Annotated in this window: 90 protein-coding genes and 3 pseudogenes (1 of these 93 only partly in view); 47 read left to right on the forward strand and 46 right to left on the reverse strand. The window is 73.9% G+C overall.

Going from position 1 to position 114,172, the window contains the following annotated elements:
* Positions 1-972 precede the first annotated feature (972 nt).
* The 7 genes from ACZ6Y7_RS05865 to ACZ6Y7_RS05895 all read right to left on the reverse strand — a co-directional run bounded on the left by ACZ6Y7_RS05865 (position 973) and on the right by ACZ6Y7_RS05895 (position 10,058).
* Positions 973-1,482 carry a hypothetical protein gene (locus ACZ6Y7_RS05865; protein WP_465756584.1) on the reverse strand — a complete coding sequence of 170 codons (510 nt, stop codon included), beginning with the start codon at positions 1,480-1,482 and terminating at the stop codon, positions 973-975.
* A gap of 621 nt (positions 1,483-2,103) precedes the next feature.
* Positions 2,104-3,552, reverse strand: a complete 1,449-nt coding sequence (locus ACZ6Y7_RS05870; RefSeq protein ID WP_465756585.1) for a gamma-aminobutyraldehyde dehydrogenase — start codon at positions 3,550-3,552, stop codon at positions 2,104-2,106.
* Between the two features lie 171 nt (positions 3,553-3,723).
* Positions 3,724-4,671 carry an agmatinase gene (gene speB / locus ACZ6Y7_RS05875; RefSeq protein WP_465756586.1) on the reverse strand — a complete coding sequence of 316 codons (948 nt, stop codon included), beginning with the start codon at positions 4,669-4,671 and terminating at the stop codon, positions 3,724-3,726.
* 97 nt (positions 4,672-4,768) lie between these two features.
* Positions 4,769-5,128, reverse strand: coding sequence for a cupin domain-containing protein (locus ACZ6Y7_RS05880; RefSeq protein ID WP_465756587.1), 360 nt, complete (start codon positions 5,126-5,128; stop codon positions 4,769-4,771).
* Positions 5,125-6,726 (reverse strand): N,N-dimethylformamidase beta subunit family domain-containing protein, encoded by a 1,602-nt coding sequence (locus ACZ6Y7_RS05885; RefSeq protein ID WP_465756588.1) that lies wholly within the window; start codon positions 6,724-6,726, stop codon positions 5,125-5,127. The genes ACZ6Y7_RS05880 and ACZ6Y7_RS05885 overlap by 4 nt, the downstream gene beginning before the upstream one ends.
* Before the next feature lie 75 nt (positions 6,727-6,801).
* Complete coding sequence (locus ACZ6Y7_RS05890) at positions 6,802-8,307, reverse strand: APC family permease (RefSeq protein WP_465756589.1); 1,506 nt, start codon at positions 8,305-8,307, stop codon at positions 6,802-6,804.
* A 734-nt stretch (positions 8,308-9,041) separates the two neighbouring features.
* Positions 9,042-10,058, reverse strand: a complete 1,017-nt coding sequence (locus ACZ6Y7_RS05895; RefSeq protein WP_465756590.1) for a LacI family DNA-binding transcriptional regulator — start codon at positions 10,056-10,058, stop codon at positions 9,042-9,044.
* 263 nt (positions 10,059-10,321) lie between these two features.
* Here ACZ6Y7_RS05895 and ACZ6Y7_RS05900 point away from each other — a divergent pair, with 263 nt between their 5' ends.
* Positions 10,322-10,744 carry a recombinase family protein gene (locus ACZ6Y7_RS05900; RefSeq protein WP_465756591.1) on the forward strand — a complete coding sequence of 141 codons (423 nt, stop codon included), beginning with the start codon at positions 10,322-10,324 and terminating at the stop codon, positions 10,742-10,744.
* Positions 10,741-11,997: a cytochrome P450 gene (locus tag ACZ6Y7_RS05905; protein WP_465756592.1), complete on the forward strand. Its 1,257-nt coding sequence runs from the start codon at positions 10,741-10,743 to the stop codon at positions 11,995-11,997. The genes ACZ6Y7_RS05900 and ACZ6Y7_RS05905 overlap by 4 nt, the downstream gene beginning before the upstream one ends.
* Before the next feature lie 130 nt (positions 11,998-12,127).
* Here the strand turns inward: ACZ6Y7_RS05905 and ACZ6Y7_RS05910 are convergent, their stop codons facing one another.
* The 6 genes and pseudogenes from ACZ6Y7_RS05910 to ACZ6Y7_RS05935 all read right to left on the reverse strand — a co-directional run bounded on the left by ACZ6Y7_RS05910 (position 12,128) and on the right by ACZ6Y7_RS05935 (position 16,762).
* Positions 12,128-12,526, reverse strand: a complete 399-nt coding sequence (locus ACZ6Y7_RS05910) for an ACT domain-containing protein (protein ID WP_465756593.1) — start codon at positions 12,524-12,526, stop codon at positions 12,128-12,130.
* Positions 12,527-12,666: 140 nt separating this feature from the next.
* Positions 12,667-12,837 (reverse strand): annotated as a pseudogene (locus ACZ6Y7_RS05915) (SCO6880 family protein); the annotation flags it as partial.
* A 148-nt stretch (positions 12,838-12,985) separates the two neighbouring features.
* Complete coding sequence (locus ACZ6Y7_RS05920; RefSeq protein WP_465756594.1) at positions 12,986-14,485, reverse strand: SCO6881 family protein; 1,500 nt, start codon at positions 14,483-14,485, stop codon at positions 12,986-12,988.
* A 15-nt stretch (positions 14,486-14,500) separates the two neighbouring features.
* Positions 14,501-15,196 (reverse strand): hypothetical protein, encoded by a 696-nt coding sequence (locus ACZ6Y7_RS05925; RefSeq protein WP_465756595.1) that lies wholly within the window; start codon positions 15,194-15,196, stop codon positions 14,501-14,503.
* Entirely contained in the window at positions 15,196-15,504 is a 309-nt protein-coding gene (locus ACZ6Y7_RS05930; protein WP_465756596.1) for a DUF6112 family protein, read from the reverse strand. Before ACZ6Y7_RS05930 ends, ACZ6Y7_RS05925 begins: the two co-directional genes overlap by 1 nt.
* A gap of 76 nt (positions 15,505-15,580) precedes the next feature.
* Complete coding sequence (locus ACZ6Y7_RS05935; RefSeq protein WP_465756597.1) at positions 15,581-16,762, reverse strand: C40 family peptidase; 1,182 nt, start codon at positions 16,760-16,762, stop codon at positions 15,581-15,583.
* Between the two features lie 571 nt (positions 16,763-17,333).
* On the opposite strand from ACZ6Y7_RS05935, the gene ACZ6Y7_RS05940 reads away from it, so the two are divergent.
* A complete protein-coding gene (locus ACZ6Y7_RS05940) occupies positions 17,334-18,080 on the forward strand; it encodes a DNA-methyltransferase (RefSeq protein ID WP_465756598.1) in 747 nt (248 codons plus the stop codon).
* 85 nt (positions 18,081-18,165) lie between these two features.
* Here ACZ6Y7_RS05940 and ACZ6Y7_RS05945 read toward each other — a convergent pair whose 3' ends face one another.
* A complete protein-coding gene (locus ACZ6Y7_RS05945) occupies positions 18,166-19,095 on the reverse strand; it encodes a DUF5655 domain-containing protein (RefSeq protein WP_465756599.1) in 930 nt (309 codons plus the stop codon).
* A gap of 728 nt (positions 19,096-19,823) precedes the next feature.
* Here ACZ6Y7_RS05945 and ACZ6Y7_RS05950 point away from each other — a divergent pair.
* The 3 genes from ACZ6Y7_RS05950 to ACZ6Y7_RS05960 all read left to right on the forward strand — a co-directional run bounded on the left by ACZ6Y7_RS05950 (position 19,824) and on the right by ACZ6Y7_RS05960 (position 24,728).
* A complete protein-coding gene (locus ACZ6Y7_RS05950) occupies positions 19,824-21,707 on the forward strand; it encodes an APC family permease (protein WP_465756600.1) in 1,884 nt (627 codons plus the stop codon).
* A gap of 14 nt (positions 21,708-21,721) precedes the next feature.
* The gene (locus ACZ6Y7_RS05955) at positions 21,722-24,142 is read left to right on the forward strand and encodes a sensor histidine kinase (protein ID WP_465756601.1); all 2,421 of its coding nucleotides are present in this window, start codon (positions 21,722-21,724) and stop codon (positions 24,140-24,142) included.
* 154 nt (positions 24,143-24,296) lie between these two features.
* A complete protein-coding gene (locus ACZ6Y7_RS05960) occupies positions 24,297-24,728 on the forward strand; it encodes a hypothetical protein (RefSeq protein ID WP_465756602.1) in 432 nt (143 codons plus the stop codon).
* A gap of 45 nt (positions 24,729-24,773) precedes the next feature.
* Here the strand turns inward: ACZ6Y7_RS05960 and kdpB (ACZ6Y7_RS05965) are convergent, their stop codons facing one another.
* Together kdpB (ACZ6Y7_RS05965) and ACZ6Y7_RS05970 are read right to left on the reverse strand one after the other, a co-directional pair.
* Entirely contained in the window at positions 24,774-26,960 is a 2,187-nt protein-coding gene (kdpB, locus tag ACZ6Y7_RS05965) for a potassium-transporting ATPase subunit KdpB (protein ID WP_465756603.1), read from the reverse strand.
* A gap of 174 nt (positions 26,961-27,134) precedes the next feature.
* Complete coding sequence (locus tag ACZ6Y7_RS05970) at positions 27,135-27,908, reverse strand: GNAT family N-acetyltransferase (protein ID WP_465756604.1); 774 nt, start codon at positions 27,906-27,908, stop codon at positions 27,135-27,137.
* A gap of 539 nt (positions 27,909-28,447) precedes the next feature.
* Between ACZ6Y7_RS05970 and ACZ6Y7_RS05975 the strand changes: the two genes are divergently transcribed.
* From ACZ6Y7_RS05975 to ACZ6Y7_RS06030, 12 genes and pseudogenes are all read left to right on the forward strand, one after another.
* Positions 28,448-29,269, forward strand: coding sequence for an SDR family NAD(P)-dependent oxidoreductase (locus ACZ6Y7_RS05975; protein ID WP_465756605.1), 822 nt, complete (start codon positions 28,448-28,450; stop codon positions 29,267-29,269).
* A 39-nt stretch (positions 29,270-29,308) separates the two neighbouring features.
* Complete coding sequence (locus ACZ6Y7_RS05980) at positions 29,309-29,383, forward strand: 50S ribosomal protein bL37 (RefSeq protein ID WP_420492898.1); 75 nt, start codon at positions 29,309-29,311, stop codon at positions 29,381-29,383.
* Between the two features lie 231 nt (positions 29,384-29,614).
* A complete protein-coding gene (locus ACZ6Y7_RS05985; protein WP_465756606.1) occupies positions 29,615-31,411 on the forward strand; it encodes an APC family permease in 1,797 nt (598 codons plus the stop codon).
* A 322-nt stretch (positions 31,412-31,733) separates the two neighbouring features.
* On the forward strand, positions 31,734-31,823 hold the full coding sequence (kdpF, locus tag ACZ6Y7_RS05990) for a K(+)-transporting ATPase subunit F (protein WP_266311596.1): 90 nt from the start codon (positions 31,734-31,736) through the stop codon (positions 31,821-31,823).
* Position 31,824: 1 nt separating this feature from the next.
* Positions 31,825-33,489, forward strand: a complete 1,665-nt coding sequence (kdpA, locus tag ACZ6Y7_RS05995) for a potassium-transporting ATPase subunit KdpA (RefSeq protein WP_465756607.1) — start codon at positions 31,825-31,827, stop codon at positions 33,487-33,489.
* On the forward strand, positions 33,489-35,621 hold the full coding sequence (kdpB, locus tag ACZ6Y7_RS06000; RefSeq protein ID WP_465756608.1) for a potassium-transporting ATPase subunit KdpB: 2,133 nt from the start codon (positions 33,489-33,491) through the stop codon (positions 35,619-35,621). The genes kdpA and kdpB (ACZ6Y7_RS06000) overlap by 1 nt, the downstream gene beginning before the upstream one ends.
* Before the next feature lie 17 nt (positions 35,622-35,638).
* A complete protein-coding gene (gene kdpC, locus ACZ6Y7_RS06005) occupies positions 35,639-36,274 on the forward strand; it encodes a potassium-transporting ATPase subunit KdpC (RefSeq protein WP_465756609.1) in 636 nt (211 codons plus the stop codon).
* A gap of 126 nt (positions 36,275-36,400) precedes the next feature.
* A complete protein-coding gene (locus ACZ6Y7_RS06010) occupies positions 36,401-38,980 on the forward strand; it encodes an ATP-binding protein (protein WP_465756610.1) in 2,580 nt (859 codons plus the stop codon).
* Positions 38,977-39,660 (forward strand): response regulator, encoded by a 684-nt coding sequence (locus tag ACZ6Y7_RS06015; protein WP_465756611.1) that lies wholly within the window; start codon positions 38,977-38,979, stop codon positions 39,658-39,660. Before ACZ6Y7_RS06010 ends, ACZ6Y7_RS06015 begins: the two co-directional genes overlap by 4 nt.
* A gap of 688 nt (positions 39,661-40,348) precedes the next feature.
* Positions 40,349-41,716, forward strand: a complete 1,368-nt coding sequence (locus tag ACZ6Y7_RS06020) for a hypothetical protein (RefSeq protein WP_465756612.1) — start codon at positions 40,349-40,351, stop codon at positions 41,714-41,716.
* 273 nt (positions 41,717-41,989) lie between these two features.
* Positions 41,990-42,805: pseudogene (locus ACZ6Y7_RS06025) on the forward strand (cation:proton antiporter); the annotation flags it as partial.
* Between the two features lie 100 nt (positions 42,806-42,905).
* On the forward strand, positions 42,906-43,544 hold the full coding sequence (locus ACZ6Y7_RS06030; RefSeq protein WP_465756613.1) for a cation:proton antiporter domain-containing protein: 639 nt from the start codon (positions 42,906-42,908) through the stop codon (positions 43,542-43,544).
* A gap of 404 nt (positions 43,545-43,948) precedes the next feature.
* Here ACZ6Y7_RS06030 and ACZ6Y7_RS06035 read toward each other — a convergent pair whose 3' ends face one another.
* From ACZ6Y7_RS06035 to ACZ6Y7_RS06065, 7 genes are all read right to left on the reverse strand, one after another.
* On the reverse strand, positions 43,949-44,608 hold the full coding sequence (locus ACZ6Y7_RS06035) for a hypothetical protein (RefSeq protein ID WP_465756614.1): 660 nt from the start codon (positions 44,606-44,608) through the stop codon (positions 43,949-43,951).
* Between the two features lie 245 nt (positions 44,609-44,853).
* A complete protein-coding gene (locus ACZ6Y7_RS06040; RefSeq protein ID WP_465756615.1) occupies positions 44,854-45,540 on the reverse strand; it encodes a DUF488 family protein, N3 subclade in 687 nt (228 codons plus the stop codon).
* A 252-nt stretch (positions 45,541-45,792) separates the two neighbouring features.
* Entirely contained in the window at positions 45,793-47,100 is a 1,308-nt protein-coding gene (locus ACZ6Y7_RS06045) for an NAD(P)/FAD-dependent oxidoreductase (RefSeq protein WP_465756616.1), read from the reverse strand.
* A 147-nt stretch (positions 47,101-47,247) separates the two neighbouring features.
* Positions 47,248-47,418 carry a hypothetical protein gene (locus ACZ6Y7_RS06050; RefSeq protein WP_465756617.1) on the reverse strand — a complete coding sequence of 57 codons (171 nt, stop codon included), beginning with the start codon at positions 47,416-47,418 and terminating at the stop codon, positions 47,248-47,250.
* A gap of 133 nt (positions 47,419-47,551) precedes the next feature.
* Entirely contained in the window at positions 47,552-48,355 is an 804-nt protein-coding gene (locus tag ACZ6Y7_RS06055) for an MBL fold metallo-hydrolase (protein ID WP_465756618.1), read from the reverse strand.
* A gap of 238 nt (positions 48,356-48,593) precedes the next feature.
* Positions 48,594-49,163, reverse strand: coding sequence for a hypothetical protein (locus tag ACZ6Y7_RS06060; protein WP_465756619.1), 570 nt, complete (start codon positions 49,161-49,163; stop codon positions 48,594-48,596).
* A gap of 69 nt (positions 49,164-49,232) precedes the next feature.
* On the reverse strand, positions 49,233-50,627 hold the full coding sequence (locus ACZ6Y7_RS06065; RefSeq protein ID WP_465756620.1) for an MFS transporter: 1,395 nt from the start codon (positions 50,625-50,627) through the stop codon (positions 49,233-49,235).
* Between the two features lie 101 nt (positions 50,628-50,728).
* Between ACZ6Y7_RS06065 and ACZ6Y7_RS06070 the strand changes: the two genes are divergently transcribed.
* Positions 50,729-51,823, forward strand: coding sequence for a DUF5937 family protein (locus ACZ6Y7_RS06070; protein ID WP_465756621.1), 1,095 nt, complete (start codon positions 50,729-50,731; stop codon positions 51,821-51,823).
* 50 nt (positions 51,824-51,873) lie between these two features.
* Positions 51,874-52,848: a PhzF family phenazine biosynthesis protein gene (locus tag ACZ6Y7_RS06075; RefSeq protein ID WP_465756622.1), complete on the forward strand. Its 975-nt coding sequence runs from the start codon at positions 51,874-51,876 to the stop codon at positions 52,846-52,848.
* Positions 52,849-52,872: 24 nt separating this feature from the next.
* Here ACZ6Y7_RS06075 and ACZ6Y7_RS06080 read toward each other — a convergent pair whose 3' ends face one another.
* The gene (locus ACZ6Y7_RS06080; RefSeq protein ID WP_465756623.1) at positions 52,873-53,385 is read right to left on the reverse strand and encodes a P-loop nucleotide/nucleoside kinase family protein; all 513 of its coding nucleotides are present in this window, start codon (positions 53,383-53,385) and stop codon (positions 52,873-52,875) included.
* A 477-nt stretch (positions 53,386-53,862) separates the two neighbouring features.
* Between ACZ6Y7_RS06080 and ACZ6Y7_RS06085 the strand changes: the two genes are divergently transcribed.
* Both ACZ6Y7_RS06085 and ACZ6Y7_RS06090 read left to right on the forward strand, forming a co-directional pair.
* The gene (locus ACZ6Y7_RS06085) at positions 53,863-55,110 is read left to right on the forward strand and encodes a phosphotransferase family protein (protein WP_465756624.1); all 1,248 of its coding nucleotides are present in this window, start codon (positions 53,863-53,865) and stop codon (positions 55,108-55,110) included.
* 22 nt (positions 55,111-55,132) lie between these two features.
* Entirely contained in the window at positions 55,133-56,044 is a 912-nt protein-coding gene (locus ACZ6Y7_RS06090) for a LysR family transcriptional regulator (protein WP_465756625.1), read from the forward strand.
* 110 nt (positions 56,045-56,154) lie between these two features.
* On the opposite strand, the gene ACZ6Y7_RS06095 is transcribed toward ACZ6Y7_RS06090, so the two are convergent.
* From ACZ6Y7_RS06095 to ACZ6Y7_RS06105, 3 genes are all read right to left on the reverse strand, one after another.
* A complete protein-coding gene (locus ACZ6Y7_RS06095; protein WP_465756626.1) occupies positions 56,155-57,306 on the reverse strand; it encodes an MFS transporter in 1,152 nt (383 codons plus the stop codon).
* 452 nt (positions 57,307-57,758) lie between these two features.
* On the reverse strand, positions 57,759-58,016 hold the full coding sequence (locus ACZ6Y7_RS06100) for a ferredoxin (protein ID WP_465756627.1): 258 nt from the start codon (positions 58,014-58,016) through the stop codon (positions 57,759-57,761).
* Positions 58,013-59,233, reverse strand: coding sequence for a cytochrome P450 (locus tag ACZ6Y7_RS06105; protein WP_465756628.1), 1,221 nt, complete (start codon positions 59,231-59,233; stop codon positions 58,013-58,015). Before ACZ6Y7_RS06105 ends, ACZ6Y7_RS06100 begins: the two co-directional genes overlap by 4 nt.
* A 631-nt stretch (positions 59,234-59,864) precedes the next feature.
* Between ACZ6Y7_RS06105 and ACZ6Y7_RS06110 the strand changes: the two genes are divergently transcribed.
* From ACZ6Y7_RS06110 to ACZ6Y7_RS06120, 3 genes are all read left to right on the forward strand, one after another.
* A complete protein-coding gene (locus tag ACZ6Y7_RS06110; RefSeq protein ID WP_465756629.1) occupies positions 59,865-60,950 on the forward strand; it encodes an S-(hydroxymethyl)mycothiol dehydrogenase in 1,086 nt (361 codons plus the stop codon).
* Positions 60,947-61,582, forward strand: coding sequence for an MBL fold metallo-hydrolase (locus ACZ6Y7_RS06115; RefSeq protein ID WP_465756630.1), 636 nt, complete (start codon positions 60,947-60,949; stop codon positions 61,580-61,582). The genes ACZ6Y7_RS06110 and ACZ6Y7_RS06115 overlap by 4 nt, the downstream gene beginning before the upstream one ends.
* 112 nt (positions 61,583-61,694) lie before the next feature.
* Positions 61,695-62,096, forward strand: coding sequence for a pyridoxamine 5'-phosphate oxidase family protein (locus tag ACZ6Y7_RS06120; protein ID WP_465756631.1), 402 nt, complete (start codon positions 61,695-61,697; stop codon positions 62,094-62,096).
* 82 nt (positions 62,097-62,178) lie between these two features.
* On the opposite strand, the gene ACZ6Y7_RS06125 is transcribed toward ACZ6Y7_RS06120, so the two are convergent.
* From ACZ6Y7_RS06125 to ACZ6Y7_RS06135, 3 genes are all read right to left on the reverse strand, one after another.
* Positions 62,179-62,898: a class I SAM-dependent methyltransferase gene (locus ACZ6Y7_RS06125; RefSeq protein WP_465756632.1), complete on the reverse strand. Its 720-nt coding sequence runs from the start codon at positions 62,896-62,898 to the stop codon at positions 62,179-62,181.
* Positions 62,899-63,008: 110 nt separating this feature from the next.
* On the reverse strand, positions 63,009-64,211 hold the full coding sequence (locus ACZ6Y7_RS06130; RefSeq protein ID WP_465756633.1) for an MFS transporter: 1,203 nt from the start codon (positions 64,209-64,211) through the stop codon (positions 63,009-63,011).
* Between the two features lie 252 nt (positions 64,212-64,463).
* Positions 64,464-66,524 carry a phosphocholine-specific phospholipase C gene (locus ACZ6Y7_RS06135; RefSeq protein ID WP_465756634.1) on the reverse strand — a complete coding sequence of 687 codons (2,061 nt, stop codon included), beginning with the start codon at positions 66,522-66,524 and terminating at the stop codon, positions 64,464-64,466.
* Between the two features lie 349 nt (positions 66,525-66,873).
* On the opposite strand from ACZ6Y7_RS06135, the pseudogene ACZ6Y7_RS06140 reads away from it, so the two are divergent.
* Positions 66,874-67,128, forward strand: a pseudogene (locus ACZ6Y7_RS06140) (type VII secretion protein EccB); the annotation flags it as partial.
* 827 nt (positions 67,129-67,955) lie between these two features.
* Here the strand turns inward: ACZ6Y7_RS06140 and ACZ6Y7_RS06145 are convergent.
* Entirely contained in the window at positions 67,956-68,936 is a 981-nt protein-coding gene (locus ACZ6Y7_RS06145; RefSeq protein WP_465756635.1) for a hypothetical protein, read from the reverse strand.
* Between the two features lie 287 nt (positions 68,937-69,223).
* On the opposite strand from ACZ6Y7_RS06145, the gene ACZ6Y7_RS06150 reads away from it, so the two are divergent.
* Together ACZ6Y7_RS06150 and ACZ6Y7_RS06155 are read left to right on the forward strand one after the other, a co-directional pair.
* On the forward strand, positions 69,224-69,577 hold the full coding sequence (locus ACZ6Y7_RS06150) for a hypothetical protein (protein WP_465756636.1): 354 nt from the start codon (positions 69,224-69,226) through the stop codon (positions 69,575-69,577).
* A gap of 243 nt (positions 69,578-69,820) precedes the next feature.
* Complete coding sequence (locus ACZ6Y7_RS06155; RefSeq protein ID WP_465756637.1) at positions 69,821-70,546, forward strand: sigma-70 family RNA polymerase sigma factor; 726 nt, start codon at positions 69,821-69,823, stop codon at positions 70,544-70,546.
* A 9-nt stretch (positions 70,547-70,555) separates the two neighbouring features.
* Here ACZ6Y7_RS06155 and ACZ6Y7_RS06160 read toward each other — a convergent pair whose 3' ends face one another.
* Positions 70,556-73,378: an AfsR/SARP family transcriptional regulator gene (locus ACZ6Y7_RS06160; RefSeq protein WP_465756638.1), complete on the reverse strand. Its 2,823-nt coding sequence runs from the start codon at positions 73,376-73,378 to the stop codon at positions 70,556-70,558.
* Between the two features lie 362 nt (positions 73,379-73,740).
* Between ACZ6Y7_RS06160 and ACZ6Y7_RS06165 the strand changes: the two genes are divergently transcribed.
* Together ACZ6Y7_RS06165 and ACZ6Y7_RS06170 are read left to right on the forward strand one after the other, a co-directional pair.
* Positions 73,741-76,434, forward strand: a complete 2,694-nt coding sequence (locus tag ACZ6Y7_RS06165; protein WP_465756639.1) for an AfsR/SARP family transcriptional regulator — start codon at positions 73,741-73,743, stop codon at positions 76,432-76,434.
* A 409-nt stretch (positions 76,435-76,843) separates the two neighbouring features.
* A complete protein-coding gene (locus tag ACZ6Y7_RS06170; RefSeq protein WP_465756640.1) occupies positions 76,844-79,303 on the forward strand; it encodes an ATP-binding protein in 2,460 nt (819 codons plus the stop codon).
* A 99-nt stretch (positions 79,304-79,402) separates the two neighbouring features.
* Here the strand turns inward: ACZ6Y7_RS06170 and ACZ6Y7_RS06175 are convergent, their stop codons facing one another.
* Positions 79,403-80,701 carry a serine hydrolase domain-containing protein gene (locus ACZ6Y7_RS06175; protein WP_465756641.1) on the reverse strand — a complete coding sequence of 433 codons (1,299 nt, stop codon included), beginning with the start codon at positions 80,699-80,701 and terminating at the stop codon, positions 79,403-79,405.
* A gap of 377 nt (positions 80,702-81,078) precedes the next feature.
* Between ACZ6Y7_RS06175 and ACZ6Y7_RS06180 the strand changes: the two genes are divergently transcribed.
* Positions 81,079-81,972: an alkaline phosphatase family protein gene (locus ACZ6Y7_RS06180; protein ID WP_465756642.1), complete on the forward strand. Its 894-nt coding sequence runs from the start codon at positions 81,079-81,081 to the stop codon at positions 81,970-81,972.
* Here ACZ6Y7_RS06180 and ACZ6Y7_RS06185 read toward each other — a convergent pair.
* Positions 81,953-83,404, reverse strand: a complete 1,452-nt coding sequence (locus ACZ6Y7_RS06185; protein ID WP_465756643.1) for an MFS transporter — start codon at positions 83,402-83,404, stop codon at positions 81,953-81,955. The genes ACZ6Y7_RS06180 and ACZ6Y7_RS06185 overlap by 20 nt on opposite strands.
* An 80-nt stretch (positions 83,405-83,484) precedes the next feature.
* Between ACZ6Y7_RS06185 and ACZ6Y7_RS06190 the strand changes: the two genes are divergently transcribed.
* Both ACZ6Y7_RS06190 and ACZ6Y7_RS06195 read left to right on the forward strand, forming a co-directional pair.
* Complete coding sequence (locus ACZ6Y7_RS06190; RefSeq protein WP_465756644.1) at positions 83,485-84,021, forward strand: MarR family winged helix-turn-helix transcriptional regulator; 537 nt, start codon at positions 83,485-83,487, stop codon at positions 84,019-84,021.
* A gap of 81 nt (positions 84,022-84,102) precedes the next feature.
* Positions 84,103-84,696 (forward strand): hypothetical protein, encoded by a 594-nt coding sequence (locus ACZ6Y7_RS06195; protein ID WP_465756645.1) that lies wholly within the window; start codon positions 84,103-84,105, stop codon positions 84,694-84,696.
* 101 nt (positions 84,697-84,797) lie between these two features.
* Here the strand turns inward: ACZ6Y7_RS06195 and ACZ6Y7_RS06200 are convergent, their stop codons facing one another.
* Together ACZ6Y7_RS06200 and ACZ6Y7_RS06205 are read right to left on the reverse strand one after the other, a co-directional pair.
* Positions 84,798-85,925 (reverse strand): TolB family protein, encoded by a 1,128-nt coding sequence (locus ACZ6Y7_RS06200; RefSeq protein ID WP_465756646.1) that lies wholly within the window; start codon positions 85,923-85,925, stop codon positions 84,798-84,800.
* A 167-nt stretch (positions 85,926-86,092) separates the two neighbouring features.
* Positions 86,093-86,650 carry a nuclear transport factor 2 family protein gene (locus tag ACZ6Y7_RS06205; protein WP_465756647.1) on the reverse strand — a complete coding sequence of 186 codons (558 nt, stop codon included), beginning with the start codon at positions 86,648-86,650 and terminating at the stop codon, positions 86,093-86,095.
* A 103-nt stretch (positions 86,651-86,753) separates the two neighbouring features.
* Here ACZ6Y7_RS06205 and ACZ6Y7_RS06210 point away from each other — a divergent pair, with 103 nt between their 5' ends.
* Positions 86,754-87,317 (forward strand): TetR/AcrR family transcriptional regulator, encoded by a 564-nt coding sequence (locus ACZ6Y7_RS06210; RefSeq protein WP_465756648.1) that lies wholly within the window; start codon positions 86,754-86,756, stop codon positions 87,315-87,317.
* A gap of 58 nt (positions 87,318-87,375) precedes the next feature.
* Here ACZ6Y7_RS06210 and ACZ6Y7_RS06215 read toward each other — a convergent pair whose 3' ends face one another.
* Positions 87,376-88,632 (reverse strand): alginate lyase family protein, encoded by a 1,257-nt coding sequence (locus ACZ6Y7_RS06215; RefSeq protein WP_465756649.1) that lies wholly within the window; start codon positions 88,630-88,632, stop codon positions 87,376-87,378.
* Positions 88,633-88,803: 171 nt separating this feature from the next.
* Between ACZ6Y7_RS06215 and ACZ6Y7_RS06220 the strand changes: the two genes are divergently transcribed.
* Positions 88,804-88,947 (forward strand): hypothetical protein, encoded by a 144-nt coding sequence (locus ACZ6Y7_RS06220; RefSeq protein WP_465756650.1) that lies wholly within the window; start codon positions 88,804-88,806, stop codon positions 88,945-88,947.
* Between the two features lie 242 nt (positions 88,948-89,189).
* On the opposite strand, the gene ACZ6Y7_RS06225 is transcribed toward ACZ6Y7_RS06220, so the two are convergent.
* Positions 89,190-90,470 (reverse strand): DUF5685 family protein, encoded by a 1,281-nt coding sequence (locus ACZ6Y7_RS06225; protein ID WP_465756651.1) that lies wholly within the window; start codon positions 90,468-90,470, stop codon positions 89,190-89,192.
* Positions 90,471-90,839: 369 nt separating this feature from the next.
* Here ACZ6Y7_RS06225 and ACZ6Y7_RS06230 point away from each other — a divergent pair, with 369 nt between their 5' ends.
* The 3 genes from ACZ6Y7_RS06230 (at position 90,840) to ACZ6Y7_RS06240 (ending at position 93,804) form a co-directional block, all read left to right on the forward strand.
* On the forward strand, positions 90,840-91,403 hold the full coding sequence (locus ACZ6Y7_RS06230; protein WP_465756652.1) for a helix-turn-helix domain-containing protein: 564 nt from the start codon (positions 90,840-90,842) through the stop codon (positions 91,401-91,403).
* Positions 91,400-92,872, forward strand: a complete 1,473-nt coding sequence (locus ACZ6Y7_RS06235; RefSeq protein ID WP_465756653.1) for an MFS transporter — start codon at positions 91,400-91,402, stop codon at positions 92,870-92,872. The genes ACZ6Y7_RS06230 and ACZ6Y7_RS06235 overlap by 4 nt, the downstream gene beginning before the upstream one ends.
* A 245-nt stretch (positions 92,873-93,117) precedes the next feature.
* Positions 93,118-93,804, forward strand: coding sequence for an alpha/beta fold hydrolase (locus ACZ6Y7_RS06240; RefSeq protein ID WP_465756654.1), 687 nt, complete (start codon positions 93,118-93,120; stop codon positions 93,802-93,804).
* A 62-nt stretch (positions 93,805-93,866) separates the two neighbouring features.
* Here ACZ6Y7_RS06240 and ACZ6Y7_RS06245 read toward each other — a convergent pair whose 3' ends face one another.
* Both ACZ6Y7_RS06245 and ACZ6Y7_RS06250 read right to left on the reverse strand, forming a co-directional pair.
* Entirely contained in the window at positions 93,867-95,345 is a 1,479-nt protein-coding gene (locus ACZ6Y7_RS06245) for a DUF2252 domain-containing protein (protein ID WP_465756655.1), read from the reverse strand.
* A 341-nt stretch (positions 95,346-95,686) separates the two neighbouring features.
* Positions 95,687-96,469 (reverse strand): SGNH/GDSL hydrolase family protein, encoded by a 783-nt coding sequence (locus tag ACZ6Y7_RS06250; RefSeq protein WP_465756656.1) that lies wholly within the window; start codon positions 96,467-96,469, stop codon positions 95,687-95,689.
* A gap of 229 nt (positions 96,470-96,698) precedes the next feature.
* Here ACZ6Y7_RS06250 and ACZ6Y7_RS06255 point away from each other — a divergent pair, with 229 nt between their 5' ends.
* Together ACZ6Y7_RS06255 and ddaH are read left to right on the forward strand one after the other, a co-directional pair.
* Positions 96,699-97,592, forward strand: a complete 894-nt coding sequence (locus tag ACZ6Y7_RS06255; RefSeq protein ID WP_465756657.1) for an MBL fold metallo-hydrolase — start codon at positions 96,699-96,701, stop codon at positions 97,590-97,592.
* 199 nt (positions 97,593-97,791) lie between these two features.
* Positions 97,792-98,625 (forward strand): dimethylargininase, encoded by an 834-nt coding sequence (gene ddaH, locus ACZ6Y7_RS06260; RefSeq protein ID WP_465756658.1) that lies wholly within the window; start codon positions 97,792-97,794, stop codon positions 98,623-98,625.
* Here the strand turns inward: ddaH and ACZ6Y7_RS06265 are convergent.
* The 3 genes from ACZ6Y7_RS06265 to ACZ6Y7_RS06275 form a co-directional block, all read right to left on the reverse strand.
* Entirely contained in the window at positions 98,606-99,298 is a 693-nt protein-coding gene (locus tag ACZ6Y7_RS06265; RefSeq protein WP_465756659.1) for a LutC/YkgG family protein, read from the reverse strand. The two genes, ddaH and ACZ6Y7_RS06265, sit on opposite strands and share 20 nt — an antisense overlap.
* On the reverse strand, positions 99,295-100,698 hold the full coding sequence (locus tag ACZ6Y7_RS06270) for a LutB/LldF family L-lactate oxidation iron-sulfur protein (RefSeq protein ID WP_465756660.1): 1,404 nt from the start codon (positions 100,696-100,698) through the stop codon (positions 99,295-99,297). The genes ACZ6Y7_RS06265 and ACZ6Y7_RS06270 overlap by 4 nt, the downstream gene beginning before the upstream one ends.
* An 89-nt stretch (positions 100,699-100,787) precedes the next feature.
* The gene (locus tag ACZ6Y7_RS06275; RefSeq protein ID WP_465756661.1) at positions 100,788-101,549 is read right to left on the reverse strand and encodes a (Fe-S)-binding protein; all 762 of its coding nucleotides are present in this window, start codon (positions 101,547-101,549) and stop codon (positions 100,788-100,790) included.
* A 546-nt stretch (positions 101,550-102,095) separates the two neighbouring features.
* Between ACZ6Y7_RS06275 and ACZ6Y7_RS06280 the strand changes: the two genes are divergently transcribed.
* From ACZ6Y7_RS06280 to ACZ6Y7_RS06290, 3 genes are all read left to right on the forward strand, one after another.
* Complete coding sequence (locus tag ACZ6Y7_RS06280; protein WP_465756662.1) at positions 102,096-103,700, forward strand: YVTN family beta-propeller repeat protein; 1,605 nt, start codon at positions 102,096-102,098, stop codon at positions 103,698-103,700.
* 102 nt (positions 103,701-103,802) lie between these two features.
* Positions 103,803-104,438, forward strand: coding sequence for a helix-turn-helix transcriptional regulator (locus ACZ6Y7_RS06285; protein WP_465756663.1), 636 nt, complete (start codon positions 103,803-103,805; stop codon positions 104,436-104,438).
* 143 nt (positions 104,439-104,581) lie between these two features.
* A complete protein-coding gene (locus ACZ6Y7_RS06290) occupies positions 104,582-105,712 on the forward strand; it encodes an aminotransferase class I/II-fold pyridoxal phosphate-dependent enzyme (protein ID WP_465756664.1) in 1,131 nt (376 codons plus the stop codon).
* Positions 105,713-105,852: 140 nt separating this feature from the next.
* On the opposite strand, the gene nagB is transcribed toward ACZ6Y7_RS06290, so the two are convergent.
* The gene (gene nagB, locus ACZ6Y7_RS06295) at positions 105,853-106,635 is read right to left on the reverse strand and encodes a glucosamine-6-phosphate deaminase (protein WP_465756665.1); all 783 of its coding nucleotides are present in this window, start codon (positions 106,633-106,635) and stop codon (positions 105,853-105,855) included.
* Between the two features lie 218 nt (positions 106,636-106,853).
* Complete coding sequence (locus ACZ6Y7_RS06300; protein WP_465756666.1) at positions 106,854-107,261, reverse strand: hypothetical protein; 408 nt, start codon at positions 107,259-107,261, stop codon at positions 106,854-106,856.
* Positions 107,262-107,856: 595 nt separating this feature from the next.
* Here ACZ6Y7_RS06300 and ACZ6Y7_RS06305 point away from each other — a divergent pair.
* From ACZ6Y7_RS06305 to ACZ6Y7_RS06315, 3 genes are all read left to right on the forward strand, one after another.
* Positions 107,857-108,618: a serine/threonine protein kinase gene (locus ACZ6Y7_RS06305; RefSeq protein WP_465756667.1), complete on the forward strand. Its 762-nt coding sequence runs from the start codon at positions 107,857-107,859 to the stop codon at positions 108,616-108,618.
* Complete coding sequence (locus ACZ6Y7_RS06310) at positions 108,615-110,207, forward strand: serine/threonine-protein kinase (RefSeq protein ID WP_465756668.1); 1,593 nt, start codon at positions 108,615-108,617, stop codon at positions 110,205-110,207. Before ACZ6Y7_RS06305 ends, ACZ6Y7_RS06310 begins: the two co-directional genes overlap by 4 nt.
* Before the next feature lie 91 nt (positions 110,208-110,298).
* Positions 110,299-111,399, forward strand: a complete 1,101-nt coding sequence (locus ACZ6Y7_RS06315; protein WP_465756669.1) for a calcium:cation antiporter — start codon at positions 110,299-110,301, stop codon at positions 111,397-111,399.
* Positions 111,400-112,024: 625 nt separating this feature from the next.
* Here ACZ6Y7_RS06315 and ACZ6Y7_RS06320 read toward each other — a convergent pair.
* On the reverse strand, positions 112,025-113,020 hold the full coding sequence (locus tag ACZ6Y7_RS06320) for an LPXTG cell wall anchor domain-containing protein (protein ID WP_465756670.1): 996 nt from the start codon (positions 113,018-113,020) through the stop codon (positions 112,025-112,027).
* A gap of 443 nt (positions 113,021-113,463) precedes the next feature.
* Between ACZ6Y7_RS06320 and ACZ6Y7_RS06325 the strand changes: the two genes are divergently transcribed.
* Positions 113,464-114,172, forward strand: partial view of a geranylgeranyl reductase family protein gene (locus ACZ6Y7_RS06325; RefSeq protein WP_465756671.1) — the 5' portion only. The gene runs 650 nt beyond the window's last position; the window shows 709 of its 1,359 coding nt (coding positions 1-709); it begins with the start codon at positions 113,464-113,466; its stop codon lies beyond the right edge, outside the window.

A 114,172-nucleotide genomic window follows, 5' to 3' on the forward strand; every position in this document is an offset into this window, starting at 1 on the left:
GACACGAATCCCCTTAGTTGCCACCTTTGCCTCCGCCCCGCCTCTCCTTTGTGACCCCCGCCCCGGCCGGCACGCAGGTCCTGGACGAGGGGACCTGCGGCCCGGCGGGTGTGGCCCATCGGTCGGACGCCGGGGCCGGTGCGGCGCGGACGGCTACTGCCGTCGGCGCACCGCACCGCAGAGTCGCCCGGCTCCGGACGACGACCTGAAAGGTGGTCCCGCATGTCCCGTCGCAAGCCGACCGAGGAATCCGTCGTGAGCACTCCCGCCGCCGAGGATGTCGCCGAGGACGTCGATCCGGCGTCGGCCGCCGTCGGGGCCTGGTGGGCAGCGCCCTGGCGGCGCTCGAGGAGTACGGTCCGTTCAGCCAGGAGTAGATCGACCACATCGTGAAGAAGGCGTCGCTGGCGACGCTGGCCGAGCACACCGGGCTCGCGGTGCTGGCGTTGGAGGAGACCGGTCGGGGCTGTTCGAGGACAAGGCCGTCAAGAACGTCTTCGCCAACCCTCTCCTTTCCTGGCGGTTGGCACTGCCGCCGCCGGAAGAGGAGGCCGGGTCAGGACCGGCGCTACCAGGAGCCGCGCCGCTTCGGCGGCGGCCCTGTCGCGCTCGGCTACCTCCAGCGCCGTCCGGCCGGCGTCGGCCTGGCAGTAGCCAGCGCACCGCCCGTCGTCGTTCCAGCCCCCGTTCTTTCTCCTTCGATCGCTCCTTGGAGAACTTCGCAGGGTTCCACCTCGCCAGCGGAGGCGGCGATGGCGGGGGAGGTGAGGAGACCTCGGACATTCCCGACCACCAGGAGATGGGGGCGCAGGGCCTCGACTGCGCGGGCCACGTGCAGCCAGAGACCGGATCGGCGACTGACTTGCACGGGATCGGGAATGCGGGCCGGGCCGGTGGCGGGAAGCAGCGCTTCCTGCTGCCGCAGGGCGTTCGCCCGGGCGCACAGGGCGAGCGAGTCCTCGAAGGGTGTGTTCACCGGTGTTTCCTGGAGGAGAAGTTGGCGGTGATGAGGACGAGCGGCGCCTGCCCGGCAGGCCGCTCGGCGGAAGTGGGGTGCATGTCAGCGGCCCCGGACCCGCAGCGTCGCCGGCTCGGTGACGCCGGGCGCCTGTAGGGCTCGGGCGCGCAGGCCGGGCGGCGAGCCAGAGGGTGGAGGAGGTTTGGCTGGTTCACCGCGAGCGCGTGGTGGTGGGAGCCGGAGCCGGAGCCGGAGCCGGAGCCGGAGCCCAAGCCGGAGCCAGAGCCAGAGGCGGCGGCGGGGCGGCGGCGATAGCCCCGGTGGGTGGCGCGTCCGATGCGGTTGGCGGATTCGATCAGGCGACTGTAGGAGACGATCACGGCGCCGCCGCGGGGGAGATGCGGCTGGGTGATCGCGTCGGCGACCTCGCCGAAGACTTTGCGCTCCTGCTCGCGACGCCAGCCCTCGGTGTCGGGCTCCAGGGGGCCGGCGGCGCCGGCGGGTGTGGGTGCGCCAAACGGCATCGGACGGCTGGGTAGGCGCGGGCCAGGCTCAGGAGGGTGGAGGCGTCGGCGCTTCCCGGGAGACCTGACGCACTGGCAGTATCCGCGTGTGGGGCTGCGGCTCGGCACGACGCTGAACCCGGTCACGCTGCGGAGACGGCCGCCCGTCCCGGTGAAACCACCGGGACGGGCGGCTTCATGAATCCGTCGGCTGGTATGCCCGTGCTTGGGATTCCGAGGGGTCGGCCGACGGCTCTACCTCTCGCTTGGGCGAGAGCGGGAGGGCCAGGCGACGTCAGACTCCCGTCATCTGCCGACGTACCACGCGCTACGACTCCTGAGTCCGCCCGCCCGCTGACCGATCGACCGACGGGGTGGTGGCGACCCGCCATCCCGCATCGGGCCGCTCGGCCCTACGATGTCCGACTCGCCTGGTGGAGGCGGGGAGAAGGAATCCGCGTGGCCAGGGAGAGGAGGGCCTTCTCGGCAAAGTCGCCACCTCCTGTCAGCGAATCTCCGACCCAGGACACCAGCCGAACCCGGGGAGACCCAGGGGCCCGCGGGTGCGCCGGCGGCCGCAGGCCTCGATCGCGCCGGCGGATGAGGCTGAACCCTCGGGCGCCTCACAGTGATGACGGGACGTCAGATCGCGGTCATGACGTGCTTCACGCGGGTGTAGTCCTCGAAGCCGTACGACGAGAGGTCCTTGCCGTAGCCGGACAGCTTCCAGCCGCCGTGCGGCATCTCGGCGGCGAGGGCCGTGTGGGTGTTGATCCAGACGCAGCCGAAGTCCAGGCGGCGGGACATCCGCATGGCGCGGGCGTGGTCCTTGGTCCAGACCGAGGAGGCCAGCGCGTACTCGACGCCGTTGGCGTACTCGACGGCCTGGTCCTCGTCGGTGAACTTCTGCACGGTGATGACCGGGCCGAAGACCTCGTTCTGGACGATCTCGTCGTCCTGGTTCAGGCCGGAGACGACGGTCGGGGCGTAGAAGTAGCCCTTGTCGCCTACCCGGTGGCCACCGGCCTCGACCTTGGCGTGGGCGGGCAGCCGCTCGATGAAGCCGGCCACCTGCTGCAGCTGGTTGGCGTTGTTCAGCGGGCCGTACAGCACGTCCTCGTCGTCCACCCCGCCGGTCTTGGTCTCGGCCGCGGCCTTGGCCAGGGCCTCGACGAAGGCGTCGTGGATCGACTCGTGCACCAGCACGCGGGTGGCGGCGGTACAGTCCTGGCCGGCGTTGAAGTAGCCCGCCACCGAGATGCCCTCGACGGCCTCGGCGATGTCGGCGTCCTCGAAGACCACGACCGGGGCCTTGCCGCCCAGCTCCAGGTGGACGCGCTTGACGTCCTTGGAGGCCGACTCGGCGACCTGGATGCCGGCCCGGACCGAACCGGTGATGGAGGCCATCGCCGGGGTCTTGTGCTCGACCATCAGCTTGCCGGTCTCGCGGTCGCCGCAGATGACGTTGAAGACGCCGGCCGGGAGCTCAAGCTCCTTGAGGATGCCGCCGATGATCTCGGCCAGCAGCACGGTGGAGGCCGGGGTGGTGTCCGAGGGCTTCAGGACCACGGCGTTGCCGGCGGCGAGAGCCGGGGCGAACTTCCAGACGGCCATCATCATCGGGTAGTTCCACGGCGCGACCTGGGCGCAGACGCCGACCGGTTCGCGGCGGATGATCGAGGTCATGCCGTCCATGTACTCACCGGCCGCCTTGCCCTCCAGCAGGCGGGCGGCGCCGGCGAAGAAGCGGATCTGGTCCACCATCGGGCCGATCTCCTCGGAGAGGGTCAGCGCACGGGGCTTGCCGGTGTTGCGCACCTCGGCGTCGACGATCTCGTCGGCCCGGGCCTCGACCGCGTCGGCGATCTTGAGCAGCAGCTTCTGACGGGTGCTCGGGGTGGTGTCCCGCCAGATCGGGAACGCGGCGGCGGCGGAGGCCATGGCGGCGTCCACGTCCGCGGCACCGGACAGCGGCGACGTCGCGTACACCTCGCCGGTGGTCGGGTCGACGATGTCGAGCGTGCGGCCGTCCGCAGCGTCGACGAACTCACCGTTGATGTGGTTGCGCAGTGTGCGAAGCACGGGTGTCACGGTTTCCTCAGCTCTCACGCGCTGGTGATGGGGCAGGTGTGGGTGGAGGGCGAGCCGGTGCCCGTCCTCGTCGCGCTTGACCACGGTGGTCTCGCGCTCGCGCAGGGCCCTTCGATGGTGGGCTTCGCCGGGCTTTCGCCTCTGGCGGTCGCGGTGGGTGCGTGGGCGGGGTCAGGCGCTTTTGTTCAGGGCGAGCAGGCTGACCAGGTCGTAGGCGACGTGGGAGGCTGCGATGGAGGTGATCTCGGCGTGGTCGTAGGCGGGGGCGACCTCGACCACGTCCGCGCCGACGAGGTTGCCGCCGGCCAGGCCGCGCAGGATCTCCAGCAGTTCGCGGGAGGTCAGGCCGCCCGCCTCGGGGGTGCCGGTGCCGGGGGCGTGTGCGGGGTCGAGCACGTCGATGTCGACGGACACGTAGAGCGGGCGGTCGCCGATGCGGAGGCGGAGCGCTTCGACCGTCTCGGCCACGCCCTGGCGCAGGACGTCCCCGGCGGTGACGATGCCGAACCCGAGGCGGCGGTCCTCCTCCAGGTCGCGTTTGCCGTAGAGCGGGCCCCGGGTGCCGACGTGGCTGAGCGCCTCGGTGTCGACGATGCCTTCCTCCACGGCGCGGCGGAACGGTGTGCCGTGGGTGTATTCGGCACCGAAGTAGGTGTCCCAGGTGTCCAGGTGCGCGTCGAAGTGCAGGACGGCGATCGGTCCGTGCTTCCTGGCCAGTGCGCGCAGCAGGGGCAGGGCGATGGTGTGGTCGCCGCCGATGGTGACGGGCCGGGCGCCGGCGGTGATCAGTTCCCCGGCGGCGTGCTCGATGGTCTCGATCGCCTCGTGGATGTCGAAGGGGTTGACGGCGATGTCGCCGGCGTCGGCGACTTGTTGCTCGGCGAAGGGCGAGACGTCCAGGGCCGGGTGGTAGGGGCGCAGCAGGCGGCTGGCCTCGCGGACGGCGGAGGGGCCGAACCGGGCGCCGGGCCGGTAGGAGACGCCGCTGTCGAAGGGGATTCCGACCACGGCGACGTCGCATCGGCCGACCTCGTCGAGGCGGGGCAGGCGGGCGAAGGTGGCGGGGCCGGCGAAGCGCGGGATCCGCGAGGAGTCCACGGGGCCTCGGGGCTCGGTCATGGTGGGTGTTCCTCGATCGTGTGGGGATGGGTGGGGGCTGGCACCGCGTGTGCCGCACGGTGGCGGAGGTGAGCGGCGCCGCCTTCGAGGTGTCGGGTCAGCGGGTGCTGGCGAAGAAGAACTTCTTGGAGGGTTCGAGGGTGGTCCAGGTGCCGCGGAAGCCCTTGGGGACGTGGAAGACCTGGCCGGGGCCGAATTCCTTGCGGCCGCCGTGGAGGTCGGTGAGGGCGACGCGGCCGGAGACCATGACGCAGATCTCGTCGTAGGGGTAGGGGTCGAGGAGCAGTTCGCCGGGTTCGCCTTCCCAGCTGCCGCCGAAGAAGGTGCCGGTGTCGTCGGCGAAGGCGCGCCATTCGGTCTCGGTCCAGCCGGGCGAGGCGGTGCCGTCGGGCCACTGGGGGCGGACGGGGTCACCCGCGCCGAGTTCGATGGTGGTGACGGTGTCGATGGTGGTCATCGGCTCTCCTTCTGGAAGCGGTGCAGGACGTTGTGGGTGATGCGTTCGGTGAAGGGGTCGCGGTGGATGAGGCCGCTGACCCATTCGCAGGTGCCGGCGTTGAAGACGGTGCCGGCGCCGCGGGTGAAGACGCCGATCATCGCGGCGCCGTAGCGGGCGTCGCGGCGGAACTCCGGAGGGTTGCCGTCGTACATGGCCTCCAGCAGCAGCTTCGCTTCGGTTTCGGAGGCGCCGAGGGGGACGTGGCCGCCCCAGCGGTCGGTCTCGCCGGCCACGGCGGGCGCCATGGCGAGGATCTCCAGGGTGTTGGGGGCGCCGTCCTCGCCGGTGGGGTAGGGCAGGCCCTTGCGGAAGGTGTAGTCGACGCCGTCGACCTCGAAGGCGACGATGCAGGGGTCTCCGTCGCCGAACACGTCGCCGTAGTAGAGGTCGGTGCCCTCGAAGGCCCAGTGGTCGGGGCGGTAGACGGTGTAGCCGCCGCTGGAGCGGGGGGTGGCCGAGCCGTAGCGGGCGTAGACGCCGCCGAGGCCGGTCAGGCCCATGGTCGCCGCGGCGGGGCGGTTGAGCTTGGGGTGGTCCCAGGCGGTGGTGTCCAGGTGTGGTTCGGTGGCGCTGACGGGGTCGGCGCCGGGGATCTTGTAGCAGACCTGGGTGGCGCCGTCGTCCTCCAGGCGGACCTGCCAGATGTAGTTGCCGCCGAAACGGGCCAGGTTGCCGCCGCGGTCGACGAAGGCGTCGACGGCGTCGCGCATGGGGCGGGTCCAGTACTCGTCGTGGCCGACGATGACGAGGCAGTCGTAGCCGTCCAGCCGTTCGGGCTCGAAGTGCAGGTCGTGCTGGGTGAGGTAGTCGAGTCGGTGGCCGTGCTGCTCGGCCCAGACGACGAACGGCCGTTCGTAGGTCGCCCACAGGGCGTCGGCGTGGTGGCGTGAGTAGCCGTGGGCGTGGGCCCATTCGTAGGACTGGTGGCGCGGCTGCCAACCGATGGGCGGGCGGCCGGTGTGGCGGTTGCGGGGGGCTCCTTCGGGCTTGCGGAGCATGCCGCGGGCGATCGGGCGCAGCGCGGACTGGCGGGGGGTGGGGAGGTCGGTGTACGGGTCGTCGCCCAGGCCCCGGTAGGCGTTGGCACCGCCCCAGTCGTTGTAGGCGAGCATGGTGCTGGTGGTGAGGACCAGTGCGGTGCGGGCGCTCGGCTGCGGGGAGCGGACGACGAAGAAGTGCTCGCGTTCGTGGCGGCGGCCCTGCTCGTCGGTGATGCCGACGATGACGAGGTAGAAGCCGGAGGGCCAGGCTGGGTCGACCGGGATGGTGAGGGCGACGGGCCAGCCGCAGCCGGCCGCGTAGGCGTCGGCGGGGGTGGGGTGCGCCTTGCCGGGCAGCTTGTCGAGGTGCAGGACGGTCGCGGGTTCGGCGCCGTCGCGCACGACGCGCAGGTCGTAAAGGTCGGCGGTGGTGTGGACGTGCAGGGCCACTTCCTGGCCGGGGTCGTAGGAGAAGCGGTCGGTGTAACACCAGATCTCCTTGACGGCGGGGTCGTTCAGCGGCCGTTCGGGCTGCCAGCCGGGGATCGACCAGGCGGCTCGGGGTGCGGGGGGCATCGGGTCCTCTTGTGGTCGGGGCGGTCGGGGCTGTCGGGCCTGTCGGGGATCGGAGGGAGCGCAGGGCACGTGTGTCTACGCGGGCGCGACCGGCCCGGCGTCGGACTGTGGGTCGGGGCCGCTCAGTCTTCGGTAGACGTCCGGGCGGTTGGCGCGCAGCCACAGCGCTCGGGCGCAGCCGGCGATCAGGCCGGCCATCAGCGGGCTGAGGACCAGGGCGTTGCCACCGGCCCCGGTCAGGCCGGTGAGCAGGGACATCTTCGTGACGACCAGCACGGCGACGGCGGTGAGCAGGACGGCGGACAGGGCCGGCGCCACCAGGCGCTGCCAGAGCGACTCGCCGGAGCGCAGCCGTCCCAGGTAGCGGATGACCGCGATGCTGGTGGCGATCTCCAGGAGCAGGACGCCCACCAGGGTCGGGGTGTTGGTCCACACCACGATCTGGGTGTAGGGGGCGAGTGAGGTCAGGCCGAAGCCGGTCACCGCGGCGACCACCAGGCCGGTGTGGACGAGGCCGGCGGTGCTGGGGGTCCGGGTGCGCGGGTTGGTGCGGGCGAAGGCGGCGGGCAGGATGCCGTCACGCCCCAGTGAGAACAGGTAGCGGCAGCCGGCGTTCTGCAGTGCGAGGACTCCGGCGAGGAAGCTGGTCACGATGAGCAGCCGCATGACGGAGGTCATCGCGCCGCCGACGTATTCGGTGTTGAGGTCGAACACCAGGTCGGCGGGATCCTGGGCCAGCAGTGCGGTCAGGCGGTCCGGGCCGGCGGCCATCAGGATGATCCAGGAGACGAAGGTGTAGAGCACGGCCAGGATTGCGACCGCGAGATAGGTGGCGCGCGGGACGGTGCGGTGCGCGTCGCGGGCCTCCTCGCTGTAGATCGCGGTCTGCTCGAAGCCGATGTAGACCACGAACGTGATCACGAACAGGCCGGCGACGCCCGGGGTCATCAGGTGGGCGGGGTTGAAGCTCTGCGCGGTCAGGCCCTCGTGGCCGCCTTGGGCGAGCACGGCGACTGCCAGGACCAGCAGCACCCCGATCTCGGCGACCAGCAGCAGGGCCAGGACCCGCGCACCGATGTCGACCTTCAGGTAGGACAGCAGGGCGATCAGCAGCAGCAGCGCGACCGCGCACATCTGCCAGGGCACGGTGAACCCGGTCAGAACGCGCAGCACGTCGGCTGCGAACAGCCCGGCCACCGCGCCGAAGCCGATCTGCCCGAGCGCATAGGCCAGGTAGGCGATCAGCGCCGCGCCCGCACCGGCGACGGGGCCCAGGCCGCGGCTGATGTAGGCGTAGAACGCTCCGCTGTTGCGCATGTGTCTGCTCATGGCCGTGAACCCCACGGCGAACAGGGCGAACACCGCCCCGGCGATCAGATACCCGGTAGGGGCGGCGACCCCGCCCAGCAGGAACGCCAGCGCGGAGAACCCGGCCATCACCGTCAGCGGGGCGGCGGCCGACAGGACGAAGAACACCAGGTCCCGCACGCCGACCGCGTCCGCGCGCAACGCGGTGTCGCGGTGGCCGCCGGCGGGGCCCGGCGGGACGGAGGGCCCGGTGGGCGGGTTCGGAGGATTCACGCTGTTCTCCCTGTCGAAGCGCGGAAGAGATCCAGGAAGCACGACTGGGCTCTTCCCGAGCGAGCATCAGGCGGCGGCGGCCCCGCGGCGGGGCGACGTGCCGGGAATGCCTGTCCCCCCACAATGCACAAACGTTTAAGCAGCGTCAATAGACCGTTGCCTAAACGTTTGCGCACCGCGTCCGCGGTGTATCCCTCCGTGGCCTGAAAGTCGCTCCGGGTCGAGGGTTAGGCCTTGACTCCCCGCGCTGGCGCCCTGGCCGGGCCTGGCGCTCGCTCGTCCGGCAAGCGGGGGCGCGTGCGCCGGCGGTGGAAGTTGTCGGGTGCGTGTTCCGGTGCGGGACCGCCGACCAGCGCGGCATTGCCGGCGCGCGGCCGATCCCGGGCGGCGGCGTGGCCGCTGGAAGAAGGCGACCTTCGGCCGTGTGCCGGATTTCCCTCCGCGGGCGGGGCTGCGGACTCGGGGCGGGAAGGGCAGCGTTCCGCAGCGCTGCGGTGGAGGGGCGCGCGGCACTCCGGGGCGGTCCCGAGGCCCGCTGGCCGCGTTAGGCCAGGCCTGGCGGGGAGGGCGGGCGCCTGGCTTCGAGCAGGATCCGGCGGTGCCGCATTGGGGCTGTGCGGCCGGTCAGCAACTGCTCGGCACCCCGTCGTCCGCCGGTACGAGCCGCGGTAGTGCGGCTCGGCCCGCGCCACGCTGGGCCCCGGGTGCCGACCCGGGCTGCGAGCGGGTGTGGATCACGCTTCCTGCTGTGCGGGGGTGCGCTGGGTGCTGGCGCGGATGCGCAGGTCGACCGGGGTGATGACGGGCGCTTGCGGCTGTTCGCCGCCCAGGAGAGCGAGGAGCAGTTCCACGGCGGCCCTGGCCTGCAGGCGCGGGTACATCTCGACGGCCGTGATCGGCGGGTCGATCGCCTGGAGGGAAGGTTCGTCGAGGTCTTGGGCGATGAGCAGGTCCTCGGGGGTCCGCAGGCCGAGGTCGCGGGCGGCACGCCGGGTGCCGGCGCCGAAGCCCAGGCCGAGGGCCAGGATCGCGTCGGGCCGTTCCTGGGCGGTGAGCTCGCGGCGGGCGATCCGGCAGGCGGCGTCGGCGAGGCCCGCCGCCGTGCCGGCGCCCGCCAGGGGGACCTGGGCGGTGCCGGGTGTCATGCCGTGTTCGGCGCACCAGTGCCGGTAGGCGTCGACAGACAGTCGGGTCCATTCCCACGCGGCGTCGGGGACCAGGAGATGGATGCGGGTGGCGCCCTGGTGGGCGAGGTGGTCCAGCAGCTGCCGCATCGTGCTGTCGGGGTCGGGTGCGACGTAGTGCGGCACGAGCCCGCCGGCGCTCTGACCGAGGGCGACCAGCGGGATGCCGAGTGAGGCGAGGACCGGGAGCCGGGGGTCGCCGCCTTCCGGGTCCATGACGATGATCCCGTCGACCGGCAGCTTGGCCAGCTGGGCCGGGTCGCTCGGGGCGGGGAGCAGCAGCAGGGCGTGGTCGGCGCGGAAGGCGGCGTCGGCGGCGGCGATGGCGACCTGGCTGTGCCAGTCGAGGGACAGCAGCTCCCCGGGCGAGGTCTGCGGCGGGCTCGGCATGAGCAGGCCCAGGGTGGCACTGCGACCGGACTTCAGTCGGCGCGCGGCCTGATTGGCCGTGTAGCCGAGACGGTCGGCGGTCTCGCGGATCCGCGCACGTGTGGCGGCGTCGACGCGGCCCTTGCCGTTGAGCGCGTAGGACACCGTGCCCACGGAAACCCCGCACGCGGCTGCCACGTCCTTCAGTGTCGGCCGTCGCCCCACCATCGGTCCCCCTCGCTGCCTGCCTGCCGGTCCGGATCGGATCCGATCGGGTGGATACAGCCTAACGCACAAACGTTTAGGCGCAGCTATTGACAGCGCTTAAACGTTTGTGCACCGTGGAAGGGAAGGCACTCCGAGGAGCCGTAGCGAGTCCCGGAGCCCACCGCCCGCCCTCCGAGGCACCTCACCCTCGGACCGCGACCCCGCTTCACCGCACCGCACCCGAAGGACGCGCCATGCACACCACCGGCCCCGCTCCCTGCGCGGTGTACCTGCGCTGCTACCCGGCCGACCACTGGACCCTGGACACGCAGCAGCGCCGCCTGCGCGCCTGGGCGCTGGAGGACGGTCTGGCCGAGCCGGCGTACTTCTGCGACAACGGCGTCCCCTCCCGCAGCGTCAAGCCGCGCCTGCGCGACCTGCTCGAGGCGGCCCGCCTGGGCTGGATCCGCCACGTCCTGGTGCCCGGCCTGTTCGTCTTCGACCTCGACGACCAGCGGGCCGCCACCATCGCCGCGGCCCTGCAGGAACAGGGCGTGCTCATTCACATCTGGCCGGGCGACGGACCCTCCCGCACCTACACCCAGGCCCGGCCGCCCGCCACCGCGCGCACCGCCGAGCCCGTCCTGCCGGTACTGGCGGGGACGACGGCCGGGTGACGCTCCACCTGGACCCCGCCGACCCCGCGTTCGCCCGCGACCCCCATGCCTTCTACGCCGCCGTGCGCGAACTCGGCCCCGCTACCCGGGTGACCCTGGCCAACGGGACCGACGCCTGGCTGGTGACCGGCTACCACCAGACGCGCGCCGTCCTCACCGACCCGCGGTTGTCCAACGTCCCGGCTCCGCAGACGGCCCGGCACACATCCGCGGCCCCGTCGACGGAAGACCCGCCGCAGGCACGCTCCGCGCAGCGGTCCGTGCTGGAGCGCCACATGCTCAACGCCGACGCCGACGAGCACCGCCGCCTGCGCCGTCTGGCCGCGCCCGCCTTCACACCCCGGCGCGTCGAGGCCCTCGCTGCACGGATCGGCCACCTCGCCGACACCGTGATCGGCGGCCTCACCGCCAAGCTGCGCCAAAAGGCCGAGGCCGACCTCGTCGACGGCTTCGCCTTCCCGCTGCCCGTCCTGGTGATCAGCGACATCCTGGGCGTGCCCGAAGCGGACCGCCTCGACCTGCGCGCCTGGACCTACCGGGTGGGCTCACCCGCCGCGACCCTGCCCTCCGGCCAGGCCGCCCGCGCCTGGCAGAGCCTGCACGGCTACTTCACCCACCTCATCGCCCGCAAACGACGCCACCCCGGCGACGACCTGCTCAGCCTGCTCACCCACGACCGCACCCCCCAGGCACCCGACGACGGCGAACTGCTCGCCATGGCCTTCCTCCTGCTGTTCGCCGGCTACGAGACGACCATGAACCTCCTCGCCTCGGCCACGCTGCTCCTGCTCACCCACGCCGAGGAACTCCTCGCCGCCCGCACCGCGGGCGACCCCGGCTGGAGCGCCGTGATCGAGGAGACACTGCGCCACGCCAGCCCCCTGGAGGGCGCGACCTGGCGAAGGACCACGGAGCCGGTGGACCTCGGCGGGACCGTCATCCCCGCCGGCGCCTCCGTCCTGGCGGTGCTGGCCGCCGCCAACCGCGACCCGCGCGTGTTCGCCGCCCCTCACACCTTCCGGCCCCGCCGCTACGCTCCGGGCAACCGGACGGCTCCTGCGCACCTGGCCTTCGGACACGGCCCCCACGTGTGCCTGGGCGCGCGCCTGGCCCGTCTGGAGGCCGGCATCGCCCTGCAGCGGCTCTTCGCCGCTCTGCCCTCCCTGCGCCTGGCCACCGCCCCCGCCCTCCTGCCGTGGCGGCCCGGCCTGCTCGTCCGTGGTCCCCTTACGCTCCCGGTGCGGCTCGCCTGACGCCCGGGACTCCCGCAGGGGAAGGCACCCGCACGGCTTCCCATCGTCCCTGGGGCCCGCCCGGGCGGGCCCCAGGGGCTCCGCCGTGCCGGAGCCCCTGGGGGCGCCGGCACGGCGGCTGGAGGGATCCCTAGGCGGGCCGGGTGAGCTGCTTGAGGACCTCGACGGCCCGCTCGGCGTTCTCGTACGGCACGAACAGGTGGTCGTGGTGGAAGGCCGCGACCACGTTGCAGCTGATCCCCGCGTCGGCCAGCGCCCGCGAGACGGCTGCCGTGAGCCCCACCGCGGCGAGCGAGGAGTGGATGCGCAGGGTGATCCACCCGGCGACGTAGTCGTACGCCAGACCGCTGCGGTCCGCCTCCTCCTGGCGGGCGACGATCGTCAGCCCCTCGTCCTCCACGGCCGTCACCACCGGGACGACGCCCGCGGGCACGACGTGGTCGGCGACCTTGCTGAACACGTATGCGCCACTGTGCAGTTCAGGCCGCATGCCCCTCAGCAGGGCGGGCAGGTCGGTCTCTCCGGACATGGGTATTCTCCATCGGTTCGAGAAGGGTGTGACCGTGCGTTCGCGGGGCCGGACGCCGGCACGCGACGTGATCGGCCGCCACCGCAGCGGTGAGGGACAGGCGGACAGCCGCAGTCAGCGGCGATCGGGCCAGAGGTCCTGAGCTGCAGGGCGCCGGTGACGCCCCGGGTGACGAGCACGGCGAGCAGCAGCAGGCCGGTGCCCGACGTGGTGATCAGCTGCGGGGCGCTCAGGCCGAGAAGGATGCCGCGCTTGGAGCGGTGGGGGAACTTGACGGACGCGGGGGTGGCGTCGGGTGTCGAGGAGGCCATCGGTGTTCCAGAGTGTGAGCGAGCGAGCGGTCGGCGGGTGGGGGCGCGGCGCTCTTCTGGACGTCATCGCGGATGCTCCTTCGCTGGTGGGCGGGGCCCTGGGGCGGGCGGCGGGCTGCTGCCCGCCCCAGGGAAACGGGGGTGTCGGTCAGGAACCGGGCCCGGTGGGACCGTTCGGGTAGACGAACCGGGCCGGGGCTGCGGCCGGGGCCGGTCCTGTGCTGCCCGAGGGCGAGGGCGAGAGCGGCACCGAAACACCTGGTCCCGCTGGCGTCGGGCCGGACGCCGAGGGCGCGGGCGGTGCCGGGACGCCGGGGTTCGCCGGAGCCGCGCTGGATGCCGGGGGTGCGGGCGCGGCCGGGGCCGTCGACACGCCCGGTACGGACGGCGCGGAGGGCTGGACCGAGCCACCGCCCTGGCCATCGGCGGACGTCGGCTTGCCGCTGCCGCTGCCCGAGGAGGCGCGGGTGATCAGGGCCGGGATGCCGGGCCGGGTGACCAGGGCGCGTCCGCGGTCGCCTCCCGCGCTGGGGTCCTCGCCAAAGCGGAACGTCGTCGGCTGCTGCGCGGGTCCGGCGTCGATCCCCTCCTGGCTGATCCGGCCGGTCGGGTCGATGCCGGAGGCGGCACCGCCACCGCCCATGCCCGGGACCTGGGCCGGGCCCTGCGGCGCCGGGACGCCGGTGCTCATCTGCATGGCCAGGGAGCCGGCGGTCTTCGCCGCCCCGGCCGCGACCGCCATGCCGGCCATGCCGGTGCGGTGCGTGTCGTAGTGGCCGCTGCCGTCCGTCGCCCAGTGGACGAACTTGTAGACGGCGTAGGGGCACAGCAGCACCATGACCATGATCACGACACCGGCCATGGCGTCGGACAGGGCGGCCATGCCGTCCTTGGCGTCCGTCTTGCCGAGCGCGGAGACGCCGACGAGGAAGACCACCGTCATCAGCAGCTTGGAGACGATCAGGGTGGCGGTGGCCTCGATCCAACCGCGTCGCCACCGCTGGGCGACCTCCCAGCCGCCGCCGGCACCGGCAAAGGCGGCGAGCGCCACCAGGATCAGCACGCCGACCTTGCGGGCGACCATCACGCACCAGTAGAGGAACGCGCCGATCGCGCTGCCGACCGCCACCAGGGCGGGGATCGCCCAGCCGAGCGGGAACATGGCGCCGAACTGGGACACCTTGATCATGCGCCTGACCGCGTCGGCCACACTGGTGTGCGCGGCTTGGAACAGCCCGGCCGACAGGGCGTCGACCACGGTGACCGCGACCGCCGTGAAGCTGATCGCACCGAAGGCGAACAGCACGCCGGTCATCGTGCCCCAGCCGGCCTTACCAAGAGCCCGTTCGTCCCGCCGCCAGGCGGCCAGGATGAGCTGGGCGCAGAAGGTGCCCACGGTCAGGATCAGCCCGATCGGCAGGATCAGCTGGTAGTTGTCCCTGAACCACGGTGCCGACAGGTCGATGGCCGTGGTCTCGTCGACCGCCTTCGCGCACAGGTCGACGGCGCTGGCCGCCAGCTCCCCCATGCTCTTGACGATCCACGCACCGATCCCATCGGTGATCGACTTGCCCGGGTCGCTGACGAAGTTGATGCCGTCCACGACGTTGCAGACCTGGGCCACCATCGGGAGATTGCAGATATCCACGAGGAACTCCCCAGGTCAGGGCGCCACAGCCGGCAGAACACCGGCCAGGGCGCACGGGCGGTCAGGACGGCACTGGACGGCGAGGGTCGCCGAACGGTCCTCGGCCCCGCCCTGCGGGGCGCCGTTCCAGGAGATCGACTGCTTCCCGGAGACGGTCACGGCGTAGACGTACGCCTGCGTGATCGCCCCCGGATCGGCCTGCAGCGCCTTGGTGAACCGGTCCGGGAAGTGCGCCTCGTTGGCGGTCGCGGTGGCGAACTGTCCGGAGTCGGCCATCCGCCCCCACAGCACCGGGGAGGGCACCAGGCGGTCGACCGAGTCGGCGTCGAGGTACTGCCCCTCGATGGTCAGCCATCGGTGGAGGGAGGCCACCAGCTCCGGCTGCGAAGTGGAGCGGGTGTCGTAGGACCACAGTGCCACCGCCGCCGCCTTCGCGAACGCGATCGGATCGTGCGTCGACGGCGGACCCGGCAGCTCCTTAGGACGCCCGCCCGGCGACGGCGAACTCGCCGGCGCGGCGGGCGCGGCTGAACCCGCTGCCGCAGCAACCGGGTTGGCGGCCTCGCGCCCGTCCCGGGTGACGTAGGCCAGCACGCCGGCGGCGGCGACGAGCACCACCAGGACGAGCGAGCCCAGCAGCGCCCGGCGGCGTACCAGCGCGCCGCCGGGGCCGCCTGGGCGAGGGCCCGAGGGGAAGGAACGTTTCTGCATTACTTGACCTGGCTTCCGAGCGTCGAGAAGAACGAGACGACGCCGTTCGCGGCGCCCAGCAGCAGGGCGGCACCCGCGCTGACGAGGACGCCCTTCTTGCCGTTGGCCTCGGCCTGGTGGCCGCCGGAGTGGTGGCCCCAGGCCCACACCCCGGCGCTCACGGCGAGGGCGCCGACGACCGCGATGATGCCGAACAGGTTCAGGTAGCCCATCACCTGCTTGAGGACCGAAAGGCCGGGCAGGCCGCCCTCGTTGGGGGTGATGCCGGGGTCGTAGGCGAGCTGTACGACTGCGTCCGCGAGGTACAAGGGAGGCTCCAGTGCAGTTCAGGGCGCGCGAAGGCAGCCCAAAGAGAGGGGAGAGAGGGGGAGGGGAAGACGCAGGTCAGGCGACCCGGCGGGCGGCGAGGATCTCCGGTCGCCACGAGGCCAGGGTCGAGATCTTGACCACGTCGCCGGTTTTCGGCGCATGCACGATGAGACCGGAACCGATGAACATGCCCACGTGCTCCGGCACGGCGGCGGTGCCCCGGGTGAACAGCAGGTCGCCGGGCTTGAGCGAGTCCGCCGAGACGGCGGTGCCCTGCTTGACCTGCTCGTACGTGGTCCGCTCCAGGCTGACGCCCGCCGAGCGGTAGGCCACCTGCATCAACGAGGAGCAGTCACACCTGCCCATCGGATCGGCGCCATGGGAGTTGGCGCAGGTGCCGCCCCACTGGTACGGCGTGCCGAGCTGGCCGAGCGCCCACCGGATCGCGGTCTGCACCGGCTGCGGCGCATCGGCCGGGATCGTGTACCCGTTGGGTAGTGAGCCCGCGGGGATCGTGCCGAAGTCGCTGCCGTCACCGCCCGCCGTGGGCGTCCCACAGCCGTTGCCCGCTGCCGGGCTGGCGCTCGCGGCGGCCGTTGGCGTGGAGGCGGGCGTCGGGCTCGGCGTCGGCGAGGTGCCGGGAGCGGGGGCGAGCAACGGCGCGAGGGCCTTCTGGAGCGCCTCCGCCAGGGGCTGCCACTTGGCGTAGGCATCCGGGAAGCCGGAACGCTGCACCGCCTGGGCGGCCTGGGTGACGGTCATCGACTCCCAGCCGCCGACCTTCTGCAGCGCCTCGTAGAACTTCGTCGAGGCGTACACCGGCTGCATGATCTGCTCCGGCGTGCCCCAGCCCTGCGACGGCCGCTGCTGGAACAGCCCGAGCGAGTCCCGATCGCCGCCGTTGACGTTGCGAAGTTCGCTCTCCTGCAGCGCCGTTGCCAGAGCGACGACCTGCCCGCGCACCGGGATGTGCATCGCGACACCGGTGGCCTGAATCGTCCGGGCGTTGGGGATCTGCTCGGACGGCTTGCTCAGCCTGGCCACGGCCGGAGCCGACAGCGGACTGGAGCCCTTGAGGATCGCCTCGACCTGCGCCGCAACCGCTGCGGAATCCACACCCTGTGGATTGCCGCCGGACGGACAGGCGCTGGACGTGGAGGCCGAGGCGTTGCCCGCGCCGACGATCGCGACGGGCAGGGCCAGGACCAGCGGACCGGCGGCGACGACGCCGACGAGCGCGCCGATCGTCTTCTTCACGACGGCCTCCGGTCGCCGGGCAGCGGCCGGAGGGGCAGCGGAGGTGGGTGAGGGCACGGGTGTGCCAGGGCGTGCTGCATCGCAGCGGCTCCTCGGGGATTCGTCGGAGGACGCGGTGCCGGCCTCTCGTGCGAAGAAGTCGCCGACACCGCGCCGGTGGTGAAACCGCCCTTTTCAAGGCGGGCCCGGGTCAGAGGAGTTGGTAGCTCCGGGACGCCGGTCTCGTGTCACGCGCGGCAGCCAGCCGCGCTCGTAATCTCAGCCGAAACACGAACGCACCTCTCGGGAACGGGGAGACGAAGACGCTGCCCCGCGCGGCTCCATGCACACAGAGAGGCACGGATCAACACGCGCCGGACCAGGGCCGTTTGGCCCGCTGCCCGGTCGGCATGGCGAGACAGTAGACGCGAAAGTCGGCCGCACCAAACGAGCCCCATCCGGGCCTGGCACGCCGTCACCGCTCGTTAGGCACGGCCGCCGATCGCGGCTACCTTCCCCGGCATCCCCGCTCCAGGCGGCTGCCGCCGGGCGCCGCCCGGAGCGGGCTCAACCACGCCCGAAGGAAGGCACCATGAGCTACACCCTGCACCGCGGCGACGCCCTCACCGTGCTCAAGACCCTCCCGGACGAGTCCGTCAACGCCGTCATCACCGACCCGCCGTACAACAGCGGTGGCCGGACCAGCTCCGAACGCACCAGCCGCGACGCCCGCGCCAAGTACGTCACCAGCGGCAGCATCCACGACCTCAAGACCTTCCCCGGCGAGAACCGCGACCAGCGCTCCTACCGCTCCTGGCTCACCGAACTTCTCACCGAGGCATACCGGGCGAGCACCGAGCACGCGGTCGCGATGGTCTTCTCCGACTGGAGGCAGGAGCCCACCACCAGCGACGCTCTCCAGATGGCCGGCTGGACCTGGCAGGGCACCATCCCCTGGATCAAGCCCGCCAGCCGCCCGAGGAAGGGCGGCTTCAAGCAGAGCGCGGAGATCATCATCTGGGGCGTCAAGGGCACCCTCGACAACACCCGGGACCTCTACCTGCCCGGCCACTTCACCGCCTCCCAGCCCCGCAAGGACCGCGTGCACATCACCCAGAAGCCGGTGGAGATCATGCAGCAGCTCGTCCAGATCTGCCCCGAGGACGGCGTCGTCCTCGACCCCTTCACCGGCAGCGGCTCTACCGGCGTGGCCGCCCTGCGCGAAGGCCGGCGCTTCGTCGGCGTCGAACTCAGCCCGCACTACGCCGACATCGCCGAACAGCGGCTGAACGCCGAGCTGGCCCAGGACGACTTCGTCCTCGCGGGACCGGAGGCGTGAGCATGAGAACCGGCACCAGGGCGAGCGGCCGAAGACGCGAAAGGGCGGCCGGAGCACTCAGACTCCAGCCGCCCTTCCCCGTCCCTCAGGACTCGTCGACCGCCCGCCGGATCAACGGCACGGCCTTCTCCACGTCGGCGGACGAGACGATCCGCACCTCCAGGTCACCCGTCCCCAGGTGCCCGATGCCCTGTACGTCGCGGGTGAAGCCCTCCTCCAGCTCCACCGTGTCCGGGTCCAGCCGCAGGTACACCAGGAGCGCGCGGTGTGAGACGGAGGGCCGGAAGACCACGGATGCCACGTTCAGCATCCGCCGGTAGGCGATGTAGTGCTTGAGCACCACCACCTCCAGCTCGCCCGCCGCGGTCAGCACCTCGTCCAGCTCGCCGTACAGCTCCCGCAGGCACCCCGGCACCTCCACCTGGGCGACCCCGGCCGGCTCGTCGCTCGCCTCAGCGGCCGGAGCCGCCGGCACCGACAAGGCACCGGAGGCGAAGAAGCCCGGAACGGTCTCGACCAGCTGCAGCGTCAGCAGGTCCGGCCCGAAGACCCGGTAGCGCACCAGGTCCACCCGGTGATCCCGCTGGTAGAGCGAAGCAGCCGCTCGGTCGTGGCGCGAGAACTCGCCTGCGACGCAGATCACCCGGGGCCTGCGCCAGTCGACCGCCTCCGCCGCACCGGCGCCCAGACGTCTGCGCACCAGCGCTTCGAACTCGTGCCGGTGCGCCAGCAGCCAGACCAGGTAGGACCCGGCCTGGGCGATCACGCCGGCATCGCGCCCCCGCTTGAACTCGATGACCACCGGCACGCCGTCCTCGTCCAGCCCCAGCGTGTCGATCCGACCCTGATGCCAAGGCCCCGTCGAGTACTCCGACGCTAGGAACCGAACCCCGAGCATCGGCTCCAGCGCCCTCTCGACGCGCCGCTGCAGCTCCCGCTCCTGCGCTAGGGTCGAACCCCGTAGCTCAACGTCCCGGCCATCAGCACCCCGCCGGAACACCTTCAGATCGGTCACCTACGCCCCCTTCGCATGACCGTACCCAGGGGCCAATCCAGAAGAGGAACGCGGTATTCCCTATCGCGGCTTCTTGGTGTGCCCGAAGGCTGCTGACGGGTGGGGCTGGACTGGCCGAAGCGTACTTTGCGAGGACCAGCCTGGTGACAGTCGGTCGGGCGACCGCTTGCCTGCCCCCGAGCTCCCGGCCGCGCCGCTGAAACCGCGCGGACGTGCGCTGACCTGGTATTTCGTGTGGCGGATCGCTCGGCTGACCGGGACGGACGGGAGGGGCCCCGCCGCGTGCCGCGGGGCCCCTCCGGTGTCCGGGCGCCGGTCAGCCCGTGCTGCGCGGATGGAAGGGCTGGCGAGGGCCCGCGCCTTTGCCGTTGCTCCCCCCGCAGGGTGGTCGTTCAGGCCTCGGCGGGATCGATTCGGGTGGTCGTCGATTCTCGGGTGTGACCCCTTCTGCGGACGGCTTCAGTCGGAGCAATGCTGACTCGATGCCGATATTGGTGATGGCTCGTCAGGCTGTCGATGTGCTGAGTGGCCACTGGACCAATGGGGCGACATCGCGCGGGCGGTTGCCGGGAGCGAAGCGGCTGGCCACATAGCCTTTCGCCCTGCCGCCGCCTCGGTGGCGCCGGGTTCGGGGACGAGGACAGGGGCGCAGGGTGAGTTCGTCAGGTGCGGCTGCGCCGAGGCGGGGTACGAGGTTCCGGGCATGGCTGCTGGAGGGCCTGTCCGACATGGCGAAGCAGTACCCGGGGCCGCACGCGGAGGCGCCGGTCGAGCACAAGGGCCAGCGGTGGTGGCGGGTGATGTGCCTGACCGGCCTGGACTACTTCTCGACGCTCGGCTACCAGCCCGGGATCGCGGCGCTCGCGGCCGGGCTGCTGTCGCCGGTGGCGACGGTCGTGCTGGTGATCGTGACGCTGTTCGGTGCGCTGCCGGTGTACCGGCGGGTGGCGCAGGAGAGCCCGCACGGCGAGGGCTCGATCGCGATGCTTGAGCGGCTGCTGTCGTTCTGGCAGGGGAAGCTCTTCGTCCTTGCGCTGCTCGGCTTTGCGGCGACCGACTTCATGATCACCATCACTCTGTCGGCGGCGGACGCGACCGCGCACCTGGTGGAGAACCCGAGTCTGAACAGTGCGCTGGCCGGCAAGCAGATGCTGATCACCCTGCTGCTGGTCGCGTTGCTCGGCGGGGTCTTCCTCAAGGGCTTCAGCGAGGCGATCGGCCTGGCGGTGTTCCTGGTCGGGGTCTACCTGGCGCTCAACGTCGTCGTGGTGGTGAACGGGTTCTGGCACGTGCTGCAGAACCCGGACGTCGTGACGGACTGGACCGATGCACTGACCGCCGAGCACGGCAACGCGATCGCGATGATCGGCGTCGCCCTGGTCGTCTTCCCGAAGCTCGCGCTGGGCCTGTCAGGCTTCGAGACCGGCGTCGCCGTGATGCCGCACATCGAGGGAGATCCGGACGACACCGAGGAGAAACCCACCGGCCGGATCCGGGGCGCCCGCAAGCTGCTCACCACCGCCGCACTGATCATGAGCTGCTTCCTGATCACGACGAGCTTCATCACCACCGTGCTGATTCCCAAGGCAGCGTTCGAGGCGGGCGGGCCGGCCAACGGCCGTGCCCTGGCCTATCTGGCCCATGAGAACCTGGGCAGCGCCTTCGGCAGTGTCTACGACATCTCGACCATCGCGATCCTCTGGTTCGCCGGGGCGTCGGCGATGGCCGGGATGCTCAACCTGCTCCCGCGCTACCTGCCGCGGTACGGCATGGCGCCGCACTGGGCGCGGGCGGTACGGCCGATGGTGATCGTGCTGACCCTGATCGGGTTCCTGGTGACGTGGCTCTTCGACGCGAACGTGGACGCCCAGAGCGGCGCGTACGCGACCGGTGTGCTGGTGCTGATCTCCTCGGCCGCGATCGCCGTCACCATCGCCGCCCACAAAGCCCGGCAGCGGAACTGGACCATCGGCTTCGCCGTGATCGCGGCGGTGTTCCTGTACACGACGGGCGCGAACATCGCCGAACGTCCGGACGGCGTGAAGATCGGTGCCTGCTTCATCGGCGGGATCGTCCTGGTCTCCTTCCTGTCCCGGCTCAAGCGAGCCTTCGAACTGCGCGTGACCCACGTGGTGCTGGACGAGGCCGCCGAGCGGTTCGTCCGCGACTACACCTATCGGCCGATGCGGTTGATCGCCAACGAGCCGAACAGCCGTGAGCTGGCGGAGTACCAGGAGAAGAAGCGGGAGATCCGGGCACACCACGACATCCCGGCCGACCTCGACCTGGTCTTCGTCGAGGTGACGGTCCGGGACCCGTCCGAGTTCGAATCGGTGCTGGACGTGCACGGCGAGGTCCTGCACGACCGCTACCGGGTGCTGTCGCTGGAGAGCACCAGCGTCCCCAACGCCCTGGCGGCCCTGCTGCTGACGATCCGGGACCGCACCGGGCAGATCCCGCACATCTACTTCGAGTGGACCGAGGGCGGTCCGGTCGGCCACTTCCTGCGCTTCTTCCTGTTCGGCCAGGGCGAGGTCGCCCCCGTCACCCGCGAGGTGCTGCGCGAGGCGGAGCCGGACCCCTCCCGGCGCCCGCGCGTCCACGTCGGGTAGGGCGGAGCATGGACGTGGAAGCGGAGAGAGGCGGCGGTACGGCGGTGACCGGCAAGCTGCGGGTGTTCCTGGGAGCGGCGCCGGGGGTCGGGAAGACGTACGCCATGCTCCGGGAGGGGCGGCGGCTTCGCGGCGATGGGCTGGACGTGGTGGTCGGCCTGGTGGAGACGTACGGGCGGCACGGGACGGAGAAGCAGCTGAGGGACCTGCCGCTGCTGCCCCGGCGGCCGGTGTCGTACCGGGGGATGGAGTTGACCGAGCTCGACCTGGACGCCTTGCTGGCGCGCCGCCCGGCCCTCGCCCTGGTGGACGAGCTCGCGCACACCAACGTGCCCGGCGGGCGGAACACCAAGCGCTGGCAGGACGTTCGGGAGCTGCTGGACGCCGGCATCGACGTGGCGACGACGCTCAACATCCAGCACCTGGAGAGCCTGAACGACGTCGTCGAGCAGATCACCGGCGTCGCCCAGCGGGAGACCATCCCCGACGAGGTGGTCCGCGCCGCCGACCGGATCGAGCTGGTGGACCTGAGTCCGGACGCGCTGCGGGCGCGGATGGTGCAGGGGGAGGTCTACCCGCCGGACCGGATCGACGTGGCGCTCGACCACTACTTCCGGGCCGGCAACCTCGGCGCCCTGCGGGAGCTGGCGCTGCTGTGGCTCGCGGACCGGGTGGAGGAGGAGCTGGCCGACTACCGGGCCCGGCACGGCATCCGCGCACCCTGGGAGACCAAAGAACGGATCATGGTCGCCCTCAACGGTGCCCCGCAGGGCGAGCACCTGATCCGCCGGGGCGCCCGCACGGCGACCCGGGTGCACGGGGACCTCATCGGCGTGCACGTCCGCCTGGACGACGGCACGGTCGAGCGCGAGCCGCCGGACCTGGCGCCGCAGCGGGAGCTGCTCCGGGAGCTGCGCGGCACCTACGTGGAGGTCAGCGGCGGTGATGTGGCCCGGACGCTGGTGGACTTCGCCCGGTCGGAGAGCGCCACGCAGCTCCTGCTCGGGCCCACCAGCCGGGGCAGGCTGCGCGAGCTGGTCTCCGGCTCGGTGATCAACCGGGTCATCCGGCTGGCCGGCCCGATCGACGTGCGCGTGCTGCCGCCGCCGGAGCCGGGACTGCTGACGGTGCCGCCCGCACCCCGCAGGCGCCGCCCGGCGCTGGTCCCGGTCCGGCGGCGCCGGCTGGCGTGGCTGCTCGGGCCGGCTGGGGCGGTTGTGCTGACCTGGGCGCTGTCGCCGCTGCGCGACTCGCTCGGCCTGTCCGGCGTGCTGCTGTGCCTGCTGCTGGTGGTGGCGGGGACGGCCCGGCTGGGCGGACTGCTGCCTGCAGCGGGCAGCACGGCAGCGGGCGCGCTCGCGGCGGACTACTTCTTCACCACGCCTTGGTACAGCCTGACGGTGGAGCAGGGCGCTGACGTCGCGGCGCTGCTGGTCTTCCTCGCGGTGGCGGGGGTGATCTCCCATCTGATCGACGGTCTGACGCGTCGCTCGCAGCAGGCGGACCGGGCGCGCGCGGAGGCGGCTGTTCTCACCAGGCTGGCGGGGGAAACGGTGGAATCGGGGGCACGGGCGTCGTCCGATCTGGTGGCGGAGCTGCGGCAGGTCTTCGGGCTGGACGCGGCCGCCGTACTCGTTCGTACGGGCGCGCTCTGGCAACCGGCGGCTTCGGCCGGGGCGGAGGTGCCGCTGCTGCCCGACGAGGCGTCCTTCTCCGTCGATCTGGGGGACGAGGCGGTCCTCGTCCTGCGGGGCACGCCGCTCAGCGAGGAGGACACCCGGTTGCTCGGTCCGTACGTCACCCAGCTGAAGCTGGCCCGGGAACGGGAACGGCTGGTCGTGCAGGCGTCGGCGGCCGGCGTGCTCGCGCACGCCGACGCGCTGCACACGGCGTTGCTGGAGGCCGTCGGACGCGACCTGCGCGCGCCGCTGGCGGCGGTGCGTCGGGAGGCCGAGCAGATGCCGGGCCCGGGCGGGCGGCGAGTCGGCGCCGAGGTGGAACGGATGGAACGGTTGATCGCCGACCTGCTGGACCTGAGCCGGCTGCGCGCCGGGGTGATGCCGGTGGTGCTGCGGCCGACGGCGGTAGCCGAGGTGGTGCGGGCCGGTGTCGAGGGGTTGCCCGGCGCGCGGGTCGACCTGGATCCGGAGCTGCCGCGGGCCCTCGCCGATCCGGGGCTCCTGGTGCGGGCGTTCGCGGCCCTCCTGCACCCGGGGGCGGCGGGAGCCGGGCCGGTGGTGGTCGACGCCGGCCTGGTGGCCGGGCGGGTGGACGTCCGGGTCACCGTCCACGGCGGCGAGGTCGGCGGTCGGGACGGGGCGGGGCCGGCGGTGGCACGGGGCTTCGTGGAGGCGATGAACGGCGAGCTGGCCGTCGAGGATGCACCGGGCGGCGGTACCGCCTACGTGATCAGCCTCGTCCGCGCGGTGGCTTGATCCCATGGCGCGGATTGGTCGGCGACCCGGGACGTCAAGATCGCGTTGTGAATCCAGGCGCTGGCGTAAGGATCTCGTCAACGCGGGGCGAAGGGCCGTGGGCCCATGGGTTTGCTGGCCTCGAATGAATTCGCGGCGAAGCTGGGACAGGACGATGCGCATGTACTCCGCCCGCCCCGGCGGCCGTCGCTACCACCCCGTGCTCGACCGCCTGCCGGTCGCGGTGTCGGGCACCGTGGCCCTGGTCGCCGGGGGCGCACTTGCGCTCGGCCTCGGCCGGCTGGGCGAGCTCCACGCCGGCTGGTTCCCGTACATCGCGTACATTGCACTGGCCGCGCTGGCCGGAGCCTGCTCCCGGCCCCTGGCCGCGCCGCTGGTCGGCCTGGCCGCCTGGCTGTGCTGCAACGCCTTCGTCGAGCACCGCCATGCCGAGCTCGGCTGGTCCGGCGTGGGGACCGAGAGCGAGCACTTCGTCCTCTTCACTGCCGCTGCCTTGCTGCTCTCCCTGCCCGCTGCGTTGCCGCGTCGGGCGATCCGCGTCGAGCGCCTTTCGGCGGGCGACGGGGCCGGGCGTCATGTCGGTTGATGCCCGCCGCCTCGGTGTCGTTCCGGAGGCGGCGGGCCGGTTCTGCTATCCGAGGCCCGGGACGAACTGGATCAGCAGGTCGATGGCCTTGATGCCGAGGAAGGGCAGGATGAGCCCGCCGAGGCCGTAGACCCGCAGGTTGCGGCGGAGCAGGTCGGTGGCGGAGGCGGGTTGGTAGCGGACGCCGCGCAGGGCGAGCGGGATCAGCGCGATGATGATCAGGGCGTTGAAGATGATCGCGGAGGCGATGGCCGAGGTGGGGCTGTGCAGTTCCATGATGTTGAGGTGGTGCAGCCCGGGGTAGGCGTTCGCGAACATCGCGGGGATGATCGCGAAGAACTTGGCCACGTCGTTGGTGATCGAGAAGGTGGTCAACGCTCCGCGGGTGATGAGGAGTTGTTTGCCGACCCGGATGATGTCGATCAGCTTGGCCGGGTTGGAGTCGAGGTCGACCATGTTGCCGGCCTCCTTGGCGGCTGGGGTGCCGGAGTTCATGGCGACGCCGACGTCGGCCTGGGCGAGCGCGGGGGCGTCGTTGGTGCCGTCGCCGGTCATCGCGACCATGTTCCCGGCGGCCTGCTCGCGGCGCAGGTGGGCGAGCTTGTCCTCGGGGGTGGCCTCGGCGAGGAAGTCGTCCACCCCGGCTTCGGTGGCGATGGCCTTGGCGGTCAGCGGGTTGTCGCCGGTGACCATGACGGTGCGGATGCCCATGCGGCGCAGTTCGGCGAAGCGTTCGGCGATGCCCTCCTTCACCACGTCCTTGAGCTCGACGACGCCGAGCGCGCGGGCGCCGTGCCGGTCGTGGACGGCGACCAGCAGCGGGGTGCCGCCGGCCTCGGCGATGCGGTCGACCAGCGGCTTGGCCTCGATCGGGAGGCGTCCGCCGGAGTCGACGACCCAGCGGGCGACGGCGTTCGCCGCGCCCTTGCGGATCAGGCAGGCGGTGCCGTCCGGCCAGCGCAGGTCGACGCCGCTCATCCGGCTGTGCGCGGTGAACGGGACAGCCCGCTGCTCGCCGAGCTCACCGGGGGAGCGGGGTGGCACCCAGTACTGGCGATTGGTCAGTTCGATCAGTGAGCGCCCTTCCGGGGTCTCGTCCGCGACGGAGGCCAACTGGGCTGCCTCGGCGAGCTGTTCGGTGGTCGCCCCGGGCAGCGGGTGCAGGGCGACGGCCCGGCGGTTGCCGTGGGTGATGGTGCCGGTCTTGTCGAGCAGCAGGACGTCGACGTCCCCGGCGGCCTCCACCGCGCGGCCGGAGAGGGCGACCACGTTGCGCTGCACCAGGCGGTCCATCCCGGCGATACCGATCGCCGAGAGCAGGGCGCCGATCGTGGTCGGGATGAGCGCGACCATCAACGCGACCAGCACGATGGTGGTCTGGGGCGCGTTCGCGTAGATGGCCATCGGCTGGAGCGAGACCACGGACAGCAGGAAGACGATGGTGAGCGAGGCGAGCAGGATGTTGAGCGCGATCTCGTTCGGGGTCTTCTGCCGGTTCGCGCCCTCGACCAGGGAGATCATCCGGTCGACGAAGCTCTGCCCGGGCCGGGAGGTGACCCGGACGACGAGGTGGTCCGAAAGCACCTTCGTGCCGCCGGTGACGCCGGTGCGGTCGCCGCCGGACTCGCGGATGACGGGTGCGGACTCCCCGGTGATCGCCGATTCGTCGACGGTGGCGATGCCCTCGACCACCTCGCCGTCCTGCGGGATCACTTCACCGGCCGACACGAGGACGATGTCGTGCAGTAGCAACTGCTCGGCGGGGATGACCTCGTGGCGGTGGTCGCGGGTGCCGACCCGCCAGTGCAGCAGCCGCCGCGCGGTGGTGCCCGCCTGGGCGCGGCGCAGCGAGTCGGCCTGCGCCTTGCCGCGGCTCTCGGCGACGGCCTCGGCGAGGTTGGCGAAGAGCACGGTGAGCCACAGCCAGAAGCTGATGATCCAGGCGAAGACACTGGGGTGGATGACGGCGCTGATGGTGGTGAGCGCGGAGCCGGTCTCGACGACCAACATCACGGGGTTGCGCATCATCATACGGGGGTGCAGCTTGCGGACGGCGGCGGGCAGGGCCTCGGCGAGCTGCCGACGGGTGATGAGTCGACGACGGCCGCTCCTGGCGTTGGCCGGCCGGTGGCTTGGGTGCTGCGGCGGTTGCCCGGGAACACGCTCTGGGCGGGCGAACCAGTTCTGCTGGTCGGGGGTGGTGTCCGGTGGGGTGAGGGCCGAACGGCGCATCGTCTCGGGGGACCTTCCGGGCCGCCCGGGAGAGGGGCGGCGGTTCGGGGAACGACGGGGAACGCCGGACAGCGAAGCACCGGATCTTCACGCGGCATGCGCGCCTTGACGGCGACTTGGCGTGCGGCGCCGCTTCCTTGACAGCTCCCTGACGCCCTGTCGGACGCGTGTTCGTCAATGAGTGACGGCCGGGCCGGCCCAGTACACCACCTCCTGTCGCACCGGCCGGAAGCCCGCCGCTCCGGCGAGGGCCCGGCTGGCGTGGTTGCTCTGCGGCGCCGACCAGGTCGGAACGAGGCCCTGGGCGCGGGCAGCGGTCGTGGCGGCACGGACGCAGGCGAGTGCGAGGTCGAGTCGTTGGAACGCCGGGTCGGTCGCCACGGCGATGTCCAGGTGGTTCCGTCCGGCGAGGTAGCCACAGGCCAGCGAGGCCAGGTACGGCCCGAGGAACGCGCCCCAGGCGAAGCCGCTCGCGACGAGCGCGCGATGACCGCCCCAGGTCTCGGCGACCCAGTGCGGGAGGCCCGGGCGGTTTGCGGAGGAGGTGCGGCGGGCGAACCGGTCGAGGTGGGTTTCGTCGGCGGCGTGCAGCGGGCGTACCCAGGCCGCGGTGTGGCGGGAGACCGGTCGAGGCCGCTCCGAGTGGACGTGCAGCACGCGGATCCACGGGGTGATGTGGCTGAAGGTGCGCCCCAGCAGGGGAAGGAAGCGGTCCGGGGCGTGGAACTGCCCGCGCCCGTAACGGGCAAGGACGCCCGGGTCCAGATGTTCGGGATCTCCGTGCAGCAGCCGTTCCGGCCCGCAGTGCACCAGTAGTGCCCGGACGGTGTCGGGGTCGTCCGCCCACCAGCCGCCGTGGGCACTCCGTCCGACGTGGGCGGGCAGGACACTCGCGCCGGGCTGCTCGGGGGTGAACCAGTCGGTGATGGGCGGAACGGTGACGGACATCCGTCCAGTACGGCAGACCGCAGCCGACAGGTGTCGACTCGTTGACGAAAGCCTGGCAGCGACAGGGCTCTTGCTGACGAAACCTTGGCGATTCCCGGAAACCCGGCGGCAGTTGGGCATGGGTGTCAACGATGCGTCGACCGCGCGTCAGGGCTTCGTCAGGGAGGGTGAACGAGCTTGCCCCCGGCATCGGGGCAGGCTTTGATGGGGGACATGCACCGCTCGACACGCCACCACGACCGCCCGCCGCATAGCCGGCCGCGGATCGTCGTCGGCGTCGTCGCGGTCGTCGCCGCCGTCCGGTAGGACCGAGCCACTACCCCGCTCGCCGCCGGCCGCGGGCAAGGGCCGGGTGCCGTTCGTCCGGCCCGTGCCGATCACCGCCGTCCGTCCCCTGCCCCGACCGGCTCCGGGGGCCAGGGGACGGACGAGCCTTCCCTCGCAACACACCCTTCTCGCACCGGCGGCCCCGGTGGCGAGCGGCTTCGTGCCGCGTCGCCCCCGCACCCCGCCAGTGCCTTTCCACCCTTGGATGGGTCATGTCCGACGCTGTTCTGTCCGCCCGCACCGCCCTCGTCACCGGCGCCTCGTCGGGGATCGGCTGGGAGACCGCCCGGCTGCTCGCCGGGCACGGTGCGACCGTGCTCGTGCAAGCGCGCACCACCGGTGAGGCCGAGGCCGCCGTCGAGCGCCTGGTTGCCGCGGGCGCCCGCCGGGACCAACTCGTGGAGCTGGCAGCGGACTTCACCAGGCTGTCGGAGGTCGCCGTGCTGGCCGGCACGGTCGTCAAGCACTACCCGGCGCTCGACCTGCTGGTGAACAACGCCGCCGCGGTGGCACCCGAGCGCTGCACCCTCACCGATGACGGCAACGAGGTCTCGCTTCAGGTCAACTTCCTGGCCGCGCACCTGCTGGCGAAGCTGCTGCGCGCCCCGCTGTCGGCGGCCGGCGATGCCCGCATCGTCAACGTGTCGTCGTCCCTGCACCGCACCGCCTCGATGAACTGGTCGGATCCGCACCGGGTGAAGAAGTACTCGCGGGTCGCCGCGTACGCGCAGTCGCAGCTCGCGCTCACCATGGCGACCGCCGACATGGCCCCGGCCGGCTCCGGCATCACCGCCGTCAGCGTCAACCCGGGACTGTGCGACACCGCGCTGCTGCCGCTGTACGGGCGGGTCGGCGCGCCTGCCGCCGAGGGCGCGGCGGCCGTGGTGCGGCTCTGCCTGCCGGAGACGGTCGTCGCCAACGGCGCCTACTTCGACGGCGGCGTCATCGCACCGACCGCGGCCGTCGCCCAGGAGGAGCGCTCGCTCAAGCGGCTGGCCAAGCTCGCCGACCAGCTGGTCGGCCAGGCGGCCTGACCGGTCCCGAACCTCCCACGTTCCGAGAGAAAGAGCACGATGTCCAAGCGCGCCCGTAAGAAGAAGACCCGGCGGAAGAAGAAAGCGAACCACGGCCGCAAGCCCGGGCAGTAACCCGACAGACCCACCCGGTGCCGCGTGCCACCGGCACCGGGTGCCCCCCTCCGGCCCCTGAGGCCCGCTGTCCGGCTGTGCGGACCGGCGGCGCCTCGGGGGCCGAGCCGTTGCACGGGGCGTCAAGATCGCATCAAGGTCGATGCTGCCGACATCAAGGGTGTGTAGGAAGCGGAGGACGGTGCCCCGGGTGGCTCCACGATCGTCAGCATTACGATCGAGGAGCCAGGAATGCCAGAGACCACGATTCCGACCGTAGCGGCCGAGCCCGAGCCGCCGGACACTGGCGCGGGCGACGAGCGGCACCGGCTCAGCGCGCTCGGCGGACTGGCGGCGCTCTCGCTGGACGCGATGGCCTCGGTCGCGTACGGGCCGGAGTCGATCGTGCTGGTCCTGGCCGCGGCCGGCGCGTACGGGCTGGGCTTCACCCTGCCGGTGACCGTGGCGATCGCCGTCCTGCTGGCGGTGCTGGTCGCCTCCTACCGGCAGGTGATCGCGGCGTTCCCGGACGGCGGCGGCTCCTACGCGGTCGCCAAGGCGCACCTGGGCCGTCGGACGGCGCTGACCGCGGCCGCCTCGCTGGTGATCGACTACGTCCTGAACGTCGCGGTCTCGGTCACGGCCGGCGTGGCGGCGCTCACCTCGGCCGTGCCGGGCCTGTACGGCCAGCGGGTCTGGCTCTGCCTGGGCGTGCTCGCGCTGGTGACCCTGGTGAACCTGCGCGGGATCGCCGAGTCGGCGCGGTGGTTCATGGCGCCCACGGCCGTCTTCGTGCTCTCGATCCTGGCGATCATCGTGGTCGGCCTGTTCCGGGACGCCCCGGCCAGCACCGCGGCCGCCGCCGGGCACGCCTCGGCGCTCGCCGAGAACGCCACCACGGTGGGCGCGCTGCTGCTGCTCAAGGCCTTCGCGGCCGGGTGCTCCGCGCTGACCGGGGTGGAGGCGGTGGCGAACGCCGTCCCCTCCTTCCGCACCCCGAGGGTCAAGCGCGCCCAGCACACCGAGGTCGCGCTCGGCGCGCTGCTCGGCGTGATGCTGATCGGGCTGGCCGTGCTGATCGGGCGCTTCCACCTGCAGCCGGTCGAGGGCGTCACCGTGCTCGCCCAGCTCGCCGACGCCTCGCTCGGCCACGGCGCCGGCTTCTACGTCGTCCAGTGCGCCACCGTGGTCCTGCTCGGCCTGGCCGCCAACACCTCCTTCGGCGGCCTGCCGGTGCTGATGGACCTGCTCGCCCGGGACAACCACCTCCCGCACGTGTTCGCGCTGCGCGCCGACCGCCAGGTGTACCGGTACGGCGTGCTGTTCCTGGCCGCGGTGTCGGCGGTGCTGCTGGTCGGCTCCGGCGGGGACGTCAACAGCCTGGTGCCGTTGTTCTCGATCGGCGTGTTCGTCGGCTTCACGGTCTGCCAGGTCGGCATGGTCCGGCACTGGTTCCTGTGCCGGCCGGACGGCTGGCGGTGGAAGGCCGCGCTGAACGGCTTCGGCGCGCTGCTCACCGGTGTGGCCGCGCTGGTCGTCACCGGTACCAAGTTCACCGAGGGCGCCTGGGGCATCGTGGTGGCCCTGCCGCTGCTGGTGGTGCTGTTCGAGGCGGTCCACCGCAGTTACGCGCGGATCGGCGAGCGGCTGGAGCTGGGTCGGGTGCCCGGCCCGGTGACGGCGATCACCCGGCTCACCCGGGACGGCCTGTCGGCGGCGCTCTCGCTCGGCGACGAGGTCATGGCGGTGACCGTGGTGCACGAGCCGGCCGCAGCCGAGGCGCTGCGCCGGGACTGGGAGCTGTGGCGGCCGGGCGTCCCGCTGGTGGAGATCCCGGACGGCCACCGGCGGCTGGGACGGCCCATCGCCGACTTCGTCGACGAGCTCGGGTCGGAGCACGCCTACGACCGGCTGACCGTGCTGATCCCCGAGGTGGAGCCCGCCCGCTGGTGGCAGCGGGCGCTGCAGAACCGGCGCGGCGCCGTGATCGACCGTGCGCTGCGCCGGCACACAGACGCGGTGGTCTGCCGGCTGCGGATGCGGATGTAGGCAGGTGAGGGGAACGCGTCGGCAGGCCTCGTCGAAACGTTCAGGACAATCCGCGGTCTCGGATGAATGACGCCGGTATAAGGGCCGCGTCAATGTTTCTGGATCACCCGTATGGACGGCATCAGGGACGCGCTGCGCGCCCCCGGGGGCTGGTTGGCTGCTCCCGCCGGTCTTCCGCCGGTGCCGTGAGGGCCCCGAGGCCGTTTCACGGGTACGTCCCCTCAGCCACCCAGGTGGAGCGCATGTCCGATCTCATCTACGTCGGTGTCACGGTCGCCGTGTTCGCCGTCATCGCCCTGATCGCGCGGGGGGTGGAGAAGCTGTGAGCGCCGAGAACCTCGCAGGTCTCATCGTCGCCGTCGCCCTCGTCGGCTATCTCGTCCTCGCGCTGATCTACCCGGAGAAGTTCTGACATGAGCTCCACTCTCGCGGGCTGGCTGCAGGCCCTCGCCCTCGTCGGCGCGCTGGCCCTGTGCTACCGGCCCCTGGGCGACTACATCGCCCGCATCCTGACCACCTCCAAGCACCTCAGAGTCGAGCGCGGCATCTACAAGGTGATCGGCGTCGACGGTGACGCCGACCAGCGCTGGCCGGTGTACCTGCGCTCGGTGCTGGCCTTCTCGGCCGTCTCCGTCCTCTTCCTGTACGGGCTGATCCGCCTCCAGGGCTACCTCCTGCTGAACCTGGGCGTCCAGCAGATGGAGGGCCACCAGGCCTGGAACACCGCGATCTCGTTCGTCACCAACACCAACTGGCAGTCCTACGGCGGCGAGTCCGCGATGGGCCACCTGGTGCAGATGGCGGGCCTGGCGGTGCAGAACTTCGTCTCCGCGGCCGTCGGCATCGCCATCGTGGCGGCGCTGATCCGCGGGTTCACCCGCAACAGGACCGACCGGCTGGGCAACTTCTGGGTCGACCTGGTCCGGATCAACCTGCGCCTGCTGCTGCCGATCGCGTTCGTCTTTGCGCTGGTGCTGGTCGCGAACGGTGTGGTGCAGAACTTCCACGGCTTCCACGAGGTGACCGGCCTCGCGGGCGATGTGCAGAGGATCCCGGGCGGTCCGGTGGCCTCGCAGGAGGTCATCAAGGAGCTGGGCACCAACGGTGGCGGGTTCTTCAACGCCAACTCGGCGCACCCGTTCGAGAACCCGACCGGGTTCACGAACTGGCTGGAGATCTTCCTGCTGCTGGTGATCTCCTTCGCCCTGCCCCGGACGTTCGGCCGGATGGTGGGCGACAACCGCCAGGGCTACGCGATCGTCGCGGTGATGGGCCTGTTCTGGGTCGCGTCGGCCGCCCTGATCACCTTCGCCGAGTCGCAGCACTCCGGCACGGCTCTGCAGGCCGCCGGTGCGGCGATGGAGGGCAAGGAGCAGCGGTTCGGCGTCGCAGCGAGCTCGCTGTTCGCCGCCTCGACGACGCTGACCTCGACGGGTGCGGTGAACTCCTTCCACGACTCGTTCACGCCGTTCGGCGGCGGTCTGACGATCTTCAACATGATGCTGGGCGAGATCGCGCCCGGCGGCACCGGCTCGGGCCTCTACGGCATGCTGATCCTGGCGATCGTGGCGGTGTTCGTGGCCGGTCTGATGGTCGGGCGCACCCCCGAGTACCTGGGCAAGAAGCTCGGCGGCCGGGAGATGAAGTTCGCCTCGCTGTACATCCTCACCACCCCTGCACTGGTGCTGGTCGGTACGGGCGTGGCGATGGCCCTGCCGGGTGAGCGGGCCGGGATGCTCAACTCGGGCGCCCACGGCTTCTCCGAGGTGCTGTACGCCTTCACCTCCGCGAGCAACAACAACGGCTCGGCCTTCGGCGGCATCACCGTCAACACCGACTGGTACGACACCGCGCTCGGCCTGTGCATGGTGTTCGGCCGCTTCCTGCCGATGGTCTTCGTACTGGCTTTGGCCGGTTCGCTCGCGCAGCAGCAGCCGGTCCCGGCCACCCCGGGCACCCTGCCCACCCACAAGCCGCTGTTCGTGGGCCTGCTGTCGGGCGTCGTCCTGATCGTCGTCGGCCTCACCTACTTCCCGGCCCTGGCTCTCGGGCCGATCGCGGAAGGTCTCACCTCCTGATGTCCTCGTCAACGCTTACTCCCTCTCCCTCGTCTTCTCCCTCCCCGGGTAGCAAGACCGACGGTGCGGCGCCCCACAGAGTCTCCAGTGGGCTGCTGGACCCGAAGCTGATCGTCGCGTCCCTGCCGGACGCGGTGAGGAAGCTCGACCCCCGGGTGATGGTCAAGAACCCGGTCATGTTCGTGGTCGAGGTCGGCTCCGTCGTCACCACGGTCTCCGCGATCGCCAGTCCGTCGGTGTTCGCCTGGGCCATCACCGTGTGGCTGTGGCTGACCACGATCTTCGCCAATCTGGCCGAGGCCGTCGCCGAGGGCCGCGGCAAGGCCCAGGCCGACACCCTGCGCAGGACCAAGACCGAGAGCGTCGCCCGCCGGCTGACGAACTGGCCCGCCACCCAGGACGAGGAGGAGGTGCCCGGCACCGCCCTGCGGCTCGGCGACCACGTCGTGGTCGAGGCCGGACAGGTCATCCCCGGCGACGGTGACGTGGTCGAGGGCGTCGCGTCGGTCGACGAGTCGGCGATCACCGGTGAGTCCGCGCCGGTGATCCGGGAGTCCGGCGGTGACCGCTCCGCGGTGACCGGCGGCACCAAGGTGCTGTCCGACCGGATCGTGGTGAAGATCGCCTCGGAGCCCGGCAAGTCGTTCATCGACCGGATGATCGCCCTGGTCGAGGGCGCCGCCCGGCAGAAGACGCCGAACGAGATCGCGCTCAACATCCTGCTGGCCTCGCTGACCATCGTCTTCCTGGTCGCCGTGGTGACCCTGCAGCCGATGGCCACCTACGCGGGCGCCCCGCAGTCGATGATCGTCCTGGTCGCCCTGATCGTCGCGCTCATCCCGACCACCATCGGCGCGCTGCTGTCCGCGATCGGCATCGCCGGCATGGACCGGCTGGTGCAGCGCAACGTGCTGGCGATGTCCGGGCGCGCCGTCGAGGCCGCCGGCGACGTCAACACCCTGCTGCTCGACAAGACCGGGACCATCACCCTGGGCAACCGCCAGGCTGCCGAGTTCCAGCCGGCCGAGGGCGTGAGCGTCGAGGAACTCGCGAGTGCCGCGCAGCTCTCCTCCCTCGCGGACGAGACCCCCGAGGGCCGCTCGATCGTGGTCCTGGCCAAGACCGAGTACGGCCTGCGGGCCCGCGCCCAGGGCGAGTTGACGCACGCCACCTGGGTGCCGTTCACCGCCCAGACCCGGATGTCGGGTGTGGACCTGGACGAGAGCGACGGCGTTCACTCCGTGCGCAAGGGTGCGGCGGGTTCGGTCACCAACTGGGTCACCGAGAACGGCGGCACGGTCGGCAAGGACATCGCCGAGCTCGTCGACGGCATCTCCGCCGCGGGTGGCACTCCTCTGCTCGTCGCGTCCCGGATCGGCAGTGCGGCCCCGAAGGCCCTCGGCGTGATCTACCTCAAGGACGTGGTCAAGGAGGGCATGCGGGAGCGGTTCGACGAGCTGCGCCGGATGGGCATCAAGACCATCATGATCACGGGTGACAACCCGCTGACCGCCAAGGCGATCGCGGAGGAGGCGGGCGTGGACGACTTCCTCGCCGAGGCCACCCCCGAGGACAAGATGGCCCTGATCAAGAAGGAGCAGGAGGGCGGCAAGCTGGTCGCGATGACCGGCGACGGCACCAACGACGCCCCCGCCCTCGCCCAGGCCGACGTCGGCGTCGCGATGAACACCGGGACCATGGCGGCCAAGGAGGCCGGGAACATGGTCGACCTGGACTCCAACCCCACCAAGCTGATCGAGATCGTCGAGATCGGCAAGCAGCTGCTGATCACCCGCGGTGCGCTGACCACCTTCTCCATCGCCAACGACGTGGCCAAGTACTTCGCGATCATCCCCGCGATGTTCGCCGGGGTCTACCCGGGCCTGAGCCACCTCAACATCATGGGCCTGCACAGCCCGCAGTCCGCGATCACCTCGGCGATCATCTTCAACGCCCTGGTCATCATCGGCCTGATCCCGCTCGCCCTGCGCGGCGTGCGCTACCGCCCGTCCGACGCCAGCTCGCTGCTGCGCCGCAACATCGGGATCTACGGGTTCGGCGGTCTGGTGGTGCCGTTCGTCGGCATCAAGCTGATCGACCTGATCGTCCAGTTCATCCCCGGCCTCAGCTGAGAGAGGAGTCCACCGCCATGTCCAAGCCCCTGCCCGCCGCCGTGCGGACCCACTTCACCGCACTGCGCGTCCTCCTCGTACTGACCGTGATCCTGGGGATCGCCTACCCGCTGCTGGTCACCGGTATCTCCCAGGTGGCCTTCAGCGAGAAGGCGAACGGCTCGATCGTGAAGGCCGACGGCAAGGAGGTCGGGTCCAGCCTGCTGGGCCAGAACTTCAACCTGCCCAAGGCGAACCCGGACGACCCGAAGGAGGAGGCGCAGCCGGACCCGAAGTGGTTCCAGCCCCGCCCCTCCGCCGCCGGGACCGGCTACGACGCCTCCGCGTCGAGCGCCTCCAACCAGGGCCCCAACAGCGAGGACCTGCTGAAGGCGGTCAACGACCGCCGCGCCGCCGTCGCCGCCTTCGACGGGGTCGACCCGGCGAGCGTGCCGGCCGACGCGCTGACCGCCTCCGGCTCCGGCCTGGACCCGGACATCTCCAAGGCGTACGCCAAGGAGCAGGTCGCCCGGGTCGCCAAGGCCCGCAACCTGCCGGTGGAGAAGGTGAACCAGCTGGTCGACACGTACACCGAGAGCCGTTCCCTCGGCTTCCTCGGCAACGAGGCGGTCAACGTCGTCCTGCTCAACAAGGCGCTGGGTGAGCAGAAGTGATGACTCTCCATCAGCCTTCTGAGTGACCAGACCGACCCGGGCGCGGGGGCAACCCCCATGTCCGGGTCGGTCGCCCATGTCTGCGCACCACCAACCTGCCAGCGACACAAGGAAAGAGCAGCGCCCATGGCCCGCGACCTCGCCCCCGGCACCGTGCACCGCCGTGGCCGGCTGAGGGTGTACCTCGGCTCCGCGCCGGGCGTCGGCAAGACCTACCGGATGCTCGACGAGGCCCACCGCAGACAGGACCGTGGCGCGGAGGTGGTGGTCGGGTTCATCGAGTGCCACGGGCGGAGGTTCACCGAAGGACTGGTCGACGGGTTGGAAGTGATCCCTCGCACCAGACGGGCCTACCGGGGGGCCGAGTTCGAGGAGATGGACCTCGACGCGGTGCTCGCCCGCCGCCCGTCCGTCGTGCTGGTCGACGAACTGGCGCACACCAACATCCCCGGCGGCCGGCACGCCAAGCGCTGGCAGGACGTCGAGGAACTGCTCGCCGCCGGGATCGACGTCATCACCACCGTCAACATCCAGCACCTGGAATCACTCAACGACGTCGTCCGGAAGATCACCGGCATCCCCCAGCGCGAGACCGTCCCGGACGAGGTGGTCCGCCGGGCCGACCAGATCGAACTCGTCGACATGGCCCCGCAGGCACTGCGCCGCCGGATGGCCCACGGCAACGTCTACAAGGCGGAGAAGGTGGACGCCGCGCTCTCCCACTACTTCCGGGTCGGCAACCTCACCGCCCTGCGCGAACTCGCCCTGCTCTGGGTCGCCGGGCGGGTCGACGAGGGACTGCGCGACTACCGGGCCGCCCACCGGATCGACCAGGTCTGGGAGACCCGCGAGCGCGTCGTGGTCGCCCTCACCGGTGGCCCCGAAGGCGAGACCCTGATCCGCCGCGCCGCCCGGATCGCCGACCGCACGGCCGGCGGCGAGCTGCTCGCCGTCCACGTCACCCGCAGCGACGGCCTGGCCGGCGCCTCCTCCGGCGCGCTCGCCCAGCAGCGACAGCTGGTCGAGGACCTCGGCGGCAGCTATCACATGGTCGTCGGTGACGACGTCCCCACCGCGCTGCTCGCCTTCGCCCGCGCGCATCACGCCACCCAGCTGGTGCTCGGCACCAGCCGCCGCGGCCGGATCAACCGCTTCCTCACCGGCCCCGGCACCGGGCAGACCACGGTGGACGCCTCCGAGGACATCGACGTCCACATGGTCACCCACGAGTTCACCGGCCGCGGCCGACTTCCCGCACTGGGCCGCCGCCACTCCCGGCGCCGCACCATCGCCGGATACGCAGCGGGCCTGATCGTTCCCCTGCTGCTCACCCTCGCGCTGTCGCCGTTCCGCAGCACACTCAACCTCACCACGGACGCATTGATCTTCCAACTCGGTGTCGTGGCCGTGGCGTTGCTGGGTGGCGCGCTGTCCGCCCTGCTCGCCGCGCTCATCGCCTCAGTGCTGCTGAACTACTTCTTCATCCCGCCCCTCCACACCCTGACCATCGACGAAGCCAACAACATCGTCGCGCTGGTGGTCTTCGTCACCGTCGCCCTCACCGTCTCCACCGTGGTCGACCACGCCGGCCGGCTCACCAGCCGGGCCGCCCGCGCCACCGCCGAGGCCGAGACCCTCTCCACCCTGGCCGGCAGCGTGCTGCGCGGCGCCGACGCGCTGCCCGCCCTCCTGGAGAAGTCCCGGACGGCCTTCGGCATGGACTCCGTGGCCCTGCTCGACAGCCTCACGGGAGAGGCCATCGCCCGCAGCGATGCCGAGACGGCCGGGGCCGACGAGGCCGAAGGCCAGGAGACCACCGAGGTGGCTGTGGGAGAACGGGCCGTGCTTGTCCTCACCGGCCGTCGGCTGCCCGCCGCCGACCAGCGCGTGCTCACTGCCTTCGCCGCCCACGTCGCCGCCGCCCTGGAACGCGACCGGCTGGCCGTCGTCGCCGCCGAGGTCGAGCCGATCAAGGCCGCCGACCGGATGCGCACCGCCCTGCTCGCCGCCGTCAGCCACGACCTGCGCACCCCGCTCGCCGCCGCCCGCGCCTCGGTCGGCTCGCTGCGCAGCCCCGACGTCGAGTTCTCGCCCGAGGACCAGGCCGAACTCCTCGCCACCGCCGACGAATCCCTGGTCAAACTCACCCGACTGGTCGACAACCTGCTCGACATGAGCCGCCTCCAGGCCGGCGCCCTCACTCTGCACCTGGCCCGCGTCCCGCTGGAGGACGTCCTGATGCGCGCCATGGACTCGCTCCCCGACCCGTACGCACCGGTCCAGCCGCTCGACCTCGACACCACCCCGGCGGTGCTCGCCGACCCCCCGCTGCTGGAACGCGTGCTCGCCAACGTCATCACCAACGCGCTGCGTCACAACGCGCCCGGCGCCCCCGTCCTGGTCACCGCCAGCCACCACGCCGAGCAGGTCGAGATCCGGGTGATCGACCGCGGCCCCGGCATCGCCCCCGCGGACCGCGACCGGGTCTTCCTGCCCTTCCAGCGCCTCGGCGACACCGACAACACCACCGGCGTCGGCCTCGGGCTCGCGCTCTCCCGCGGCCTCGCCGAGGCCATGGGCGGCAGCCTGGAGGTCGAGGACACCCCCGGCGGCGGAACCACGATGCTCCTCACCCTGCCCGCCGCACCGGAGACGCGGATCGAGGAACCCGACATCGCCCTGCTGGAGAGGAGCGCGGACCGGTGAGCCACATCCTCGTCGTCGACGACGAACCGGCGCTGCTACGTACCCTGCGGATCAACCTCCAGGCCCGGCACTACTCGGTGCTCACCGCGGCCACCGGCCAGGAAGCCCTGGACTCGGCGAGCCAGGCGCCACCCGACGCCATCGTCCTGGACCTCGGCTTGCCGGACTTCGACGGCGTGGACGTGATCAAGGGCATCCGCTCCACGCTGAGCGTGCCGATCATCGTGCTGACCGGGCGAGCCGACATCGAGGACAAGCTCCGGGCGTTCGACGCGGGCGCGGACGACTACGTGACCAAGCCCTTCGTCGTGGACGAACTCCTGGCTCGGTTACGGGCCATTCTGCGCCGGCCGCTGGGCGGCGCCCCGACGGCCCCCGCGCCGTCGGCGCGGATCGGGCCGCACGAGGTCGATCTCGGCGCCGGCACGATCACCGGTCCGGACGGCCCCGTCCGCCTGACCCCGACCGAGTGGAAGATCCTCACCCTGCTACTCGCCAACCCCGGCCGGCTGGTGCCCGGCAAGCAGATCCTGACCGAGGTCTGGGGTCCGGACGCGGCGGCCAACGGCAACTACTTGAGGGTCTACTTCTCCAGCATGCGGCGGAAACTCGAACCCGACCCGGGCCGGCCGCGCCACCTGATCACGGAGCCCGGGATCGGCTACCGGTTCCAGCCGTGAACGCGGGCCGGTCGTCCTCGGCCTCCCGAAGGATCAGGCCGACTTTGTGGACCCGCCTGCCGAGCACCTCTGCGACGATGTCGGGCTGGGCCCGGACCGCAAGCCTCGGGGGGCCGGGGCGAAGACCTGGCGGATCGCTTTGACGAGGCCGCTGTAGTGGACCCCGGCCAGCCCACGCTCGCGGGAAGGGCGCGGAACTCGGCCCAGAACACCTCGGTCTCGGGCCACCGAACAGCAATGACGATCGCGCACTGAGAGACAGCAGCCCTGCACGCATTGTGCCGGGGCCGCGCACCTGGACGGATCTTGCGTGAATGCCTCGTCAAGATGGCCTTCGGCCGCGTAAAGGACTCGTCAGAGCAGGCGGGCAGGTGTTCGGCCGCACCTAGTGTGAGCTGCGAGGAAACGGTTCGCTGCCCGGGCGTGGGGCCTGGCGGCGGACCGTTTGCCGAACCCCGATCCCCGGCGGTTCCTCCGGGGAAGGTTCGGCGGCCAGCGAAAAACAGGGGGAGGGGGGCGCACGGCGATGCCAACGGGAACGTCGGGCGGTACGGCTGTCATGGGGAAAACGGTCGCGTCGGAAACGACTCGGCAGGAGACAGCCGTACCACTCCCCGCGCCGCGCGCCCCCCGCCACTGGCTCGGCCGCTCCTGGCGCAGCCGGGACTGGTGGAATACTCCGCGCCTGGTGCGTGGGCTCACCGGACTCTGCCTCGCCGCGCTTCTCGTTGCCACAACGGCGACCGCGACCGTCCTGGGTGGGGCCCGGGACGGCACGGACGTCATCGGACACCATGCCGCCCCGCAGGTGGTGCGCTCGGCGGACCTGTACTTCGCGCTGAACGACATGGACGCCCAGGCCGCCAACCTGCTGCTGTTCGGCGCCGACCCGGACTACTCCGCGCTGCGCAAGGACACCCTGGACACCTACGAACAGCGGCGCACCCAGGCCGACACCGACCTGCAACGCGTCACGGAGGCGGTCGCGGGCGACGAGGCCGGGCAGCGGGCCGTCCAGACCGTCATCGGTCAACTCGGCCGCTACGAAGCGCTGGTGGCTCGCGCGCAGCTGCTGGAGGACCAGGCCCACGCCCCGGCCGGCCGCCCTTCGGGAGAGGCCCTCGCGGCCTACCGGCAAGCCACCGACCTGCTGCGCCAGCAGTTGCTGCCGGCCGTCGACGAGGTGACCAAGGCCAACGCGGCCGTCGTGGAAGGCAACTACACCGACCAGCGCGACGCCCTGGCCGGCGGCTGGTGGTGGATCCTGCTCACGGGCCTGCTGGCCCTGTTCGCCCTCGGGCTGCTGCAGCGGCTGCTGGCGGTGCGATTCCGGCGGCTGGTGAACCTGCCGTTGGCCGTGGCGAGTCTGCTCACCCTCGTCGGCCTGGTCAGCGCGTTGGCACTGGCCTCGCGGGCGGACGACCAACTGGTGGTCGCGAAGAGCAACTCCTTCGACTCGGTGATCGCCCTCAGCCGGGCCCGCGCCGTCGCGTACGACCTCAACGCCGACGAGAGCCGCTACCTGACCGACCCCGCCCGGGCGGCCGCCTACGAGCAGAGCTTCCTCGACAAGACCCAGTCCTTCGCCCGGGTCGACGGTGCCACCCTCGCCACGTACAACGACCGGCTCGCCGCACTGGCCGACAAGCACCGGGCCGACCACAGCCAGGTGGGCTTCGGCGGGTACCTCGGCGACGAGCTTCGCAACATCACCTTCGCCGGTGAACAGGACGCGGCGGAGCGGGTGTTGACCGCGTTCCAGCAGTACCAACGCGACGACCGGAAGATCCGTGAGCTGAACGCCCAGGGCAAACTCAAGGAGGCCGTCACCTTCAACACCGGCCTCAACCCGGGCCAGTCCAACGCCGACTTCGGCGTGCTCAGCGCCGCGCTCGACGACAACCAGGCCATCAATCAGCGGGCCTTCGAGGCCGCGGTCGCCACCACCGACGACGACCTCGACGCCACTACCGCCGGCCTCGGCGCGATGGCACTGGCGGTGGCGCTCGCCCTGACCGCGTTGGGAGTGCGGCCGCGCCTGCGCGAGTTCGCCTGACGGAGGACACGGGCCGCAGCGCACTTGGCTCATGGCCGTTCGCTGCCCGTAGTCGTAGAAGTGCGAACGGCTGCCATGCCGGCTGCGGCCCGATGCGATCACGCCTCGTTCGCGCTGGTCGAGCTCCGGTGGCTCGCGGTTCTGCTCTGCCGCTGGCCGCTAATGCTCCGATAAGATGGCCGCAGGTGTGCCGGGAAGCCTGGTCGGCGCGGGGGATGACTGCGGCGATCGGGGGCGGTGACCCCGGTTCTTGCGATGGGGTCCTTTCCGCCGATGCACGTAGTGGCGATCGTTCTCGTCCTGGTGGTCCTGGCCACGACCGTGGCCACCTTCGCCGGGCGCCTGCGGGTGCCCGCGCCCTCGCTGCTGGTCCTGGCCGGCATCGCGGTGGCGCTGGTACCCGGTGTCCCCGCGCTGCACGTCCCGCCGCAGGTGATCGGCACGGTGGTCCTGCCGCCGCTGCTGTACGCCTCGGCCGAGGAGCTGTCGCTGCGGGACCTGCGCACGGTCTGGCGGCCGGTGACGATCCTCTCCTTCGGACTGGTCTTCGCCTCCGCCGCCGCCGTCGGCTTCACCGCCGTCGCCGTCGCCGGGCTGCCGCCCGCGATGGCCTTCGTCCTCGGCGCCGTGCTCTCCAGCACTGATCCGGTGGCCGTCACGGCGCTCGGTCGCCGACTGGCGCTGCCGGGGCGGCTCCAGGTGCTGGTGCAGGCGGAGAGCCTGTTCAACGACGCCACCTCGCTCGTCCTGTTCAAGGTCGCCGTCGGCATCGCGGTGGCCGTCGGCGCCTCGGTCAGCGTGCCGGCGGCCGGCGGGGAGTTCCTGCTGCTGGGCGGGGGCGGCAGCCTGGTCGGCGCCGCCGTCGCGGGCCTGGTCTGGCTGGTGCGCCGACGCACCACCGACCCGGTGCTGGAGACGGTCATCGCGCTGGTCACCCCGTACGCGGCGTACGTGATCGCGGAGTCCGCGCACACCTCCGGCGTCACCTCGGTCGTGGTCGCGGGCGTGCTGCTCGGGCGCTCCGGCCACCGGCTCACCGACGCCCACATCCGGCTGCAGCTGCACGCCGTGTACGCCGTGGTGGTCTTCCTGCTGGAGAGCGTCGTCTTCAGCATCGTCGGCCTGGAACTGCCCACCCCTGGTTCGCAACCTGCCGGCCGGCACCGGCTGGTGGCCGCTGCAGGCGCTCGTGCTGGCCGCCGTCCTGATCGCGGTGCGGGTCCTCTCCACGCTGCCGCTGACCCGTGCCGTCAAGCCCAGCCAGGGCCGCGGCCGGCTGTCCTGGCGAGTCGCCGGAGTGGTCACCTGGGCCGGCACCCGCGGCGTCATGCCGCTCGCCGCGGCGCTGTCCATCCCGCTGCTCGCCGACGACGGCACCACACTCACCGGACGCCCCCTCGTCCTGGTGCTCACCACCGCCGTCGTCGTGTTCACCCTCGTCGTCCAGGGCCTCACCCTCGCCGCCGTCGTCAACCGCTCCGGCCTCGCCCTCGAACCCGAACACACCGCCCGCGAGGAGGACGACGCCCGCGACGCCCTCAACCGCGCCGCCCTCCAGCACGTCGAGAACCTCGCCGAGCTGGAAGCCGTCCCCGACACCGCCCTCGACCGGGTCCGCCACGCCCTCACCGCCCGCCTCGACCGCACCCCCGAGACGCCCGACGGCACCACCGCCGACGCCGCCTACCGCCAGCTGCGCCGCGAGGTCATCGCCGTCCAGAGCACCGAACTGCACCGCTTCTACGACGAGCACCGCATCAGCGACACCACCCGCCGCCGCGTCCAGCACGACCTCGACCGGGAGGAAGCCGCCCTCGGCACTCCCTGACGGTCCGCCCGGCCCACTGGCCCTCCGGCGGTGTGCCGGGCAGACAGGTGGAAGCCCGGTACGGCTGCCGAGCCGCGCCGATGCGGAGCCGGAAGCTCAGCGGCCGGGGCGAGCGCGGGGACGAGGTGCGCGAGCGCACCAGAGCACGAGGAGGTCGATCACCACGTTACAGCCGACGAAGGTCAGCAGCGGCGATGAGGGCGAGCGCGCGACGGAGTCGGTAGAGGCCGTCGCGCGTGCCCGTGCCCTGCGGGGAGACTGTCAACCGAACGCCTTCCGGATGTGTTGTCCCACTGCTCGGGCGGCAGGTCGTCCAACCGTCGGACTTCGTGGCGATGGGGCTGCTCCCATGAGAGGCCTCATACGCCTACGGTTTGATACCGGTAAAGTCTCCGAGCGCGCGCTCAGAAGAGCGCGTCCTGGCGCGGGGCGGTGAGAGCGGCAATCGTGGGGTTGAACACGCCAAGGAGCATGAACGTCCTCGGGCGGGCCGCGATGTTACCGACGAAGAAGTGCGTGGCCCGATCGGGCGTGACCATCCTGGTCCACCAGCGCTCGCGCAGGACGTCGGTGAGCCGGTAGGCCGGGTAGGTGCGGCGGAACTTGCGCCACGACTGGCCGGCTTCCCAGTCGTGTAAGCCCATGTCGTGGCCCCGGCAGGTGTCGTCGTCGCAGTGGAAGCGGTAGCGGAACTCGTAGGGCACCCATTCGAGGGGGCGGTGGTCGGGATGCAGCACGTCGGTCTGGTTGACGATGCCGTGCTGCTCCGCGGTCCACGGGTTGGCGTCGGCGAGTCGGAAGGAGTCGATGCGGGCGGGGCGGAAGAGTCCGAGGGAGGTTCCGTCGGCAGCTTGGAGGCGTTTGATCGCGCACAAGGACGGTTGGATCAGCGGTCTGGCGATGTCGAGGCGCTCGGCCCAGCCGTTCCGGCTGCTGACCGTGTGGACGACCCGGAGGGTGTCCAGGTTGGGTCGCAGGCTCTCAGGTCTCCGGTCGGTGTGGTGGCGCCGGACGTCGACCTCGACGACGGAGTACTTCCCGAACTGCTTCTCCTCGTCGAGCAACCGGTGAGGGACTGGGAAGAGCCGCACATGCCCCACCGGGTCGGTGTCCAGGCGGATACCGGCGACGCAGCATGTTTCCAGGTACTTGTGCGAAACGTCGGGATACGTCTTGACCGTGATCAGGATGCGCGCTCGTTCCCAGCCCGATGCCACCATTCCAGCCCCCTGGTCTGACTCCTGTCACCATTGGGCGGGCACGGTGCCGAATGCGCAAGGGTGCGTGTCCGGCGTGGAGTTGCAGCGGATCAAGCCAGGGCGGCGACGGGCAGCGCGGTTCGCTGGTGCAGTTCAGCCAGGACGGCCTGGCGGTGGCAGCGGCGCTCGTCCTGCTCGAAGCACAGCACTGCCACCGAACGCTCGACGGCCAACCCGGCCAGTTCCTCCAGCTCCCGGCGGGCCGGTTCCGTCGCCAGGACGTCGGCGAACGCCGCCAGGCCTTCGCCGACGCGACCGTCCCAGAACGGCGCCCGATTGTCCTTCGGGTTGCCCAGCGAGCGCAGGTGCACGTAGGAGATGTCCGCCTCGGCCAGGGCTGCGCTCAGCCGCGACTTGCTGAACCCAGGTTTGCGGCTGATCGGCGTCAGCCGGACATCCGCCACCGCGTCCACGCCCGCGTCGACCAGCGCCGCCACGAACGAGTCGATCGTGCGGCCCTCGTAACCCGTGGACCACAGACCTGGCGCCGAAACCGCGGCCGCCACCAAGTCGTCCACCGTCATCTCCAGGACTCGCGCCAACGCCGCGATGGTGAACAGTCCGGGCTGCGCGACGCACTCGGTCTCTAGACGGGACAGTGTGCGCAGGGGTACGCCGGCTGCGGAGGCCAACTCGGTTCGGGTCAAGCCGTGATCCTCTCGCAGTGCTCGCAGCTGGCGACCCAGGCGGTGGGCGCGAGCACGCTCGGAGCTATCGGCAGAAGAGCGACCAGACATGCCAGAGATCCTAACGAGGGGTCAGCTCAGTTCCGTCGCCGCATCCCCGATCGGGTGAAGTCCTCCAGCGACGTCGGGAGCGGCAAAGTGCTCGGGCGTCTCTGACCGGCATTCCGGGCTCGCCGCTCCGGGTGCCGATCATCGCCGCAAGCGTCCAGGACTACGCTGCGAGCAGGCAGTTGCTGACCCAGGCCGCCACCGCCCAGACCCTACGGGGAACCTGACCTCAGAAGTCAGGAACGAAACGCCCAGTCAGACCTCGCTGAGGGGGACGTTCGGGTCCTCCAGGCGGTCGACGTCCACGGCGCGCTTGGAGACGATCAGGTCGCGGATCGGGTCGGTGACGTCCCAGATGTTCATGTTCATACCGGCGAGGACGCGGCCGTCCTTGAGCCAGAACGCGATGAACTCGTTGGCCTTCACGTCGCCCCGGAACACGACCCGGTCGTAGCCGTCGGGCTCGACGTAGCCGAGGTATTCCATGCTCAACTTGTCCCGTGAGGCCACCGGCTCGTTAGGATGCCGGGGTGTCCACTCGGCATCGGTGAAGAAGTACGGGACCCGGTCGTGGACCGCGTCCGGGTGGCCGAGCAGGGCGCGGGCGGCGGTCTGGGGCTGGTTGAGGGCGTTGGCCCAGTGCTCGACCCGGAGGTGCCTGCCGAACAGCGGGTGGTAGGCGTTGGCGACGTCGCCGGCCGCGTAGACGTCCGGGTCGGAGGTGCGCAGGTGCTCGTCGGTCTTGATGCCGTTGTCGACCTCCAGCCCGGCGGCCTCGGCGAGGCCGGTGGCGGGGGAGATGCCGACGCCGACGACGACCGCGTCGGCCGCCACCGTCGTCCCGTCGTCGAGCCGCACGCCGCTCACCGTGCCGCCGTCGCCGGTCAGTTCGGCCACCTTGGCGCCGAAGCGCAGGTCCACGCCGTGCTCCCGGTGCAGGTCGGCGAAGACCTGGGCGACCTCCCGGCCGAGCACCCGCAGCAGCGGCAGTTCGAGCGCCTCCAGCACCGTCACCTCGGCGCCGGCCTCGCGGGCGGCGGCCGCCACCTCCAGCCCGATCCAGCCCGCGCCGATCACCGTGATCCGGGCGCCCGGCCGCAGGGCCGCCTTGATCCGGTCGCTGTCCTCGACCCGGCGCAGGTACAGCACGCCGTCCTGGTCCGCGCCCGGCACCGGTAGGCGGCGCGGCACCGAGCCGGTGGTCAGGAGCAGCTTGGCGTACTCCACCCGGCCGTCGTCGGCGAGCGTGACGGTGTGCGCGGCCGGGTCGATCGAGGACACCGCCGTGCCCAGGCGCAGCGTGACGTCGTGCTCGGCGTACCACTGCGGGGGGTGCACGTAGATCTTCTCCCGGGCCGTCTTGCCCAGCAGGTAGCCCTTGGACAGCGGCGGCCGCTCGTACGGCCGCTCGTGCTCCTCGCCGATCAGGACGATGCCGCCCCGGTACCCGGCCTCGCGCAGCGCCTCGGCCGCCTTCGCGCCGCCGAGGGACGCCCCGACGATCACGATCGGGCGGTCCTGCCCGCCGCCCGCTCCAGTGGTGCCGCTGTCCGTGCCCGCCATGTCCCGACTCCTCGTTCTCCGGCCCTGAATCGGGGCCAGCCTGCCGCCGTCCGGGTGGTGTGTCGAGGCCGGGCCGGGCGCGCCGCGCCACGCTCGCCCGTACGGGTGAACGCCGGGGCGGGCGCGGGGCCGGGTGGCCGGGCGGTGCTACGGGGTCATCGTGTCCCTGACCAGCGCGGGGTCGGTGACCTGCGCGAAGCGGAGGACCGGGCTGACACGGACGGTGACGTGGCGGGCGACCCGGGCCGCGAGCGGTTCTCCAGGGGTCTTGGGGACGGCCGTGTAGCGGGCCGGGACCACGTCGTCCTCGTCGTCCACGACGGAGGGGTCCCACGGAGGCGTCCCACACAGGGGTCCCACGGAGGTGTCCTCGTGCTGGGAGGGCCGGGGGCACCTCCCGCACCCGGCGGAGCCGGAGGCGGCGGCCCTGGGGATCTCGCTCGGCGCCGGCTCAGCCCCAGGCCATCTCGCCCATGACGACCTTGGTGCCGATGTCCACCGCGATCCGCAGCCCCAGGTCGGGGAAGCGCCGCTCCAGGGACTCCTTGGCTGCGGCGGCGTCGGCGGCGCGGCCGATCTCGGTCTCGAAGGCGCGCAGGTAGGCGCGGGTGTGGTCGACGGCGTTCAGGTCCGTGGGCGCGCCGGCGACCCGGTGGCCGGCCGCTACCCAGGCCGGGTGGAGGGCCTCGATGCCGTCCAACAGGTCGATCCAGGCGGCCCGTTGGGCGGAGGTCGGGGTGTCGGCGGTCCACACGTGCAGGCCCTCGAAGAGCAGCACCCCGCCGAGCACGGCGCGGTGGTGGTGCTGCCACAGGTAGTGCCGGTCCGGCAGGTGGAAGTCGGCGCCGCGCACCTCGAAGCGGTGGCCCTCGAAGACGATCTCGTCACCGTGCAGGACGTCGGGCCGCACCAGCCGGGTCGGCAGCTCGGGGCCCAGGTGGGACCAGGCGCGGAGCTTGTCCTCGTAGGTCTGCTGGATGTGCTCGACGGTGGAGGCGGTGGCCAGGAACCGGGCCTGCGGGAAGGCGTCCTGGACCTCCTGGGCGCCGAAGTAGAAGTCCGGGTCGCCGTGGCTGACGAAGACGGTGGTCAGCCGCTTGCCGGTGGCCGTGATCCGCTCGACCAGGCGGCGGCCGTCGGAGCGGGTGAATCCGGCGTCCACCAGGAGGGCGTCGTGCGGGCCGGTGACCAGGACGGAGGTCTTGTTGAGCGAGCTGTCGGGGCTGTCGATGATCTCGAAGTCGAGAGCACTCACGATCTGGGTCCTTCCTCGGGCCGGGCACGCCTCGCCGTCAGCATCGGCGTTGGGCGCGGTGCCCGCATCCGGAGCGCGGTGCCCGGCGTTCGGAGGACGGTGCCGCACCCGGGGGAGCGGTGCCCGGCGTTCGGAGGACGGTGCCGCACCCGGGGGAGCGGTGCCCGCGTTCGGTGGACGGTGCCCGCATCCGGAGGGCGGTACCCGCATCCGGGGCGCGGCCTCCGGCCGGGAGGGGTCAGCCGGCCCGGGTCCAGAGCGCGAGGTCGCTGCTGGTGGCCACCGCGAGGGTGCGGCCGGTGGGGGAGAAGCCGGCCGCGCGCAGGGTGGACCAGCTGGAGTCGAAGACCTGCCACCAGGTCTCGCCGTGCTCGCCCTGCCACGGCCCCCGGCCGGTCGCCAGCAGCACCCGGTGGTGCGGCCACTCCGGCGCGGCGACCTCGACGTGCCAGCCGCCCTCGGCGGTCGTGTGCAGACCGCCGCCCCAGGACCCGGCCACCGGGATCCGCACGTCCGCGACCTGGCCGAGGCCGGGGCAGCAGAGGTCCGGGCCGTCCGGGTCCTCCGCCGGGTCGTGGTCGCGCGCCAGCTTGAGGCCCGTCACCGCGTCGAACAGGCCGTGTCCGCGGGTGGAGACCGTCAGCACCAGGTCGTGCCCGCTCTCCGGGTGGACGGCGAAGCCGATGCCGAGCAGTCCGCCGACGGCGATCGTCCCCCGGCCGACGGGCCGCCACGGCTCCGGCGGGGCGGTCAACGGGGCGGCCAGGATCCGGTCGCGGAGGCGCTGCTGCTGCGGGGTCAGGGCCATGAGGCCGATCATCCCACCGGGTCGGGGGCGAGGCCCGGGGCCGTCGGGGCCGGGGGTGGACCGGGCGTGCTACTGCGCCGGGCCCAGTCGCAGCACCGCCAGCGCCCCCAGCGCGGTGGCCGCGGCGAGCGGCACCCACAGCGCGCCCGGCCCGGTCGCCAGCAGCGCCGTCACCACGGCCGGCGCCGCCGCCCGGCCCACGCCCATCGACAGCTCCCAGCGCGCCAGCGCCCGCCCGAGCAGGTGCGGCGGGGCCACGGCCGCCACCAGCGCCGTACCCGAGCCGGTGTAGAGGATCTCGCCCAGTGTGTACACCACCGAGACCACGGTGATCCCCACCGCGCCCGGTGTGCCGCCCAGCGCCCCGGCGCCCCAGAAACCCAGGTACGAGACGGCCAGCAGCGCCCCCGAGGCGGCGAGGACGGCGTGCCGGGACCGGTTCGCCAGCCGCAGCACCAGGGCCAGCTGCAGGGCGATCACCAGCACCGTGTTGCCGACGAACAGGCCCGAGGACCAGGCCGCGGAGGCGTGCTGCCGGAGCACCAGCAGCGTGGGCAGCGCCACCTCCAGCACGTCGAAGCAGAACGCGTACGGCAGGTTCGCGAAGCTCAGCAGGGTGATCCGGCGCAGCGGTTCGTGCCGCACCCGCGGGTCGCCCTGCGGGTCCTGCCGCCGGTCCTGGCGCCTGTCCTGGCGCGGGTCCTGCCGCCGGTCCTGCCCCCGGTCCCACCGCCGGTCCTGCCCCCGGTCCCGGCGCGGGTCCTGCTGCTGGTCCTGGCGCGGCGTCTCCCGGTCGGCCCGCACCCGCAGCGAGCCCACCAGCACCGCCGCGCCCAGGCAGGCCACGCCCGTCACCCCGGCCAGCAGCCGGATCGCCTCCGCCCCGCCGCTCACCGCCACCGTGGCCAGCAGCGCGCCCAGGCCCAGCCCGGCGTTGCGCACCGACCGCCCGGCGGCGAGCGCCGCGTCCCGCAGCCGTCCCCCGGTCAGCGTGCTCACCACCGCGGCGTGCGTGGTCGGCCAGGACTGGCTGCCCACCCCGAACAGCACCGCCGCCGCCGTGAACCCCGGCAGGCCGTCCGCGAGCAGCAGCGTCAGCGCGCCCGCGGCCCGCAGCAGCAGGGTGGCGGCGGCGGGCAGCGTCCGGGCGCCGCGGTCGATCCACCGGCCGGTCAGCGGCACCACCAGCAGGCCGGCCACCATCCCGGACGACAGCGCCAGCCCGACCGCGCCCGCGCCGAGGTGCAGCAGCGCGATCCCGTACAGCAGCAGGAACGGCCGCAGCAGGCCGCCGCCCACCGCGTCCATCGCCAGCGCGACGGCGTACCGGGGCCCGCCGGCGGCGGTCAGCAGGCTCAGCAGGGCCGACGGGTCGCGGCGGCCGACGCCGATCGGCGGGGCGGGCGGCTGGCCGGTGCGGACGGCGGCGTGGTCATGGACGGACTTCTCCTGGACAAGGCTCATGGCCGGTACCGTCCGTCCGGGCCGGGGCCTTGAGCACGTCGATTGACGGTTCCCGTCAATCGACGGGAACCGTCGGCGGACCGGGTGGAAGGATCAGCCGCGTGAGTGTGACCATCGACATCACCGGGCTGTCCGACGAGCGCCTGCTCTTCACGCCCTCCCCGCTGGCCGAGCTGAACGCCATGCTGCACGTCCTCGCCGAGCCCGAGCACCACCCGGCGCTGCACGGCTGGGCGAGCAGCACCACCGCGTCGATCCCGCCCGAGCTGGCCGAGCGACTGCTGGAGGCCGACTTCCTCTGGCGCTCCTCGCGCGCCGACTTCCTCGTCCCCGGCCTGCCCGGCGCGACCCTCGCCGAGGAACTCGACGCCGTCGACCGGATCGACGACGAGCTGTTCGTCGCCGGAGCCCTCATCACCACCTGCGGCTCCTCCCGGCTCACCCCCCGCACGGCCTCCCCGCTGACCGACCCCGTCGCCAACGAGCGCGCCCGCGAACTCGCCCTGGCCCGCGGCCCCCGGCAGGCCGCCTTCGCCGACCGGCTGCTCGCCGACCCGCCCGCCGTCCGGGCGCTGGTGCGGCGGATGCTGGAGGACTGCGTGTCCGCGTTCTTCGCCGACGCCTGGCAGCGCGTGCTGCCCGACCTGGCCGCCGACGCCCGGCGCAAGAGCGACCTGCTGGCCCGTCGGGGCCTCACCGAGACGCTGGCCGCCGTCTCGCCGTCCGTGTCGCTCGACGAGGGCGGCGGCCGGCGGCGGATCGTCGTCGACAAGCTGCAGGACAGCACCACCAGCGCCGTCGACAACGGCGGCGTCACCTTCATCCCCACCGCCTTCGGCCGCCCGCACCTGCTGGTGGTCTACGCCCCCGGCTGGCGGCCCGTCCTCCAGTACCCGGTCGCCGAGGCCGGACTGCCCGAGCCGGTCTCGCTCGCCCTCGTCCAGCAGCGCCTGGAGGCGCTCGCCCACCCCGTCCGGCTGCGCCTCGCCCGGACGATGGCCCGCGGCCCGCACACCACGGGTGAACTGGCCTCCGCCTGGGACCTCAGCGCGCCCGAGGTGTCGCGCCACCTGGCCGTGCTGCGCAAGGCCGGGCTGCTCACCACCCAGCGCCGCGGGCGGTACATGCTCTACCAGCTCGACCTGTCGGGCAGCGCCCGGCTGGGCTCGGACTTCCTGGAGGCGGTGCTGCGGTGAGCGGCGGGGCGGGTGGGAACAGAGGGCGGGCGGCACGCGTTCGTCCGGGCATGACCGACGACGCTGCCGCTTCCGCCGCCCCCGCCTCCGCCTCCGCCTCCGCCGCCTCCGCCTCCGCCGCCTCCCGCGCCTCCGCCGCCCCGGCCCTCGCCTCCGCTGCCTCCGCCGCCTCGCCCTCGTCCGAGCCCGAGGTGCTCCGCTACGCCGCGTTCGCGACCCGCCCCGAGGGCGGCAACCCGGCGGGCGTGGTGCTCGACGCCACCGGGCTGACCGACCGGCGGATGCTCGCCATCGCCGCCGAGGTGGGGTACTCCGAGACCGCCTTCCTGACCGCCGGTCAGGGCGAAGGGACGTACCGCGTCCGGTACTTCAGCCCGCTCGCGGAGGTGCCGTTCTGCGGGCACGCGACCGTGGCCTCCGCCGTCGCGCTCGCCGAGCGCACCGGCCCGGGGCGGTACGTCTTCGCGACGGCGGCCGGGGACGTCCCGGTCGAGGTCGCGCCCGGCGCCGACGGGCTGCTGCGGGCCACCCTCACCAGCGTCGAGCCGAAGGTCGAGGAGGTCCCGGCCGCCGACGTCGAGGAGGCGCTCGCGCTGCTCGGCTGGTCCGCCGCCGACCTGGACCCGGCCCTGCCGCCCCGGTTCGGCTACGCCGGTGCCCGGCACCTCGTCCTGGCCGCCGGCACCCGCGCCCGACTGGCCCGCCTCGACTACGACTTCGACGGCCTGGCGGCGTTCATGCGGGCCCGGGACCTGACGACCCTCCAGCTCGTCTGGCGCGAGGCCCCGGAGGTCTTCCACGTCCGTGACCCCTTCCCGGTCGGCGGCGTGGTCGAGGACCCGGCCACCGGCGCCGCCGCGGCCGCCTTCGGCGCGTACCTGCGCGAGCTGGGCGCGGTGACGGCCCCGACGGTGCTGACGCTGCACCAGGGCGAGGACCTGGGCCGCCCGGGCGTGCTGACGGTCGACCTGCGGGCGGAGGACGCGCGGGTGCGCGTCTCGGGCACGGCGGTGGCGATCCGGTAGGAGGGGCCGACGGCCCGGAGCGGATCAGTCCCGGGCGGGCGAGGGCTGCAGGAGGACCTGCTCGCCCTCGCCCCTCGGCTCCTCGAAGTCGGCCAGGTAGCGGGCGAACAGGGCCTCCCCGACGGTCACGGCGTTGGCGCCCCGCTGCCCGTTCCGCACCGCGAGGCGGCGCTCCAGCGTCGCCCGGTCGGCCTTCAGGTGGACCAGCTCCCAGCGGGCCCCGTGGCTCTCCACCAGCGCCTTGTAGTCGTCGCGGGCGGCCCGGCTCCAGAAGCTGTAGTCGACCACCACGTCACGCCCGGCTCTCATCAACTTGACCAGCTCCAGGCGCTGTTCGGCGCGCACCTCGTCCTTCAGCCGGTCGAAGGCCGCCTCCGCCAGCGCCACGCCGGCGTCCTGTCCGCCCAGGCGCTGCCACACCACCTCGTCGAGCGAGAGTCGGACGTAGCCGCGCCGCACCAGGCCCATCGCATAGGTGGTCTTGCCCGCGCCGGGCAGACCGCACATCAGCACCACCGTGCTCGACCGCTCTGTCATGCCGCCAGGTTAGGCGCCCGGTATCGTGTCAGGGGGGAACGCCTCGACGACAGAAGGCCTCCGGTGCCCGATCCCGTGCCCGATCCCAGGCCTGTTCCCGGGCCCGAGGCTGCGCCCGACGCCGTGCGCGATCCCGTGCCCGAGGCTGCGCCCGACGCCGCGCTGAGGCAGGCGCTGCGGTGGTTCCGTGCGGTGCGGTCGCGTAGGCCCGACGGCGACGATCCGGGCCGCCTCGCCGACTGGTACGAGGCATGGGCCGACGCGCCGGCCGCGTTGGCCGTCCGGCTCGTGTTCGCGTCCGACCGGGAGCAGGCCGCGGCGGAGGCGGCGCGGGCGCGGGCCCGGGCGGTGGCGTTCCGGACAGTGGTGTCCGGCGAAGCGGCGTTTCGGGCAGTGGCGTTCCGGGCGGTGGGGCAGCGCTCGGTCCGCCCCGAAAACCCGTGGCGCCCGGTCGCGCCGGTGGGCGAAGCTGCCCGGATGCGACACGCGAACCACCGGACCGTCACGGTCGATGTCACCCACGGCGACGAGTACTTCGGCGAGTTGGGCCCCTTCGAGGTGGAGAGCCCGGGGTGGTCCTCCGTGGAGGGGGTCGTGGCAGGGGCCTCCAGGCTCGCCGGGGTGCCGGTGCTGGTGCTACGGCTGATCGAGGGCGAGGGCGAGGAGACCGGCAGCGGCGGGCGGGTGCGCTACCACGCCGAGGCGCTGCAGCGGCCGGAGGAGCTCGACGCCCGACCGCCGGCCGGTGACACCGCGGCCCGGATCGGGCCCGCCGAACGCCGTGCCGTCTGGGCCACGCCCGACGGGCTGCGGCAGGCGCTGGCCTGGGCGGAGGCGGAACTCGCCCGGATCGGGCGCCCGCAGAGCGGGCCCGCGCGGCAGATCCGGACCTGGAACCTGTCCGGCCTGTTCCGGATCCCCACCGCGACCGGTGTCGACGTCTGGCTGAAGACCACCACGCCCGCGTTCAACGCGGCCGAGAGCGAGGTCGTCGCCCTGCTCGGCGGTGTCGATCCGACGCTCGTCCCGACCGTCCTCGCCGCCGACCGGGACGGCGGCCGGGTGCTGCTCGACCACGTGCCCGGCGAGGACTGCTGGGGACCCGAACCCGGGACCGTCACCGATCCGGTGCCCCGGCTGGTCGCCGCCCAGGCGGCCCTGGCCGACGGCCGGGCCGCCGCGGCCGCACTGCGTGACCGCACGCCGCGGGCCCTGCTGACCCAGCTGGAGACCCGGCTGGACCAGCTCGCGGAGGAGACCGACCTGGCCCCCGCCGAACTCGCCGCGCTGCGTGACCTGCTAGACGAACTCCCCGCGGCTGCCGATGAGTTGGCGGCCTGCGGACTGCCGGAGACGGTGCTGCACGGCGACTTCCACCCCGGCAACTGGCGCGCCGAGGACGGCGGCCCGGCCACCGTGATCGACTTCGCCGACGCCTGTTTCGGCCACCCGGCCCTGGACGGGCTGCGTCCGCGCGACTTCGTCTCGCCCGAGGCCTGGCAGCACCACGCCCGGGTCTGGACCGGCGCCTGGCTGCGGCACGCCCCCGGCTCGGACCCGGTGCGCGCCCTGGAACTGGCCGAGCCCTTCCACCACCTCGCGTACGCGCTGCGGTACCAGGAGTTCCTCGACCACATCGAACCGAGCGAACGCCCCTACCACGAGGGCGATCCGGCGGGCGAGCTGCGCCGGCTGCTGCGGGCCGTGCGGGTGTCGGGTGCCTGACGACGGATCGTAGACTGCCGGAGTGGAACGACCGACCACGGCGACCGGGCCCTCCGTGCTCCCCGAGCTGCCCCTGCAGGAGCTGGAGTGCTTCTCCGTCCTCGTCCACCAGCTGCACTTCGGGCGGACGGCCGAGCGCCTGGGCCTCTCCCAGAGCCGGGTCTCGCAGCTGATCAAGCGGCTGGAGGCCCGGGTCGGCGCCCCGCTGTTCCGACGCACCAGCCGCCGCGTCGAGTTGACCGAGCTGGGGCGCGCCCTTGCCGAGCAGACCGTGCCCGCCTTCGAGCGGCTGCGGGACGGCTACGCCGCCGCCCGGGACCGGGCGGGGGCCGCCCGGCCGCTGCGGCTGGGCTTCCAGTGCGCCGTCTACGAGCCGGTCGCCCGGGCGATCGCGTGCCTGCCGGAGGGCACCGCCCGACTGGTCGAACTGCCCTGGGCGGACCCGTTCTCGCAACTCGCCCGGGGTGACGTCGACCTGGCCATCGTGCTCGCCCCCTGCCGGGAGCCGGAGCTCGAGGTGCTGCTGGAGTTCTCCCGGCAGCCGGTGTGCGTGGCCGTCTCCGCCGCGCGGCGCGTGGGCGGGGCGGCCGGTGTCGGCGCCGACGAGCTGGCCGCGCTGCCGCTGATCGAGCCGCGCGGCCCGGCCCCCGCCTACTGGCGCGAGGTCAACGCGCCCCGGTGGACGCCGGACGGGCGGGCATTGGTGTACCCGGCGGGCGCCGCCACCATCCAGGAGGGCCTGTCGATGGTGGCCGGCACCGGCCGGGGGCTGCTGCTGTGCGAGCGCAGCACCGCGTACCTCCAGCGGCCGGACATCCGCTTCCTGCCGGTGCCCGACCTGGCGTCGACCACGCTGGCGGTGGTGCAGCACGAGCGGCGGCCGCACCGGATGACGGCGGACTTCGTCGAGCTGCTGGTGCGGCACGTCGACTGAGCGCGGCTGCCGTCCCTGCCGGTGGCCGTCCCCCTGGCTGTCGTCCCTGGTTGCCGTTCCGCAGGGCTGCCGTTCCGCCCGGCTGCCGTCCCTCTGGCTGCCCTCCCCGGCTACCGTCGCCCGGGTGCGGCCGGCCGGGACAGCAGGGTGAGCAGCAGGCCGGCGCCCGCCAGCGCCGCCGCGGTGAACAGGACGGCGTGGGTGCCGGCCCGGTCGACGACCAGCCCGCCGGCCAGCGAACCCAGCGCGATGCTCGCGTTGAACACGCCCGCCCAGAGGGCCGCCGTGGCCTCGATCCGGGCCGGGGCGGCGGTGCGGATCCAGGTCTGGGTGGAGACCGACACCCCGCCGTAGGAGACGCCCCAGACCACCAGGGCGAGCAGGACGGTGCCGACGCCGCCGGTGGCGTACGGCAGCAGGACGGCGGCCAGGGTGACACCGGCGAGGGCGAGGCCGACGGCCGTCCTCGGACGGCGCCCGGAGAGCGGGCCGAGGGTGAAGTTCCCGGCCACGCCCGCCAGTCCGTACACCAGCAGGCAGCCGGCGATGACGCCGCTGCTCAGACCCGCCTCGGCTTCGAGGACCGGGCGGACGTACGTGTAGCCGGCGAAGTGGCCGAGCACGACCAGGGCGGTGACCGCGGCGCCGGTGGCGACGCCCCGGTCGCGCAGCGCGCCACCCGGGCCGCCCGACCGCCCGCGCTCCGTACCCGGCGGGACGGGCAGCGGCGGCAGCGCCGGCAGGGTGGCGGCGAGGACGGCGGCGGAGGCGGCGCCGAGCAGGGCGAGCGCCCAGAACGCGGCGCGCCAGTCGAGCAGCGCGGCGAGGTAGGTGCCCAGCGGGACTCCCAGGACGGAGGCGATGGACACACCGGAGAAGATCACCGTCATCGCCGTGGCGACGCGCGGACCGTCGGCCAGGCGCGGGCCGAGACTCGCCGCGAGGCCCCAGACGATGCCCATCGCCACGCCGAGCAGCACACGGCCGACGGTCAGCACCGCGAGGTTCGGCGCGAGGGCGGCCAGCGCGTCGGCGGCGGCGAGCAGCAGCAGGAAGGCGACCAGGACGGTACGGCGGTCGCGCGGCCCGATCAGCGCGGGGGTGAGGGGGGAGAGGACGGCCGCGATGAGGCCGGTGACGGTGAGGGAGAGGCCGGTGGCGCCGTCGGAGATGCCGAGGCCGTGGGACATGGGGGTGAGCAGACCGACCGGCATCATCTCCGAGGAGACCAGGGTGAAGGTGGCGAGGGCCACGGCGAGCACCGGTGACCAGCGGAGGCCGGCGGGCGGGTCGGACGGGGGTGCGTCGTGGGTCCGCTCGCCCGGGAGGGCTTGAGTGCGCGCCGTTCGCGCGTCGGTCGTTCGCGCGTGGGTCGTTGCCGCGCGGGTCGTCGTTGCCGCGTGGGTCGTTCGTGCGTCGGTCGGTGCCGGGCGGATCGTTGCCGGGGGGTGGGTCGTTTCCGCGTCGGTCGTTTCCGGGTTCGTCATGCGGCCAGCTGATCAGCAGGCCGGAGGACCGAACAAGATCGATCAGCTCATCGATCGATGAGCCCGGCTCATCGATGGGGCTGCCCCGGTGGTGCCCGCCGCTGGGGTCGGGGTCGGCGGGCACCACCGGGGAGAGCAGGTTCCCTCGGGGAGGGCGGGCCCCGGGGGTGCCGGCCCCGGGAGAGCTCACCCGAGGTCACCCCCGGGAAAGGGCCCCCGGGAGGGGGTCACTCCGCAGGGTCGATCCGGTGGCCGTCGCGGGCCGCGTGGAGGGTGAGCGCCTCGACCGGGCAGAAGTCCACCGCCTCGGTCAGCCGGTCCGTCAACTCCGCCCCGCCGTCCGCGTACCCGGCCAGCGGAGCGGCGAGTCCGTCGGCGCCGAGCGCCAGCGAGTCGGGGGCGCTGCGGGCACACATCCCGGAGCCGATGCAGCGGTCCCGGTCGACCCGGACGATCACCGCTTCGGTGTCCGCCCGGCTGGTCACCAGGCCACCCGGAGGGAGTGCGGGCTGCGGGTGAGCAGGCCGCGCCGCCAGTCGATCCGCTCGACCGGCTCGGTCAACCGGAGGGCGGGCAGCCGGCGGGCGAGGCGGTGCAGGGCGAGTTCCAGCTCCATGCGGGCCAGCCAGGCGCCCAGGCAGTGGTGCGGCCCGGCGCCGAAGGTCATCGTCGGCGCGGCCAGGGGGGAGAACAGCTCGCTGAGCAGGTCCTCGGTGAACACCTCCGGGTCCCGGTTGGCGGCGCCGGTGTCGGCGGCGACCACGCTGCCGGCCGGGATGACCACACCGCCGATCTCCACGTCCTCGACGGTGCGGCGCATCAGCCCGGGCATGTGCTCGTGGGCGTCGCCGAGCGGCACGGCGCGCAGCAGCTGCTCGGTCGCGGCGGCGGCGCTGGCCTCGTCGGAGGCGAGCTGCTGCCAGGCCTCCCGGCCGTCGGTGAGCAGGTAGACCAGCGCGTTGCCGAGGCTGGTCATGGTGGTCTCGTGGCCGGCCACGACCAGGCCGACGACCAGCGAGACCAGCTGGTCCTCGGTGATCGAGCCGTCCTCGGCGGCGGCCGCCAGCAGGCTGCTCACCAGGTCGTCGCCGGGCTCGGCGCGGCGCTCGGCGATCACCTCGGCGCCGAAGGCGGTGAACTCGCGCATCGCGGTGACGATGGCCTCGGCGGAGTAGGCGGTGGCCGAGAGCGCGTGGTCGCTCCAGTGCGCGAGGCGCTTGGTGTCCAGGTTGTCCAGGCCCATCAGCCGGCTGATCACCGTGACCGGCAGCGGCCGGGTGTAGCCGGCGACGATGTCGGCGGGGGAGCCGTGGTCCATCAGTTCGTCGATCAGGGACTCGACGACCGAGGCCACCCACGGCTTCCAGCGGGCGATCGCGCGCGGGGTGAAGGCGCGTTGCACGGTGCGGCGCAGCCGCTGGTGCTCGGTGCCGTCGATGTTCAACATGCTCTGCGGGTTGTCCAGGATGTTGGGAACGACCGTGATCGGCGGCGCGTCCGGCGCGTAGAGCGGGGCGCGGCCCAGGCGCGGGTCCGTCAGCACCTGGCGCACGTCGGCGTGTCGGCTGACCAGCCAGACCGGGGTGCCGGTGGGCAGCGCGGCCAGCCGGGGCGGGCCGGGTTCCAGGTGGCGCAGGCAGTGCAGCGGGGGGAGCGGGGCGGTGCCGGTGCCGGCACCGGTCGCACTGTTCTCGGTGGACATCCGTACTCCAGACTCCAGGGCGATGGGCCGCGGGGGCGGCCCGACGGGGGGTGGATCGGAGGATGGTGCGGGGACGGGTGGTGCGGCCGGCGGGCGGCTCGACTCGGGCCGGGGTTTCGAGCGGCTGCTACGGGGTGGCGCGAAATGTGCGGGGGCGTACGGTCGGTACGCGCCCGGCACCGCGGCGCGCGGTGGCGCGCCGTCAGGTGGGGCGGGTGTGCTGAGCGTGGTCGCGTGGACCGTCTCTGCTACGACCGTACGTGGGCCGCCGTGCGCCCGTCAGCGGCACTTCCAGCCAACACCGGTGCTTTCCGGGCAGTTCGAGGCGCGCTGATGGGCGCTCAGCGCCGTCCGTGCGCCCCTGCGGTGCGGCCCGCCCCGGGCCCTCGCTTGCCCCGCTGCGGCCCAACCACGGGATATGCCGCCGACACGTGCCGTGCGGCGTGCCGTCGCCGGACGGAGCCGGACGGAGGCGGACGGAGGCGGGCGGGCCCGGGCGGGCCGGATCGCCGAGCCCGGGCCGGGGCGGTCGGCGGAACGGGCGTTACGCTTCGTGGGCGGTGTCACCGCAGTCGTTTCGTCGCAGGTCACGCCGGTGCAGAGCGGCACCGGCCGTCGGAGGTGGAATCGGATGCCCCAGCAGGTCAAGGCAGTGATCGCGCGCGCCAAGGGCGCGCCCGTGGAGGTGACCACGATCGTGGTGCCGGACCCAGGCCCGGGCGAGGCGGTGGTCCGGATCCAGGCGTGCGGCGTCTGCCACACCGACCTCCACTACCGCGAGGGCGGCATCAACGACGAGTTCCCGTTCCTGCTCGGCCACGAGGCCGCGGGCGTCGTGGAGTCGGTCGGCGACGGCGTCACCGAGGTCGAGCCCGGTGACTTCGTGATCCTCAACTGGCGTGCGGTGTGCGGACAGTGCCGGGCCTGTCGGCGCGGGCGCCCGCAGTACTGCTTCGCCACCCACAACGCGAAGCAGCGGATGACCCTGCTGGACGGCACCGAGCTGTCCCCGGCGCTGGGGATCGGCGCGTTCGCCGAGAAGACCCTGGTCGCGGCCGGCCAGTGCACCAAGGTCGACCCGGCCGCCGAGCCGGCCGTGGCCGGCCTGCTGGGCTGCGGGGTGATGGCGGGCATCGGCGCCGCGATCAACACCGGCAACGTCGGCCGCGGCGACGCGGTCGCCGTCATCGGCTGCGGCGGCGTCGGCGGCGCGGCCGTGATGGGCTCCCGGCTGGCGGGCGCGGCGAAGATCATCGCCGTGGACATCGACGACCGCAAGCTGGAGACCGCCCGCGCCCTCGGCGCCACCCACACCGTCAACTCCCGCACCACCGACCCGGTCGAGGCGATCCGCGAGCTCACCGGCGGCAACGGCGCGGACGTGGTGGTCGAGGCGGTCGGCCGGCCCGAGACCTACCGGCAGGCCTTCTACGCCCGCGACCTGGCCGGCACCGTCGTCCTGGTCGGCGTGCCCACCCCCGAGATGCGGCTGGAACTCCCGCTGCTCGACGTGTTCGGCCGCGGCGGCGCCCTCAAGTCCTCCTGGTACGGCGACTGCCTGCCCTCGCGGGACTTCCCGATGCTCATCGACCTCTACCTCCAGGGCCGGCTGGACCTGGGCGCCTTCGTCACCGAGACCATCGAACTCGACGCGGTGGAGCAGGCCTTCGAGCGCATGCACCGCGGCGACGTCCTGCGTTCGGTGGTGGTCCTGTGAGCACCTCCGCCCGGATCGACCGGCTGGTGACCGCCGGGACCTTCGAACTCGACGGCGGGAGCTGGGAGGTGGAGAACAACGTCTGGATCGTCGGCGACGACCGCGAGGCGGTCGTGATCGACGCCGCGCACGACGCCGAGGCGATCGAGGCGGCGCTCGGCAGCCGTCGGCTGCTGGCGATCGTCTCCACCCACGCGCACAACGACCACATCGACGCGGCCCCGGCCCTGGCCGCCAGGACCGGCGCGCCGATCCTGCTGCACCCGGACGACCTGCCGCTGTGGCAGCAGACCCACCCCGACCGCCTCCCGGACGGCGAACTGGCGGACGGTCAGCGGATCGAGGTGGCCGGCGTCGAACTGACCGTCCTGCACACCCCGGGCCACGCCCCCGGCGCGGTCTGCCTGTACGCCCCCGCGCTGGGCACCGTCTTCACCGGCGACACCCTCTTCCAGGGCGGCCCGGGCGCGACCGGCCGGTCCTTCTCGCACTTCCCGACCATCATCGACTCGATCCGGGAGCGCCTGCTGACCCTCCCGGCCGAGACGGTGGTGCGCACCGGCCACGGCGACCCGACCACCATCGGCGCCGAGGCCCCGGCCCTGCCGGAGTGGATCGCCCGCGGCCACTGACGGTCGCACGGCCGTGACGTCGTGCCCGTACGGCCCCCGGTGCCCGTACGGCCCCGGTAGCCGCACGGCCCCCGGGGACGGATCGTTCCCCGGGGGCCGTACCATCCCGACCATGGCCCATGACCCGCGCGACCTCGACGACGCCATGCTCGCCTTCTGGCGCGAGCGGCACATCTCCACCCTGACCACCATCCGTCCGGACGGCACGCCGCACGTGGTGCCGGTGGGCGTGACGTTCGAGCCGGAGACGGCGACCGCCCGGGTGATCACCAGCCGTAGCAGCCGCAAGGCGCTCAACGTCGCGGCCGCCGGTGCGCGGGGACTGCGGGTCGCCGTCTGCCAGGTCGACCGGGCCCGCTGGGCGACCCTGGAGGGCGTGGCGGTCGTCCGCGACGAGCCCGAGCAGGTGGCCGACGCGGAGCGGCGCTACGCCGAGCGCTACCGCCCGCCGCGGGTGAACCCGGACCGGGTGGTCATCGAGATCGCCGTGGACCGCGTCCTCGGCCGCGGCTGAGCGGCCCGCGTCGCCGGAACGGCCGTTCTCGCTTTCGAGAACGGCCGTTCCCCGCTGTTCGTCGGGCGTACCTCGGCAGGGCTCAGGAGCCCACGACGAGCCACCGGGCCGGGAGTTCGATCCGGCTGCCGTCGGGGGCGGACTCGGTGGTGGCCAGCGGCAGGTCGCCGGAGGCGAGGACGGTGAGGCCGGCCGCGCGGAAGAGGTCGCCGAAGGCCGCGTCGGCGACCTCGGCGGGGGCGAGGCCGTGGGCGAACACCGGGCGCAGCTTGGGCGGCGGCCCGGACGGGCCCTCGGCGAGGTCGGCCAGCACCTTCTTGGCGGTCTCGGAGAGCTCGACCACGAAGGCCCGGCCGTGCGCGCCGAGCAGGGCGGCGACGGCCTCGGCGACCGGTCGGCGGTCGGCCGGCTCGCTCTGGTGGATCACCCCGCGCACGTACACGTTGGCGTCGCCGAGACGGTCGTGGAGGGCCCGGACGGCCTCGGGGTCGGTCGCGTCCAGTCGGTCGAACTCGGCCGCCCCGGTGGGATCCCGGCGCCGGGCGAGGTCCAGGGCGGCGGCGGACAGGTCGACCCCGAGGACCCGCCCGAAGCGTTCGGCCAGGTAGCGGGTCTGGGTGCCGTTGCCGCAGCCGAGGTCGACGAGCGGCAGTCCGGGGTCGGTGAGGTGCGGGGCGAACAGCGCGAGGTGGCGTTCGGCGGTGAGGGCCGGCTCCGCGTCCCAGATCACCGAGCTCGGCTCCTCCGGCGCCTCGCGCCAGAAGCCCTCCCAGGCCTCCCTGTACCGACTCGTCACGCTCATGGCGGTTGACCTCCGGGTATCACGCACAGTGTTCGGACCGTGTCTACCGGTACCGGGGCCGGGGCGGCAAGCACCGCCACCCGGAGCGCCCGGCGGTGCGTACCGGCGCCTCAGGCCCCGCCGGCCGCCCGGCGCAGCAGGTACGCGCCGGAGGCGGCGGCCAGGACGGCCATGCAGGCGGCGAAGACGAGGCCGGCGCGGGCCAGGCCGACCGGCCCGGTGAGCAGGCCGACGCCGATGACCGGGATCGAGATCCCGAAGTAGGCGACCACGAACAGGGCGGAGAGGGCCCCGCCGCGGTGCTCGGCGGGGCTCGCGGCGGCGACCTCGCCGACCGCCCCGCGCAGCGCCATGCCCTGACCTGCCCCGCCGACCAGCGCGCTGAGCACCAGCGGGGCGAGGAGGGTCCAGGCGAGCGAGGCGGACAGCAGGGCCAGCCCGGCGATCAGCACCAGGCAGCCCAGCGGGATCGCCCGCGCGGTGCCCAGCCGGGGCACCAGGAGCTGGCCGAGGGTGGAGGCGAAGAAGGCGGTAAAGACGATCAGGCCGATCACGGCGTGGTTGTCGACGCCGAGCTCGCCGGCCAGGAACGCCGGGCTGACCGAGGTGAACACGCCCAGCAGGGAGAAGCCCGCGAAGGCGGCGATCCCGGCCGGGACGAACACCCCGCGGACCTCCGGCGGCAGGGACGGCGGGTTCGGCCGCGCGGTGCGCAGCGGGCGGGCGCCGGCGACCGTCTCCGGCAGGCGGAGGGTGAGCGCGAAGGAGGCCGCGAGCAGCACCAGGTGCACGACGAACGGCAGGACCAGCGGGTCGGGCGCGTACTCGGCGAGCACCCCGGCGAGCAGGGGCCCGCAGCCGAGCCCGCCCATGTTGGCGGCGGTCGCGACGAAGCCGGCGCGGGCGCGTTGCTCGGGCGCGGCGAGCTCCAGCACGTACGCGGTGCCGGTGCCGGTGAACAGGCCCGCCGAGAGGCCGGACAGCAGCCGGCCGAGGAGGAGCAGCGGCACGGAGTCCGCGCCGAGGAAGACGGCGGCGCTGCAGGCGGCGAAGCCGAGCCCGCAGAGCAGGACGGGACGGCGCCCGACGGTGTCGGAGACGTTGCCGACCAGCAGCAGGACGCCGATGACGCCGAGGGCGTAGACGGCGAAGACGACCGTCACGGTCAGCTCGGAGAAGCCGATCTCGTCCTGGTACAGCCCGTAGAGGGGGGTGGGGAGGGTGGTGCCCGTCATGCAGACGGCGAAGGCGGCGGCGGCCACGAGGTAGCCGGGGAGGCCCGCGGTCGGCCGGGCGGTCCGACGGTCGGTCATCCGCCCACGATAGGCGGGGCGCCGGGCCGGGCCGGTGCCGCCCGGAGGTGCGCTGCGCCGAATGGCGGGCCCCTCCCGACGGGTGGGCCCTCCCGGTGCGTTGGCCTCCCGGCGGGCCGGGTGGGGCCCGGCGGCCCGCCCCGGACAGGTGAGGGGCCCGGGGCGGGGCGCCGGTGTCGGCGGTGCCGTGGGTCCAGCGGGTCCAGCGGGGCGGGTCCAGCGGGTCCCGTGGTTTCAGGGGGTTCCGGAGGTTCAGTAGGTGAGGATGCCCGGGTCGGACAGGCCCGGGGCGCCGGTCTCGACGTGGCCGGCCAGGCGGCGGACGAAGTCGGTGGTGGCGTTGGAGGTGACGGTCACGTCGTACCAGTTGCGGCAGGTGCGCAGGTCGACGGTGTAGGAGACGGTGGCGCCGCGGCGGACGGTGACGGTCTGCGGGGTGCCGGCGTAGGCGTTGCTCACGGTGAGGACGACGTCCGCGGTGCCCGCGTTGGTGAGGGTGAGGTCCAGGCTGCCGGTGGTCGGGTTGTGCCGGGCGGTGACCTCGGGCCCGGCGGTCTTGCCGGGGTTGCGGAAGCGGCGCAGGAAGCCGTTGGGGCCGTGCACGGTCAGGTCGGTGACGCCCTTGGAGTAGGTGGTGTTCCAGGTGTCCGTGATGGACTTGCCGGCCTCGGCGGTGTACGTCCAGGGGCCGTCGGTGCGGTTGGCCGAGGTCACCAGGAACTGGGCGCCGGCGGCCGCGCCGCCGCTGAAGGCGAGGCGGTACTTGCCGGTGGCGGTGTCGGCGGCGCCGTCCACGTACGGGGCGTACTTCAGCGGGCGGGTGGGCTTGGCGCCGGGCTCCTGCTTGGGCATGGTGCCGGTGGCGGGCGGGGCGGGCACGTAGTCGGGGTGCCGGTTGCGGTCCGGCGGGAGGTAGCCGGCCGTGGAGGGCAGCGCGGCCGGGGCGGTGTTCGACGCGGTGAAGTCGAAGGCGGAGGTCAGGTCGCCGCAGACGGCGCGCCGCCAGGGCGAGATGTTGGGCTCCAGCACGCCGAAGCGGCGCTCCATGAACCGGATGATCGAGGTGTGGTCGAAGGTCTCGGAGCAGGTGTAGCCGCCGGTGCTCCAGGGCGAGACGACCAGCATCGGCACCCGCTGGCCGAGGCCGTACGGGCCGGCCGCGTAGCTCGCGTTGCCGGCGAAGTAGTCGGCCGTGGTGGACACCGTGGACAGGCCCTGGGAGGCGGAGGAGGGCGGGAACGGCGGCACGACGTGGTCGAAGAAGCCGTCGTTCTCGTCGTAGGTGATGAACAGCGCGGTGCGGGCCCACACGTCGGGGTTGGAGGTGAGCGCGTCGAGCACCTGGGAGACGTACCAGGCGCCGTAGTTGGCGGGCCAGTTGGGGTGTTCGGTGAAGGCCTCGGGGGCGGCGATCCAGGAGATCTGCGGCAGCGTGCCGGCCTGGACGTCGCGGCGCAGGACGTCGAACAGGCCGTCGCCGGCCTTGGCGTCGGTGCCGGTGCGGGCCTTGTCGTAGAGCGGCTGGCCGGGCTGGGCGTTGCGGTAGTTGGTGAAGTAGAGCAGCGAGTTGTCGCCGTAGTTACCGCGGTAGGGGTCGGATATCCAGCCCCAGGAGCCCGCCGCGTCCAGGCCGTCGCCGATGTCCTGGTAGATCTTCCAGGAGACCCCGGCCCGCTCCAGCCGCTCGGGGTAGGTGGTCCAGCCGTAGCCGGCCTCCTGGTTGCCGAGGACGGGGCCGCCGCCGGTGCCGTTGTTGCCGGTGAAGCCGGTCCACATGTAGTAGCGGTTCGGGTCGGTCGAGCCGATGAACGAGCAGTGGTAGGCGTCGCAGAGGGTGAAGGCGTCGGCGAGCGCGTAGTGGAACGGGATGTCCTGGCGGGTCAGGTAGGCCATGGTGGTGGCCGTCTTGGCGGGCACCCACTGGTCGTACTTGCCGTTGTTGAAGGCCTTGTGGCCGCCGGCCCAGTCGTGGTTGAGGTCCTGGACGAACTGCATCCCGAGGTCGTTCACCTGGGGGCGGAACGGCAGCACCTCCTTCTTGCCGCTGTCCGTCTGGTGCCACACGGATTTGCCGCTGGGCAGGGTCACCGGGCGGGGGTCGCCGAAGCCGCGGACGCCCTTCATCGCGCCGAAGTAGTGGTCGAAGGAACGGTTCTCCTGCATCAGGACGACGATGTGCTCGACGTCCTGGAGGGTGCCGGTGGCGCCCTGCGGGGCGATCGCCGCGGCCCGGGCGATGCTCTGCGACAACGTGGTGAACGCGGCGGTGGCGCCCGCGAGTTGGAGGAAACGACGGCGGTTCAGCTCTGCCATGGGTGGGGTGACCTCTGGGTGTCGGGGGAGCGGCGGACGGGACGGTGCCCCCAGGACAGCGCCTGTGGGGTACCTCCCGGCGGACCATTCATGACTGCCCGCTGTACGCCGGGCGAACGCCTTGAGTTGTCTGAACACGTTCGGCCGCCCGGCCGCCGCCCGGACGTTGTGCGGCTGCCCAGCCGGTGCGCCGCCGCCCGGCCGGTGCGCCGCCGTCCGGCCTGTGCGCGCCGCCGGACGGACCGTGAACCCGGCCCGGGCCGCCGCCCGTAGCTCGAAGGAAGGCGTGGCACGGGGGGGCGTCCGCCCCCGGTGGACCAGTGCGCCCCACGAGGCGGGGAGGAACCGGATGCAGTCCCGACGCGACCAGGTGCAGGCGCACCTGTTCGTGATGAGCAGGCTGGCCTCGGGCATGCTGCGAGCGGAGCCCGATGCGCCGGACACCCCCACCGGGCGGACCACCCGGGGCACCATGACCGGGCTGGCGGTGGCGGTGCTGATCGGGCTCGGCGTCACGGTGTACGGGGTGATCAGCCCCGGCGGCAGCGACGCCTGGGCCAAGCCCGGCACGCTGGTAGTGGTCGAGGAGACCGGGGCCCGCTACTGACAAGGGCGCAGCCGCTCGGCCCTCACGGCCCCCCACGCCGCCCGCCCCACGACCGACGCCCCGCCCGGCCACCACCATGGCCCTCACACGCCGCCCGCCGGGAGGACCGCGGGGATCCGGCGCGCGGCACAGGGACGCAGACCACCCGCCCACACCCCCCCGCCGGCCACCCCGCCCGCGCCATTCCGCCGCTCGCCCCGCCGCTCGCCCCGCAGCCGCCTCGCCGCCGCTCCCTCGCCTCCCGACCAGGGCCGCTCCGGCGCCGGGGCCGCGCGGGGGTCCGCTGAGCGGGTTTGGCCGGTTCGTTCTCGTGGCCCGGTCCGTCATGCCGTTCGGCCTCCGGCAGAGCGCCCGGCGGCTGGTGTCCTGACCTGCTTCGTCGCCATCGTCGTCAGCGCCGTCCTCACCCGCGCGCCTGGTGCGGGGGCTGCGCCGACGTCCGCTGAGCGGGGCTTGGCCGATTCGCCCTCATGGCCCCGCCACCGCCACGCCGGCCGGCCTCGCGCTCTCACCCTGGCTCGAGCCCGGGCCGGGTGGAGGGCAGGTGAGGGTCAGCGTGCGGGGTGGAGGACTTCGAGGGGGCCGCGGCGGCGGCTCGGCCGCGGGCGGGTTCGTGGGCGCTCCGGTGCGGAATGCCGGATCCGTGCGGCGGACCGTCGTCGCCGAGGTCGCGGCCCGCTGTCCATGGCCCTCGCGGTCGCGACCGGGAGCGGTGGAGTCGCGCGGGTCGCGGGGTGTGTTGTGCCCGCGGGCGCGGTCGTCTCGCTCGTCGGCGTGCTCGCATTGCGCGTGGTTGCCCGGGGTTGGGCGGATCCGGGTACGGGTCAGGGGTGGCGGCTGGACATGGTGTCGCCGATGAGGGCGGCGAGTTCGAGGTAGGCGAGGCGGGTGCGGGGGCGGAGGGCCGTGGGGGCGGCCGGGGTGTGGGGTGGAAGGGTGAGGGCGCCGCGGCAGCGGGTGCGGAAGTGGGTGAGGAGGTCGCGTTCGGCGATGGCGCGGTCGGTGGGTGGGGCGGGGGTGAACACGGTGGCGGCGCCGTGGACCAGGTCGTGGCGGCCGAGGGCGGTGAGGTGGTCGAGGAGGGCGTCGGCGTTCCGGGCGCCGGTGGCGGTGGCGGGTTCGCAGATGACGACTTGGTCGGCGTGCGGGACGGCGGCCGGTCGCAGGTCGACGGGGGAGGTGGTGGTGTCGGTGAGGATCACGGGGTAGTGGCCGCTGAGTTCGGCGAGGGTGGCGGGGAGGGCCGCGGGGTGCGGTGGCGCGGCGTGGACGACGAGCCGGCTGCCGGGGTGCCGTTCGGCTGTGGTCGGACCGCCGGGGACGAGGACGAGGACCGTGTCGGTGCGGTGTTCGGCGAGCACGGCGCCGAGGACGGCGGCGATGCCCCCTGCGGTGGGGCCGCCCAGGACGGTGATCCGGTGGCAGGCGCGCAGCGGGACGCGGATGCGGTCGACGAGGTGTCGGCGTCGGGCTTGGCCGCCGAGGGCGAGGATGCGGCTGCGCGGCGGATCGGCGATCGCTCGGGGGGCCGCTGCCGGGGGCCGGGTCGGTGCCGCTGCCGGGGGCCGGGCCGGCGCCGGGGGCGGGGTGGGCGTCGGCGCCGGGGGTGGGCTGCCGACCGGGCCGCGGGTGTACAACTGCCGTTCGGCGGCCGGGATCAGGACGGTGCCGAGCGGGTCGAGCGGTTGCCTCGGCCGCAGGGCGACGGGGGCGGGCCAGGCCGCCGGCGAGTAGTCGGGGGCGGCCTGGGTGCGGGTGCCCGTGCTGCCGGGTGCGGCGCCGGTGGTGCCGTCGGAGAGGGCCACGGTCTGTCCTTCCGGTCCGTGTTGCGCGCGGCGGGTGCGTCCGGCCGCTCCGTACAGCTGTCCCTACGCTCGAAGCCTTCGTTCCGGTTCACCTGAACCGTTCTTCGCGGGAGGACCGTTGAGCGGGGCGGAGCGCTGCTGGCTCCCCTCGTCGTACGCGCGAAATTGCCGCACCCGACCGGACACCGATCGGTACCGTCATGCGGTGGCACTCGGCGCCCGCCGAGTGCCACCGAGGTCGAAGGAGTGTGAGTCCCGTGATGGGGACGGCGGGGGATGAGCAGGGGATGGACGCGGACGGGCCGGAGGTGCGGGCGTTCGTCGCGGCGCTGGTGCGGGCGGGGGCGCCGAGCGTGCCAGGTCCGACCGGGTTGGTGGTGCCGGAGGCGACTGCGGAGGAGGTGATCGCGGTGGCGCGGCGGTTGGCACTGCGGGCGGTCGCGGACGGCCGCTGGAAGCCGGGGTCGGCGCCGCGGGGGCTGTGGGGGGTGGCCTCGGCGATGGTGGTGGACGAGCACCCGTCGTCATCGGGGTGGTCGCCGGTGGAGCGGGAACGGGTGGTGACCTGGGTCGCGACGCTGATCGAGCACCGCGGCGAGGACGGTGTGCAGGAGTTGTTGCGGGAGCTCAACCTCCGCTGAGGGATGGCGGGTTGCGGGCGGGCGGGCCGGGTGCCGCGCTCGCCCTGACGTACCGTCCGGTGGTCGGTCCGGTGGTTCGGTCCGGTGGTCGGTCGGAGGCCGGCGGATGGCGTTGGCGGATCGTTGGTGAGGACTTGGCGCGCTCCGGCAGCGTGAGGGTCGTAGCCGCCGCCGGGGATGTCCGGCAGGCGCCGAGCGGCGCCTGCCGTGCCGTGTCCCCTTGCCCGATCTGAGAGGTAGCGCGTGTCGAATCCGTCCGTCGCCCCGTCCACGTCCGTCACCCAGCCCTCCGGGGACCCGTCGGACGCGGTGGGGGCCGTCATCGCCCCGGCCGGTCCCGTCACCGACCGGGCGGAGCCCGTCACCGCCCCCGCCGACCGGGCCCGACCGACCCTCGACCCGGACACGCTCGCCGAGATCCACCGCCTGCACGGCGGCTACCTGCTGCGCGCGCTGCTGCGGGCCACCGGCGGGGACCGCGGCAAGGCCGAGGACATCCTGCAGGAGACCCTGCTGCGCGCCTGGCAGAACCCGGAGGCGCTGAGCGCCGGGGCCGAGCAGAGCCGGCCCTGGTTGTTCACGGTGGCCCGGCGGATCGCCATCGACCACTACCGGATGGCCGCCGCCCGTGCCAAGGAGGTGATCGGCGAGCCGGTGGAGGACCGCCCGCAGCACGACGACCCGTACGAGCGGGTGGTGGTCGCCCGGGACATCGCGCTGGCGCTGCGGCGGGTGCAGAAGCACCACCGCGAGGTGCTGGTCGAGCTGCACCTGAAGGACCGGTCGGTGCTGGAGGCCTCCGCGCGGCTGGGGGTGCCGCCGGGGACGGTCAAGTCGCGCAACTTCTACGCGATCCGCGCGATGCGCCCGGTGCTGGCGGCGGAGCACGGGTACGCTCCGGCGGAGCGCCGGCCCCCGCAGCCCGAGCGCCGGACGGCGGCGGAGAACGGTGCCGCCGCGGTCCGGTGACCGGCCCGGCTAACGCGCCGGCGACCGGTCCGGCGAGCGGAGGTTGAGCGACTGCTCCAGGCTGCTGGCGAACTCGCTGCGGTACCCGGCGAGTTGCTCGTGGCGGCGGAAGCGGTCGAGTGCCGAGCGCAGCCGGCCGCTCACCTCCGGGGCGCGGCCGCGGGCCACCAGGTAGGCGGCGTAGGACTGTTCGGCGAGCGCGTGCCCGTAGAGCAGCCCGGCCTCCTCGCAGGCGGCGAGCAGCCGGTGCCAGACGAGGTCGGCGGCCCCCTCGCGGACGGTCAGTGGGAGGGACTGTGCTTCGGTGAGCAACGCCCAGAGGTGGACCTGGGTCACCGGGGTGGGCGGCAGCAGGTCGGAGGCCTCGCGGGAGTGGCGCCGCGCGGTGTCCGGGTCGCCGGAGGCCAGGCCGACCGCGCCCTGGTGGATCTTGGCGTCGACGAGCCGTCGGCGATTGCCGGAGGCCACGGCGAGTGAGGTGGCGGAGGCCGCCAGCCGTTGGGCCTCGGCGGTGTCGCCGAGCATCGCGGTGGCCAGGGCGAGGGTGGCGAGCGCCCGGATGCGGGCGGAGGTGGCCCGGGGCCCGTCCGCGGTGTCGGTGAGGGTGACGGCCTTCCGGGCGGCGTCGGCCGCTTCGCGTCGCCGTTCGAGCGCGATCAGGGCCTGGGCACGGCAGTTGAGCAGCAGCGCGATCGCGCCCGGGTCGCCGCAGCGTTCGGCCGCCGCCAGGCCCGCGGTGGCACGGTCCAGCCAGTGGGTGAAGAGGCTGGCGCCGTAGTAGAGGGACCCGGCGGTCAGGGCGATCCGCCAGGCGCGCTCGGGATCGGTGGTGGTGACGGCGCCGACCAGCGCCCGGACGGCGGGCTCCTCGGCGCGGAACCAGTCGAGGGCGGCCCGGATGTCGCCGACAGCCGGGAGGGTGTGCGGCGGATGGGCGGGGGAGTCGGAGTCCTCCTGGCCGGGGTCCAGGTAGAACCCGCAGTGCTGGAGGGCGGCGAGGTAGTAGTCCGCCAGGCGCTCCCGGAACAGTCGCCGCGCGGCCTCGGGCAGTTCGGCGAGCAGTCCGGCGCCGAACAGGCGGACCAGGCCGGTGCGGCGGTAGCGGCCGGGGGTGGTGCCGGTGAGCAGGTGGTGGGCGGCGAGTTCGCCGAGTGCCGCGTGCGTGGTGGTGGTGTCGGCCGCGAGCAGGGCGGCACTCGCGGTGAGGTCGAACTCCGCGCCGGGGTGGACGGCCAGGGCGGTGAAAAGCTCGGACGCTGTGGAGGAGAGTTGACGATAGGTCAGGCGAAGCTGCGCTTCGACGCCGAGGGTGCCGCCGGCGTCCAGGACGGCCAGCCGGGTGCGCTCGTCGACGAGTTCGTCGGCCAGCTCGGTGACCGTCCAGTCGGGCTGGGCGGTCAGCCGGGCGGCCGCGATCCGCAGGGCGAGCGGCAGCCGGTCGCAGAGCCGCACGAGCCGGCCGGCGGCTTCCCGGTCGGCGCGCACCCGCTCGGGTGTCAGGGCGCGTTCCAGGAGCAGCAGGGCCTCCTCCTCGGACGGCGCGGCCAGGCGCAGCAGGACGGCGCCGTCGAGGGTGATCAGGTCCTCCAACGAGGTCCTGCTGGTGACCACCGCGACGCAGTCCGGCCCGTCGGGCAGCAGCTCACCGACCTGCTCGGGGCCGGCGGCGTCGTCGAGGACCACCAGGAGCCGCCGGCCCCGGGTGCGTTCGCGGAACAGTGCGGCGCGTGCGGCGCGGTCGGCGGGGACGGCGTCGGCCGGGACGCCGAGTGCGTGCAGGAAGTCGGCGAGGACGGCCTCGGGCCGGGCCGGGCCGTCCTGGGCCAGGCCGCGCAGGTCGGCGTACAGCCGGCCGTCGGGGAAGCGGTCGGCGGCCCGGTGCGCCCAGGCGGCGACCAGGGCGCTCTTGCCGACCCCGGCGGGGCCGACCACGAGGACCGGTCCGTCGGTCACGCGGTCCGGTGCGCAGGCTTGGTCGAGCCGGTCGAGCTCGGCCTGTCGGCCGATGAAGTCCACGAACCGGCGGGGGAGTCGATCCGGGACGTGGGCGGCCGGCGCGGGCGCGGGAGGCGCGGCGGGCGGGGGCTGCGGCGGGTCGTCGGCCAGGACCTCGGCGAGCGCCGCCTGCAGGGCCGGGCCGGGCCGGATGCCCAGTTCGCCGTCCAGCCGCCGGCGGGCCCGGTGGTAGGCGGTCAGCGCGTCCGCGGGGCGGCCGGCCTGGCGCAGGCAGCGCATCAGCAGTGCCACCAGCTCCTCGCGCAGCCCGTCCGTCCGGACCTCCTGCTCCAGCACGGCCACCGCCGCCGCCCCGGTGCCCTGGCGCAGCCGCAGCGAGGCCCAGCCGAGCAGGGCCGCGGTGCGGGACTCCTTGAGGTGGTCCACCGCGGCGGCCCGCAGCGGGGTGTCGGGCAGGTCGGCGAGGGCCTCGCCGCGCCACAGGCGCTGAGCCTCCTCCAGCAGGGCGATGGCCTCGGCGTCCTCGGCGCGCTCCGTGTGCCCGGCGGCCCGGGCGGTCAGCGTCTGGAACCGCAGCGCGTCCACCTCGTCGGCGGGGCCGGCCAGCAGGTAACCCGGCGCCCGGGTGTGCAGGTCGAACGGCGTGCCGGCGAGCAGCTTGCGCAGCGCGGCCACGTGTCCCTGCACCGCCGCCCGCGCGCTGGCCGGCGGCCGTTCACCCCACAGGGCCTCGCAGAGCCGGTCCATGGTGACCACGCGCCCGAGTTCCAGCGCCAGCAGTGCCAGGATCGCCCGCCGCTGCGCCCCCGCGAGGGTGGCGAAGCCGTCCGACCCGACCCGCAACTCCACCGGGCCGAGCAGCCGAATTCGCACCACGTACCCCATTCCGTTCGCACCAAACCCCAGGTGGGACCCGGGGCGGAGCAGTGTAGTCCGCGGACCTGTCCGGTCCGTGCCAGGTTGGCGGTCTGCCCCCTGTACGCACACGGGGTGGGTGCGGGTTGCACCCACCGCCGAGGTTTCTCGCCGCCTAAACCGGCGCCGGGCGTGGAGGCCTTGGGGCCGAAGGATCCTTCGTGTAGAACTCTTCGGAATTCGGACGGCTGCGGCAGCGGCGGCGCGGTGCGCGGGCCCCGAGCCGGGCGACCGCCCGGGTGGACGGGGCTCGCCGGCGGATGAACGGGCAGGTCGGGCCTATCCTCGGACGGGAGCCGACGGCTGGGGGAGGAGAGGGACGCGTGCACATCGATCTGCTCGGGCCGGTGGTCGTCCGGCGGGAGGACGGGACGGCGGTCACGCCCTCGGCGCCCAAGCGGCGGGCGCTGCTGAGCGCGCTCGCCGTGCGGCTGAACCAGACGGTGGCCACCGGGGAGCTGATCGAGCTGGTCTGGGACGGCGCCGCGCCGCCCACCGCACGGGCCGCGCTGCAGGGGCACGTCGCGGCGCTGCGTCAGCTGCTGGACGGGCCGGGGCTGGCGCTGGAGACCCGGGGCGCCGGGTACGCGCTGGCCGGCGAGCCCGAGCGGGTCGACGCGCTGCGCTTCTCCCGGCTGTGCGAGGAAGCGGGCGTGCTGCTGCCCGCGCCGTCCGCCCCGGGCGGGACGGCGCCGGACGGCACGGCGCACGACGATCCCGCGCTGCCGCTGCTGCGGGCCGCGCTGGACCTGTGGCGCGGCCCGGCGCTCAGCGACTGCGGATCCGCCCTGCTGCGCGAACGGACCCTGCCGCACCTCACCGACCTGCGGCTACGCGCCCTGGAGCGGCTGGCCGAGGGGCTGCTGCGGGCGGGGCGCGGCGGTGAGACCGTCACCGAACTGGCGGCGGCGGCCGACGCCCACCCCTCCCGGCAGACCCTGCCCGTGCTGCTGGTCCGCTGCCTGGAGCAGGCCGGGCGGAGCGCGGAGGCGCGGGAGCGCTACGAGCGCGGGCCGGCTCGGCCGGCCGGCCTGCCCGGGCCCGAACTGCGGCGCGCCGCTGAGCGGTTCGAGGCCCCCGCTGCCCCGCCCGACCGCCGCTTCGTCGGCCGGAGCGCCGAACTCGCCCGGCTGGACGCGGCCCTGTCCGCCGCCCGGTCCGGTCGCCCGCTCCTGGTGACCGGCCCGGCCGGCGTCGGCAAGACCGCCCTGGTCCGGCACTGGGCGGCGGTGCGCGGCACCGGGCACTTTCCGGACGGTGTGCTCAGTGCCGACCTGCGCGGCTTCGACCCGGACGGGCCGCGCGAGGCCGGCGACGTCCTGGGTGAGTTCCTCGTCGCCCTCGGCGTCGCCCCGGACGACCTCCCGGCCTCGACCGCGGACCGCTCCCGCCGCTACCGCGAGCTCGTCGCCGGCCGGCGGGCGGCGATCCTGCTGGACGACGCCGCCTCGTACGAACAGCTCGCCCCCCTGCTGCCCGACCCGCCGCGCGAGGACGCCGCGGGGGCGTGCGCCCCCGTCGCCGTCGTGACCAGCCGCAGCCGCCAGCGCCACCTGCTGGTCCGGGTGGGCGCCGTACCGGTACCGCTGGACACCCTCACCCCCGAGGACGCCGCCGCGCTGCTCACCCGCACCCTCGGACCGGAACGGACCGCCGAGGACCCGGACGCCGTCGAGGACCTCGCCGAGCGCTGCGACCGCCTGCCGCTCGCGCTGCGCCTGGCCGCCGCCAGGCTGATCGCGCGGCCCGACTGGTCCGTCGCCGACCTGGTCCGCGAACTCGCCGACGAGGAGACGGGGTTGGCCGCCCTCTCCGGCGGCGGCACCGGCACCGGACGCGGCCCGGTCGGCCTCACCACCGCCCTGGACCGGACCTACCGGACCCTGCCGCCCGCCGCCGCCCGGCTGTTCACCCTGCTCGGCCTGCACCCGGGCGCGGTGATCGACACCGACACCGCCGCCGCCCTCGCCGACCTCCCGCCCGCCGCCACCCGCACCCTGCTGGCCGAGCTGGACACCGTCCACCTGGTGGAGGAGGCGAAGCCCGGCCACTACGCCCGGCGCGCGCTGGTGGGCCGCTACGCCGCCCGGCAGGCGGCCGACCTCACCTGCGACGAACGGTTCGTCGCCCTCGACCGGCTGATCGCGCACTACCTGGACGCCACCGCCGGGTGGACGGCCGAGTGCACCGCCGCAGGCGCGGCCGGCAGCGGCGGCGCGCGCGCGGCGGCCTGGTTCGGACGCGAGGAGCGCGCCCTGCGAGCCGTCGTGGTCTGCGCCGAGCAGTACGGGCGTTCGGTCGGCTGCTGGCGGCTCGCCCACCGGATCGCCCGGCTGTACCAGGCCACCGGCCACGACCGGGCGCACTGGCGCGAGGTCGTCGAAGCCGGGCTGCGCGCCGCGCACGCGGACGGGGACGAGGCGGCCGTCGCCCGGCTCGGCACCGACCTCGCCGTGCTGCACGTCGCCCGCGCCGCCCACCGCACCGCCGCCGAGCAGCTGGACCGGGCTGTCGCCGCGGCCGAGCGGGCGGGCGACGCGGCGCTGCGCCACCACTGCCGGAGCCGGGTGGCCGCCGCGCTGCTGCAGGCCGGCCGCCCCGACCGGGCGCTGCCCCTGCTCACCGAGCTGGTGTCCGCCGCCCGCACTCCGGCCACCGGACACCTGCTGGTGGGCTCGCTCACCGAGCTCGCGGACGCCCTGGTCCTGGCCGGAGAGCCGGGGCGGGCCCTCGCCCACGCCGAGGAGGCCGTCCGGGTCGCTGCCGAGCGCGGCGGCGGCGCCGAAGCCGTGCTCGCCACGCTCGGCCGCGCCGGCGCCCTGCACGCCCTCGGCCGCCGGGACGCCGCGCTCTCCTCGGCCCGGCTCGCCGTGGCCGTGGGCCGTACCGTCGGGGATCCGGCCCTGGAGGCGCGCGCACACGGCCTGCTCGCGGACCTGCTGGGCGAGCTGGGCCGCAGCGTGGAGGCAGCCGAGGCCCGGCGCCGGGCCGAGGCGCTGACGGCGGGTGGCGGCTGAGGTTGTGCGCCCCCCCGGTGCCCGCCTGCTCACCGGCGCGGGTGGTCGCGGGCGGTGGGCGGTCCCGCAATCCGGCCGAACCGGGCCGTCGGCGGGCCCGGAATCCCCGCGTGATCCCTTGACCGGCGGCCCGCGGTTCCACCGGATTGCGGGACCACAGGCGGAACTACCGGCAGTTCTGATGAGTGGAACCGCCGCGGGGCCCGGCCGCCCGGCGCCGGGGCGTACGCCCCGGTGCGGGTGGGACGTCGGCGAACGATCGGGTACAGGGCAGTTCCGCCGGCAGGGCATACTTCTGCCTGGCACTGCTGCCGGGCGAAGCCGGCAGAAGTGCCGACACGGGCAGGGCGGGGCGAACGAGGCCGCGCGGGCGTGGCCGAGCGAGCGGCCGACGGAGTGGGGGCGGGACATGACGGCTGGCGGCGGGCCACGTGCGGACGCGGGTACGGGCGCGGGAGCGGACATCGGCGAGTTCAGTCGGCTGCTGTCCGGGCACCGGGTGGCGGCCGGCCTGACCCAGGAGGAACTGGCCGCGGCCGCCGGGGTCAGCCTGCGCGCCCTCGGGGACATGGAGCGCGGCCGCACCCGCGGCCCGCAGCGGCGCACCGTGCGGGCCCTGGCGGTCGCGCTGGGTCTGGACGGGGCGCGGACGGAGGCGCTGGAGCGCGCCGCCCAGTCCGGGCGGCCTCGTGGTGTCCGGCCGAGCCCGGCCGGGGTCGTGGCCCAGGCGGCCGCGCCTTCCGCCGGGGCACCGACCGCCGTCGCGCCCTCCACCGCGCCGCCGACCGCCCTGCCGCGCTCCGCCGCCGCCGCGCCCTCCGCCGGCACGTCGGCCGCTGAGGGGACGACGGGGACGACCGCCACCGCTCCGCCGCTCGCCGGGGGCCAGCACGCCCTCGCCCTGCCGCGCGACATCGCCGACTTCACCGCCCGGGAGAGCGCCCTCGCCACGCTGCTCCGCCTCGCCGCGGACGAGCGGCCCGCCCACCCCCGTGTGGTGCTGGTGAGCGGTCAGCCGGGCCTCGGCAAGACCGCCTTCGCCCTGCACGCCGCGCACTGCCTGGCCGAGCGCTTCCCGGACGGCCAGCTCTCCCTGGACCTCGGCGGGACGTCCGCCCAGCCGCTGCCCGCCCGTGACGCGCTCGGCCAGGTGCTGCGTGCCCTCGGCGTCCAGGACGGCGCGGTGCCCGCCGGGACGGAGGAGCGGGCCGGTCTCTACCGGGCGCTGGTGCGCGAGCGGCGGCTGGTCCTGGTGCTGGACGACGCCGCCGACGAGGGCCAGGTGCGCCCGCTGCTGCCGGGCTCCGGACCGGCCGTGACCCTCGTGACCAGTCGCAACGCGCTGCCAGGCCTGGAGTCGGTGCACCGGCTGAGCCTGGACGTGCTGTCCCCGGCCGAGGCGGCCGGCCTGCTGGCCCGGATCGCCGGCCGCGAGCGGATCGAGGCCGCGCCGGACGCCACCGCCGAACTGGCCGCGCTCTGCGGCTACCTGCCGCTCGCGCTGCGGATCGCCGGACAGCGGCTGGTCGCCCGGCCGCAGCAGCCGGTCTCCCACCTGGTGCGCCAGCTGGCCGCCGAGGAGAACCGGCTGGACCTGCTGGAGACCGGCGACCTGGCGGTCCGCACGGCCTTCGAACTGTCCTACCGCCGACTGCCCGCCGAGGCCCAACTGATTCTCCGCCGCTGTGCGTTGACCGCCGGGCCGGACTTCACCGCGATGGTCGCCGGCGCCTACGCGGGCCGCTCGGCGGCCAGGACCGAACTGGTGCTGGAACAGCTGGTCGACGCCGGACTGGTGCAGCCGGCCACTCCGGACCGCTACCGCCTGCACGACCTGGTGCGGCTCTACGCGGCCGAGCGGCTGGCCCTCGACGAGACGGCCGAGGAACTGGAGGGGGCCCGCACCCGGGCCGGGCGCTGGATCCTCGACCGGGCCGCCGACTACGGGCTGCGCTTCGACCCCGAGCGCGCCAAGGACGGCGTCGAGCCGGCCGGGTCCGCTGTCGCCCACCTCACCGAGGCGGCGCGCTGGCTGGAGCACGAGCACCCGGAGTGGCTGGCCGCGCTGTACCACGCGCAGCAGGCCGGCCGCCACCGGGAGGTGGTCGACACCGCCGAGGCCATGCACTGGTTCTCGGACCGCCTGCTGAGCTGGGGCATCTGGGAGGAGGTGTTCCAGCTCTCGGTGGACGCCGCCCGCGCGCTCGGTGACCGGCGCGCCGAGGCCGTGCACGTCAACTACCTGGCCTGGACGCACGTCACCTGTCTGCACCGCTACCAGCGCGGCATCGAACTGGCCTCCGAGGCGCTGGAGTTGGCGCAGGAGCTGGGCGACCGCGAGCAGCAGGGCTGGGCGCTCACCTACCTCGCCGCCGGGCTGCGCCGGCTGCAGCGGCACCCCGAAGCGACCGAGGCCTTCCAGCGGGCGGCGGAGGCGTTCGCCGAGGTGGACAGCCGCTCGGCGCTGATCGGCCGACTGGTCACCCTGCGCGGCGCCGCCAACTGCCTGCGGGAGTCCGGCCGGGCCGAGGAGGCGGCGGACACCCGCCGCCGGGCGCTGGCCGGTGCCCTGGAACTGGTGGAGCGCTGGTCCTCGCCGCTGATGAATCTGATGGCGGCCATGACCGCGCACGAACTGGGCCTGGACCGCGCGGCGTTGAAACGCTGGCCGGCCGCGGAGAAGGCCTACCGGCAGGCCTTGGTGCACTACGAGGCGGTCGGCCGACCGGACAGCATGACCAAGACGCTGACCGAGCTCGGCACCGCGCTGATCGAGCAGGGCCGCCCCGAGGAGGCCCGCGAACTGCTCACCGAGGCGCTCACCGACCTGAGCGCGGACGGCCCCCGGCCCGGCCCGCCGGGGCACTGACGGCGGCGCCCGCTCCCCGCGCGCGTGGGAGCGGGCGGGGAGCGGGCGCCGTCCCGGCGCTGGGGCCGGGGCTGGGGCTGGGGCCGGGAGGCCGGTGGGTCAGATCCGGGTGTCCTCCACCACGGGCAGGTCCTCCACCACCGGCACCCGCTCCACCGAGGCGCTCGGGGCGTGCGCACCCGGCGCGAAGTCCGACCGCGGCGCGACGGCGGGCTTCTTCCCGCAGAAGGCCTGCTCCAGCGTGTTCATCAGCCCCTGCGTCACCGCGCCGTTGTTGGAGGCGTTGGCGAAGACCACCACGCTGCGCCGCCCGTCCGGGGTGGCGAAGGACTGGGTCTGGAAGCCCTGCACGATGCCGCCGTGCCCGTACACGTCCCCGCAGGTCAGCGAGATGCGGCGGAGCCCGAGGCCGTAGGAGACCTTCGCGGTGGGCGTGGGCAGGGCGGCGGTCATCTGCCGCAGCGAGTCGTCCGAGACCAGCCCGCCCCGCTCGCCGGCCAGCAGGGCGGTGAGGAAGGTGTCGAGGTCCTCGGCGTCGGAGATGACGGCGCCGGCGCTCCACACCCAGGAGCCGTTCTGCTCGGTGGAGTCCAGCAGCGGCTTGCTGCGGTCGTCGTTGGTGAGGTAGCCGGTGACGTGGGCGCCGCGGATCTTCTGGTCGGGCACCACGAAGGAGGTCTTGCGCAGGCCGAGCGGCTGGATGATCCGCTCGTTCAGCACCTCGGCGTACGGCCGGCCCGTGAGGTGCTCGACCGCGAGGCCCATCAGCACGAAGTCGGTGTTGGAGTACGAGTAGCGGCTGCCGGGGGCGTACTGCACGCCGTGCTTGACCGACATGGCCACCAGGTCGCGCGGGTCGTACACGGTGCTGCGGATGCGCGCCTCGAACGCGCTGGTGGTCTCCTCGCCGGCCTGCTCCAGCAGGTCGTTGGTGTGGTCGTAGACGCCGGCCCGGTGCTCCATCACCTGGCGGCCCGTCATCGTCCAGGCGTCGCCGTCGGGCAGGGTGCCCGCGGGGAGGTAGTCGCGCAGCGGCTTGTCGAGGTCGATCCGGCCCTGCTCCGCCAGCTGCATCACGAGAACGGCGGCGAACATCTTGCTGTTGCTGCCGACCCGGAACCTCCACGAGGAGTTCATCGGGGTCCCGTCCAGGTCGGCCTTGCCGACCGCGACCGAGCGGGTGCCCTCCAGGTCGCCGTGGTCGCGGATCACCGCGAAGGCGCCCGGCGCGCCGGCCGCCGTGGTGGCCTGGAGGGCGGCCCGCACGCCGGCGATGTCGGAGGCGGGCGCGTCGGCGGTGCCCCGGTCGGCGGCCGCGGCGTGCGCGGCGCCGGTCGCCACCAGGACGACACCGGCGGCGGCCACCGCGAGGGGACGCAGAAGGCTGGTCTTCGCCATGTTCCTCGGCTCTCTCGTCAGCTGACGCGGCGTCGGGCCGCGCCGTTCGAAGATCACTATCACCGGCCGCGCGGCCGAATTCAAAGTGAACCGGTCCGCCCGCGCTGTCCGTTGCGGGCGCCACCCGGGTGGCCGCACCGTTCGTTTCCCGCTCCGGGGCCAAGGTTTCACCTGCCGTCGTCTACCCGGGTCACGGCGCGCACCCCATGCTGTTCGGGCGCTCCCGCGCGTCCCGGTCCCCCGGCTCCGGCTGCCTGCCGGACCCCCGGTCACCGACACACCCGCCCGACACCCCGTCACCGGCCGCGGCGGCCCGGGGCGCCGCCCACTCCCATGCCGGGTGGCGCGCCGGGCCGCTCCCTCACCCAAGGATTGTCATGACTTCGTCCACGAAGCCCGCGAGCGTCCGATCCCGCCGCACCGCCACCGCGATCGGCTCGGCCGTCGCCCTGGTCGCCGCCTCGGCCGGCCTGTGGGCGGCGACCGCCACCACCGCGTCGGCGGCCGCCCTGCCCACGCCCGACCACGTCGTCGTCGTGGTGATGGAGAACCACGCCTACACCCAGGTCATCGGCAGCAGCAGCGCCCCGTACCTCAACTCGCTCAAGGCGGGCGGCGCCAACCTCACCCAGTCCTTCGGCATCACCCACCCGAGCGAGCCGAACTACTACGCGCTGTTCTCCGGCTCCACCCAGGGCCGCGTCGACGACAGCTGCGTGACGGTCGGCGGCTTCCAGAGCGCCAACCTGGCCTCCGAGGTGATCGCCGCCGGCAAGACCTGGGCCAGCTACAACGAGTCCCTGCCCAGCCAGGGCAGCACCACGTGCAGCAGCGGCAAGTACGCCCAGAAGCACAACCCCTGGTTCGGCTTCGGCAACGTCCCGCTGAGCTCCGCCAAGACCTTCGCGCAGTTCCCGACCGACTACAGCACCCTGCCGAACGTCTCCTTCGTGGTGCCGAACCTCTGCAGCGACATGCACGACTGCTCGGTCAGCACCGGCGACACCTGGATCAAGAACAACCTCGGCGCCTACGCCACCTGGGCGCAGACCCACAACAGCCTGCTGATCGTCACCTTCGACGAGGACAACAGCCTGTCCGGCAACCGGATCCCGACCGTCATCTACGGCGCCCACGTCACCCCGGGCAGCAGTTCCTCGACCACCTACAACCACTACAACGTGCTGCGCACGGTGGAGGACCTGGCCGGTACCGGCGGCCACGCGGGCAACGCGGCCTCCGCGAGCGACATCACCGGCATCTGGAGCTGAGCCCGGCCGATCGGTGCGTGACCCCTGTCGGAGCTGGAGTCGGAGCCGGGGCCGGAGCCGGAGTCTCGGTCCGGACCGGTGGCCGCTCGGTCGCCGGCCCGGCTCCGGTCCCGGTCCCGGCCGCCGCTCCGGTCCCGGACCCGGACTCGGTTCCGGTCAGGGGTCGCGCGTCCGGCCGCCGGGTCCCGTGCCGCCGGACGCCGGGCACCGCCGCCGTGCCCGCGCAGACCAGCGTCACCAGCGCCGCCGCCGTCAACAGCGGCACCCGGCTGCCCCAGGCGTCGGCGGCCAGCGGCGCCAGCACGTACCCGAGCGGCGCGGCGCCCAGCGAGAGCAGCCAGTCGTACGAGGTGACCCGGGCCAGCGTCCCGGCCGGGAAGTCCTGCTGTACCACCGTCTCCCAGACCGGGTTGAGGAAGCCCAGCCCGGCCATCGCCACCCCCTGTGCGGCCACCGCGAGGGCCGCCGGGGCCGGGAGGGCGAGCGCGAGCAGCGGCAGCCCGAACAGCGCCAGCGCGAGGTTGCCGGCCAGGACCGGACGGCGCGGGCGCAGGCGCCCGGCGATCAGCGAGCCGACCAGCAGACCCACCGCGCCGGCCTGGGTGAGCGCCACCCAGACGCCGTCGCCGCCGAGCCGGGTCGCGGCGATCAGCGGGCCGAGGGTGAGCAGGACGGCGCTCGCCCCGTTCCACACGCCGTGGGCGATCAGGCTGGTCCAGTACCAGTCCCGGGAGCGCACCTCGCTCCAGCCCTCCGCGAGGTCCCGGCGCAGCGAGCGCGGTTCGGCCGCGGTCGCCTCCGCGTCGGCGCCGCGCACGACGGTGAGCCGGGTGAGCAGGGCGGCGCTGACCAGGAAGGACGCGGCGTCCAGCAGGAAGGCCCAGCCGGCTCCGGCGGTGTACACCAGGACCCCGGCGAGCGCCGGGCCGCCGAGGCGGGCGACCCCGGTCGCGGTGCCGAGCAGGGAGTTCGCCCGCAGCCGCAGCTCACCCCGGACGGTCGCCGCGACCAGCGGCGAGGAGGTGGGCATGGCGAAGGCGGAGGCGGTGCCGCCGACGGCCGAGGCGAGCGCGATGTGCCCCAGGTCGGGACGACCGCCGAGCAGTTCCAGGCCGACGAGCAACTGGGCCACTGCCCGCACCAGGTCGGTGGTGAGCGCGACGACGCGCGGATCGAACCGGTCCCCGGCCACCCCGCCGAAGGGCAGCAGGAGCAGGCGCGGCACCATCGCGCAGCCCAGCACCAGGGCGAGCGCGCCGGAGGAGCCGGTGGCCCGGGTGATGGCGATCGCGAGGGCGGCGGGGACGACGGCGTCGCCGAGGGTGGAGATCGTCCGGCCGAGGAAGAGCAGGCGGAAGCCCGGCAGGTGCAAGGGGTGCCGGGGGTGCGGGTGTCGGGTCGCCGGGTGTCCGGCCCACGGAAGTCTGGTCACGCGCCGCACTGTATTTCGGTGACGAAATTTTGGCAACGAATATTTTGGTGACGTAGCTTTGGGGTTTGTAGACTCCTCCCATGGCCGAGCACCCCCATCAGCACTCCACCCCGCCCCGCGACTGGACGGACGGCCACGTCGAGCGCTGGCGGCCGGTGCTGCCCGACCTCGACCCGGACATCGAGGCCGCCGTCACCCGGATGGGCAAGCTCACCCGGCACTTCCGCCGGGTCCGGGAACAGGGCGTCGCCGACTTCGGCCTGCAGAAGCACGAGTTCGACACGCTCCACGAGCTCGCCGGGCGCGGTGGCCACGCCGCCCCCTCCGACCTCCGGGCCGACCTCAACCTCGCCCCGGCGTCGATCACCGGCCGCCTCGAGGCCCTCGAACGGCGGGGCTTCGTGGTGCGCACGCCGTCAACGGCGGACCGCCGCAAGGTCGACATCGTGTTGACGGACGCCGGGCGCGCCGCCTGGCACGAGGCGCTGGACGTGGTCGGGCGGGAGGAGCGCCGGTTGCTGGGCGTGCTGTCCGAGGAGGAGCGGCGCACGCTGTCCGACCTGCTGCGGAAGGTGACGCTGGCCCAGGAGGCCCCCGAGGACGGCCGTCCGGCCTGAGATGCTCGGGCGGAAGGGGGCCGGGGGCGGCACGCCTGCCGGGGTCGACCCGGGGGTCGCGCTGCTGGTATCGATAGGGCCGTGCGATTCGAACAGGTGCCGATGCCGGACGGTGTGGGGGCGCGCCCCCGGGACGGGCGGGGGTACCCGGTGCCGGCGATCACGCCCTGGCACCGGGGCGAGCCGCAGTTCGCGCTGACCGATCCCGGGCGCAGCGCGAACTGCGCGATGGAGCGGCGCTGTTCGGTGTGCGGCCGGTTCATGGAACGCGGGCCGGTGTGGCGGGTCGTCGGGCCCGCCGAGAGCGCCGCGATCGCCGCGGCGCTCGCGGACGGGCGGTCGTACCGCAACCTCGCGCCGACCATGGAGGGCCCCGGGCACCGCGCGTGCATGCTGTACGCCTCGATGGTCTGCCCGTACCTGGCGCGGCCGAACGCCCGGCGGCGGGCGACCGCCGAGGACACGGCCGACGGCCTGACCTCGGCCGCCGTCCGCGGGGCGGCGCGCGGGGGCCTGGGGGCAGTGGTCGGGTTCGCCGACTACGAGTACGCCGTCACCGAGACCCGGGTGCTGTTCCGCTTCCTCGACCTGGTCGAGTTCCTGCCGCACGGCTCCGCCGACGAGCACCTGGCCGAGCTGCGCGCGGAGTTGGCGAAGCCCGGCCGGGGGCACTGAGGCCACTGCGCCGAGGCCGCTCTACGGAGGTCGCTGCACTGAGTCCGCTGTACGGAGGCCGTCGGCCGGGACGCTGCGGCCCGGGCCGCGCGGGTGGGGGCTCACGGCCGGAAGGCGGGCAGGCCCTTGATCGTGGAGATCTGGGCCGGTGCGGCCGAGCCGTCGGCGGGCACGGTGCTGACGCCGTCCGCGGTGCGGGCCGCGATGGTCCTGCCGTCGGGCGACCAGACGGGCTCGGTGTAGTCGGTGGCGGCCGAGGGGGTGAGGTCCTTCTCGGTCTTCCGGTCGAACTGGGTGGAGCGGGTGAACAGGTGGTCGTGCCCGTCCACCGAGCGGACGAAGACCAGGTGCTCGCCGTCCGGGGACAGCGCAGGCTGGGAGCCCTTGCCCATGTCCCGGGCGTTGGGCCGGATGTAGTCGTCGTAGATGTACACCTCGCCGGCCGGGGTGTTGGCGTACGCGATCGCGGCGCGGTGGCCGCCCGCGTTGGGCCAGGTGTTGCCGGTCTGCGGCGGCTGCGGGAGGTTGTCGTCGCCGCCCTCGTAGCTGTGCGGGGTGAGTACCTCGGGGGTGGCGCCCGGCGTCTTGGTGGGCACCTGCTCCAGCTTCAGCGCACCGCCCGTGGCGGAGGCGAAGACGATGGCGTCGAAGCGTTCGAGGCCCGCGGCGCCGGAGGTGTCCCCCGGCTCCAGGGTGGCGCGCAGCCAGGTGGGGTGGGACCAGGTCTCCCCGCCGGGGTTCTTGGCGAGCGTGACCTTCCCGGTGCCGTCCGGGTTGGCGAGCACCAGGTCGCCGTTGCCGTTGACGAAGGCGGCCCGCTTGCCGTCGGGGGACCACGCGAGGTCGCGGACGACGGTGCCGAAGTCGACGGTGGTGCCGTTCATCGCGACGCTCTGGGTGCCGGTGCTGATGGTGAGGTGGTTGGCGGCGGAGGTGCCGTTGACCTCCTTGACGGCCGGTGCGGTGCTGCCGGAGGGGGACGGGGTGCCGGGCGCGGCCGTGCCCGGCGCCGCGGAGGTGGGTGCGGTTCCGGTCGGGGCCGCCGAGGTCGGGGCCGCCGAGGTGGGTGGGGCGTCGGTCGGGGCCGCGGAGGTGGGTGGGGCGTCGGTCGGGGCCGCGGAGGGACCGGAACCGGTGGTCTCCGGACCGCAGGCGGAGAGCAGGACCGCGCCGACGGTGGTCATCAGGGCGATCGCGGCGGCGGTGCCGAATCTGTTGCGCACGGACATGTCCAGGTCCCCCTCGAGTGCTGTTCGTCGTACCGAGGGAAGACTCCCAGCGCCAGGTCAATGACCGGTTCGCGCTGGGTCACAGGAGTGGAACAGTGCCGGGCGGAAGCCTCCGACGCCGCGTCGGCGGCCCCCGGCGGAGTCCGAGTGCGCCGGAGGCCGGGGCGTCAGAGGCCGAGTTCGCTCAGGCCCGGGTGGTCGTCGGGGCGGCGGCCGAGCGGCCAGCGGAACAGGCGTTCCCCGTCGGTGATCGGCAGGTCGTTGATGGAGGCGTGCCGCCGGGCCATCAGGCCGTCCGGGGCGAACTCCCAGTTCTCGTTGCCGTAGGAGCGGTACCAGTGACCGGCGTCGTCCTGCCACTCGTAGGCGAAGCGGACCGCGATCCGGTCGCCGTCGTACGCCCAGAGCTCCTTGACCAGCCGGTACTCCCGCTCGCGCTGCCACTTGCGGGTGAGGAACCCGGCGATCGGGCCGCGGCCGGTGAGGAACTCGGCGCGGTTGCGCCAGCGGCTGTCGGGTGTGTAGGCGAGGGCGACGCGCTGCGGGTCGCGGGTGTTCCAGGCGTCCTCGGCGGCCCGGACCTTCTGCCGGGCGGTCTCCTCGGTGAACGGGGGAAGCGGCGGGCGCGGCGCGTCCTGCTGCGGTCCGAGCTCCTGCGGTCCGTCGTGCCGGTTTCGGTCGTGCTGCGGTCCGTCGTGCTGCGGTCCGTCGTGCTGTCCGGGCATGCGTGAACTCCTCGAGAACGGGCATTCCGCCGGCGAGAACGATCGTTCTCACGGTCCTGGCTACGATAGGAGAATCATCGTTCTCGCGCAAAGGGCACGGCAGATGGAGCAGGAAGACCCGCGGACCCGCATCCTCGACGCGGCCGAGGAGCTGTTCTACGGACAGGGCATCCAGGCGGTCGGCATGGACGCCGTCCGGACCGCCTCGGGCGTGACGATGCGCCGCCTCTACCAGCACTTCCCGTCCAAGACCGACCTGGTCGAGGCGTACCTGCTGCGCCGCGACGGCCGCTGGCGGGGGAGCCTGGCCGTGCACGTCTCCCGGGCCGGCGGCTCGCCCCGGGACCGGCTGCTCGCGGTCTTCGACTGGCTCGGCCTGTGGTTCGCCGAGCCCGGTTTCCGGGGGTGCGCCTTCGTCAACTCCTTCGGCGAACTCGGCGCCACCACGCCGGTCGTCGCGGCCGCCGCGCGGCACCACAAGGAGGAGTTCGGCGCCTACCTGGCGGCCCTGACCGAGGCCGCCGGAGCCCCGCCCGCCACCGCCGCCCACCTGGCCCTGCTCGCCGAGGGGGCCATCACCACGGCCGCCGTCCACGGCGACCCGACGGCCGCCGCCGACGCCAAGGAGGCCGCCCGCGTGCTGCTGGACGCGGCGCTCGCGCGGTAGTGGCGGGCGGGGCACCGCGTCCAGCAGCAGGCGCGGGGCCCGGCCGGGGGCATTCCCGTCAGGGCGCGTCGGTGTGGGTCAGCGTCTCCCAGCCGATGAAGTAGTTCGCGCCGAACGGGCTGTGCGCGGCCACGTACTTCTGGGTCTGCGGCATCGCGATCCCCTCGCGCAGGTGGTACTCGTCGTACGCGAGCTGCACGGCGGGGCCGAGGCCGGTCTTCACCGCGCCGCCGCACAGCCAGCCCGGCGCCTTCGCGCCGTTGTCGTACGCGGTGTGGAACTCCAGGGCCTTGATCAGCCGTTGGCGCCCCTCGGCCCACAGGTCGAGCCCCTGGAGCCGGGCGGTCTCGGCGGTCTGCGCGGCGGCTTCCAGCCCCCAGCCGGTGTGGCCGAAGTCCCGGCAGGTCTCCTGCGCCAGCCCGTCCACGAAGGTGGACTGGCCGTTCCAGTACGTGACCAGCGCCGACCGGCCCTCGATCCCGGCGCGTGGCGGCGGGACGGGCAGCGGGCCGTCGGAGGAGAGGTAGACGTACGCGGGCAGGCGCTTGCGCCACAGGTCGACGGCCTGGTCGAAGAGGCCGCGGTCGTCCAGGAAGACCGCGATGCCCATCAGGGCGTCGGTCTGGATCAGCTCCCAGTTGCCGTTCTTGCGCGGGCTGCCGGGGGTGAGTTGCGGCACGTAGACGGTGCGCAGCATGGTGGCGAAGCGGTTCACCGAGGCGGTGGGCCAGTCGGCGCCGGTGTGCCGGATCAGCTCGGCGGCGCGGGCCCAGTTGTTGCCCGCCCAGCCGGTCTGCAGCGGGGCGTTGCTGTTGGTGTGCTCCTTGATGACGGCCGACCAGGCGTCCATGATCTGGATCGCCTTGTCGGAGTGCCGGTGGTCGCCGGTGAGCGCCCACTGCAGGGCCTGGGTGTACGCGGCCATCGAGTCGTCGCGCTCGTCGGAGCAGCCGTTGTTCGGGTTCGAGCTGGAGCCGCACTCCACGGTCGCGCGCGGCTTCGGCTTCCAGTCCGGGGAGGCGTACGTGCTCGCCCGAAGGTCGGCGAACGCGGACTTCCACGGCTCGGCCCCGGCGGCCACCTTGCCCTTGGCGAAGGCGAGTTGCTGCGCGCCGACCAGCACGCCGGGGTGCTGGAAGGCGGCCTGCCGCGGGCGTTCGGCGGCCGGGGCGCCGACGGCGGACGCGACGGTGGACGCGGTGATGGACGCGGTGGTGGTGGACGCGCCGGCGCCGGCCGGTGCGGAGGCGAGCGGCAGCAGGAGGGCGGAGAGTGCCGCTCCGGCGACCAGTGTCCTGACGGTGCTACGGCCCATGGGGACGTCGTCCTCTCGGGGGAGGGGCGTGCTCGGTCGTGACTCTCGTTAGGAAACCTTCCTAACCTGAGGCATTGAACCACCAACCCCGGGTGTGCGGAACATGCCAGGCGCTGGCGGCTCCCGGCGGCGTTTATCGGCCGTTGATCGTCGCCGCCTAGCGTCGGGCGCATGGACGAGAGAGCGGTCGAGCGGCCGGGGGCGGCGCCCGAGGGGCGGATGACGGAGCAGGACGCCGAAAGGTTCCGGCAGTTGCTGACACGGCTGGAGAACTCGCTGGCCGCGGACCGGGAGGCGGCGGGGCGTGAGGCCTGAGGTCGCCGCGCGGCGCCCGGTGGCGGTGCTGCCGCTCTGGCTACGGGGCGCGGGCGCGGCTGCGGGCGCGGCCGGGAGCGCGGGAACGGCCACGGGTGCGGGCGTGGCCGCGGGCGCGGGGTTCGCGGACGTGGACCGGTCCGGGGTGCTGCGGGGGCACCCCGGACCGGCCGGGACCGAGCAGTCGGGGGCGGCGGGGGAGACCGGGAGGGCGGCCGTCGGGGCGCGCGGCTGACGGCGGGTCAGCAGTCGCAGCCGCAGTCACAGCAGTCGCAGCCGTCACAGCAGCTGCAGCAGTCCCCGCACCCGTCGCAGCCGCTGCAGCAGTCGCAGCAGTCCGGGCAGTCGCAGCAGTCGTGCCGCTCGCAGAAGCCCTTCCGGCGCCGGCGGCTGAACGGATCGTCGTGCTCGCAGCAGAGCAGCTGGCACGTGCAGGCCATCAGCGCCCAGACCGCGCAGCCGGCCAGCAGGTTGCGCGGGCGCGGCGGCTTCTCGCCGGGCGGGGTGAAGCCGGGTCCCTGCGGGATCCACGGCGGGACCGGCGCGGTCGGGTCCTGGCCGGGCGGCGCCTGGCGCGGCGGCGCGTCGTGCGGGTGCTCGCCGGAGGGCCCGTGCACCGGGTCTTCCACCGCGCCACCGCCCTTGGCGCGGCACGAGCCCGCGTGCCGGGCGCCGAAGACCCGGTCGACGGCGCTCTCGGTCTCGTGCGCGAGCAGGACGTGGACCAGGGCCCGGTCGGTCAGTTCGACCTCGCGCAGGGCGAGCCGGATGCCGTGCACGGCGTCGCGGCAGAGCCGCTCGGCCTCGGCCCGGTCGGTGCCGGTGGCGGTGAGCGGGTTCCAGGCGCCGGAGGCGGCGTCGGCGGCCTGGTCCTCGGCGGCGTCGAGCAGGTGGGCGAGCCGGCCGAAGAGCCGCCCGGCCTCGGCGAGCGGGGCCGCGTTGCCGGGTCGGCCGGCGATCACGGCGGTGTGCGCGAAGGCGGCCGAGGTGGCCGTCTCGGTGGGCTCGGTGACCAGCAGGACGGACCCGCCGGGCCGCAAGCAGCGTTCCAACTCGCCCTGCCGAGAAGCCGCTTCGAGCAGGACGGCGGTGTCGAAACCGACCGTCGAGGCGCTGCCGGCGCTCTGTCGGTCCCAGCGCCGGGTGACCGCGCGGGCCCCGGCGGCGACCGGGCGGCGGGCGAACACGCCGTCGCGGTCCTCGACGTGGTCGCGGATCTTCACCGAGGCGAGCGCGAGTGAGACGGCGGCGGCGAGCCGGGCGCCCTCGCCCTTGGCGACGGAGGCGGTCCGCATGCCGCGCAGCGGGCAGGGCCCGGCGGTGCGGCGCCAGGAGGAGTCCTCCCGGTCGGCCTGCGCCTCGACCAGGACGGAGATGATCAGACCGTCGTAGTTGGTGGCGGTCCGGGCGAGCTGGCCGTGGTCGTCGCGCAGCGCGAGGCAGAGCCCGCACAGGTGGGCCATCCAGGAGGCCTGCAGCCGCTCGGACAGCCGGTGCCTGCACGGTCTGATGATGCCGAACACGATCGTCCCCCTCGCCTCTCGGGCCGCTGACCGGCCACGATTCGCCGCACATCATATGATCAGCGGCGCGCGTGGGCCGAGCCCTCAACGAGCAGGAGGCGCCCGCGTGCAAGTCCGGTTCCCGGCGGAGGCCGTCCGGGCCGGCGCCGAGAACTCCCCGCCGGGCGCCGGGAGTACGGCGCCGGGTATGGCCGGGGGTACGGCCAGGAGTACGGCCGGGGGAGGCCATGAGACGGGCGGCGCCGCGGCAGTGGGCTGCGCCCGTCACGTCGACGCGGCGCGTGACCGGGCACGGGCCCCGGCACGGCATCCGGCACGCTGGCGGAAAGCCCGCCGAGGGGATCTCATATCCGGGATAGCATCGCGAATATGGGAATCGACACGGCCGCCGACGAGCGGCTGGCACAGCGCCTCGCCGAGCTGAGGCTCGAACGCGGTTGGACCTTGGAGGAGTTGGCGCGGCTGGCGGACGTCAGCCGGTCGACGCTGTCGCGGGTGGAGCGGGCGGAGGTCAGCCCGACGGCGGCGCTGCTCGGGCGGCTGTGCGCCGTCCACGGGCGGACGATGTCGCGGCTGCTCGCCGAGGTGGAGGCGGGCCCGGCGCGACTGGTGCGCGCCGGGGAGCAGCAGGTCTGGCGGGACGCCGAGACCGGCTTCGTCCGCCGGTCGGTCTCGCCGCCGCACGGCTCGCTGCGTGCGGAGATCGTCGAGGGCCGGCTTCCCGCCGGCGCGGACATCGCGTACGACCGCGCCTGCGTGCCCGGCCGGGAGCACCACCTCTGGCTGTTCGAGGGGCAGTTGGAGCTGACGGTGGACGGCGAGCCGCAGCTGCTCGCCCCCGGTGACTGCCTGCGCTACGTCGCCGGGACGAGCCGCTTTTGCAGCCTCGGCCCCGGTGAGGCCCGGTACGCGCTGGTGGTGGTCGAGCCGTGAGCGCCGCCACCGGCCCGATAGCGAAGGAGCGGTTCGACGCGGCAGGCCGCCGCGTCCTGCTGGTCTGCGTCGCGGGCGGCTTCACCACTCTGCTTGACCAGTCCGTGCTCAACACCTCCATCCCCGCCCTGCGGGAGACCCTGCACGCCGGGCCCGCCGACCTGCAGTGGATCGTCGCCGGGTACTCGCTCGCCTTCGGTCTCGCGCTGATCCCCGGCGGACGCCTCGGCGACGTCAAGGGCCGCAAGTGGTTCTTCGTCACCGGGCTCGCCCTGTTCACCCTGGTCAGCCTGGTCTCCGCGACCGCCGCCGAGCCCGGGGTGCTGATCGCCGCCCGGCTGGCCCAGGGCGCGGGCGCCGGACTGGTCAACTCCCAGATGATCGGCACCCTCCAGGACGTCTTCGACGGTCAGCTGCGGGCCCGCGCCCTCGGCATGTACGCCGTCACCGGCGGCCTCGCCTTCGCCCTCGGACCGCCGATCGGCGGCGCGGTGCTGGCGGCGGCCGGCCCGGAACTCGGCTGGCGGCTGACCTTCCTGCTCAACGTCCCGTTCGGTCTGGCCACCGTCGTCCTGGCCGTCCGCCACCTGCCCAGGCCCCGCCCCAGCGCCCGGCACGCCGACCTCGACCTGGTCGGCCTCCTGCTGGTCGGCGTGCTCACCCTCGTCCTGATGCTGCCCTTCGTGCAGCCGCCCGGCTGGACCGGCTGGTCGGCCTTCGCGGCCGTGGCCCTGCTCCTGCTCGGCGCCCTGGCCTGGTGGCAGCGCCGCTACGCCCGCGCCGGCGGCCACCCGCTGATCCACCCCGCGCTCACCCGCTCCGCGCCGTACGCGCTCGGCACGGCGACGGCGATGGCCCAGTTCGGCTCCTCGCTGGCCGCCTCGCTGGTCCTCACCATGTTCCTCCAGGACGGCCTGGGACTCTCCCCGATGGGCGCCGCGCTGGTCGCGCTGCCCTCCGCCGTGGCCATGGGCGTGGCCTCCGCGCTCGCCTGGCGGGTCGTCCAGCGCTTCGGCCGGCGCACCGTCACCGTCGGCATGGCGGGCTCCGCCCTGACCATGCTGGCGAGCGGACTGGTCGCGCACTGGTCGCCCGCCGCCGTCCTGCCCTGGCTGCTGGCCTTCCTGCAGCTCCTCGGCGGCGCCTCGATCGGCCTGATGGGCTCCACCAACCAGGCCTACGTGCTGCGCCACGCGCCCGCCGAGGCGGCCGGGGTCAGCGGGGCGATCCTGCAGATGGCGCAGCGGATCGCGGCGGCGGTCGCCGTCTCGGCGCTGTCCGGGGTCTACCTGCGGCAGACCGCCGCCGGCGGCGGGCACCGCTCCGCCTACCTGGCCGCGAGCGCGGTCTGCGCGGCGGTGGCCGGACTGGCCGTCCTGGCATCCGTCCTGGCCGGCCGCGCCACCACCCGGGAGCAGCCCGAGGCCGAGCCGGCCGCACCGAGCCGGACGCGGACTCCCGTCCGCTGAGCCGGAGGGCGGGTACCCGTCCGCTGAGCCGGAGGGCGGATACCCGTCCGCTGAGTCGGAGGCGGGCGCCCGACCACCGGCCGGGCGCTGACCGCACCGTGGTGGGCTTGACCTCCTCCCCCTCGTGGACGAGGGGGATTCCCGCCTGGTCCGCCCAGAAGGCGAAACGCCGCAACCTGTCCCGCCGCGCGGGAAGTTCGTTTCCTCCCCCGACTGAAGCCGGGGGCATCCACGAAGGAGCCCAGATGACCGAGACGCGGACCGTGGACCTGCCCGACGTGACGCTCGCCTACCGCGAGAGCGGACCCGCCGACGGCCCGCCCCTGGTGCTGCTGCACGCCCTCGGTGAGCGCGGCTCCGACTGGGACGTCGTCCTGCCCGCTCTCGCGCCCGCCCACCACGTGTACGCGTTGGACCTGCGCGGCCACGGCGACAGCGGCCGGCCCGGGGCGTACAGCCTGCAGGCCATGCGGGACGACGTGCTGGCCTTCCTCGACGCGCTCGGCCTGGACCGCGTCGACCTGGTCGGCCACTCCATGGGCGGCGCCGTCGCCCAGCTCCTCGCCCAGGCCGCGCCAGGGCGGATCGGCCGGCTGGTGCTGGAGGAGATCCCCGCGTTGTACCCGCGCCCCGCGAGCGTGCCGCCCGACGACCCGGACCAGGACGTGCACTTCGACTGGGCCATGGTGAGGGCCGTGAAGGCCCAGCTGGACGAGCCCGACCCGGCCTGGCGGGCCGGGCTCGCCTCGATCACCGCCCGCACCCTGGCGGTGGCCGGCGGCACGGCCAGCCCCGTCCCCCAGGAGCGGATCGCCGAACTCGTCCGGCGGATCCCGGACTGCCGCCTCGTCACCGTCGAGGCCGGACACCTGGTGCACGCTGCCCGGCCCGAGGAGTTCGTCGCCGTGGTGGCGCCGTTCCTCTCCCGCTGAAGCGCTCCCTCGCCGAACGGCGGCCTGCCACCGAACCGCTTTCCCGCCGAACCCGCCGGGAGCTACACGCCGTGCTCGGCGGGCAGCCGCCCGCTGCGCACGGCGGTGAGCAGATCGGCGTGGTCGGCCTCGGTGCGGTCCGCGTAGGCGACGGCGAAGGCCGCGATCGCCTCGTCCAGGGCGTCGCCCTTGCCGCAGTACCCGGCCAGCAGGCCCGGGTCGGCGGTGTGCGCGTGCGCCCGGGCCAGCAGGGCTCCGGTGATCCGCGCGTAGTCGTCGAGCTGCGAGGGCTGCAGCGCCGCCGGGTCGACGCTGCCCTTGCGGTTGCGGAACTGCCGTACCTGGTACGGGAGTCCGTCGACCGTCGTCCAGCCCAGCAGGGTGTCGCTGACCACCTGCATGTGCTTCTGCCCGAGCACCACCCGGCGGCCCTCGTGGCCGTCCCGGTCCACCTGCGGCAGGTACGGCAGCAGCGCGGACGGCCGGGCCTCCTTCACCTGCAGCACCAGCGGCTGGTCCCGGTGGTCGGTGAGCAGCACCACGTACGAGCGGGTGCCCACGCTGCCGGTGCCCACCACTCGGAACGCCACGTCCTGTACCCGGTAGCGGGACAGCAGGGCGCGCACCTCGGCGGGCACCGTCGCCACGTAGGCGCCCAGCGCGTGGGCGACCGCCCGGGCGGTCGCGTCGGACACCTCGGTGAGCACCGGGGGAGCGGCCGTGAAGCGCCAACCGCCGTCCGGCGTACGGGTGGTGCTGCGGGCGGCGAAGCGCGCGCTGGTGTTGCCGAGTGCCTTGGCCCCGACCTTGCGCAGCACGTCCGCGAGGTCGTGCGCCTCGGCGAAGGACACCAACTGCTCGTCGGCGACGGCGTTCCAGGCGTCCAGCGCGGGCAGCTTGGCCAGCGTGCGCAGGGTCCGGCGGTACGAGCCGACCACGTGCGCGGCGGCTTCGCGCGCGGTGCTCTCGCTCGCGCCGACCTCCCGGCCCGCCAGCACCAGGCTGGCGGCGAGCCGCTTGACGTCCCACTCCCACGGGCCGGGCACGGTCTCGTCGAAGTCGTTGATGTCCATCACGAGTTGGCCGCGGGCGTCGCCGTACAGGCCGAAGTTGGCGGCGTGCGCGTCACCGCACAGTTGGACGTCCACCCCGGTCGCGGGCGTGCCCGCGAGGTCGGCGGCCATCAGTCCGGCCGAACCGCGCAGGAAGGCGAAGGGGGTGGCGGCCATCCGGCCCACCCGGATCGGCACCAGCTCGGCGATCCGGCCCGCGTTCGACGCCTCGATCGCCTCGACGGCGGTCGGCCGTCCGGCGCCGAGGGCGAACTCCGCGTGTCGCTCCCGGGGCAGCCGCGCCCGCAGCGCCTTCCCGCGCTCCCGCGCCCGGCCGTCCTGCGCCGGCGCGAACCCGGCCACCGCGAACCCGCGCCGGGCGGGCCCGCCCCGGCCGTCCGCGCGGTCCGGACCCTGCTGGGCCCCGACGCGCGGTGCGCCCCGGCCTCCTGCCGTTCTCGGCTCCGCCCCGTCCACTGCCTCGGTCATCCGCGCCACCGCGCCCCGCCCGTCCCTTCCGGTCCCTTACCCGCCCGCGACCTGCGCGGATGGTTCACGGGGGGAGTGACGTCCGGGGCGGTGCGGTGGTTCCGGTGGGGCGGGTGAGACTCGTCCCGCCCGGGGCGGCCGGTGCGGAACGGCCGCCCCGGGCGGGTGCGGAACGGCCGCTCCGACGGGTGCCGGACTGCCCTCCACGGGACGCGGCGGCGCTGCGGCGAACCGCCCGACGCGTCCGGTGGAGTGGCCCGTCAGCCCGTCAGCCCGTCAGCCCGTCAGCCCGTCAGCCCGTCAGAGCAGCCCGTCCGCCGTCGGAGCGGCCCGTCAGCCCGTCAGAGCGGCAGCAGCTCCGGCCGCTTGGGCTCGACGTGGTCGCCGGAGGACTCGCCGCGCAGGCGCCGTCCGACCCAGGGGATCAGGTGCTCGCGGGCCCACTGGATGTTCTCCCGGCGCTGGTCGGCGGGAGTGAGCACGCGGGCGTCCGGCCACGGGGCCTCGGGGTCCTGCTCGGTGGCCAGGCCCAGCGAGCGGGCGGCCAGCAGGGCCACCCGCTGGTGGCCCTCGGGGGACAGGTGCAGGCGGTCCTCGCTCCACGCGCGGCGGTCCTGCACCGAGCGCAGCGACCACAGGTCGGCCACCTTGCAGCCGTTGCGGTCGGCGACGGCGCGCATGTGCCCGTTGTAGGTCGCGATCTTGCCGCGCAGGTGCTTGAGCAGCGGCACGTCGCGGGTGTCGAAGCCGGTGCAGATCAGGACCGTCCCGGCGGCCTCGGTGAGCCGGACGACGGCGGCCTCGAAGCGCTCGGCCACCTCGTCCGGGTCGGCGCCCGGGCGCAGGATGTCGTTGCCGCCGGCGCAGAAGGTGACCAGGTCGGGCTGGAGCCTGCGGACCTGCGGCACCTGCTCGGCCGCGATCTGGTCCAGCAGCCGGCCGCGCACCGCCAGGTTGGCGTAGCGGAACTCGCCCGGGGGCCGGCCGCCGGCGAGCATCCCCGCGAGGCGGTCGGCCCAGCCGGCGAACCTGCCGTCGACTCCGGGGTCGTTCAGGCCTTCGGTGAAGCTGTCCCCGAGGGCGGCGTACGAACTGAGGTCAAGGGTCTCCTGGAGGTTCGGCATGAAAGAGATAGTTCACCCAATCAAGTGACCTACGCCACCGTAGGTGACCCTGGTGGCACGTGAGATGGACCACGTATCCTCGCCGGCCGTCCGCCAGGGCCGCCCTGCCGCTCAGAGCGCCCCGTCCCGGAAAGCACAAGATCCTTACCCCCTATCGCTTGTGGCGCCGAGCGGCCGATGCTCGAAGGGAGCGGCCGCCCCGGCCGCCGTCCTTCGGGGAAAGGCAGCCATGGGCACGCACCCGCGCTCCGACGCGTCCGAGAACTGGTCCATCGACGACCGCTGCACCAACTGCGACGTCGCCCGGCAGCTCGCGCCCGGGCTGGTCCGCGAGCACGCCGGCCGCTCCGAGCTGGTCCGCCAGCCGCGCGGCGAGGCGGAGCTGCGACAGCTGCGGGCCGCCGCGCACGCCTGCCCGCCCCGCTCCATCCGCCCCGGCTCCGGCCTGCTCGACCCGGGCTCCGACCCCTTCCCCCTCGCGCTCGACGACGGGGTGCTGCTGCTCGGCCACAACTCCCGATGGACGGCGGGCGCCAACTCCTACCTCTGCCGCCGTCCCACCGGCTGGGTGATGGTCGACACGCCCCGCTACAGCGAGTCGCTGGCCGCCCGGTACGCCGAGCTCGGCCCGGTCACCGACGTCCTGCTGACCCACCGGGACCACGCCGCGCACGGCCGGGCGTGGGCCGACCGGCTCGGCGCCCGGCTGTGGATCCACGAGGGCGACCTCGCCGCCGCGCCCGACGCGGACCGGGTGCTGCGCGGCACCGGGCCGGTGGAGGTCTCCCCCGGGCTGGTCGCCCTCCCGTTCCCCGGCCACACCCTCGGCAGCGTGCTGTACGTCGCGGACCAGCGGTACTGCTTCAGCGGCGACAGCCTCTACTGGTCCCGCACCACCGGGGACGTGGAGGTGCAGGAGGCCGTCACCTGGTACTCGATCGAGGAGCAGGCCGCCTCGCTGGAGCGCAATCTGGGCGTGCTCCGCTTCGAGTGGCTGCTGCCCGGCCACGGGGACCGGCGCCGGATGTCCGGGGAGGAGGCGGACCGCCGGCTGCGCTCGCTCGCCGAACGCGCCCGGAAGCTGCGGCCCGCGCCGGTGGACTTCACCGCGGTCCGCTGGTAGCCCGGGCGCGCAGCCGCCGGAACCGCGTGGGGGAGCCCGTGCGCCGGGGCTCGCGCCGGTTGCGCGGGGGCGTGCGTCCACCGGGAGCGCCCGCGCGGGTGTGCGAACGGTCCAGCCGGGGCAGCCGCCACTGGAAGCAGAGCGGCGTTCCGCACCGGTGGAACCCCGGCTCTCCCCGCGAGCCAAGGACGGTCGAGCCATGCCCACGCAGACCCCGGAGCGCACCGCGCGACCACGGCGCTACCTGATGTGCCGGCCGACGCACTTCACCGTGGACTACGCGATCAACCCCTGGATGGACCCGGCCCAGCCCACCGACACCGCACTCGCGCTGCGCCAGTGGGAGCGGCTCTACCGGACCTACCGCCGGCTCGGCCACACCGTCGAGCTGATCGAGCCGCTGCCCGGCCTGCCCGACATGGTGTACGCCGCGAACGGCGCGACGGTGCTGGACGGCCGGGCCCTGGTGGCGACCTTCCGCCATCCGGAGCGCGCCGCCGAGTCGGGCGCCTACCAGGACTGGTTCCGGGCCCGCGGCTTCCGCGAGGTGCACCGCGCCCGGCACGTCAACGAGGGCGAGGGCGACCACCTGGTGGTGGGCCGCCGGGTGCTCGCCGGGACGGGCTTCCGCAGCTCGCGCGCCGCGCACGCCGAGGCGGGCGAGCTGTTCGGCGTCCCAGTGGTCAGCCTCACCCTCGTCGACCCGCGCTTCTACCACCTGGACACCGCCCTGGCCGTCCTCTCCGACGACCACGTCATGTACTACCCGGAGGCCTTCGACGCCGAGAGCCGTGCCGTGCTGCGCGCGCTCTATCCGGACGCGATCCTCGCCGACCGCGCCGACGCGGAGGTGTTCGGGCTGAACGCGGTCTCCGACGGCCGCCGGGTGCTGCTGCCGGAGACGGCGAAGAACCTGGCGGGCCGGCTCGCCGACCACGGCTACCAGCCGATCCCGGTGGACGTCTCCGAGCTGCTGAAGGGCGGCGGCGGGGCCAAGTGCTGCACCCTGGAGCTCAGGCCCTCCCCGGCGTGAGCTCCGTCCCGCGGGTGACCAGCAGCACCTCCAGGGTGCGCGGCCCGTGCACCCCCTCCACCCGGTCGAGCTCGATGTCGCTGGTCGCGGACGGCCCCGAGATCCAGGTCTGCGGCCGCCGGGGGTCCAGGCGCGGCAGCGCGAGCGGCACCGAGGCGACGACCTGCTCCGGCACCCGGACGACGCAGACGTGGTGGTCGGGGACGAGCGAGAGCAGCCGCCGCCCCTGGCCGGGACCGGCGTCCAGCACGATCGTCCCGGTCTCGGCGACGGCCAGCGCACAGCCGGTGACCACGCTGTCCACGGCGTCGAGCCGGGCGGCGGTGAGCGTGCCGTCGTCCGGGACGAGGTCGACGGCGGCGGTGGTTGCCGCCAGCCACCCGGTGGGCAGCCCGTCCGGCACGGCGACCGTCCGGCTGCCCCGCGCGGTGAGCAACCCGGCGATCCGCTCCGGGAGTTCGTCCTCCCGGCAGCGGTGCACCAGGGCCCGGTAGTCGGCCAGGTTGCGGTACAGCAGGTCGGCCAGCGCCGCCGGGTCGTCCGGCGGCACATGGGCCGTCAGATAGGTGCGCGGCAGCGGCGGTCCGTCCTCCGCGCCCCCGGGCGCCCCGCCCGGCTCGCCGAGGGCGGCCCGGATGCGGGCGAGGACCAGATCCCTCGTGGTCGCCGTCATGCGCGGTTCCTCCGCCACCAGTCGCGGAACGGTTCGGCCGGTACCTCCGGCAGGTCCCGGGTGTCGGTCCAGGCCCGTCCGGGCCCGGGCAGCCGGCGCGGGTGGAGCGCACGGGTGCGACCGGCGATCCGTTCGGCCGCCGCGAGCGCCGCCGGGTGGTCCAGGACGTACCCGGCGGCGGCCACCGCGGCCCGCTCCAGAGGGTGCCCGCCCTGCTCGGCGACGCGTTCGCGCAGGTGGACCAGCACCTCGGGGATGTCGATCGCCACCGGGCACACCTCGTAGCAGGCCCCGCAGAGCGAGGAGGCGTACGGCAGCGAGGCGTCCACCGGGCTCGCGGTGCCGCGCAGTTGGGGTGTCAGGATGGCGCCGATCGGGCCCGGGTAGACCGAGCCGTACGCGTGGCCGCCGGCCCGCTCGTACACCGGGCAGACGTTGAGGCAGGCGGAGCAGCGGATGCAGCGCAGCGCCTGGCGGCCGACCCGGTCGGCGAGCGCGGCGGTGCGGCCGTTGTCCAGCAGCACCAGGTGGAACTCGGACGGGCCGTCGCCGTCCGTGGTGCCGGTCCACAGCGAGGTGTACGGGTTCATCCGCTCGGCCGTGGAGGAGCGGGGGAGCAGCTGGAGGAAGACCTCCAGGTCCCGCCAGGTCGGCACGACCTTCTCGATCCCGACCACCGAGATCAGCGTGCGCGGCAGGGTGAGGCACATCCGGCCGTTGCCCTCGGACTCGACGACGACCAGGGTGCCGGTCTCGGCGACCATGAAGTTGGCGCCGGAGACGGCGACCCGGGCGCGCAGGAACTTCTCCCGCAGGTGCAGCCGGGCGGCTTCGGCGAGTTCGGCGGGGGAGTCGGTGAGGCCCTCGGGTGCGGGGCGGCCCCAGGCGGCCATCCGTTCGGCGAACACCTCCCGGATCTCGGCCCGGTTGCGGTGGATCGCCGGCACCAGGATGTGCGAGGGGCGGTCGTCGCCCAACTGCACGATCAGCTCGGCGAGATCGGTCTCGTAGGCGGTGATCCCCTCGGCGGCGAGCGCCTCGTTCAGGCCGATCTCCTGGGTGGCCATCGACTTGACCTTGACGACCTCCGTCTCACCGGTGGCCCGGACGAGGTCCGCGACGATCCGGTTGGCCTCCTCGGCGTCGGCCGCCCAGTGCACGGTGCCGCCGGCAGCCGTGACGGACTCCTCCAACTGGACGAGGTAGTGGTCGAGACGGCGCAGCGTGTGGTCCTTGATCGCCTTGCCGGCGGCCCGCAGCTCCGCCCAGTCGGCGAACTCGGCGACCGCCCGGGCCCGTTTGTCGCGGATGGTGTGGGTGGCGTGCCGCAGGTTGGCGCGCAGCTGCTCGTCCCGTACGGCGCGGGCGGCGGCCCGCGGGAAGGGTGGGAAGGCGGGCATGCCGAGGAAGGTTCCGCCCGCCGCGCCCGCTTTTCCTGTTGTGCCCGCCACGCCCGCTGTGCCCGCCGCGCCCGCTGTGCTCCGTTCGCTCATGACGGCCTCCAGGGGTGTTCCTCGGTGCTGGCCAGGATCTCGGCGAGGTGCAGCGGGCGCAGTGCCTCGCCCCGGCGGCGCAGGGTGCCGTCCAGGTGCAGCAGGCAGGAGTTGTCCGCGCCGCACAGCACCCGGGCGCCGGTCCCGAGGGCATTGGCGATCTTGTCGGCGGCCATCGCGGCCGAGACCGCCGCGTTCTTCACCGCGAAGGTGCCGCCGAAGCCGCAGCACTCCTCGGCGCCGGGCAGCTCGCGCAGCTCCAACCCCCGCACGGCGCGCAGCAGTCGGCGCGGGCGGTCGCCCAGGCCGAGCAGCCGCAGGCCGTGGCAGGAGGGGTGGTAGGTGACGGTGTGCGGGAAGTGGGCGCCGACATCCTCGACGCCGAGCACATCGGTCAGGAACTCGGTCAGCTCGTACGTCCGGGGCGCCAGGTCGGCGGCGAGGTCGGCGAGTTCGGGGCCCCGGCCCTCGGCGGCGGCGCGGGCGCCGATCCGGGGGTAGTTGTCCCGGACCATCGCCACGCAGGAGCCGGAGGGCGTGACGACGTGGTCGTAGCCCGTGAAGGCCCGCGCCGTCCGCCGCACCAGCGGCTCGCAGGCCCGGCGGTAGCCGGTGTTGTACTGCGGCTGCCCGCAGCAGGTCTGCCCGGCGGGGAAGTCGACCGTCACGCCGAGGCGTTCGAGCAGCCGCACGGTGGCGACCGCGGTCGCCGGGAACAGCGCGTCGTTGACGCAGGTGGCGAACAGCGCGACCCGCATCCGGGCTCCCTCCACTCGTGCGGCACCGGCCGGACGGCATCGCCCGGCTCGTGATCGTACCGAGCCGGGCGGTGCCGCCGCCGGAACTTCGGCCGCCGCGCCCGCGCCCGCGCCCGCGCCCGCGCCCGCGCCCGCGCCCGCGCCCGCGCCCGCGCCCGCGCCCGTGCCCGTGCCCGGGCTCGGGCCGAGGGCCACCCCGCGGCGGCCGGGATCACGCGCCGAGCCACAGGTCCGGGCCGAAACCCTCGGAGATGTGGTGGCCGCTCCCACCGGGCCGGTCCTGCTCGGCCTCACCACGGGACCGGCCGACTGCACGACCCCGATCGGGCCGGGGCGGACGCCGCCGCGGTGAACCGGCGGCGAGCGGCCGCTGCCCCGGTGAACGCCACGTCGGTGAAACGGTCGAAACTGAACAGTTGACGACATTACCGATCACAACCTGACGGCCGGTCAGGGCGGCTTCTACGCTTCGTGCGGCCCCTGGCCCCTGAACCAGTTGGAGATCGCATGAGAACACGCCGAGCCCCCCGCCGGACCCTGACGGCCGTGACCGCGATAGCCGCGGCCACGGCCGCACTGCTGTCCCAGCCCGGTACCGCCCAGGCCGCCGCACCGCCGCCGGCCGTCATCGCCCAGGTGCCGGTGGCGCCCTACCCGGCGGGCGTCGCCCTGGCGCCGGACGGCGCCCGCGCCTACGTGACCAGCCAGAACAGCGGCACCGTCAGCGTGCTGGACACCGCGAGCAAGGCGGTGACCGGCAGCTTCACCGCCGGCACCGGCTCCTACGCGGTCGCCGTGTCGCCCGACGGGCACCGCGCCTACCTGACCCACCACCTGGACAACACGGTCAGCGTCGTCGACACCGCGACCGGCACGGTCACCGCGACCGTGCCGGTGGGCGCCCAGCCCTGGGGCCTCGCCCTCTCCGCCGACGGCGCCCGCGCCTACGTGAGCAACGCCGCCGCCAACACCGTGAGCGTGCTGGACACCGCGACCGACACGGTGACCGCGACGGTCCCGGTCGGCGCCGAGCCGCACGGGCTGGCCCTCTCGGCGGACGGCAAGCGGCTGTACGTGGCGGCCTCCGGCGCCAAGGCGGTGAACGTCGTCGACACCGTGGGCAGCACGGTGAGCGGCACCGTTCCCGTCGGGCACAGCGCCTTCGGCCTCGCGCTCAGCCCGGACGGCAGCCGCCTCTGGGTGGCCGACGGCGACGACGCCACCGCCGCCGTCATCGACACCGCGGCGAACGCGCTGCTCGGCACCGTCCCGGTCGGCTCCGGCCCGTACGCCGTCACCGTCGCCCCGGACGGCACGGCCGCGTACGTCTCCAACTACGCCGACAACACCCTGAGCGTGGTGGACACCGCCGGCCGGACCGTCACCGCGACCGTCCCCGTCGGCGCGAGCCCGTACACCCTCGCGCTGAGCGCCGACGGGCGGCACGGCTACCTCGCCGACTTCACCGCCGACGCCGTCCAGGTGCTGAACTTCCCGTTGCCCGTCCCTGCCGTGACCGCGATCACCCCGAACACCGGCTCCGGAGCGGGCGGGACCACGGTGACCGTCACCGGCACCGACCTGAACGGCGCCACCGCCGTCACCTTCGGCGCGGCCGGCCCCGCCACCTCCTTCAGCTGCACCCGGACCAGCTGCACCGCGACCGCCCCGGCCACCACGGTGACCGGCCCGGTGGACGTCCGGGTCACCACGCCCGGCGGCACCAGCGCGGCCGTCGCCGCCGACCGCTTCACCTACACCGCGCCCGGCGCCCACCTGGCCGTGGCGCTGACCGCGACCCCGGTGACCCAGCTGCTCGCCAGCCGCGTCGACTACACCGTCACGCTCACCAACCAGGGGCCCGACCCGATCACCTCGGCCACCGTCGCGGCCGCTCTGCCCTCCGGGCTGACCACCACCTCCACCGACTGCACGGTCGCCGCCGGGAAGCTCACCTGCGCGCTGACCGCACCGCTCGCCAAGGGGGCGAGCGCCACCCGGCACTTCTCGATCGGCGTCGGGCTGGCGATCCGCACCTGGGACGTCACCGTGGCCCGCACCGCCGGCGTGCCCGCCGACCCCTCGCCCGCCACCAGCACGGCCACCCGCAGCTGCACGTCCGTGCTCGGGCTCTCGATCACCTGCAAGTAGCACCGGACTCCACCCCCGCGAGGCCCCGCCGGAAGGAAACGGCGGGGCCTCCGCCGCTCCCGGTCCTGGACGGATCGTCCGAATCGGACGTACAGTCCGGACATGCCTGCGGACAACACCGACCCCCGCGTCCGGACCTTCGCCCCGGTCTGCCGCGCGGTCGCCCTGCTGCTCGGCCCGTACGCCGAGGTGGTGCTGCACGACCCCGCCACCGACCGGGTGCTCGCCATCTGGAACCCGATGACCCCCCGCGCCCCCGGCGACCCGTCGATGCTCGGCGAACTCGACGAGGTCGACCCCTCCGCCCCCGACGTCTACGGACCGTACGAGAAGGCCCTGCCCGACGGCCGCCGGCTCTCCTCGGTCAGCGCCGTGCTGCGCGACGACGCCGGCCGGCCCTCCGCGGTGCTCTGCGTCAACCTCGACCGGGGCCCGCTGGAACAGGCCGCCGCCCTGCTGGCCGGCTTCGCCGCCCCCTGCGCGCCGCGCCCCGAACCGCTCTTCGAACGCGACTGGACGGAGCGGATGAACGACGTCGTCTCCGGCCACGTCCGGGCCCGGGGCCGCCCGCTGGAGCGCTTCACCCGCGAGGACCGGTTGGCCGTGCTGCGCGAACTCGACGAGGCCGGGGTGTTCGCCGTCCGCCGCGCCGTCCCGGTCGTCGCCACCGCGCTGCGGATCTCCCGCTCGACCGCCTACAGCCTGCTCGCCGAACTCAAGCACCCCGCCGGCCCGTGACCCCGCCGCCCCGTCCGGCTCGTGACGCCGTCCGGATCGTGACTGCGTCCGGCGTGTGACTGCGTCTGGCCCGTGCCCCCTGCCGGCCGGGCGAATCCCGGCGGCCCCGCGAACCCGCAGCACCCCAGGAAGGAACAGCCCCCGTGCCCCAGCTCCCCGACTTCCGGCTGGAAACCCACTTCTCGCGCTGGGAGTTCACCGCCCGGTACCACCTCACCGCCTCCGACGCCCAGACCATGACGCTGGCCGAACTGCTCGCCCTGGCCGGGCCCGAGGACCGCGAGGCCTGGGACACCCTTGCCCTCGGCTACACCGAGACCTACGGCGACCCCGGGCTGCGCCGGGCGATCGCCGGGATGTACGACCACGTCGACGCGGACGACGTGATCTGCTGCGGCGGCGCCCAGGAGGGGCTGAACCTCGCCATGCGGGTGCTGCTCGAACCGGGCGACCACGCCGTGGTGCTGACCCCCAACTACCAGTCCGCCGAGACGATCCCGCTGTCCCTGTGCGAGGTCACCGGCGTCGCTCTGGACGAACGGCGGAACTGGGCACTCGACCTGGACGCCGTCGAGGCGGCGCTGCGCCCCACCACCAAGGTGCTGTCGGTCAACTTCCCCAACAACCCCACCGGCGCGGTGATCGACGCCGCCGACTTCGCCCGGCTCGCCGCACTCTGCGAGGAACGCGGCATCCGGTTGTTCTCGGACGAGGTCTACCGGGGCCTGGAACGCGACCCGGCCCGCACCCTGCCCCAGGCCGCCGACCTCTCCGCACGCGCCCTCTCGCTCAACGTCACCTCCAAGGCGCTCGGCCTGCCCGGCCTGCGGATCGGCTGGATCGCCTGCCGGGACGCCGAGTTGCGCTCCCGCCTGGAGCGGGCCAAGCACTACACCACGATCTGCAACTCGGCCCCCAGCGAGGTGCTGGCCCGGATCGCGATCACCGCCCGGGAGCGGATCCTGGAGCGAAACCGCGCCATCGTCGCCGAGAACCTCCCGCTGTTCGACGCCTTCTTCGCCGAGTTCGCCGACCTCTTCGCCTGGCGCGCCCCCGACGGCGGCTGCGTGGCCTTCCCGCGCTACCTCGGTGCGGACGGCGTGGAGGACTTCTGTACCGGCCTGGTGGAGCAGGCCGGTGTCCTCCTGCTGCCCGCGAGCATCTTCCGCTCCGAGCTCACCCCCACCCCGACCGACCGCTTCCGCATCGGCGTCGGCCGCCGCGACCCCGCCCCCGCGCTGGAAGCCCTCACCAGCTGGCTCCGCAAGCGCTGACCGCCCCGCACTCGGACCGCCGCCCGGGACGGAGTCGGACCGCCACCCCGGGACGGAACCGGGGCGCCGGCCACCGAACGGATCGGTGACCGGCGCCCCGGCGGCACGGCCGCGCGGCCGCCCTCGGAGGTGCGGCGGCGCTAGAGCTTCTGCCAGGCGGGCTTGGCCGCGTAGGTGTCGCGGAAGTAGTCGGCGAGCTTGAGGCGGGAGGCCGCGGCCTCGTCGACCACCACGGTGGCGTGCGGGTGGAGCTGGAGGGCGGAGGCCGGGACGGCGGCGGAGAGCGGGCCCTCGACGGAGAGGGCGACCGCCTCGGCCTTGGCCTCGCCGGTGGCGAGCAGGACGAGGTGGCGGGCCTCCAGGATGGTGCCGATGCCCTGGGTGATGACGTGGTGCGGGACGTCGTCGATGCTGTCGAAGAAGCGGGCGTTGTCCTCGCGGGTCTGCCGGGTCAGGGTCTTGATCCGGGTCCGGGAGGCGAGCGAGGAGCAGGGCTCGTTGAAGCCGATGTGGCCGTCCGTGCCGATGCCGAGCAGCTGGAGGTCGACGCCGCCGGCCTCGGCCAGCGCGCGGTCGTAGGCCGCTGCCGCGGCGGCGATGTCCGTCGCGTTGCCGTCCGGCCCCAGGAAGGAGTCCTCGGTGAGGCCGAGCGGCTCCACGACCTCGCGCAGCACCACCGAGCGGTAGGACTCCGGGTGGCCGGCGGGCAGGCCGACGTACTCGTCCAGCTGGCAGATCCGGGCCCGGGAGGCGTCCAGGCGGCCGTCGCGCACCCGCGCGGCGAGGGCCTGGTAGATCGGCAGCGGGGTCGAGCCGGTCGCCACGCCGAGCAGGGCGTCCGGCTTGTCGGTCAGCAGATCGGTGATCGCCGCGGCGATGAGTTCGCCGGCCGCCGGGGCGTCTGGGACGATCACGATTTCCATACTGGGTCCACCGTTCTGAGGCGCGTCTGAGGTCTAGACCTCCGAGGTCTAGACCAGTTTGCCGTGAACGGGTGCCCCAGGTCCACCCGGGGTCGGTCGGAGGCGGTCCTTGACCTCCTGTTCTTCGGTCCGGACGGCTGGACGGTGGCCCCGGCGGGGCGTGGGGCGGGCCGGGCGGGCCGCCGGGAACGGGGGTCCCGGCGGCCCGCCCTCCCGGGTCAGAACGGGCTGGTACAGGTGGTGACCTGCTTGGCCGCGTCCAGCGCCGGGCCGGCGGTGGCGCAGACCATGTGCAGGTCGGTGGTGACGACGCGCGGGGTGACGGCCTTGGCGGAGCCGAGCCGCACGGTGGTGGCCGAGGCGGCGGTCTCCCACGGGCTGCCCCAGGCGGCCTGGGTGCGGACCTCGACCCGCACGATCGTCAACTGGCCCGGGTCGGCGGTGACCTGGGCGACGCCGACGACCCCCTCGCCGTCGACCTGGTGCGAGATGCAGGGGTGGTTGAGCACCGTGGCGCAGGCCGCGGTGTCGTTCTCGGACGTTGCCGTGGTGGCGACGGCCGGGCTTGCCGTCAGCCCGGCGATCCCTGCCACCGTCATCATCACAGCTGCGATCCGAGTGCGCATGATGCGAACCTCCTTGGAAAGTAAGGGAATCTCACTCCTTGGGATGAGTCTTGCACACATTGTGGACGGTGGAGGGTGTGCGTTGCGTCACACTCATGGTGACCGTTCAACTACGTGCTGCAACCGTTCGCCCGATGTTCGGAGTCCGGACAGCTCGGCGTCTGACGGATGATCGGTTCATCGGCGTCGGCCTCTCGGCGGGGCCGTCTCGGAGCTCGGCGATGTCCGAGGTCAGCGGCGGCGTCGGCGGCGGGGTCGGCCGCCGCGGACCGCTCCGGTCGGCAGGGCGGCCCCGATCCCCCCGGTGCCCGAGGGTGCGTGGACGTTCGCGGCAGCCCGGGGCGCCGCGGACCGCCGCGGCGGCCGGTAGGTCCGTGCGGCCGCGCGCGAGCGCCGCGGCCTTGACCAAGCCTTGGATCACCCTTTCCCCTGCCGTGTACGTACCGTCGGCCTGTCTGGGCGGCCCCGCAGGTGGGCGGCAACTCCCGGCGGCCCGGGCGGCGTTGGCGGTGACCCTTCACTCGTCCGAGTGGCGCGGTGCCCTCGGGGCGAAAAGGGTGGATACCATCGATTCCGATCCCACGGAGGTGGCTGCGTGGACACGGTCATCGTGCAACTGCCGGGCCCGGGGCCCGAGATGGCGCCTGGCCGCGCCCCGGGACTGCTGCGGATGGGCCCGGGCGAGGCGGCGGTGTTCGGACGCGGCGAGCCCGGCCGGCCGGTCGCCGTCCCGCTGCCCGACCAGGGCGTCTCGCGCCGCGCTGGCGAGGTGGTCGCGGCCGAGGACTACTGGCGGCTGTCCAACTTCAGCGCCACCGCCACGTACGTCGTGGAGAACCTGGAGGGCGCGGGGGAGCACGTCAAGGTGGCGCCCGGCCGGCTCGGGGCGCCGGTGCCGTTCGAGCTCTCCCGGGTGCTGCTGCCCGCGCTCGGCGAGCCCGCCTCCTTCAAGGTCTTCGCTCCGCAGCACGCCTACCTGGACGGCGGGCCCGGCGACGCCGGCGGCGAACGCACCGTCAGCCCCTTCGCCCTGGACCCGACGGCCAAGTACTTCCTGGTCCTGCTGGCGCTGTGCGAGCCCCGGCTGCGCTCGCCCTCCGCCGCCGCCGTCCCCGGCGTGACCGAGGTGCTGGCCCGGCTGCGCGCCCTGCCCTCCTGCCGGGGGCTGACCCGATCGGCGGTGAACTACCACATCGACTACCTGGTGGAGACGAAACTGCGGCTGCGCGCCCCGTACGAGGAGGGCACGGGTGGCGGCAAGCGCGAGGAACTCGCCGCCCTGGCAATGAAGTTCGACCTGGTCCGGGAGGAGCACCTGGCGCTCCTCCCGCCCCGGCGCGCGGCCGCCCGGCCGTGAGCCCCGCCGCCGGCCCGCCGCCGGACGACCCGTCGTCGGACGACCCGTCGTCGGACGGTTCGCCGCCGGAGAGCCCGGCGCCGGACGGTTCGCTGCCGGAGAGCCCGTCGCCGGAGAGCCCGCCCATCGAGGTCCCGGAGGGCTACCCGGTCGCCGGCTACCGCCTCGGCGCCCTCCTCGGCGCGGGCGCCTGGGGCCGCGTCCACGCCGCGCAGGCCCCGGACGGCACCCCCGTCGCCGTGAAGCTCCTGGGCGCCGCCCGGTTCAGCCCCGGCCAGCGCCGGACCGTCGCCCAGATGGCCCGCAGCGAGCAGCGCTTCAGCAGCCGCGCCGACCACCCCCACCTGATCCGCACCCTCGCCGTGGCCACCGTCCGGGACCGGGACCACCCCGCTCTCGACGGCGCCGTCGCCCTGGTGATGGAGCGCGCCGCCCGCAGCCTGCAGGACGTCCTGGCCACCGCCCGACCCGGTACGGCGGTGCCCGGCGCCGAGCGGATCCTCACCGGGGTCTGCGCCGGACTGACCCACATGCACCGGGCCGGCTGGGTGCACGGGGACCTGAAACCGGCCAATGTCCTGCTGATGCCCGACGGCACCGCGAAGCTCGCCGACTTCGGTCTCACCGCCGAGCTGGAGGGCACCCACGCCTACGCCCCGCCGCTCGGCTCGCCCGACCACGTGCCGCCGGAGTGGTGGTCCCAGCGCACCGGCGCGCGTGGGGTCGCGGTGCGCCCGAGCGCCGACGTCTGGGCCTTCGGGGTGATCGCCCACCAGGTGCTCACCGGTGGCCTGCACCCCTTCCTCGGCGCCACCGCCCGGGCCCGCTCGCTGGCCGCCCAGGCGTATGCGCGCGGTGCGGCGCCGCTGCGGCTGGACGAGGCCCTGCCGGCGCGCTGGCGCCCGGTGGTGACGGCCTGCCTGGCCCCCGGGCGGGAGGAGCGGGCCCGGACCGACCTGACCGCGCTGGTCGCCCGGGCCACTGCCCGTCCGGCCCGGCGCCGCCGCACCGCCGTACGGGCCGGGGCGGGCCTGCTGGCCTGCGCGGTCACGGTGCTCGCGCTGACCGGAGGGCCGGAGCCCGCCGGGCCGGGCGCCCACCGCGCGCCGCCCCCGCGGCCTGCGCTGCCCGGCGCGATCCCGGCGGACTCGGACGTCCCGGTGGCCTACCGGGGCATGATCGAGACGGCCGCCCGGCGCTGCCCGGAGCCGGAGGTGACCCCGGTGCTGCTGGCCGCGATGCTGAAGGCCGAGAGCGGCTTCGACCCGAACGCGGCCAGCCCGGAGACGGGCGAGTACGGCATCGCGATGTGGACCCCCTCCGTCTTCGACGCCTGGGCCAAGGCGGCCAGCCACCCCGGCCCCAAGTCCTACCTGGATCCGGGCGACGCGATCGCCGCGATGGGCAACTACGTCTGCTGGCTCGACCAGCAGCTCAAGCGGGCCGGCTTCAGCAGCGACCTGCCCGCCCTGCTCACGGCCGCCTACCGGACGAGCGACAAGACCGTGGAGACGGCCCGCGGCGTCCCGGAGCGGGTGCGGCCCCACGTCGACCGGATGCTCCGTTACCTGGCCGACTACGGCGGGTGAGGGGACGTCCCGGGACGAGTCGTGCCACATCCCGGCGAATCCCGGCGCGGGCACGCGGGCGACCGGCTCGCGGTCTGGGATCCTCGGCGGCATGATCACGAAGCTCCGCGCGGCCGCCGCGCGATGGACCGTCGTCGTTCCGGTGGTGTCCTTCGTCGTCCTCGCCCTGACCTGGCACGAGGACCTGCCCGGCTGGGTGGTCGGTGTGGTCGCCTGCTTCCTGGTGGCCGCCGTGCTGTCCGCCGTGCACCACGCCGAGGTCATCGCGCACTGGTCGGGGGAGCCCTTCGGGTCGCTGGTGCTCGCGGTGGCGGTCACCGTGATCGAGGTCGCGCTGATCGTGACGCTGATGGCCGACGGCGGGGACAAGTCCTCCACCCTGGCCCGGGACACCGTGTTCGCCGCCGTGATGATCACCTGCAACGGCATCCTCGGCCTGTCCATCCTGGTCACCGCGGTCAAGTACCGGACCGCCGTCTTCAACGCCGAGGGCACCGGCGCCGCACTCGCCTGCATCGCCACCCTCGCGACCCTCAGCCTGGTGCTGCCGACCTTCACCACCAGCTCGCCCGGCCCGCAGTTCTCCACCACCCAGCTGACCTACGCGGCCACCGCCTCGCTGGTGGTCTACGGCCTGTTCGTCGCCACCCAGACCGTGCGGCACCGGGACTACTTCCTGGCCGTCACCCCCGAGGGCCGGGTGCTGGACGAGGAGGACCACGCGAGCCCGCCCACCGTCCGGGCCGCCGGGCTCAGCCTCCTGCTGCTCGCCGTCGCGCTGGTCTCGGTGGTGGGCCTGGCCAAGGGCGTCTCGCCGACCATCGAGAAGGCGGTGGACGACGCCGGACTCCCGCACGCCGTGGTCGGCGTGGTGATCGCCATGATGGTGCTGCTGCCGGAGACCATCGCGGCGCTGCGCGCGGCCGTCCGCAACCGGGTGCAGACCAGCCTCAACCTGGCCCTGGGCTCGGCCCTCGCCAGCATCGGCCTGACCATCCCGGCGGTCGCCATCGCCTCCACCTGGCTGTCCGGCCCGCTCGTGCTCGGCCTGGGGCCGGCGCACATGGTGCTGCTGACGCTGACGGTCGTGCTGGGCATCCTCACCGTGATCCCGCGCCGGGCGACGCCGCTGCAGGGTGCGGTGCACCTGGCGGTGCTCGCGGGGTACGTGGTGCTGGCGGTGAACCCGTGACGGCGGCTCAGTCGTAGCGGGGGTTGGAAGCCCCGGCCGTTCCCCCGTGCGGCCAGGGGCTTCCGGCTCTCCCGGCCCGGCGGGGCCGACGTGTGGGCGCGGACCGGCCGTGCGCGTGGTGAACCGGCGGGGCCGGGCCGTCCGTGCTGAAGGGTGGAAGCCCCTGGCGGTTCCCCCCATGGAGCCAGGGGCTTCCGGCGTTCCGTGGCCTGTGGCCCGTGGCGCGTGGCCTGTGGGCTCCGGTGCGTGGCCTGTCGCCCGTGGCCCGTGGCCGGGGCGGGCCCGGCCGGTGTCCGTGGTGCGGGTGGTGAACCCGGGGCGCCCGACCGGCCGTAGAGCCGGATGAGGGCCCCGGTTCACCCCCGTGGCCGGGAGTCCCTCGTCGGCGGCGCCGTCGGCCGTGGCCCTCGGGGGCACGGGCGCCGCCGACGGCGGTCGGCCCCCGGCCCCGCGGCTGCTCGCGGGTCCAGGGGCCCTGCGCGTCACGGCTCGGACGCGGCGCGGTGTCCGGGGCGGGGGTCAGCGCCCCGGACGGGCTTGCTCGCCGGACCCGAGGGGCCGGCGACGGACCCCGGCGTCCCGGGGCGGAGGTGCCGTACGGCGCACCGCCCCGGGACGCACCGCCTCAGGAGGAGGTACGGCGGCGGCGCGTGTACACCACCGCGCCCGCGCCGCCGAGCACCAGCGCGGTTCCGACGCCCGCGTACAGCAGGGTGCCGTCGCTCCCGGTGGTGGCCAGCTTCTTGCCGTCCGAGGGGGCGCCCGGGATCGGGGTGGGGACGCTGACCTTGGTGGGCAGGGTCAGCGGCGCCTCCGGGCTGACCTGGGTGTCGGTGGTGGGCTGGTGCACCGGCACGGTCGCGGTCGGCGGGGTCGACGGGCCGGCGCTCGGCGCGTCGGTGGGGGCGACGGTCGGCTCGCCGGTCACCGGCGCGGTGGGCGCGGGGGTGGTGGGCGCCGGGGTGGTGGCCGTGGCGCTCGGGGTCGCGGTCGGCTTCGCCGGGGTGGTGCCGGTGGGCGTGGCCGGGGCCGACGGGGTGGCCGGCGCGGACGGGCTGTGCGCCGGCGGGGTCGGCACGGTGGTCGGGCCGCTCGACGGGGTCTTGGTCGGGGTCGGCGTCACGGTCGGCGAGGGCTTGCCCGTCGGGGCCGGGGTCTCGGCGCCGCAGTCGACCTTGAAGACCTTGTGCTTGGGGTTGTTGAGCTTGGCGTCCTTCGGCAGCTCGCCGTCGACCAGCTCGACGGACTGCCAGTACAGCTTGTAGTGGCCGTCGGGCAGGTGGATGTCCTCGGTGCGGACGTGGCCGTGGCCGTCCACCGGGAGGTCGCCGTACGCGACCAGCTTCTCCGTGGGGCCGCCGCCGACGGTGGTGATCGCCCAGATCACGTCCTGGTCGGCGTCGAAGCCGAAGGAGTCCAGGTAGAAGGTGCAGACCTTGGGCTCGTTGCGGACGTCCTCCTGGCCGGTGCCCGCGTCGTGGATCTTGACGGTGCCGTTGTTGCCGGGAGCACCGCCCTTGCCGCCCGAGACGGCGTGCGCGGCGGCGGGGGCAAGCAGCATCAGGGCGGCGGCGGTCGGGACGGCCACCAGGGAGCGCGCGGCGGTGGAGCGGATGTGCATGGGCGTTCCATCGGGTACGGCAGGCCGGGACGAGCCTGCGCGGCGGGAGGGAGCCTCGGGTCGGCCGTTTCGGCGGGAGCCGGTGCCGTACGACGTGAGGGGCACAAAAGTTCCCGCAGCGGGAAAGGTGATGCAAGGGCGGTTTGGCCGAAATGCATCGCTCCGGGCGGTTGGTCCGGCAAGTCCGTCACAACGATCCGATCACCCGCTTGTCATGGTTTCGTGTGTGTTCCGGCCGGTGTGCGCTCGGCGGCCGGTCAACTCCGGGCCCGAGCCGGGGGGTGAACCCCGGGGGTCGAGGTGGCCGGTATCGACCGGTCCCCGTCGGCGGCCTGCGTGTCGGGGCGGCGGGCGGGCACCCGCTTTCTCTATCGTCCGTCTGGAACCGCCCAGTCCGCTGAATCCGCTGCGTGCGCAGCCGATCCGACCCGTGGGAGAGTGCGATGCCCGGCCCAGAGCAGACCGCCGAGGAGAGCGCCGCCGAGGAGAGTGCTGCCGAGCAGACCGCCGCCCAGCAGGGTGCCCCCGAGGAGAGCGCTCCCGAGGAGAGCGCCGACGTCATCGTGGTCGGCGCCGGCCCGGCCGGCTCCACCGCCGCGGCCCACCTCGCCCGGACCGGGCTGGACGTCCTGCTGTTGGAGAAGTCGGCCTTCCCGCGCGAGAAGGTCTGCGGGGACGGCCTCACCCCCCGCGCGGTGAAGCAGCTCACCGACCTCGGCATCGACGTCTCCGAGGAGGCCGGCTGGCTGCACAACCGGGGCCTGCGGCTGGTCACCGGGCGGCGCTCGTTCGAGTTCGAGTGGCCCGAGCTCTCCGCCTTCCCCGGGTACGGACTGGTCCGCCGCCGCGCCGACTTCGACGAGCTGCTCGCCCGCAAGGCCGCCTCCTACGGCGCCCGGCTGGTCGAACGCGCCAACGTGGCGGGTCCGTTGCTCGACGAACGGACCGGCCGGATCACCGGCGTCACCGCCAAGCTGGGCGAGGAGCGCCGGCCCGCCGTCTACCGGGCCCCGATCGTGGTCGCCGCCGACGGGAACTCCACCCGGCTGTCCGTCGCCATGAAGCGCTACCGCCGCACCGACCGCGCGATGGGCGTCGCCTACCGGACGTACGTCAAGACCCCGCGCCACGAGGACCGCTACCTGGAGGCCT

Source organism: Kitasatospora sp. NPDC053308 (genome assembly GCF_055585785.1).

Excerpts from the sequence above, each read along its gene's own strand:
- ACZ6Y7_RS06175 (WP_465756641.1), bottom strand. The coding sequence starts at position 80,701 with ATGGCGAAGACCAGCCTTCTGCGTCCCCTCGCGGTGGCCGCCGCCGGT.
- ACZ6Y7_RS06205 (WP_465756647.1), bottom strand. The coding sequence starts at position 86,650 with ATGCCCGGACAGCACGACGGACCGCAGCACGACGGACCGCAGCACGAC.
- ACZ6Y7_RS05950 (WP_465756600.1), top strand. The coding sequence starts at position 19,824 with ATGGCGAAGCAGTACCCGGGGCCGCACGCGGAGGCGCCGGTCGAGCAC.
- ACZ6Y7_RS05880 (WP_465756587.1), bottom strand. The coding sequence starts at position 5,128 with ATGACCACCATCGACACCGTCACCACCATCGAACTCGGCGCGGGTGAC.
- ACZ6Y7_RS06170 (WP_465756640.1), top strand. The coding sequence starts at position 76,844 with ATGACGGCTGGCGGCGGGCCACGTGCGGACGCGGGTACGGGCGCGGGA.
- ACZ6Y7_RS06265 (WP_465756659.1), bottom strand. The coding sequence starts at position 99,298 with ATGACGGCGACCACGAGGGATCTGGTCCTCGCCCGCATCCGGGCCGCC.
- ACZ6Y7_RS06240 (WP_465756654.1), top strand. The coding sequence starts at position 93,118 with ATGACCGAGACGCGGACCGTGGACCTGCCCGACGTGACGCTCGCCTAC.
- ACZ6Y7_RS06120 (WP_465756631.1), top strand. The coding sequence starts at position 61,695 with ATGGCCCATGACCCGCGCGACCTCGACGACGCCATGCTCGCCTTCTGG.
- ACZ6Y7_RS06275 (WP_465756661.1), bottom strand. The coding sequence starts at position 101,549 with ATGCGGGTCGCGCTGTTCGCCACCTGCGTCAACGACGCGCTGTTCCCG.
- ACZ6Y7_RS06150 (WP_465756636.1), top strand. The coding sequence starts at position 69,224 with ATGGACGCGGACGGGCCGGAGGTGCGGGCGTTCGTCGCGGCGCTGGTG.
- ACZ6Y7_RS06250 (WP_465756656.1), bottom strand. The coding sequence starts at position 96,469 with ATGCCGAACCTCCAGGAGACCCTTGACCTCAGTTCGTACGCCGCCCTC.
- ACZ6Y7_RS06300 (WP_465756666.1), bottom strand. The coding sequence starts at position 107,261 with ATGCGCACTCGGATCGCAGCTGTGATGATGACGGTGGCAGGGATCGCC.
- ACZ6Y7_RS05925 (WP_465756595.1), bottom strand. The coding sequence starts at position 15,196 with ATGCAGAAACGTTCCTTCCCCTCGGGCCCTCGCCCAGGCGGCCCCGGC.
- ACZ6Y7_RS05985 (WP_465756606.1), top strand. The coding sequence starts at position 29,615 with ATGCCAGAGACCACGATTCCGACCGTAGCGGCCGAGCCCGAGCCGCCG.
- ACZ6Y7_RS06200 (WP_465756646.1), bottom strand. The coding sequence starts at position 85,925 with ATGTCCGTGCGCAACAGATTCGGCACCGCCGCCGCGATCGCCCTGATG.
- ACZ6Y7_RS06270 (WP_465756660.1), bottom strand. The coding sequence starts at position 100,698 with ATGCCCGCCTTCCCACCCTTCCCGCGGGCCGCCGCCCGCGCCGTACGG.
- ACZ6Y7_RS06215 (WP_465756649.1), bottom strand. The coding sequence starts at position 88,632 with ATGGGCCGTAGCACCGTCAGGACACTGGTCGCCGGAGCGGCACTCTCC.
- ACZ6Y7_RS06220 (WP_465756650.1), top strand. The coding sequence starts at position 88,804 with ATGGACGAGAGAGCGGTCGAGCGGCCGGGGGCGGCGCCCGAGGGGCGG.
- ACZ6Y7_RS06180 (WP_465756642.1), top strand. The coding sequence starts at position 81,079 with ATGACTTCGTCCACGAAGCCCGCGAGCGTCCGATCCCGCCGCACCGCC.
- ACZ6Y7_RS06080 (WP_465756623.1), bottom strand. The coding sequence starts at position 53,385 with ATGACAGAGCGGTCGAGCACGGTGGTGCTGATGTGCGGTCTGCCCGGC.
- kdpB (WP_465756608.1), top strand. The coding sequence starts at position 33,489 with ATGTCCTCGTCAACGCTTACTCCCTCTCCCTCGTCTTCTCCCTCCCCG.
- nagB (WP_465756665.1), bottom strand. The coding sequence starts at position 106,635 with ATGGAAATCGTGATCGTCCCAGACGCCCCGGCGGCCGGCGAACTCATC.
- ACZ6Y7_RS05970 (WP_465756604.1), bottom strand. The coding sequence starts at position 27,908 with ATGTCCGTCACCGTTCCGCCCATCACCGACTGGTTCACCCCCGAGCAG.
- ACZ6Y7_RS06210 (WP_465756648.1), top strand. The coding sequence starts at position 86,754 with ATGGAGCAGGAAGACCCGCGGACCCGCATCCTCGACGCGGCCGAGGAG.
- ACZ6Y7_RS06075 (WP_465756622.1), top strand. The coding sequence starts at position 51,874 with ATGACCGACGACGCTGCCGCTTCCGCCGCCCCCGCCTCCGCCTCCGCC.
- ACZ6Y7_RS05975 (WP_465756605.1), top strand. The coding sequence starts at position 28,448 with ATGTCCGACGCTGTTCTGTCCGCCCGCACCGCCCTCGTCACCGGCGCC.
- ACZ6Y7_RS05960 (WP_465756602.1), top strand. The coding sequence starts at position 24,297 with ATGCGCATGTACTCCGCCCGCCCCGGCGGCCGTCGCTACCACCCCGTG.
- ACZ6Y7_RS05900 (WP_465756591.1), top strand. The coding sequence starts at position 10,322 with ATGCACACCACCGGCCCCGCTCCCTGCGCGGTGTACCTGCGCTGCTAC.
- ACZ6Y7_RS06085 (WP_465756624.1), top strand. The coding sequence starts at position 53,863 with ATGCGACACGCGAACCACCGGACCGTCACGGTCGATGTCACCCACGGC.
- ACZ6Y7_RS06040 (WP_465756615.1), bottom strand. The coding sequence starts at position 45,540 with ATGTCTGGTCGCTCTTCTGCCGATAGCTCCGAGCGTGCTCGCGCCCAC.
- ACZ6Y7_RS06315 (WP_465756669.1), top strand. The coding sequence starts at position 110,299 with ATGATCACGAAGCTCCGCGCGGCCGCCGCGCGATGGACCGTCGTCGTT.
- speB (WP_465756586.1), bottom strand. The coding sequence starts at position 4,671 with ATGACCGAGCCCCGAGGCCCCGTGGACTCCTCGCGGATCCCGCGCTTC.
- ACZ6Y7_RS05865 (WP_465756584.1), bottom strand. The coding sequence starts at position 1,482 with ATGCCGTTTGGCGCACCCACACCCGCCGGCGCCGCCGGCCCCCTGGAG.
- ACZ6Y7_RS06230 (WP_465756652.1), top strand. The coding sequence starts at position 90,840 with ATGGGAATCGACACGGCCGCCGACGAGCGGCTGGCACAGCGCCTCGCC.
- ACZ6Y7_RS06255 (WP_465756657.1), top strand. The coding sequence starts at position 96,699 with ATGGGCACGCACCCGCGCTCCGACGCGTCCGAGAACTGGTCCATCGAC.
- kdpB (WP_465756603.1), bottom strand. The coding sequence starts at position 26,960 with ATGCGCCGTTCGGCCCTCACCCCACCGGACACCACCCCCGACCAGCAG.
- ACZ6Y7_RS06060 (WP_465756619.1), bottom strand. The coding sequence starts at position 49,163 with ATGGCCCTGACCCCGCAGCAGCAGCGCCTCCGCGACCGGATCCTGGCC.
- ACZ6Y7_RS05885 (WP_465756588.1), bottom strand. The coding sequence starts at position 6,726 with ATGCCCCCCGCACCCCGAGCCGCCTGGTCGATCCCCGGCTGGCAGCCC.
- ACZ6Y7_RS05910 (WP_465756593.1), bottom strand. The coding sequence starts at position 12,526 with ATGTCCGGAGAGACCGACCTGCCCGCCCTGCTGAGGGGCATGCGGCCT.
- ddaH (WP_465756658.1), top strand. The coding sequence starts at position 97,792 with ATGCCCACGCAGACCCCGGAGCGCACCGCGCGACCACGGCGCTACCTG.
- ACZ6Y7_RS06320 (WP_465756670.1), bottom strand. The coding sequence starts at position 113,020 with ATGCACATCCGCTCCACCGCCGCGCGCTCCCTGGTGGCCGTCCCGACC.
- ACZ6Y7_RS06110 (WP_465756629.1), top strand. The coding sequence starts at position 59,865 with ATGCCCCAGCAGGTCAAGGCAGTGATCGCGCGCGCCAAGGGCGCGCCC.
- ACZ6Y7_RS06190 (WP_465756644.1), top strand. The coding sequence starts at position 83,485 with ATGGCCGAGCACCCCCATCAGCACTCCACCCCGCCCCGCGACTGGACG.
- kdpA (WP_465756607.1), top strand. The coding sequence starts at position 31,825 with ATGAGCTCCACTCTCGCGGGCTGGCTGCAGGCCCTCGCCCTCGTCGGC.
- ACZ6Y7_RS05940 (WP_465756598.1), top strand. The coding sequence starts at position 17,334 with ATGAGCTACACCCTGCACCGCGGCGACGCCCTCACCGTGCTCAAGACC.
- ACZ6Y7_RS06010 (WP_465756610.1), top strand. The coding sequence starts at position 36,401 with ATGGCCCGCGACCTCGCCCCCGGCACCGTGCACCGCCGTGGCCGGCTG.
- ACZ6Y7_RS06125 (WP_465756632.1), bottom strand. The coding sequence starts at position 62,898 with ATGAGCGTGACGAGTCGGTACAGGGAGGCCTGGGAGGGCTTCTGGCGC.
- ACZ6Y7_RS06045 (WP_465756616.1), bottom strand. The coding sequence starts at position 47,100 with ATGGCGGGCACGGACAGCGGCACCACTGGAGCGGGCGGCGGGCAGGAC.
- ACZ6Y7_RS06065 (WP_465756620.1), bottom strand. The coding sequence starts at position 50,627 with ATGAGCCTTGTCCAGGAGAAGTCCGTCCATGACCACGCCGCCGTCCGC.
- ACZ6Y7_RS06105 (WP_465756628.1), bottom strand. The coding sequence starts at position 59,233 with ATGTCCACCGAGAACAGTGCGACCGGTGCCGGCACCGGCACCGCCCCG.
- ACZ6Y7_RS06135 (WP_465756634.1), bottom strand. The coding sequence starts at position 66,524 with ATGGCAGAGCTGAACCGCCGTCGTTTCCTCCAACTCGCGGGCGCCACC.
- ACZ6Y7_RS06285 (WP_465756663.1), top strand. The coding sequence starts at position 103,803 with ATGCCTGCGGACAACACCGACCCCCGCGTCCGGACCTTCGCCCCGGTC.
- ACZ6Y7_RS06245 (WP_465756655.1), bottom strand. The coding sequence starts at position 95,345 with ATGACCGAGGCAGTGGACGGGGCGGAGCCGAGAACGGCAGGAGGCCGG.
- ACZ6Y7_RS06130 (WP_465756633.1), bottom strand. The coding sequence starts at position 64,211 with ATGACCGACCGTCGGACCGCCCGGCCGACCGCGGGCCTCCCCGGCTAC.
- kdpC (WP_465756609.1), top strand. The coding sequence starts at position 35,639 with ATGTCCAAGCCCCTGCCCGCCGCCGTGCGGACCCACTTCACCGCACTG.